The organism is Flavobacterium sp. CSZ (assembly GCF_015350725.1).
Classification (GTDB): Bacteria; Bacteroidota; Bacteroidia; order Flavobacteriales; family Flavobacteriaceae; genus Flavobacterium.
Map to the genome: position 1 here is coordinate 230,687 of NZ_JADKPQ010000004.1, position 103,661 is coordinate 334,347.

The following is a 103,661-nucleotide window of genomic DNA, read 5'->3' on the forward strand; positions in this document are numbered from 1 at the left end:
TATAAACCAATTGATTCTTATGAAGTTCAGCCTTATCTGGAAGCCATTCTCTTAGAATTAAATCTAACGACAAAAAACGAAGAGGAATCAGAAAAATGCCATATAAGATATTTTCTCAATAAAATAATGAAACATGACGATGTGAGAGGTAACCTGAAAAGATTGCTGTATATCGATTACGATTTTAATAAAGATATACATATACTTGATTTGTATTCTCTTCAATATGTTTGGGATGATCTGTTGGCAGGCGAAGTCTATTGGTATAATAAAGATTTTAATCTGGATAATATTGAACAAGAAGTTATAGTACTGGCCAAAAAATGGCTTAATGAAAATTGAAGGCTCAAAGGTTTACCCTCATTTTATGTCATTTCGATGCAGGAGAAATCACACTCGGGATTCGACAAAGATTGGCAACATTCTGTGTGGAGTTTATAGTGTGATTTGCTTCGTCTGTTCGCTATCGCTCGAAACTCCTGCGTAGAAATGATAACTTTGTGGTAATTTTAATCGCAAAAAAAATTTTCACGCTCCAGATAGCTATCGGGATTGCAGATTCAGCAGATTTTTAAATAATCCTTTAATCTTATTAATCTGTGGCTAAAATAAAAACTTTGCGACTCTGCGACTTTACGAGATTAAAAACAAAAAGCTTAGCGCCTTAGTGGCAAAAAAATAATAATAATTAACACAAAGAATAAAAAAAACTTTGTGTCTTAGTGCCTTTGTGGTAAAAAACAAAAAGATGAATTATATAGATATAGGAATTAATTTAACCAATAAACAATTCCACAACGACATAGAAGATGTCATACAAAACGCTTTAGATGCCGATGTATCGCAAATGATACTCACCGGAACAAGCGTAAAAAACAGCGAGGCTTCTGCCCAAATGGCAAAAGAATATCCCGGAATATTACATGCAACAGCCGGAATTCACCCACATGATGCGAAGAGTTTTGATGCGCAGAGCATTTCGAGACTTCGGAATTTATTAAAACAGAAACAGGTAGTTTCGGTAGGCGAGTGCGGACTCGATTTTGATCGTGACTTTTCGCCCAGAAATGTACAGGAAACCTGTTACAAAGCGCAATTAGAATTGGCGATCGAAGTTCAGAAACCTTTGTTTTTGCACGAAAGAGCTGCTTTTACAAGGTTTATGAGCATTACAAAAGACTATTTGCCACAATTGCCAAAAGCCGTTGTGCATTGTTTTACCGGAACTTTGCAAGAAGCCAAAACCTATCTCGATAACGGATTTTATCTTGGTTTTACCGGAGCAATATCCGACAGTAAACGTTTTGATCATTTAAAAGAAGTGATCCAGTACGTACCACTGGACCGAATGATGATCGAAACCGATGCGCCGTTTATGCTGCCGAAAAATGTCCCGAACAGCCTTTTGAAGAAATACCACGAACGCCGTTGCGAACCTGCTTTTCTGCCTTTTGTTGCAGCAACTGTAGCGCAGTTTAAAGGAGTTTCGGGGATTATAGTTGCGGAGGAAACGACCAGGAATACTAAAAGCTTTTTTGGAATTTAGAATTGGAATTTAACTTGTTTCTAACCACAAATTTGCAATTTTATCTTGTGAGTTTGTGGTTTTTTATTTGTTAATTTGAAGTCATATTACAACTCATATACATACCGAAAAACCAATTAATTTTTAGCAGTTTAACCAAAAAAAGATTGATTAATGACTTATAAATCAATATACTTTCAAAGTAAAAAAATAATTCTTCTTGCCTTTATTCTCTTAGTATTTTCATGTAAAAAAGAAGTGAAAACAGTACATAAAAAAAGTACTAAAGACACGGTTTCGGCTGTAGAACCAGAAGAAGAAAAAGTAATTCCGACCGAAATAGAAGGTAAATTTTTAAAAAGGCTTATTAACGAAGAAATTGGCGAACAAAAATATAAGGAAATGCAAATATCTGAATCTCCTTATTACGTTTCGTTTGCAAATGATGACGATCCTTATACCGTTTCTTTTTCGATTTATGAAAAAGCTGATTTTAATAATGACCGAATCATTGATTATCTAATTCACAGATCATCTGAAGGAATGCTGGGTGGAAATGCAAACACTAACGATGAGTTTATTTTTTACATTATGAAAGATGAAATTAATGAAAACGAATCTCATAGTATTCTGGGATATGCTCCTTTTTCATACAACATAATTGACGAAGCAAATTTTGTTGGTAATAAATTTAAAATTAAGGTTACACAAAATTTCAGAACGTATTCAAGTTCGGTAGAAGATTTAAAATCGACTTCATTATCATTTATATATAAGAATGGAAATCTATACGAAGAATCATATTTGTCAAAATGTAAATTGGCAAAATTGAAATCTAAAACTATTTTTAATGATATTCCTGGAGTAGAAGAACGTACCAGAAGTATTGAAATGCATAATTACACCGAAACTATTGAAGAAATATATAAAAAGAATGATACTCTAATTAATGCCAGCGTAGGTGGCTGTGATAATTTAACATTAGAGTTTAATACGTTTTATAAAGTAGAACCGGATAAAATAAATAATACTGAATTTAAAAAAGAAACTGCTTTACAATTATTAGAATTTTTAGCTAAAAATACTCAGTTTTCAAAAGAAATTAATGTTGCAATAAGCTATTATCAGAACAATCCTTTAGACAACGAATATATCGAAAAGATAAAAGGATACGGATTTAGAGTTTTAATTGATAAGGATGACGACCGTAAAGGGCAATTGAGGTTTTTAGTTCAAATTGATAAAATAGAAAATCCATATCAAAAAGAGAATTGGGAAATAACTATACGCAATAAAACTGCTCCGCCGGATAATGAAGATTACTAAATAGCGATGTTTCCTAAAAATCCGGATAAATCAGCGTTTTCGCGAAAGCGAATCCGTATAATCTGCGTCTAAAATCGCCCAATCAGGGCGATTTTTATTTTTATATAAAAGTATAATTTCTAAGAAATGACCATCTTCACTCCCAAAATATGCTTGCAAATTCCTCTTTTGCCCTGATAAGCCGTAAACCAGTCGCAGGTACATCTTTGCGAATTATTGTCGATAATTACTTTGTGTAAAACGCCCGAACCTTTTACTTTGGCTTCGATATAATCAGCTCTTCGTTCGACGATTTGGATGTCTTCGTTGTCGATTAGTTTTTTGGCATTTTTAAGTCTTGGGTTGAGCGATAAAATACGTTCGGTTTTAAAAGGGAGACGACGGTAGAAATGCGCTTTTTCGCTTAAATCATAACCCAATAATCCCATCGAGGATAAATTCGAAGTCAGATTGTCCATCGTGCCAAAATCGATATCATTTTCGATAGAAAACATCGTGGGGTCAAAAGTTTCATTCGATTTAAGTAAACTGTTTAATCCGTAAACCCATTCTATAGGTAAGTTTTCGGTCATGGTTTCGAGTACATTTCCTTCGCCCGAAAATCCGCGGTATGAATCTGGAGAAAAAGCCATTAGAAGCTGCATTTTTCCAAATTCGGCCACAATCGCACAAGTTTGTTTGTCTGACGATTCGTAGATGAAAATTTTATCTACAATAGCCAGAATTCCTTCTAACAAACGCAAACGCTGCACGCCGCCAATTCTAACGCTATCGGCTGTAGCCAAAGTCGAAAACATAAATTTTCCGGCTCTTTTGGTGATGAAAAAATCACCTTTTACAGTTCCTTTTGGTAAACTCTGAAACAGCTGAATCGTCTGAATTTTATTCAATTCAAACTTAATATCCATATCGGCCAGATACAACTGCACGCTTGTTAAACCTTTTATCCAGCGCATGGGTAAAGTCACTTTTTTCTCTGTCACTTTTGCTTTGCTGGTAATGACCTGAACATCCTGCTGACCAACGGCAAGGGTTACTTTTTCGTTTTTCTGAATCGCATTTAAGGCATTCAGCATTGGGTCATTAAAATCGACATTCGTAGTTCCGTTCGCGATAAATTCTCCGTCGATGGCTTCGGGTTTCATGTCCAGTCGCACATAAACGCCATTGCAGGACGAAAAACCTTCGAAACGCAAGCGCTCAGATCCTGCCGAAACGATAGGATCACGAAGACTTGGCGGAATGGGACCAAAACTGGAACGAACCACTTTGGCAATCGTAGTCCAGCATTTTGCGGTAACATAAGGATCTGTCAAACTTCCCCAGAAAAAACACGGAATGTTATTGACTTCTTCAATTTCGGTTTGGTGTGCCAAAACCAGATTGTTAATGCCTTTGGTTTTACTGTAAGTCGAAATTCCTTTATAATTATATTCGAGATCTGTCATTTTTCTTTATTTTAAAATTTGCTTAATCAATGATTTAAGCGATGCATTATCTTTCCATTTTTCAAAGAAAACAATTGCTTTGGCCGATGGTTTTTGATTGGTTTTGGTTAAGATATCCAGATAGTTTTCTATTATTTTCTTGAAGTTGGTTGGTAACTTGTCTTTTAGATCAAGAGTTGAAAAAAACGAGTTCAACAACTTCAATAACGCATTATTGTGCAATGGTGAAACATCTTTTATGGCAATTAATCCGTCGACTAATCTTAAAAACACGCCATATTTTTCGGTTACCAGATACGCTATTTTCTCAGCAAAAAGTTCGATATCAATAGCTTGTTTTTCGATTAACTGAATCAAAACTTCAGATGCCAGTAATCGTAAATCTTTCTTTTCCTGGAAGAAACAGCAGGCATACAAAAACAGGCTGATATCTGAGAATCGAAATTCAGGTCGGTTGATGACATCCAGAAAACCTTTTAATTCTGGTTTTGCTCCATCGGCAGTTCCGCAATTTTGCAGTAAAGTCAATGCCAGCGCATCTGAGTTCTGCGGCGTAAGACTGTGCCAGAAATAGGTGTTTCCTGCATAGTTGAGTAAATAATCCCAACTGTTTGGTCGCTGATATACATCAAGACTGTACAGCAAATAGTTTGGGATTTTAGAATAATTAGGCAAGTCGAATCTTAGTTCGTACCAGGATGGCGTTCGTTCCTTTTCTTTGGTTTGGTAATTCGTCCATTCGTTCCATTTTTCCTTAAACTGAAGTTGAGGTTTAAAAGGAGACACCACAAACGGAATCTCTTTTAAATACGTATTCTCAAATTCAGGAAAAGTATCGTTTGGATAAAAAGTTCTTGCTGCAACTGCCCAAAGCGATAAGTTTCCGGTTTCTTTGGTCGTTTTGCCCATTGTCGCCAATAGTTTCGAAAACAACGAAGTCGAATCTAATGCTACTTTTTCGTTTACGCCCAGACAAAACGATAATAAGGGTTTGAGTTCACCTTCGATCTTATCTAATAACGGAATTGCCTCTTCAACATTTTCTCTCGGCATACGGGCAATTGCAATAGCCAGATCGACAGCATCAATTTCTTCTTTTGTATTTTGATATGCAATAACCCTTTCTAACAAAACTTTTGGAGCGACCCAATACGGTTTATGGCTCGGGAAAGAGAGCAGGGGCAAAGTAGAATTAGAATCTATTTTTTGCTGCACTTTTTCGAGTAAAGGCTGCATCAACAAAGTGGTATTAATCTTTGAATAATGATTGACTTTACTATTGAATTTGTTATCGATGTTGGCGATTTTAGATTGTAAAAATGCCTTCACGAAATTTTTGTGAGTGGCTTCAAAATAATGCTTTTGCAATTGTTTTTCATAAGGCTGCAATTGCGCGCTATAATCTGCCGGAAACAAATCCCGTTGCGCAATATAAATATTCAATAGAATTTCTGAATCGACTGTTTCTTCTGAATTGATGAAATTTCCAAACTGAAAAACAACATCGTTCCAATCCTTTGGCAACTGAACTTCTTCTGTAAGCAATAATTCTTGTTGAGGTTCGAATGTATATTCTTCATGTGCAGTATCATCAACAACCAGAGCATCTTCGTCTAAGAACTGGGTTAATCCTGATTTGATATTTCCCTGCATCAAAGTCACGTAAGATGATAATTTCTCTTTAAGAACTTTATCTTTTACGTTGCCAATTTTGGTAATAATTTTGGTAGTGCGTTCCTGCAACGCCAGATCGGCAATAACATAAACATCGGCAATAATAGATGAAATTGTAGCGCTTAGTTTGGGGTTCGATTTGGTGATTTTCTCCAGAATTGGCAAAACATTTTTAATGGCCGCTTTACAATCGCTGCGCATCATTAAAGGTTCTAGCCATTCGAGAAATGATTTGGTTTTGAATTTAGGATGATCGTAAATTTTCTTGATCAGTTCAATTCCGTAACTCGTTATAGGCGGATACGGATTGTGTAGAAAAGAGAATATGTTTTCCTGTAGAACGATCAGTTCATCGGCAGTAACATTAAATTCTTCGATTCTTTTTCTAAAAAAAGATTTCAGGTTATTGTTCCATTCTTTGGTTTGAATCAGGATGGCATTTTCGATAAAAAACGCACGTTCCATCTTTTTCTCCTCTAATAATGATTTATAAATAACGGCCCAGGTCTGGAATTCATCATGTTTTTGTTTATCATTATCCCTAAAAAAACTACTGTGCAGAATCGTTTCATAATTAAACAATTCCGGAATATCCCTTTGATACGTTAGTTTGTCGCTTAAGGATGTATTAATGAATCTTCTGGTCTTCATTTTGGAGCGCCATTCATTCGTTGCGGCCAATGTCAAAGCGTATAATTCGGGATTATAGGTTAATAAATCCTGTTCTTCGAGTTGGCGCAGGGTATGATAATTAAATCCAACCCAATCTTGTCTTTTTACTTTATCTAAAATAAAAGTATCGAGCCAATTGGGTTTTGCCCACAATAAAACTTCCTTCACCTGAGGTTTTTCGTCTAATTCATTTAATAGACTCAAAGCCTCGTCCCAGGAATTGATATCTGCTTTATCAAATAAGGCGATGGCGCTTAGGGTAATAATATCACTTTGTTTTTTATCGCCGCGTGTTCCCCAGCCATAATCGTGTTTGTCTTTTTTTACATAACCCGGATCTTTGGTAAGATCAGTATAGGTCATAAAATAGCGTTTACTTTTCTTGATGAGTTTTTTTAGCGCTTCAATATTCCCTTTTGATTTTTCTTTTAGAAAAGGCAATAGTAAATCTATATTTTTAGATTTTATGATCGTCTCATATTCTTCAAGAACTTCATCAGATTTTGCGCTTTTAGCGGTTTTAGGTTTCGAAGCCACGGCAACATCACCAGTTTTTGAATAACCTTTTTTTACTTTTTCGGCCAGTATTTTTTCTGCTGATTTCAGACATTCTTCGTCTGTAGAAAATGATTTGGTTTGAGAAGTTCCTGATGTTCCGTTTTTGCCGTAAGTCACAGTATATTCTAAACCTGTAACTTCAATTTGCCAAAACTTATCAGAGTTTCCGTCTATGTATTTTAAATATTTTTTCATGGTATTTAAGGGACTGAATTTGATAAAAAATAATGTGTGCGTATATTCTCAAAAATATAAAATTATTAAGCTTTATAGGCTTTTTTAAGGGAAAATTTAGGTTAAAATTGCGCTCTGCTTTATAAATATTTCAGCGTTAATACTATAGAAATGTTAAAATATATTGTACATTTGTTCCTGAAATGGAAAAGAAAAACATAAATATCAACGTGTCGGAAAGACAATATAGCGATCGTTTAGCCGGATTTATTCTTGCTAAAGGTTCTGGATGTGATATGTATTTTAATGAATTGAAGTGTAAATTGTAGTTACAAACTCAACATAAATATATAAAAGCGTCCTTTTCGGGGCGCTTTTTTTGTTTTAGTCCCACTTAGCGAAGTAGAAGTGTGATAATTTAGATTACTCATTATGACAGAAAATGATAAAAAAGAAGTTTTGACCAAAAAGAATCAAAAAAATAATTGACCAAAATGTTACATGATAATACTAAATAACGAAATATACTCTTGAAAAGTAATCTGATGATACACAGTCATTTGATAAAATGAAGAATCTGCACAAGTATGCGGACAACCATTTCTATGCTTTTATTTCGGGTTAAATAATTGATTATCAGAAAAATAAATATTAAAAATCATTTGGATAATTGATCTTTTCGAATATATCTTTGTCCAAGAAATTTGAAGATAGAATTTCAAACAATAATGATTTAAACAGACAATACAACAAATACAATACAACAAATAAAATGGATTTTAAATATAACTCATATAGTACAGAATTACACGCCCCAGGATTCGTTTCGGGATGTTTTACAATACAGGTGCATGAACGGCAGTAGGATAGATATATCTTATTGAATCTCATGAAGCACCTTTAATCGGGTGCTTTTTTTGTGCAAAAAAAATAAAGTTTGCCGCGAAGGCACTAAGGCACAAAGATTTTGTATAAAGAATTGAATTAACAAAATTAGTGACGTAGCAACAGACTGAAAAAGTAATGCGTAAAATGATTTTCGCGCAAAGTCGAAGAGGCGCAAAGATTCAAAGTAAAAAGATTAGCGACTTGTCGTCTTTGCGAGAGACAGACAAAATATTGATGAAACAAAAAAGCGAGTGATTATCTCGTAAAAATAAAAGATAAACCTTAGTGTCTTTGAGCCTTTGTGGCAAATTACCTAAGATTAACAATAACTAACCAATTAAAAAAATATATTATGAACAACAATACATTAGATAAATACAAAAAAGCGATTAGAAATAAATACGAGATCGAAAAAGAAGGTGAATACTTTGATTATTTGTACAGTCCTTCTCGTGGAAAACTACGTGATTTCTGTTGGCTTATTTTCGAGAATGGCGTGACTCAGGATGATTTAAATGTTTTTAGAAATTTATTTTCTATCGATTTTGATCACACCAAAAAGAAGAAATTTAAGGAGCAAAAAGACAAGTTCAGACCTATCGAAACCTTCTTGAAAGGAGAAACAGATCCAACGAATATTGATGCAATAAATCTGGCAGCAATTATGGTTGATTTTCAGCCGCGTCCGTTTAAAAACTTTAATAAAATGTGCAGAATGGAAGATGCAAAACAGATGGAAAACAGCTATCAGGCTCAGGCAGTCGTAGAAGTAGAGAAAAAATTCAGGAAAGTAGCGAGCTTTGTTGAAAATGAAAAGTCAGCAGAATATTCTAGAAAAGGAAGTATTTTTTCAAATTTCACGACTCTATTTTCTAAAAAAGGAGACCAGAAGAGATACCCGGAGAAAAGAATCAGGTTTTCGAGTGGCTAGAACGTTATGGGGCTATTGAAGGAAGTCTTCGTGAAGTGAAATATCTGTGAAAGACAAGATTAAATTATAAAACAAAACACTTACATTTGCAATCGAAATGAAAATGAAAATGAAAAACATACATATCAACCTGTCAATAAGACAATATAGCGATCGTTTAGCGGGATTTCTTCCGGCTAATGGCTTAGGATGCGGTATGTATTTTAATGAATTGAAGTGTAAATTATAGTTACAATCTCAACATAAATATATAAAAGCGTCCTTATCGGGACGCTTTTTTTTGTTTTCATCACAATGAATGAAGTCGAATTTCGAATATTTATATGACTCTTTATGACAGAGAAAGAACTTTTAACTAAAAATAATTAAAAAAATAATGACCAAATGTTTCATGATAAGACCAAATAGCGCAATATAATTTTGAAAAGTAATCTGATGAGAGACAGTCATTTGATGCAATTAAGAATCTGCACCATTAAGCGGACAGGAATTTCTATGCTTTGTGTTTAAATACAACTACTTGATTGTCAGTAAAATAAATTAAAAATAATTTGGATAATTGATTTTTTAGACTTTATCTTTGCCGAAGAAAATTTGGAAGACGAATTTATCACAACAACAACAACAACAACAACAACAATGATTTCAATATATAATACAATAGACAAAATGAATTTCGATAAAAATATATACAACGCAGAAATAGTAAACCCGGGTTTTTATCCAGGACGTTTAACAATAAAGGTGCATGAATACAGGCGATAGGATAATTATATCTATTCAATCTCATGAAGCACCTTTAATCGGGTGTTTTTTTTATGCCCAAAAATAAAATGATTTCGTAGCTCAATTGGCAGAGCGCTTGACTGTTAATCAATAGGTTGAAGGTTCGATTCCTTCCGAAATCGCACGTTCTCTAGAAGGAACTGGCTCATTGGGGTTACTGGCTAACCTTCCCGACTGTCTCTCGGGAGAAACGGGTTCGACTCCCGTATGAGCCGCTTTTTTTTTAAGGTTCAAAGGTGCAGAGTAACAAAGGTACAGAGGTTTAAAAAAACTTAGTATCTCAGTATCTCAGAACCTTAAAAGAAATAACTGGGAAGATAACGGTGGTTGTTTACCCGCCTTGGACGCGGGAGGTCGCAGGTTCGAATCCTGTTTCCCAGACAATTTTTTAGGTGCAAAGTTGCACAGTGACAAAGGTTTTAAAACTTTGCGCCTCTGCGACTTTGCGAGAGATTGACAAAGTATGGTAAAAAAATGGCGAGTAGTTTTCTCGCACAAAGTCGTAAATAAAAAAAGTTAGAGACTTAGTGCCTTAATGGCAAATATGAAGATTAATTTAAAAACAATGATTATGAAACAAGATTACAACCGAATTGCTCTTGTAGGAATAGAACAAGAAGAATATGATATTATAAAAGCCAATTATTCAGGACATATTATTTGGCATCAATCAATTCCGAAAATTGTTGTTAAAGATGAGGTTCTTTATATGGAAAAATCAAACGGAATAGGAATGTTGCCTGTAGACAAAGTAGTTTATTATGGAATTTACGACAATGATTTTGATTTTATTTCTGGATTGGCAATCTGGCGAGGTGCTTGTTATCCTAACGCTGTTGCGATGCTTGATTGTCGCTTTAAGATTCCGTGTTTGGTAAAAGCTTTATCACATTCGAGATTTAGTGCGCCACGAGGATTTATTAGCGCAGGTGCTTCTGTCAATGTTGGTGATGATACCGTTGCTAAATGGGGAAACTGGCATTGTGGTGAAAATAAACATCGTTTTACAGGAGAATGGGAAAGTGAATTTACAGCAACAACAGAACCTTATTATGAAGGTGAAGCTGTCAGGATTATGATAATTGGTGATGTTTACTGGCAAATAAAACTGGAAGGTGATTCGTGGCTAAAATCAATTCACCCTGATAATGCCGGATTTATGGATGTTGATACTGATTTACTTGAAGATACTTTACATATTAAAAACACTTTGCAAATGGATATGATTGGTAATGATTATATCGTTGCAAAGGATGGTTCTAAATATTTATTAGAAGTAAATCATATCCCTAACATAACCCGATTTGAAGACGTTCGACAAGTTTATTTATCGACTGTAATCGAATGGATAAATTAAAATCTTTATGCTGCGCAGAATTACTGCGCAGTACCATTTGAATATTTGCTCAGATAATAAAAACAAGTTCTTTTATAAATTGAAATACATCAAAGTGAAGGCTTTGATTAATAATATCAAACAAGTCCTGTTGCGTGTTTCTGTATAGCACCATTGTAGGGAACTTTCCGCGAAAGCGCATTATGTTTTTCTATGCAACTTGATTTGGAGGTTTTGATGGTTTTCCAAAAAACGATCGCCAACTCTATGTGTTGTGGGTTCAAATCCCATTCGCAGCAATGCGATAGCTCAATCCGGTAGAGCAATAGATTTTTTCGGGTCTCAAAAACCTGTTGAACGGAGACCATCACTCTTTAAAAGATGATCATTGAAAAAAACTGATTTGTCTTTGTCAGTGAAACTAAGATTTTTAACATCTGAAATTTCACACTCATGATAAAACCAGCGCGAAAAGTAATGTTTTTTGAAATACTCTTTTTCTTTTCGATTTGATTGTACAGATGATTTTAGGATCATATATACAAGAAACAATCGCAAACAATTCGAGTAAACAGATCACAAACTGTTCGTCCGTTTTTCTCTGAGGAGAAAGGCAATGAGGTTTTTTATTTAGAATAAGAACATAGAACATAGAATAAAGATAATAGAGTAAAGATAATAGAGTAAAGATAATAGAATAGAGGTTTTTATGGGTTCATAATTTAAAACTTGAAACAAAGAAAAAACTGAAACAAAAAAATATAATTATGATAAAGAGAATTAAAATCGAAGCGTACCAAGTGGGCTTGCTTTTCGAAAACAGAAAATTAGTTGCAGTGTTACAAGAAGGTTTGCACTGGACTTTTGGGAACAAGAATGTGTTGATTTATGATATGAATGCAGCTTTTCAGGCTCCATTTGAGTTGAATATCTTATTGCAGAATCAAGACTTGGCTTCAATGCTGGAAGTGGTTGAGGTGGCCGATAATGAGATCGTATTGCAATTTGTAAACGGAAACTTTAAAGAGATTTTGATTCCTGGGAGATATGCTTTCTGGAAAGGAATTGTAAAAAATGAATTTACGAGAGCCGATTTATCTAAGATTGAAATCACAGAAAACATTAAAGTGAATCTATTGGAACATGCGAAAATGAGATACTTTACCAGAAAGTTTATCGTAGCAAGCAATGACAAAGCGTTGTTGTTTGTGAACGGAACTTTTGTAAAAGAATTGAAATCAGGAACGCATTACTTTTGGAATAACGCGATTACAATCGAGGTTAAAACGTTTGATATCAGGCAACAGCAAGTAGAGATTTCCGGTCAGGAATTGTTGACTAAGGACAAAGCAGGATTAAGAATCAACTTTTTTGTGAGATATCAGGTTGTAGATATTATGAAGGCTTTGCTTGACAATAAAGATTTTGAAAAACAATTGTATGTGGCAATGCAATTGGCTTTACGAGCTTTTGTTGGTGGATTGACCTTAGATGAATTATTGGCCAGAAAAGATACAATTGCTGAAGCGATTTTAGGAGAAGTAACCACTAAAATAGAAGACTTAGGTTTAACGATTTCGGATGCCGGTATTCGTGATGTAATCTTGCCAGGAGATATGAAAGAGATCATGAATCAGGTTTTGGTTGCCGAGAAAAAGGCTCAGGCCAACAGTATCATGAGAAGAGAAGAAACCGCTGCAACAAGAAGTTTATTAAACACGGCAAAGCTGATGGAAGAAAACGAAATGTTGTGGAAATTGAAAGAGATGGAATACGTCGAAAAAATCGCTGATAAAATTGGAGAAATCACAATTTCAGGAGGCGGAAACGTTATTGGTCAATTAAAGGAAATCTTCGTGAAATAAAAACAAATTAAAAATTAGAAAAATGAAAACTACGGATAAAATTATTATTATCGATTTAGAAGCCACATGTTGGCAGAGCGCAATTCCTGAAGGTCAGGAGAATGAAATTATCGAAATTGGCTTAGCGGTTTTAGATGCACAAACGGGAGAAATTACTAAAAATAAGGGTATCTTAATAAAACCCCAGCGTTCGAGTGTGAGTCCCTTTTGTACAGAATTAACAACTATTACCCAAGATTTACTCGATAAAAACGGAGTAACTTTTGAGCAAGCCATCGAAAAGCTGGTAGACGAATATCAGCCTGATTTATATACCTGGGCGAGTTACGGTCAGTACGATATAAATATGATTCGAAAACAATGCAGGTCGTTTGGTATTGCTTATCCAATGGGGGATCAGCATATTAATGTAAAAACACTTGTTGCAGAAAAATTGGATTTACAAAAACCTATCGGAATGAATGGTGCTTTGCATCTCTTAAATATTCCGTTGGAAGGAACGCATCACCGCGGAATTGATGATGCAAAGAATATCGCAAAAATCCTGAATTGGTATTTGCGCAATTAAAAACGGCTGCCTTTTTAGGACAGCCGTTTTCGTTTGGTTATATTATTTTGATTTAATTTTGACCATATATTTTAGCGTAAAGATCTTTATAAATTTCTTTGATTATTTTACGTTTTAGTTTTAGAGTTGGAGTCAGTTGTCCGCCATCGATAGACCAGACATCTGGAGTAAGCTCAAAACGTTTGATTTTTTCCCAGTGGCCAAATTTCTCATTAATTTTTTCTACTTCTTCATCAATACGTTTGATTACATCGGCATTTTCGCTGATAGAGGCATCTGTACTTCCTAAAGTTACTTTATGCAGTTTTGCCCATTCTTTTACAAATTCAAAATTAGGCTGAATAAAAGCAGCAGGCATTTTTTCTCCATCACCAATTACCATGATTTGCTCAATAAAACGAGATTGTTTCATGGCATTTTCAATCAATTGAGGAGCAATATATTTTCCGCCCGAAGTTTTGAACATTTCTTTTTTACGGTCTGTAATTTTAAGGAAACCTTCGCTGTCAATTTCACCAATATCTCCCGTATGAAAATATCCGTCCTGCAGAGCTTCGGCAGTTTTTTCAGGGTCTTTAAAATAACCTAACATTACGTTTGGTCCTTTGCAAAGAATTTCTCCATCCTGAGCAATTTTTACTTCAACGTTACGAATTACTTTACCAACAGTTCCAATCTTGAAACCTCTGTTTCTTTGATCATTTACAGCAATTACCGGAGAAGTTTCAGATAAACCGTAACCTTCCATTACCGGAATTTCGGCAGCAGCAAAAACTCTTGTCAAACGAGGTTGTAAGGCAGCACTTCCGGAAACCATTAATTCCAGATTTCCTCCCAAACCTTCTTTCCATTTACTGAAAATAAGTTTTCTGGCGATTTTTAACTGAAATTCATACCAAAAACCATTGGCACCGTATGGCTCGTATTTTAAACCTAAATCGATAGCCCAGAAAAATAATTTTTTCTTGATACCGGTTAATTCACCGCCTTTTGCATAAATTTTATCGTAAACTTTCTCTAAAAGTCTTGGTACAGCTGTAATAACTGTAGGACGAACTTCTTTTAAGTTATCACTGATTTTATCAATCGATTCTCCAAAATAAACAGAAACACCATAAAACTGATAGATGTACAAAATCATCCTTTCAAAAATATGGCAAATAGGCAAGAAGCTCAATGCAGTACTTTTTCCCGGATCAAACGGAATTCTTGGGGCACTGTCTAAAACATTCGACACAATATTTTGGTGCGAAAGCATCACCCCTTTAGGTCTTCCTGTTGTTCCAGAGGTATAAATAATGGTAGCCAAATCATCTGTCTTGATACTGTCTTTTCTGGCTTCGACTTCGTTTTGATTGCTCTCATCTTCACCCAGTGCCAATAGCTCAGTCCAGTGTTTGCATCCCGCAATTTCATTAAACGAGTAAACCTCTTTTAATGTTGGTACATTGGATTTTATCGCATTTACTTTGTCAAGTACTTCCTGATCAGATACAAAACAGTAAATACTTCCGCTGTGGTTTAATATATATTCGTAATCCTCTTCGGCAATAGTGGGGTAAATAGGAACGTTTTGCGCACCGGTTTGCAAAATACCAATATCCATGATATTCCATTCGGTACGATTGTTAGAAGTGATTAAAGCAATTTTATCATCTTTCTGAACGCCTATACGTAATAATGCTCTCGAAACAGCATTTGCTTTTGCAATATATTCCTGGCTAGATGTTTTTTCCCAGACTCCATTTTTTTTGGTTGCTAAGGCAACTGGAAGGTTGTAAGTTTCTTGTTGATAATAGGGAAAATCAAAAAGGCGTGTGATTGAAACCATGTTTAATATATTGAATTTTACCGCAAATTAAATAAAATTTAGGTATGATTTTTAATTTTATAAAATTTTATGGGAAAAATTATAGGTATAATAGAAAATCTACGAAAACGTTTTCTTTTTTGTAGTAATTTTTTGAAATAACGAGAAATGTTTATTTCAGGGGCTAAATTTGATGAAATTACTGAACGTTATAATCCACATATTCTTTTACTCTTTCGCCCATTAAAAACATTTTTTTCTTGGCAAAATGAATAGAAAATTGAGAATATATCCAGGCATCACTATCATTTGTTCTGTACCAAAACGTATAGGATGCACTATTGAAACCTTCTTTAAAAACAGGAATTCCTTCATCTGTACATTCGATTCCCCAGTTGATTTTACTTTTGCTCAAATCATCGGCCTGGATAAATCCGGTACCGTCAGGATTTAAAACCGTACTAGGCGCTTTTTGTCCTGTAGGGATATAAGTTCCGGGAACAGGATAACCAATTGTAGTAGTGATATAATGATCACGACCGTTGTAGGTAATTTGATCTACATGAACCTGAGCATGAGATGGTGCAGCAACAAAAAATAACGTAATAAGTAATAAATGTAAAGATTTCATTCTATGTAGGTTTAATTGTTTTTGGATGCAAAAAAAATCAGTGGCATAATTTTTTTGGCGAATATACTTCAAATTTTTATAGAAAAATGAATCCCAATTACAAGAATGAATTTATTTTTTAACATTTTATTGCTGCTGAAATATTACTCTGTCGAAAACTGATTTTCCAGTAGCTTTTCTTTAAAATCAGATTTAAAACTATAGGCAAAAGTCAGCATCAAAGCACGCGTATCTGATTTTGAGGTTCGATTATTACTAAAAAGCAAAGTGTTGTTTTTATAGCCACTTTCTAAGGTGTTAAACATATCTGTAACCACCAAGCCTAAACGGGCATTTCCTTTACTCAACTTTTGCTGAAAACCCATATCGACATTATATACAGGAATTCTTTTTCCCTGAGCCGTTGCTAAGGAAGAATTGTAATTGCCAATTATTTGTAGTTTTCCGCCTTTCCAGGGAAGAAAATTATTGATGATTTTGCCATACCAGCTAAAAGCACTATTCACCACATCCTGAGCCAAATTTGACGCATTGATTTTTTGCTCAAAAGCAGTAACGCTGATGTTGGCGTCATAAAAGCCAATTGGTTTTAGACTAAAAATAGTTTCTAAACCATAAGTTATGGTACTTCCTATATTTCGTGGTTGCAAAAGAATCACACCATTGTCTTGTAATTCTGCATATTGTCTTATAGCGTCAGTTGCATTTCTGTAAAAGGCATTGGTCGAAAACGAATATTTAGACCATTCTTTATTATAACTCATTTCGGCAATATGAATGATTTCAGGTTTCAAATACGGATTTCCGCCATGAGGATTCAAAGCATCAGTAATATCTACAAAAGGGTTTAAGTCATCTAAATCCGGACGATTGATACGTTTGCTATATCCAATTTTTACAAATTCGTCTGAAGCTAAATTCATTTGCAATGATCCCGAAGGAAAGAATTTTAAATAATCATTGCTAAAGTGATCGCTATTATTTTTTGTGGCTCCAGTGTTAGAAGCATTTTCGGCGCGTAACCCTAGATTGTATTTCCATTTTGGATTTTCTTTATCACCTATAAATGAATTTAGCACACCGTAAACAGCATTTATTTGTTCATTAAATTTAAAGGAATTGCTAGCCAGAGGATTTACTACATATTGATCATTCGTTTTATCTGCACTTTGAAAATCAGAATTAAAAAATCGGAATGTTCCTTTGTAACCCGTTTCTATAATGGACTTTTCAGCAACCGGAATTGCATAGTTTACAATGGCATTCGAGATATTTTCATGCTCATAATTGTGTGTTCTTTGTAAAAAAGCATCGGCAATTTGCGCATTGTATTGATCGTAATTATTAGTATCAATATCGGTGTTTTCTCTATGTTTATTAAAAGAAGAAGTAATGCTTGCATTCAGGCTTTTTTGATCGTCATCAAATTTTCGACCATAACTAAAAGCCAGTTCACTCACTTTTGAGCGTTCTAGTTCTAATGAATGCCTGATATTATTAGAGAAAAACTGATTGGCACTTGTATTGACCTGAGTATGCAAAGTTTCATCATTATCCTGACTTTCCATATTTCCTAAAGCTTCAAACGAAAAACTGTTCCTGTCATTAGGAGAAAAATCAACATTTAGTTTTAAATTTTGCAATCCTTCGGTTCGTTTGTCATTTCTATTTTGATTGATAAAATGTTCATTATCAATAAGATTATTGGTTCTTTCGGCTTTTATTTTTTTCGTTCTGCCCGCAAAACGATTGTCATAACCCAAACCAAAATTCCATTTTTCTAATTTCTGATTCAAAATTATAGAACTGTTTAATCTTCCTTTTGCACCAAATCCGCTGCCTAAAACTACTGCGCCATTAATCCCGCTTTGATTGTTTTTTTTGAGTTTAATGTTGATAATACCACTTTCTGCATTGGCATCATATTTAGCCGTAGGATTGCTAATAACTTCAATATTTTCAATACTGCTGGCAGCAATTTGGTCCATATTTGTAATGGCCGAGTTTTTTCCGTTAATTAAAATCATTGGAGATTTTCCTCTCAGCGTTATTCCTCCGTCAGCATCAACGGCAACAGTTGGTATATTTTTTAGCATATCCGTAGCCGTTCCTCCGGATTGCGAAATATTCGAAAACGCATTAAAAATAAAGCCTTCGTCTGTTTTCTGAATTTGTTTTTTCTGTGAATTCACCACAACAGCATTCAGTAAATTAGTATCACTTTCTAAAGTTATAGTTCCCATAGAAATAGGAGAGCCTGTAAAATTTATTTTTTGTTTAACAGTTTTAAAACCTATTAATTTAAATTGTAACTGATAATCGCCTGAAGGAATATTTTCTAAAGAAAAATTTCCAGCGATATCTGTTACGGCATAATTGGCTACTTTGGTAGAATCGATTGTGTTTTTTAAAATAACATCGACAAATTCTATAGCTAGTTTCCCGTCAGAAACAGTTCCTTTTATAGAAGCGTTTTGACCAAATGAAAATTGACTTAATGTAAATAAGAAAATTAAAAGCGATAGAGTTTGTCTGCATTTTTTCATGAGACAAAGATATTTATCGCATTAAATACAGCTTCTTAAAGTGCCTTAAGATATCATTAAATTAGGCTTAGAGTAGTTTAAGTAAAAGCTTTTGCCACGAATTAATTAGTTTTTTTGTTTGCCGCGAATTTCATGAATTATTATTTTAATGCTTTGCTAACCGCAGACAATGACTAGTTTTTAAAATCATTTTAATCCTTTTAATCTGTGGCATTTTTTTAGATTATCACATTAATAAATTCGTGTTAATTCGTGAAATTCTTCGCCTGTTCGCTATCGGCTCGGGCCGTGGCAAAATAAAACAAAAAAAAACGCTCGATAATTCGAGCGTTTTATATTTTTTAGATTTTCTCAATCCATTTTCTTGCGTTTACAAAAGCTTCATGCCAAGGTGAAACTTCGTCGTTTCTGTCTTTTGGATAATGCGCCCAGTTCCATTGGAAAGTCGAACGCTCAATATGAGGCATCATTACCAAATGTCTTCCGGTTTTGTCACATAGCATTGCCGTGTTGTAATCAGATCCGTTAGGGTTTGCAGGATAACCTTCGTAAGCATATTTAGAAACAATGTTATAGTTTTCTTCGGCAAGAGGTAAATTGAATTTTCCTTCTCCGTGAGAAACCCAAACTCCTAAAGTACTTCCGGCCAATGTGGATAACATAACCGAATTGTTCTCCTGAACTTTTACAGAAGTAAAGATACTTTCGTGTTTGTTACTTTCGTTATGAAGCATTTTTCCGTGAACTTCATGTTCCGGATTGATCACTTCTAATTCCATAAACAATTGACAACCGTTACAGATTCCAACAGACAAAGTATCTTCTCTTTTAAAGAATTTATCTAAAGCTGTTTTTGCTTTTTCGTTGTATAAGAAAGCTCCGGCCCAACCTTTAGCGGAACCTAAAACATCTGAGTTAGAGAATCCTCCAACAGCACCAATGAACTGAATATCTTCAAGTGTTTCACGACCAGAAATTAAATCGGTCATGTGAACGTCTTTTACATCAAATCCTGCTAAGTACATCGCATTTGCCATTTCGCGTTCAGAATTACTTCCTTTTTCACGAATAATAGCCGCTTTTGGTCTTGGTTTAGAATTGTCGATTTCTGGTTTCTTTCCTGTAAAGTGTGCTGGGAAAGTATATTGTAGAACTTGATTTTTATAATTTTCGAAACGTGCCTGAGCTCTTCCATTTTTAGATTGTTTTTGATCTAATAAATAAGAAGTTTCAAACCAAATGTCTCTGTAAGTTCTGATATCTAATTTATATTCTCCAAATTCCAACGCTGCAGTTTCCTGAACTGAACCAATCTTGAAGAATTCGATATTGTTTCCTTTTAATTTAGCTTCAACTGCTGCATCTGATTTTGCCTGGAAAACGATTCCGATGTTCTCTGCGAAAAGGATTTTCAATACGTCTTTTTCCGCGAAAGCGCTAAAATCAACTTTAGCTCCAAGGTTTACATCAGCAAAACACAATTCTAATAGAGTAGTAATTAAACCACCACTTCCGATATCATGTCCGGCTAAAATTTGGCTTTCGCCGATTAATTCCTGAACCGTATTAAATGCATTTTTGAAGAAAGAAGCGTCTTTTATAGTAGAAGTTTCTTTTCCAATCGTGTTTCTAATTTGTGCAAAAGATGAACCTCCTAATTTGAAGTCATCCTGAGACAAATTGATATAATAAATAGATTCTCCGTTTTTCTGTAAAACCGGTTCTACTACTTTTCTAATATCGGTACAGTTTCCTCCAGCCGAAATAATAACAGTTCCCGGGGCAATTACTTCGTCGTTTGGATATTTTTGTTTCATAGAAAGTGAATCTTTTCCTGTCGGAATATTGATTCCCAATTCGATTGCGAAATCTGAACAACCTTCAACAGCAGCGTACAAACGAGCGTCTTCACCTTCGTTTTTACAAGCCCACATCCAGTTTGCAGATAATGAAATTCCTTTTAAACCATCTTTTATCGGCGCCCAGATAATGTTTGATAACGATTCTGCAATAGCATTTCTACTTCCTGCAACCGGATCAATCAAAGCAGCGATAGGAGCATGCCCAATAGAAGTCGCGATTCCTTCTTTACCTAAATAATCCAGAGCCATAACTCCAACATTATTCAAAGGCAATTGCAAAGGACCTGCATTTTGTTGTTTAGCTACTTTTCCACCCACACAACGGTCTACTTTATTAGTCAACCAGTCTTTTGAGGCAACCGCTTCTAAACGTAAAACATCTTTTAAATAATTTTCGAAATCTCCTGCGTTGTAAGCAACATCAGCATATTTTCTGTCGATCGTTTTATCAGTCATAACCGTTTTTGGAGAACTTCCGAAGAAATCTTCTAAAGCATAATCCATCGGTTTTGAACCATTTGATTTAGATTCGAAAGTAAAACGGTGATCTCCCGTAACATCTCCAACCTGATACATTGGTGAACGCTCTCTGTCGGCGATTCTTTGTAAAGTGTCAATATCTTTTTGCCCAATAACCAATCCCATTCTTTCCTGAGATTCGTTACCGATAATTTCTTTTGCAGAAAGTGTAGGGTCTCCAACTGGTAATTTATCCAAATCGATCAATCCACCAGTTTCTTCAACCAATTCCGAAAGACAGTTTAAGTGTCCTCCAGCTCCGTGGTCGTGAATCGAAACAATTGGATTATTGTCGCTTTCTACCAAACCACGAATAGCGTTAGCAGCACGTTTTTGCATTTCTGGATTCGAACGTTGGATCGCATTTAATTCGATTCCTGAACCAAAAGCTCCTGTATCTGCAGATGAAACTGCAGCTCCACCCATCCCAATTCTATAATTTTCTCCACCAAGAATTACTATTTTATCACCTTCTTGTGGTTTCTTTTTTATTGCCTGATCCAGTTTTCCGTATCCAATTCCTCCCGCTTGCATGATTACTTTATCGTAACCAATTTTGCGGTCGTTTTCTGAATGTTCGAAAGTTAAAACCGAGCCTGTAATAAGCGGTTGCCCGAATTTATTTCCAAAATCAGAAGCTCCGTTTGAAGCTTTGATCAAAATATCCATTGGTGTTTGGTACAACCATTTTCTTTCTTCAACAGCATTTTCCCATTTTCTGTCGTCGTTCAAACGAGAATATGAAGTCATGTAAACAGCAGTTCCTGCCAAAGGCAAAGAACCTTGTCCACCAGCTAAACGGTCCCGAATTTCTCCTCCTGAACCTGTTGCAGCTCCGTTGAAAGGCTCAACAGTAGTTGGGAAATTGTGTGTTTCTGCTTTTAAAGATAAAACCGAATCAAATTCTTTGATCTCGTAATAATCTGGTTTGTCAGCTGTTTTTGGTGCAAATTGCTGCACTTTTGGTCCTTTTACAAAAGCAACGTTGTCTTTGTAAGCAGACACTATATCGTTAGGATTTTCCTGTGATGTTTTTTTGATTAATTTAAAAAGAGAAGTCTCTTTTTCTTCACCGTCAATTACAAAAGTTCCGTTGAAGATTTTGTGACGACAGTGTTCAGAGTTTGCTTGTGAGAAAGCAAAAATCTCAGAATCGGTTAGTTTTCTTCCCAGTTTTACAGCAAGATTGTCTAAATAATCTACTTCTTCCTGGCTAAGGGCTAAACCTTCTACTTTATTGTAAGTTGCAATATCATCGATTTCCAGAATTGGTTCCGGCTGAACGTTGATAGTGAAAATTTCCTGATCTAATTGATTGAATTTTTGTGAAAGCATCGGATCAAAATCAGTAAAATCTTCCGTTGCCGGATGAAATTCTTCGATTCTGATAATGCCCGGAATACCCATATTCTGAGTAATTTCTACAGCATTTGTACTCCAAGGTGTGATCATAGTGGCACGAGGACCAACAAAAAAATCCGTCAGTGCGGATTTTTCGATCTTATTAGAGTTGGCAAAAAGCCAGTTTAGTTTTGAAATGTCTTGAGCCGAAATTTCGTTTTGCGTTTGTACGGCAAAAACAGTTTTGCTTTGGTTTTCAAAGAAATGGATCATTGTTTTGTGTAGTTTGTTGTATTGAGGTGCAAATTTAGTGTAAATAAATAGCAAGCGCAAATTTGAAAACAAACTCTTTCGAAAAAATATACAGATGCTTCTTTAAACCATATAAGTGATTTTAATTCATTTAATTACTGTTTGAATTTTGCTCGCAAAGTTGCAAAGACGCAAATGCTTATTTACAAAGCTTAAAAACTCAAGCTTTACGTATTTGCGACTTTGCGAGATTAAAAAAATCTAAAATGAACTTATATTACTTATTTTGGTGAAAAAATAAAACAAAAAAAGCGGCAATATTGCCGCTTTTAAATTTAGTAAGCACTCGTTTAATTTAGTTGATTATGATCTTTTTGCTAAAAGTGTCAGAATCCTGATTAATACGAACAATGTAGATGCCTTTTGGCAAGTTATTTATCGTCGATAATGAATCAGTACTATTTGATTTCTCAAATACCCTCTGACCAAATATGGAGATTATCTCGATAGAATAAGGTGAATTAATAGTATTAAAGTAAATATTGAAGTTTCCGTTGGTTGGATTTGGATATAAAACCAATTCTTTTAATTGAGGAGCAGTTTCTTCTTCCGTTTCTACAGATAGAGTTTGTGTACGTTTAGCGCCTAAGTTAGAGCAGGTATCTGCGGCATAAGAATCCCATTGTGAGCTTAGGTTGAATGTTGTACTTGGAGCTGTTACGGTAGATTTTCTTCTTAAAGTAACATCTGCTGCAAAGTTGGCAGTTCCGCCATTAAAAGTTCCTATAATGTCAATTAAAACGCCATTTTTAAATAAACCTACAGCATCATTTCCGTTAAAAGTCAATTCGGTTGCTGTTGTCGAAATATTCGCTGAACTTGTTGGATAACAGCTGGAGGCCATTGAACTGTTTACGATCGTAAATTTACTTCCGGTGGCTAATGTTCCACTTAATGCTAAACCTGTGCTCCACGATCCGGCGCCATTGGTTTGTTTTTTAATGGTATAAGCAGATAAACTCACTGAACTTGCTGTATTATTAGCAATTTCTAATGCTTTATTATTTCCAGAACCTTCAATATATTCCGAGAACAAAATGTCCGAAGCTGTTCCGCCAGTCCCGCCGCTTGCATTTGTCGTAGCAGCAATAGTGTTGCTTGACAAGGAAGTATTTCCTGCCGCATCTCTTGCTGTAACATAAATGTTGTAATTGGTAGAAGCGGTCAATCCGGTAATAGTATAATTTAAAGTAGTAACCTTATTTTTCAGCACACCATTTGCATAAACGTTATATCCTGTTACACCCACATTGTCTGTTGAAGCATTCCAACTAACCGAAACAGAAGTTGCTGTTGTTGCTGTCGAAGCTAAATTTGTTGGAGCGGTTGGAGCCTGAGTATCTCCGGAAGAAGTTCCTCCCCAAATTTGGTTTACATATTCAGGATGATCGATATACGGGTTTCTATTATTCTGACGTCCGTAAATAGCATTATTTCTCGCGATTTCTCTTGCACTTACCGGATCTTGGGCATTCCAGGCCAAAAGAACATTCAAAAATGCGGTTGTAAATACCTTATTGCTTGAACCATCAAACATAACATAAGAATATCCTGCAACGGTATTTTCGTAACGGGTGGCAAAATAAAAGTACATTCGGGCAATATCGCCTTTAAATTCATTTACAGGTTCAAAAACAGTTCCTGAATATCCAGATACTGCACTTGAGCCCAATTTGCTTCCGTTTTGAGAGGTATAAGTGGCTGAATTTACAATACCATGCGGATAATTAGAACGGATTCCGTTTACTTTTCCGTCGGTTGGAGTGATAAAATGGGCATCGGCAACCATTGGAGATTGCTCATTAAATACCGATTGCGGAATAATGTGCTCTCTATTATAACAATCGCCTTCTACTGAATAATTGCCACATCGTTGCGTGCTTCCTGTACTGTAATTATAAGGATCTGTTCCTGACGGATTTTCAGAATACATGTCTAAAACCGTTCCGTCGTTTTCGTAGAAGTTATCAACATCCGATGTTTGATAGGTAGTGTACAAACCGGCATAACCATTATCGGTATGACCTTTAATCAGATTGTACAATTGTGTTTTTAGAGTGTAACCTGTTCCGGTTGCCGTGTTGTAATAGCCAGCAGGAATTTGGGAAAAACCAACGGCAGTAAACATCAATAAGATTAAAAAGTAGTTTTTTTTCATAAAAGTAGGTTTAGATTTGGGTTGTCAATAAATTGAATGTTAGGTTTCTAATTTATTAATTGTATCAAAAATACTACTTTTAAGAATACACTACGTTAAGTGATCTTTAATTTTAGAAAAAATTTCTTACGAGTTTTTTTTAACCATCTAAGTGATATAAATTCATTTTAGAAAGTTTTGAAAATAATCTCGCAAAGACGCAGAGGCGCAAAGTTTTTTTTCTTTTTCACTACATAAGTGAGATAAGTTCATTTTAGAAAATAATCAGCAATAATCAGTTTAATCTGTAAAATCTGTGGGCTACATTTTACGCAGAAAACTTAAATTTTCTTATATCACTTATATGGTGAAAACAAAACTATTTAGGAAATGCAGCGCTTTGATAAGCACCTAAATCGGGCGGAGAAGTCCTGGTTTTTCCTATAATATCTACCGGAATTATATACGTCTGATTCCCTTTCGCGAAAGCGGGAGAAGTAGTATCGATGTTTAACTTATTTTGATTCACATTATAAAACTTCGGATTCTCATTTAAGATAATCTGATTGTAATGTTCTGTATCGGTTTTAAACTGATAATCAGGATTGGTACTTGAACTGCTAAATTTCAACAAACAGTTATTTAGTTGATAGACAAAAGCAGCATTTGTATTTTTACTCAAATTGAACTCGTTAGTGCTTGATCCGTAAATAATACAGTTATTGAAAGTAGCTTGTGTAAGCGGATTAGTTGAAGGAGTTGCACCGGCTAAACTATTGCTGAGGTTAACAGCAAAATGTGATGAATTTTGCCAGTTGTTATTGAAAGTACAATGCGTAAAAATATAATTCCCGCCGTAAACACATGATAAACTTGCTAAACCAGCATAATTTATGACAATGTTTTCTCCGTTAATGTATGCGTTTTGAGCCAAGATTCCGTACTCGGCGCAATTGTATATTTGAGTGTTTTTGATGTCGATTGTAGTGCTGTTGTCAGGACTTTTTATGTTTAAACCCGCAATGGCATTTTTTAAAGTAAGATGATTGATCGAATGATTTTTACTTCCAGTAGCTAGAATAACTGAATTCCATTGCCCGGGAATATCATCGTAAAGAGATTCTAGTCGGTCACCTTCAAAAATAACTTCGTTTTCTAGTTTATTGGTAGTTGATACAGCTCCGTTTATTTGAAGTGATGCTTTATTGTCTATATAAAGTCCGGAATTGGCATGAAAAAAGACTCTTGCTCCGGCCTGAAAAGTAACGGTTTTATTTGCGGGAACGCCTGCAAAACCATAAATAACATACGGTTTCTGATTGGTAAACAGCAATTCATTTGCGTTTACAGCGTCATTTTCATCCAAATAAAAACCATCAACAGCCTTGCCGTCTATTATAATTTTTTCTTTGGTTCCGTCAGTATTTTGTTTTGGATATAGAAAAACAGCATCCTGAATTAAAGTAACCAAAGCCACTTCCTGAAGATTGGCGCCGCTATCAAACTGAATCTGATCTGTATACAAAAAATCGGTCGGATCAGCATCTGTAACATCTGCCGTGGTTTCTATAAAAATATATAAACTGTCTTTGGCTAAAAGCGTAACGTCTTTAAAAATCTTGCCATTGTTGCCGTTCATTCCGTCAACGGTCATTCGGTATTTTGAATTTAGACCATTCTTCAGTTGAATCGTTGGAATCGAAATATCATCTTTACTTGCATTGTAAACTTTCAGTTGATACGTGCTGGAACCAATATTCTTAAAAACAGTGTCTAAATAAACAGTGTCTTTTGAAAACTTTAAATTTCCGGAACTGGCAACGGTGTCAAAATCAGTTCGACAAGAACCGGTTGTTACAAGTATTCCAAAAATGAAAAGTATAAAGTATTGACGCATTTGTTTCTTTTTTTGCCACTGATTTAAAAGATTAAAAAGGATTTTATAGCTATTTTAATCTGTGCTAATCTGTGTAATCTTTAGCAAAAAAAATAAATTTTCAGCCAAAGATCAATATTGATTGTTTTGGTAAAAATAACAAAAAACTTACATGTTTGAAGTTGATTTTTAATTTAGAATTGCATTTTCGAATTTGTATCTCTTCTTTTCTTTAATTTTACGATTTTAAATTCCATTTTAATGAATTATACAAAAGAGCAGATTTTAGCGCGTTGCAACGAATTTTCTAAAAACACGCTAATGGAAACGCTAAAAATAGAATATATAGATGCTGGCGAGGATTTTTTGACGGCGAAAATGCCTATAAATCCGTCCGTTCACCAACCAATGGGACTTTTACACGGAGGAGCTTCTGTAGCTTTGGCAGAAAGTGTGGGCAGTGCAGCATCGTTTTTTTTTATCAATCCAAAAGAACAGGAAGTACGCGGAATAGAAATTTCGGCCAATCACCTAAAAAGTATTCGTGAAGGCTGGGTTTTCGGGACAGCGAGAATCATTCATAAAGGAAGAAGTATTCATCTTTGGGAAATTAAAATTACCGATGAAGCCGGAAACCTGATTTCGCTTTGCAAGCTGACAAATATGGTTTTGGAGAAAAAGAAAACAGAATAGAACATGAATGACTTTTTTTCTAAAATAAAAAAACAATACGAAAAGCATTTGCCTTTTGTAATGTATTCTAAACCCAATTCCAGAAGTATTTTTGGGCTTTTACAGCAAAATGACACTTTGCATACCATTTCTAACTACAAAGAAAAAGGTTTTGTATTTGTTTCTTTTGATGAAAAACAACTGGTTTTGATTCCGGAAAATGAAGCTGAAATTATAACGACAGAACAAGAGGAACTTTTTTTTAAAACTATCGAAATCGAAGATTCAGTTTTTGATGAAGCTGCTAAAATTCAGTATGAAGATTTAGTTGCTAAAGGAATTGAAGCGATTAAAAACGAAGAATTCAAAAAAGTGGTTTTGTCCAGAAGCGAAAAGGTTGTGTTGGCCGAATTTGATTTTGTAGCCACTTTTCAGCATTTGATCGAATTGTATCCCACTACTTTTTCGTATTGCTTTTTTCATCCTAAAATTGGATTTTGGATGGGAGCAACGCCGGAACAGTTATTAAAAGCAAACGGAAATGTGTTTGAAACTACAGCTTTAGCAGGAACTCAAAAAGCAACTGCTGAAACGGAGGTTCTTTGGCAGCAAAAAGAAAAAGACGAACAGCAATACGTAACCGATTTTATTGTAAAAAGATTGCGTGAAGTTGCCTCTTCGGTTAATGTTACGGAACCGTACAGTCTGAGAGCAGGATCGATCTGGCACATAAAAACAGATATTTCGGGAGTTCTAAATAACAATTCGACTCTGGAAGAAGTGATAGATACTTTGCATCCAACTCCTGCAGTTTGTGGTTTGCCAAAGAAAAAAGCAAAGGCTTTTATCATAGAAAACGAAAATTACGACAGAACTTTTTATAGCGGTTTTCTGGGCGAATTAAACAGCAGTTTTGCGAATAACGATATTAGTTCTGATTTATTTGTAAATTTACGTAACATGCAAATTCAGGAAAACAAAGCCATTTTGTACATGGGCTGCGGAATCACCAAAGAAAGTATTCCTGAAAAAGAGTGGGAGGAAAGCGTCAATAAATCAATGACGATGAAGAGAGTATTGAAGATAAAATAGAATAAAGAGAATAGAATAAAGAGGATAGATAACAAAAAGTCAATTTAGTTTTTTATTGAAATTGAAATTGATTTTTGACATTGATATTAAAAAGTATGAAATTAGACATATTAGCCTTCGGGGCACATCCGGATGATGTAGAGTTGGGTTGTGCGGGGACCATTTTAAAAGAAGTATCTCGTGGGAAAAAAGTAGGTATTGTTGATTTAACGCGTGGCGAATTAGGAACGCGCGGTACGGCAGAAACCAGAGATAAGGAAGCAAAAGATGCAGCAAATATTTTAGGGGTTTTGGTTCGTGAGAATTTAGGTTTGCGCGATGGTTTTTTTGTCAACGACGAAAAACATCAGCTAGAAGTTATTAAGATGATCCGAAAATATAAACCGGAGATTGTATTGTGTAATGCTATTGACGACCGCCATATTGATCACGGAAAAGGGAGTAAGTTAGTTTCTGATGCTTGCTTTTTATCAGGATTAATGAAAATAGAAACTTCTATAGATGGAGAAAACCAGGAAGCCTGGAGACCAAAAGTAGTGTACCATTATATTCAGTGGAAAAACATTGAACCAGACTTTGTAGTAGATATTACAGGATTTGAAGAAAAGAAAATTGAAGCTGTGATGGCGTATAAAACGCAATTTTATGATCCAAATTCAAAAGAACCTGCTACGCCAATTACTAGTAAAAACTTTATGGAAAGCCTAAATTACCGTGCACAGGACTTAGGAAGGTTAGTGGGGAAAGATTTTGCAGAAGGTTTTACTGTTGAAAGGTGTTTGGCAGTCAATAGCTTAGAGGATTTGATGTGATTTTGATATAAATTTTTCATTTTTTTCTTTGGTGAAGTAAACCTTTGTTGTATATTTGCAACCGCAAAGAAAAATGGTGGTTGTAGCTCAGCTGGTTAGAGTATTGGTTTGTGGTGCCGAGGGTCGCCGGTTCGAACCCGGTCAGCCACCCAGAATTGTAAAAGCCTTGAAGAAATTCAAGGCTTTTTTTGTGCCAATAAGTTAAATACCAATTTTTTAAAATTGCTTCGCCTGTTCGCTATCGGGTCCAAATCCCAAATTTGAAACTCCAATTTGAAACTGTAGAGGATTTAGAATTTAATTATAGCCTAATTTAAACCTTGAGTAAATAATACAAATCGTGATATTGTAAACCTTCCAAAGGCTGAAATCGTTGGCTATGTTTGAAAATTGAAACATTCAAATTTCTAATTGAAAGAGATTTGGAATTTGGAATTTATCTATTGGATTTTTTTTATCTACTGGAATTTATTTTATAAACAAAAAGTACAATGTTTAAGTCTTGGTTTATTGGTTATTATGGTTTGGTTTGTAAATCATTTTATTTCATCAAAACCATTTTCTTGCCTGATATCTCCGGTTTTGAGGCTTTTTTTTTGCAGAAGTAAACCTTTGTTGTATATTTGCACTCGCTAAGCAAAAATGGTGGTTGTAGCTCAGCTGGTTAGAGTAGCGGTTTGTGGTGCCGCGGGTCGCCGGTTCGAACCCGGTCAGCCACCCAGAAATTTAAAGCCTTGAAGAGATTCAGGGCTTTTTTTGTGCCAATAAATCTCAAATTCCAAATTCCAAATTCCAAATTCCAAAATCCAAAATCCAAATTGTAAATTTTTGGATTAATTGGAGAATTGCGATCTCAAACTCCGTAAAGTTGCGCTTTTTAGTAAAGCACTAAGTCCACAAAGCTTTGTGTACTTAGATGGTGTAAACACAACCTAAAACTTAGTGAACTCTGCGGAAAACCTTTGCGTTCTCTGTGGTAAAAATAATTAGGGAGTATAATTTTATGTCTCTCCATAATATTTAATGTTGATCCCTTTTTAGAAAGGCAAATCGTTAACCCTTCAGAGATCAGGAAATCTGGTCAGAACTTAATTGAGTTTAACGATATAAGATGTTAAATTAAAAACTAATGTTTCATGATTTTAATCATAAAATAAAATTAAGTGGCATAATATCTTTACGACATAAATCAGGTTTTAAAAAACAAAATAATCGAGATATTCTAAAGGTACAATTTAAGGATATCGATAAAACTAACCGTATGGATAAGCTATTCTTAATTGCTGAAATAAACCGACTCAAACAAGAAAAAAATGCGATCATACTCGCTCATTATTATCAGGATAAAGACATACAGGAAGTCGCCGATTTTGTAGGCGATAGTCTTGAGTTATCTAAAAAAGCGGCTTCTGCCAGTGCAGATATCATTGTTTTTGCAGGAGTATATTTTATGGCCGAAACGGCAAAAATCATCAATCCGGATAAAAAAGTGCTTTTGCCTGATAGCAATGCAGGATGTTCTCTTGCTGACGGATGTGATCCTCAAAATTTCAGGAAATTAAAAGAACTTCATCCCAATCATGTAGTTGTAACTTATATTAATTCTTCGGCCGAGATAAAGGCTTTAAGTGACTGGGTTTGTACGTCATCAAATGCAAGAAAAATTATAGAAGCCATTCCTAAAGAGCAGGAAATCATTTTTGCTCCGGATAAAAATTTAGGAATGTACCTGAAAAAAGAAGTAAATCGTGAATTATTGCTTTGGGATGGCTCGTGTATTGTTCACGAAGCTTTTTCACTAGATAAGCTTATCGAAATTTACAATGCCAATCCAACTGCAAAAATTGTAGCACATCCTGAATCAGAACGGCATATTCTCGAGACGGCACATTATATTGGGTCAACATCTGGAATGCTCAATTTTATCAAGAACGATATGGCTACTACTTTTATCGTAGCCACCGAAGCGGGAATCCTTCATCAGCTCTCAAAAGAAGCTCCTCACAAAACGATTATTCCGGCGCCTTCACACGAAGATAATACGTGTGCCTGCAGCGAATGTGCTTTTATGAAAATAAATACTTTAGAAAAGCTTTATTTATGTTTAAAGGATGAAAGACCGGAAATTACTATTAATGAAGAATTACGATTAGAGGCCATAAAACCGATCAACAGAATGCTCAATTTGTCATAAATATCTAAATCAATCAACATGAAAAAAACAGATATACTTATAATTGGTTCCGGAATAGCAGGGTTGTTTTTTGCGATAAAAATTGCAAAAAAGAGACCAGATTTATCTATTGCAATTATGACCAAAGACAAGGTTAAAAACTCTAATACCCAACTGGCTCAAGGCGGTATTGCTGTGGTTACGGATCGCATTGAGGATAGTTTTGAGCAGCATATAGAGGATACATTAAAATCGGGCGGAGGTTTATGCGATGAAGAAATTGTAAAAATGGTAATTCACCAGGCTCCTGAACGATTAAATGAACTCATTGATATTGGGGTTTGTTTTGATAAAAATAAAGCGGGAATATGGAATTTAGGTTTGGAAGGCGGACATTCTCAGCATCGTATTTTGCATCATAAAGATATATCCGGGGCAGAAATAGAAAAAAATCTAATCGGGGCTACCAAGCAATTATCTAACATTACCTTACTGGAAGATCATTTGGTTATTGATGTAGATACTAAAAAAAATAAAGGGAAAGCGAGCTGTAAAGGTGCTTTTTATTGTGACAAAATCAATAAGAAAGTAAAATACATACGCGCTAAAACTATTGTTTTGAGTACCGGAGGCTGCGGCCAGATTTTTAAGAACACTACCAATCCGGAGATTGCCACCGGTGACGGAATCGCAATTGCTTCCCGTGCCGGCGCGGTAATAAAGGATATGGAATACATACAGTTTCATCCAACAGCATTGTACGAAGAAAATAAAAATCCTTTCTTTTTAATTTCTGAGGCTGTAAGAGGTTTTGGAGCGCATATTGTTAATGAAGATCAAAAGCGTTTTATTTTTAAAGATGATATCCGTGGGGAATTGGCAACAAGGGATATTGTATCGCAGGCCATAAGCAAAGAAATAGAAACATCCGGAAAACAGTATGTTTATTTAGATTGCCGACACCTTGACTTTGACGAATTCTATATTCATTTTCCTTCGATTACACAGTATTGCAAGACAATCGGATTGCATCCTGCAAAGGATTTAATTCCTATTGTTCCTGTGGCTCATTATCAATGTGGTGGTATCAATGTAAATGAAAAATCTCAAACCAATATTAAGAATCTATATGCTATAGGCGAATGTTCGAGAACAGGTTTGCATGGAAAAAACAGACTGGCTTCCAACTCATTATTAGAAGCTTTGGTTTTTGCTCATCAGGCTTCTGACCATATCGATAGTACAATTGATGAGTTGTCTTTTTCATCAAAAAAAAGCATGTTGAAATTCGACGAGCCTTTATTGGATAAAGATTCTAATTATTTTGTGAAGCTGAAAAAAGAACTTCAAGCCATGATGACTTTTTTCTATGCCAGTAAAGATTCTGATTTTGTTAGAATATTGAATCGAATAGAATCAATGAAAATGACAACAGTAGGATTGTTATTCAAAAAACAAAAAATAACAACTCAATTGATAGAATTTACTAATATGCTTACCGTAGCTAAAATTATTGTTGAACACAATAAAAGTAAGGTTCTAGAAAACGCTGCAAGTTATTAAATCACATTTTCTTTAATTATTTTAAAATAAAATCAAGTTTACGCGAAAAAGTATTGCTTATAGTAACCAAAAAAGCATGACGTTTAAGTCATGCTCATTTGGTTATTATAGTTTGGTTTATTGAATTATCGTATTTCGTCGAATGTATTTCCCTGATTGATATCGCCGGTTTTAAAACCTTTCTTGAACCAATACATTCTTTGTTCTGATGTTCCGTGGGTAAACGAATCCGGAACAACATGACCTTGCATTTTGCTTTGAATAGCGTCGTCACCCACTGCATTTGCTGCACTTAATGCCTCTTCGATGTCTCCGGCTTCAAGATATTGCTCGTTGTCGTGAGCCCAGACTCCGGCATAAAAATCAGCTTGCAATTCCAGAGCTACAGAAAGTTTATTGGCCTCGGCTTCACTTTTTCCTTCTTGCTCCTGTCGCATTTTTGCAGACGTTCCTAATAAAGTCTGAATATGATGTCCTATTTCATGAGCGATAACATAAGCAATGGCAAAATCGCCACCTTCAGCGCCAAATTTGGTTTTTAATTCTTCGAAAAAAGCCAAATCCATATAGACCTTGCGATCGCCAGGGCAATAAAAAGGTCCTGATGCAGATGATGCACCGCCGCAGGCTGTACTTACAGAGCCTTTAAAAAGAACCAACTTAGGTTTTTCGTAAGTCATGCCGTGTTGGGCAAATATTTTGGTCCAGGTGTCTTCATTACGGGCTAATACAACTCTGACAAAGTCCCCCATTTTTTTGTCCTCTTCACTTAAGGGGGCTGCTGCCTCAGTTTGCGTTTGCTGACCACCTTGCATTTGTTCCAATACATTTCCTATAGTCTGGCCATTTTCACCGCCAAAAACATTCAGTAACAAAATAATAATACCAATAACACCGCCTCCAACGGCTACTTTTCCGCCAGAAAGGCCTCTTCTGTCTTCTACATTATCACTTTGTCTTCCGCCTAACCACTTCATATTATATTGTATTTTAGTTTATTGAGTTTTATGTTGTACGAATTTATATATTTTTCAGGAATTATTGTTAAAATCAAACAAATTAGTTTGAACTATTTTAACCATTTTGATAAGGCTTCTTCCACAATACCCTTAATAATGGGTTTCGAAATATAATCGTCCATTCCTGCCGATAAACATTTATTTCTTTCGTCTTTCTCTGCACCTGCCGTTACGGCAATTATAGGAATTTCTTTTCCGGTAATTGTATTTCGTATCGCTTTTGTGGTTTCGTAACCGTTCATAACCGGCATCTGAATGTCCATAAAAATAAGATCAGGATTAATACTTTCAAATTGATTTACGGCTTCGTATCCATTTTCACATTCGTAAATGTAAGCCGTATTATACAGATTTTTTATAATGGTTTTTAGCAACAGCATATTTACTTTGTTGTCTTCTACAATCAAAAAAGTAATGTTTTTATGGTTTTGGCCGGCATTAGCACTTAATTGCAGATTGATTTTTTTAAGTTCGGCATTGTATTTTTCGTTGATGCTTTGGTTGCTGGTTTTTAAATTTAAATCAAAATAAAAATTACTTCCAATATCAATCTTGCTTTCCAATTGCAATCTGCTATGCATTAAAGCCAATAACTGATTGGATATTGTTAAGCCCAAACCGGTTCCTCCAAACTTTCGCGTTGTAGAACTATCCTCCTGAGAAAAAGCCTTAAAAATCTTCTTCTGATTTTTCTCCAGTATTCCAATTCCGGTATCAATCACTGAAAACCGAATAATACAATTCCCGCTTTTATTTTTCTCCAGAACAGACACATTTAATTTAATCGAACCTTCATTGGTAAATTTTACGGCATTCGACAGTAAATTGATCAAAATTTGCTTGATTCTGACAATATCGGTCCAAATGTATTTGGGAACATCAGGATCCACATTCAATTCCAGGTTAAGATTTTTCTGGTTCGATTCGTAAACAATTAAATCAAACACCTGACCCAGTACTTTTTTAATATCATATAAATCAATAAAAAGTTCCAGTTTTCCGGCTTCAATTTTTGAGAAATCAAGTATGTCGTTGATAATTTCTAACAGAGAATGTGCTGACTGATTGATGGTGGTCATGTATTTTTCCTGAATTTCTTCAAGGTCCGTTTTCATCAGTAAATGCGTAAAACCAATAATACCGTTTAACGGCGTTCTTATTTCATGCGACATATTGGCCAAAAAGTCTGATTTTGATTTATTTGCCGCTTCGGCCAGTTGTTTGGCTTTTATCGCATCTTCGGTTTCTTTTTTGTTGGTAATGTCAAAATAAATTCCGCCAACAAATTCAATTTCATCACCTTTTTTAATAACATCACCAAATTCTTCTACCCAGATATATTCGCCCGTTTTTCGACGAATTCTGTAAATATTGTGCAAAGGCATGCTGTTTTGTAAATTATCAATCTGGTTGCTGATTACTTCATCTTTGTCATCAGGATGTATCAGTGATAAAAAGGATAAATTATTGTCAATAAATTCTGATTTCGAATAACCGGTTAAATTTGCAATTTCATCATTCAGGAAAATTTTGGTAGAGAAAGCATCAAATTTTGATAAATAAACGGTACCGGGAATATTGTTGGCAATCAGTTTGAATTTTTCTTCACTTTCGAGAATTTTGGTTTCATTTCGATTTCTCTCCAATGCCGATGAAATATTGTTGGCAAGAACCTGAAAGATATAGATTTCTTCTTCAGACCATTTTCTTTCATTAGTACAATCATCAAAGCCAATAAAACCGGTAAAGAGATCATTTATAAACAGAGGCAAAATCAAAATAGATTTGATTTTATTATCGACTAATAATTGTTTAAAAAAAGTATCACCAAGTTTACGTGTGAGCTTGTTTAAGATTTTTCTGTTATTTGCCGCTTCGTAAATTTCCTGTAAATTATCTTCTGTAAGTTGTTGTAATTCGGTTATTTGATGTTCAATTCCTTTTCTGGACCATTTGTATTTTTGGGAGACACAATTCGTATTAAAGTCTCTTTCGTAGTAGTACATATGATCAACTTTTGCCGCTTTTCCAATTATTTCATATGTTTCCTGAAACATCTCGTGCGTCGTTTTACTCAGCAAAAACTTCTCTGTGCATAAAGAAAGCGCCGATAACAGCTGACTTTTAAATTCTAATCTTCGTTCAGCTTCCAGACGTTTTTGTGACGAAATAGCCAGTGAAATAACATCTGAAATTGTTCTGGCATAATTGATATCTTCATTATCCCAGTCTCTTTTTTCCTGAGTACTTTCAAAACAAACCACGCCGCCCAATTGTCCGCTCAAAAAAATAGGAACATCAAGCATTGATTTGATATGATTTTTGGTAAAATAATGTTTTTGAAATTCAGAAGTTTCTAATTTGTTAAAAACATCAGGCGCATTGATAATGGCCTTGTTTTTTAAAGTTTCAAAATAAATAGGATATGATTCTTTATCTAATATATTTTTGTCGTTTAAGTTTTGATTATCAACGCTAAATAGGTTTTTACAGCTAATTAAATCTTTGTCATATTTCCAGAAGCTTACCCTGTTTGTTTTGGTAACCGTTGCTGCTTCTTTAATAATATAATCAACAACAGTATCGAGATTGTCGTATTTGCTAAAATCTGAGGTTGATAATTTTTTTGTAGAATGATTGTAAGCTTCAATTTTTTTAAGACGTTTCTTTTTTTCGTTTTCGATGTTTTTAATATCAGTAATATCTCTGGCGATACCGGCAAAACCAATAGTTTGGCCCAAATCATTTTTGCGAATGATAATTTTTTGAGAGATCCATAAAGTTTTTCCGTTTTTCTTTAAAATTGGAATTTCAATCGAAGGAAAATTGTTTTCATTGATATCCAGGTTTTCATAAAAATCAACTGCATTCCGTTGGTAGTTTTCATGAATAAAATTCGAATAATGCTGTGCTATAATCTCATTTTCAGAATAACCTAAAATCGAAAAACCAAAATCATTCACAAAAGTAAAATAACCGTCACTATCGATTTCAAATATAATATCTGTTGCGGTCTGAATCAGGTTTTTGTACTGATCCTGAACATTTATTTGCTCTGTAACATCCTGTCCGATACTGATAATTAAATCTTCAGAGAATTTTTTGTCTTTCCATTGAATATACTTGTATTCGCCATTTTTACTTTTTAATTTTCGAATATAAAGTTTGTTTTCCTCGTGGTTTAAATCTTTTATCCCCTCAATAAAGTCCGTTTCTTTTGTTAGTTTCCAAAATTTCAACCCCATTACTTCATCTGGCTGATAACCTAAAATCGACGTTATTGTTTCACTGCAAAATAATACCTCGTTTTTTTTATTGGTGGCAATTGTTAGTGAATTTCCCTTATGTACAATTTCGTTTGTAAACCTGAAATTATCTGTATTATTCAATAACACGGCATATTTAACCTGATTGATAATAAAAATAAGGATCGAAAAATTGATTAATATAATGGATGATTTTAAAGAAATCAAATGAAAAATAACGGTTACAATTAGAAAAGTAAAAACTAAGCCAACAAAGAACCAGTATATTTTTATGGGTTTTAAGATCGTGTAAGAAAAGAAAAAAGAGATTAAAAAGACAATAATAGGAATAACATCTTTGGAAAGAAAAATAATGTTATGCCCAATATAAGCGATGTAAATAAAGAAAAAGAAGATGAATAAAGACTGAACCCTATCTCTTAGAAATTTAATTTTGCTGGTTATAAAGTAAATCAGCAGAACCGAAAATCCGATGGAAACATTGACAACCAATAAACTTTTAGGCCTTATTTTAAAAAGTTCATTGATGATTTCGATAACAATAATCGCAATACCAAAAAATAAAATATAAAGTTGGTATTCTCTGTTGGTCGTTTCAGTTTCGAGTTTTTTTTCTATGAAATAGCCAATGCTCGATTTTATCTTAAAGAATTGATAAATGAGAACCCCCAGAAGGCCAAAGAGTGCCAGTCCTAAAAGAATAATTTTAGGATTGTTGTAAAAAATAATGTCGGAAGTAAAAACATACCAGTTTGCAATAATTGATTTTAGGGCATTACCAAGAGTGGCAATTCCTGAAATCAACGAATTGAAAAAACTACAGTTCTCTACCATAGAATTTGAGGTATGTTTGGTTTAGTAAATAGTTTTTTGAAAATTCTAAAGAGAGTAGGTTAAGCTCTTTTTAGTGTAGAATTTTCTATTTTATTCTAAATCCGATTGCCCAATTGAATCAATTGGATCTTCTTTATCATTTTTAAAAATTGCATAATATATAGCGTATGTCATTGAATAACTAAGCGGCACAGTAAATAGGATTCCCACAAAAAGAGCCATAAAGCCAATAATCAGGGCGACAACAATGGTGATCATTAATCCTAAAAGTACGATGGGTTGTTTTGCAATAAGAATAAAACTTGATGCGATGGCATCAAAGGCTTTTAAATCTCCAAATACAATAAGGGGAATCGTTAAAAATGTAAAATACGAAGTCACCAACGAAACCACAAGTCCCGCCAGATTTAGATTTTGCATTTCGAAAAAAGTAGATACAGACACACTGAATAATGAAATAATGGCAGTGGCTAAAAATATTTGTAAAAACTTATTTGATCTATAATAAGTAAAAATCGTGGAGACATTAAATTCCTGATCTCTGTCTGCACAGTACGCCATTTTTAGAAATCCTGCACCAAAAGGACTTAAAATCGCCGAAAATAAGACTGTTCCCGCAATATAATAAAAAAGCTGAAGGCTTGATAATTGTATAGGTTTGATCGAAAAGAAAGCGGGATTATTTAATTTTTCTACACCAAATATTACGGCTAAAAGAACAGAGCCAATGATACCAAAAAGTATAGAAAAAACTAATAATATTAACCCTGCGTAAAGTGCTATTTTTTTATAGTTTTCAAAAGCATTGTTAAAGACAGTTGAAAAATCTAAGGTATAACCATGATTCTTAATGTCTTTGATTTGATCAAGTGTGGATTTCATTTTGTGTAAAAGTAGAATTGTTTTATATTCCGGGATTTAAGATAAATAATGTGACGTAAATATAATATTTTTAATCAATTTGATATGAAAATCTCAAAAACATTACGAAATTGTTTTTGGTGTTATATCCAGTCTAATATTCTTTTTATAGAAGCCAGTTTATCTTTGTAAGGTGCATATCTCATGGGTAAATCGAGCCAGTTAGCCTTTTTTACGACAGCTTTATGGTGAGAAAAAATATCAAAGCTCAATTTGCCATGATAAGCGCCCATACCACTGTGGCCAACTCCCCCAAAAGGCAGTCTTTTATTAGAAAAATGAACAACTGTATCATTGATACAGCCACCGCCAAATGCATAGGTTTTAATTAATTTTTTGGCAAATGATTTATTTTCGCTAAAAATATAAAATGAAAGAGGTTTCTCATAGCGGCTAATCACGTTTTGGATGTCAGCTTCTGTTTTATAAATAAGAATGGGTAAAATGGGACCAAATATCTCTTCTTTCATAACAGGGCTATCCAATGCCGGTTCTTCGATTAATGTTGGTGAAATATAAAGTTCGTTGGCATCCGTTTCCCCTCCAAAAATCACTTTCTCGGGTTCGATCATACTGGCTAGTCGCAACCAGTTTTTGGTATTGATAATTCGGGCAAAATCCGGAGATTTGTCTATTTTTTTCCCATATGCTTTTATGATTTCCTCAATCAAAAAAGAGATGAAATTCACCTTCATATTTTTTTGAATCAAAATATAATCGGGAGCAATGCAAGTCTGGCCTGCATTAATAAATTTACCCCAGACAATACGTTTTGCGGCCAGTTTTAAATTGGCCGTTTCATCAATAATGCAAGGATTTTTTCCGCCCAGTTCAAGAGTAATTGGAGTTAGATTTTCGGCTGCGGCTTTCGCTACAACTTTCCCAACGGCAACGCTTCCGGTAAAGAAAATATAATCCCAGCGTTGTGCCAATAGTTTATTCGATACTTCGACACCGCCTTCAAAAACTTCAACATGATTAACATGAAATGTTTTCTCGATGATTTTAGCGATTATCGCTGAGGTGTTGGGTGTAAGTTCAGAAGGTTTTAAAACTACCCGGTTTCCGGCTGCAACTGCGGCAATCAAAGGACATAAAGCCAATTGAAATGGATAATTCCAGGGCGCAATGACAAGAACGTTTCCGTAGGGCTCTTTATAAATATAATCGGTAGAAGGAAAGTTGAGAAGTGAAGGGAAAACGCGTGTTCGTTTTGCCCATTTATGAATATTTTTGATGGTGTCTTTTAAATCCGAAATAACATAGTTTGTTTCGGTTAAAACAGCTTCGAATTCTGGCTTTTTAAAATCATCGTATAAAGCTTTTACAATTAAGTCTTCGCTTTTCTGAATGTTATACAACAATTTTTTTAGCGTTTCTTTTCTGTATCCGATGTCGTTTTTATAGTCCATTTTTATGATTCACTTGATTTTTGCCTATGCAAGTTAATCGATAAAAATTTAAAAATTAACAATAGTATCATAAAATCAAAGTGCGTTCCAAATAGTCTCATCCGGAGTTGGCGCTACGATAGTGATATTTTCTTTAGAAACAGGATGTACGAAAACCAGTTTTCTGGCATGAAGATGAATTCCGCCATCAGGATTGCTTCGGTCAAAACCATATTTTAAATCGCCTTTAATAGGTGATCCAATAGCGGCTAATTGCGCCCTAATTTGATGATGACGACCTGTATGCAAATTGATTTCCAACGCTACATAATTTTGAAGTTCTTTAAAAACAGTATAATCCAGACTCGCCAGTTTACTATCCGGAACTTCTTTTATATGTGCTTTTGAAGTATTGTTTTTCTCGTTTCTTTTAAGATAATGAACCAATTTGGCAGTTGCTTCCTGAGGTTTATTCTTTACAACTGCCCAATAGGTTTTTTGAGTTTCACGATTGCTGAACATTTCGTTCATTCTCGTTAATGCTTTACTAGTTCTGGCAAAAACAACAATTCCGGTTGTAGGACGATCTAAACGATGAATTACACCCAGAAATACGTCACCAGGTTTATTGTATTTGTCTTTTATGTATTCTTTTACAACATCAGATAAAGGTTTATCGCCTGTTTTATCACCTTGCACAATATCGCCTACGCGTTTATTGACTACGATAATATGGTTGTCTTCGTGTAGAATTTGGAGGTTGTTTTTATTGGAAAGAATTTTCATTTTGGACCTATGGGTAATTTTTTAGATTGAAAGTGGTGACGCTTAAATCTCTCGCAAAGACGCAAAGTATAAATTTGATTCTTTGTGACTTTGCGTCTTTGCGAGAAATAATTATAATAGCTTATTTAGTGGAATTAAGAAACCTTTGTCTCTTTCCTTTGGATCTTTGTCCCTTAAAAAAAAAACTAATATTGTTCCCCAGCATTTGGAAAATCACTCGACTTAACATCAGCTGCATATTGACCAATTGCTTTTGTCATTTCTTCGTAAAGGTTTAAGTAACGACGTAAGAAACGAGGGCTAAATTCATTGTTCATTCCTAACATATCGTGAATAACCAAAACCTGTCCGTCTACGCCACCTCCGGCACCGATACCAATCACGGGGATTGAAATACTATCCGCTACTTTTTTAGCTAAATCGGCTGGGATTTTTTCTAAAACTACAGCAAAACAACCTACTTTTTCAAGCAATTTTGCATCTTCGATTAGTTTTTCGGCTTCCTGATCTTCTTTGGCACGAACACTGTAAGTTCCGAATTTGTAGATCGATTGTGGTGTTAAACCCAAGTGACCCATAACCGGGATTCCTGCGTTTAATATTTTTTTGATAGATTCTTTAATTTCTTTTCCTCCTTCAAGTTTCACAGCGTGACCGCCGCTTTCTTTCATGATTCGAATAGCAGAACGCAAAGCTTCTTTTGGGTCAGACTGGTAACTTCCAAAAGGTAAATCTACTACAACTAATGCTCTTTCTACAGCGCGAACTACAGATGAAGCGTGATATATCATTTGATCTAATGTAATTGGCAATGTCGTTTCGTGACCCGCCATAACATTTGATGCTGAATCGCCTACTAAAATTACATCGACTCCTGCGGTGTCAACAATTTTAGCCATTGTAAAATCGTAAGCCGTAAGCATAGAGATTTTTTCTCCGTTGCTTTTCATTTCGATCAATGACTTTGTTGTGATTCTTTTATAATCTTTTTTTGCTACTGACATTTTGTTTTTTTTTGAAGATGTAAAAGTATTGAATAATTATAGATTGAAATCAGCAATAGAAGAATATTTCGATGGTAAATAACTTTCCGTCTTTAAATTCTAATCTAAATTCGCTGTCTTCTATTTGTATGGAGTACGAATGTGGAGCTTTTATAGAAGCGCCAATATAAGTTCCGTACTTTTCGATAAATGCTTTTTCTGTTAATGTATGGTCTAAGATTGCATTTGGGTTTAAAACCAGTTTGTTGTTTTCGTTGATGAAAACTTTCGTGATCTCTGCCTGATTTTTTTGTTCATCTACAGAAGCTTCCAGATCTGGATAATAGTAAAAAAGTTCGCTTAAATAAACACCGCATTCATCGCTTACGTTTGCTGTTTTAGGAGCTTTTCCGAATGTTTTTACCAAATCTTTTTGCGTTAAATACCAGGCTTTGGTTTTTATTCCTTTCAAGATAAATTCTGATTTTTTAACGAAAGCCAGAATCTCTTCCGGTTTTTTATGTTTGGCTATACCTTTTGCAATAGCCATATTGAGCTCTGTATCAGCATGAAGTTTCGGGTCGTTTAACTGCTTCACCACTTCGTAATATCGTTGATATGCAGGAGCAAGTGTTGTGGTCTCACTATTCCAGGCCAATTCTACAAGTCGCTCACCAATGGTTTTGCGTTCCGTAATATTACTAACATCGAGTTTGTCAAAATCTTTTATCAAAGTATTGAAATCGGGTCTTTTTCCAACAAATTTTCTTAACGTAAACCTGGCGTATTCATCGCTAAATTGTCCGCTAATATTTACCCAGTCTTCCTGATTTTTGGGAAGATAGTTTATCGCAACCGGATCACCGGTATTAAGGATTTCTTTTGTTTTTGAATTTTTATCAGGTTGTGCATGCGCCTTTAAACCAGCCACTAAAACAAAAAGGTGATTACCGCCATAATAATTGTCTCCGCCTTCTAAAATATGATTCTCGTTGTCTCTTACTTTGACATCTTTAGAGTTTAATCGTGTCGCCACAAATTTTTCTGGAATATAACCTTCAGATAAATTATCGGCTTTTACTTTGTACCAGCCATTTTTGCTTTCGGATAATAATTGTACTTCGGCGCCATATTTAAAATAGCCCAAAAATTCAGCAGAAGCATTTGCAGAAGTATACAAACGCGTATCCGAATTAAGGAAATAACGTTCCTGAGCATGCATTAAAACCGAGAAAAATAATAAGGTTAAAAAAAAGTGGTATTTTTTCATGGAGTATATTTTGGAAGGCTAGATTTTTTGCCACAGATTAAAAGGATTTAAAAAGATTTCTTTTTTTTAATCTGTGTTAATCCTTTTAATCTGTGGCTAATAATATTTTTTAGCAATCAGCCATATTTACAGCAATCGCTAATCCGCCTTCAGAGGTTTCTTTGTATTTAGAATTCATGTCTTTTGCGGTTTGCCACATGGTATTGATTACTTTATCCAAAGGTACTTTTGCATTTTTAGAATCAGTTTCAAGAGCTAATTCGGCAGCATTTATCGCTTTTATGGCACCCATCGTATTTCTTTCTATACACGGAATCTGAACCAAACCGCCAATTGGGTCGCAGGTTAAACCAAGATGATGTTCCATAGCGATTTCGGCAGCCATTAAAACCTGAGCAGGAGTGCCGCCCATTAATTCGCAAAGTGCCGCTGCAGCCATAGATGACGAAACACCAATTTCTGCCTGACAACCGCCCATTGCAGCCGAGATTGTAGATCCTTTCTTGAAGATACTTCCAATTTCTCCGGCCACCATCAAAAATTGTTTGATTTCTTTTTCGCCTGCATCATGATTTTCAATGACCAGATAATACATTAAAACCGCCGGAATTACACCAGCGCTTCCGTTTGTAGGAGCTGTAACCACGCGGCCTAAAGAAGCGTTTACTTCATTCACGGCAAGTGCAAAACAACTAACCCATTTTAGGATCTGACGAAATTTTACTTCGGTTTTTCTAATTTCTTCCAGCCAGCTTTGTGGATCAGAATAATTCGATAAACCTATTAAGTTTTGGTGCATATCAAAAGCCCTTCTGCGAACGTTAAGTCCGCCCGGGAGAATTCCTCCGGTATGACAGCCAATGTACATACATTCTAACATCGTGTTCCAGATGCGCATTAATTCCGAATGAATTTCGGCCTGCGGACGCATCGATTTTTCGTTTTCATAAACAATTTCCGAAATGGATTTGTTCTCTGAAACCGTATAATTTAAAAGCTCAACCGCATTTTGAATCGGGAAGGGGAAAGCACACTTGATAACCTCTTTGATTTTGGCATTCGTGCGCTCTTCTTTTACCACAAAACCTCCTCCAATAGAATAAAAAGTAGATTCATATTCAGAATCATCTGCTTTATAAGCCGTAAATTTTAGTCCATTGGCATGAAAAGGAAGAAACTCTTTATTGAAAACAATATCCTGAAGAAAATAAAACGGAATTTTATATTCGTTTGCCAGAATAATCTCGTTGTTGTCTTCGATCGTTTTAATGATCCCGGCAATGTTATCAACCGGGATATATTCAGGATCTTGCCCGCTTAAACCCAACATTACAGATAAATCTGTAGCGTGACCTTTTCCGGTTAAAGAAAGTGATCCGTATAAATCGACTTTTACACGTTTAATCTGGTCTAAAATTGATTCGTCTTTTAACTCTTCTAAAAAACGTTCTGCGGCTCTCCAAGGCCCTAAAGTATGTGAACTTGAGGGGCCAACGCCAATTTTAAGCATATCAAAAACAGAGATACATTCTTCCATTGTGCAATATTTATTAAGACAAAGATAATTGAATAATGCAATGAAGTTTTATTTTCGTTTGTTAATGTTGCAGTTTTGTTAAAAAAAATATTAAATATTAATAATTTGGCAACGAAACAAATTTTATTGCTTAATATGCGGTTTTCGTGAAAAGTTGGTAGTTTTTTTAGGTATTTTTGTAATGAAACAATCACTAAAGAATCCGATTTTTTTAGTTCTAAAAAATAAATCGGCAACCATAACTTCTGGGATTTCATTTTAATTTGAACACCTCTACTTGCGAAAGATTAAAATACCACAAAGAAGATAAAATTACATTATGATAGAATTTTTCAAGCATTTTTTACAAGAATTCGAATTACCGCTTAGTAACCCAGTATTGATCTTCTCGTTAATACTTTTCATTATTCTCTTGTCACCCATTTTATTAAAAAAAATAAATATTCCCGGAATTATAGGACTTATTATTTCCGGAGTAATCATTGGACCACACGGACTTAATATTCTGGCCAAAAACTCAGCTGTAGATTTATTTTCGACAATTGGGCTTTTATATATCATGTTTATTGCCGGACTGGAACTGGATATGAATGAGTTTAAAGCCAACCGAAATAAGAGTTTATTGTTTGGTTTTTTTACGTTTATCTTCCCTTTAACCATTGGGTTTCCGGTTTGTTATTACTTATTGCAATACGATTTTAATGCCAGTTTCCTGACTGCAAGTATGTTTGCCACGCACACGCTGGTAGCTTACCCAATTGTAAGTAAGTTAGGTATTGCAAAAAACCAGGCTGTTGCCATAACGGTAGGAGGAACAATATTAACAGATACCGCCGTTTTGATTATTCTGGCCGTTATTATGGGAAGTAGTCAGGGCAACCTGAATCAGGCTTTTTGGATAAAACTGACGGTTTCATTGGCCATTTTTTCAGCGATTATGTTTTTGGTTATACCAAGAATTGCCAAATGGTTCTTTAAAAAATTAGAAAGCGAAAAACACGCTCATTATATCTTTGTACTTTCTGTTGTTTTCTTTGCCGCTTTTTTGGCCGAAGTAGCAGGAGTAGAGCCTATTATTGGAGCTTTCGTTGCCGGTTTGGCGCTGAATCCTTTGATTCCGCACTCATCTGCGCTGATGAACCGAATTGAATTTATTGGTAATTCATTGTTTATTCCGTTTTTCCTGATTTCGGTAGGAATGCTGGTCGATATCAGCGTAATCCTTAGCGGACCAACGGCATTAATTGTTGCAGGAACATTGAGTGTTGTGGCTATTTTCGGGAAATGGACGGCAGCATTTTTTACCCAGATTGTTTTTAAATATACCAAAACCGAAAGACAACTTATTTTCGGGTTAAGCAGTGCACATGCGGCTGCAACGTTGGCGGTTATTTTAGTGGGGTTTAAAGCGAAAATTCTCGATGAAAATATCTTAAACGGAACTATTATTCTAATATTAATTACATGTATTGTCGCTTCGTTTGCGACTGAAAAAGCAGCCAAGAAAATTGCGATTTGCGAAGAAGAGGTTTCTCATGAAGATGCGAATAGCGATCAGATTCTCGACGAACATATTATGATTCCGTTGGCCAAAACTTCGGCGACAGCCACTTTATTAGATTTTGCGCTTTTAATAAAAGATAAAAAATCGGCTAATCCGGTCACTTTATTAACGATTGTTCCCAATAATGATCAGGCCGAAAAAAATATATTAAAGTATCGAAAAGCAGTTGATAAATTTGTTATTCAGGCGTCGGCTTCAGAAGTAAAAATCAATACCATTGCCAGAATCGACCATAATCCTGCAAGCGGAATCGCCAGAACTTCAAAAGAAATCATGTCGGATATTGTGATTGTAGGATGGCCCAGAAAAACAGGTTTCCTGGATAAAATTTTTGGAGAAAACGTAGATTCGATTATTAATAATGTCGATAAAAGTTTATTCATCTGCAGATTTCAAAAAACGTTTATAGAAGAAAAAAGACTGGTTTTTATTTGTCCGCCTTTCTCAGAAAGAGGAGTTGGATTTCATTTGTTATTACAGAAAATCTGCCGATTATCGCAGGAATTAAGTATTCCGATTATAATTTATGCCGAATATAAAACACATCAAACGATCCAGCAAATTGCTGCTAATTTGAAATTGAATGCCAAGCTGGGCTTTAAAAGTATTATGGATTGGGATGATTTTGAATCAATTTCTGATGAGATTAAACCAACTGATTTGATCGTTTTTAATCTTTCCAGAAAAGGCTCTGTTTCGTACCAGTCGATTTTTGATAAACTACCTCAGAAATTCGAAAAATCATTCGATGAGAACAATCTTATTTTAGTGTATTCGCAAGACGACCGCAAAGGAACTTCTATGGATGCCTACGAAGATTTTACTGCTACACCATTAACAAAAGGACTTGAAGCGATTGAACAAATTGGCCGCGGTTTAGGCAATATTTTGAAGAAAGGATAAAAAATGTTTTTCTGGGTAAGATTTTTATTATTTTTGGTTTTGTTTTAAAAATTAAAAATGAACGAAATAGTACAGTATTATAATGATCTGGCCAGTACTTACGATCAGGATAGATTTGATAATTCGTATGGAAATTTTATCGATTCACAAGAACGAAAAATTCTCGATAAATTATTGATTGATAAAAAAGGACAAATTCTCGACCTGGCTTGCGGTACGGGAAGATTATTAAATTATGCTTCGATTGGTGTTGATGCAAGTGCTCAAATGATTGCAGTTGCCAAACGAAAGTTTCCTGAAAAAACGTTTCTGCAAAATGAAGCCGATGCGATTCTTTTAGCTGATAATTCTATTGATACCATTATCAGTTTTCATTTTTTCATGCATTTGGATCCAAATAAAATCGACCAGGTATTGGAAGAATCCAATCGGATTTTAAAAAAGGAGGGCAGAATTATCTTTGATATTCCGTCGCGAAAAAGACGAAACTTATTGGGTTATAAAAAAGCAAACTGGCACGGAGCAAGTAGCTTAAGTATTGCCGATGTAAAATCAGATCCAAATTTTATTATTAAAAGAACTTACGGATTATTGTTTTTTCCAATTCATAGATTTCCTGATTTGTGCCGTAAATTTCTATTGCCACTAGATTCGTTTTTGGCAAATTCATTCCTGAAAGAATACAGTTCTTATTTAATCATCGAATTAGAGAAGAAATGAATATGTTGAAACCACTCAAGATTTACATTAAGTTATTGTTTCGATTTAAAAAGGATTTGTTGAGCAAAGATTTATTTCGATTTTCAAAAAAATGCCAAAATGATTTTGACTTTTGTTATGCGATAACATTAACACAGGAAATAAAACCCAGTAAGACTTTTGATAATAAGCTGCATAATATTCTGCTGGCTTCAAAAAGAATTAACAGATATGTTCTTGAACCCAATCAAATTTTTTCTTTTTTTAAAGTGGTAGGAAACCCAAATCAGGATTTTAAGAAAAGCAGAACTTTAGTAAACGGCCACCTGGTAGAAGAGAATGGAGGCGGCATGTGCCAGGTATCAGGAATTATATACCAGATAAGTTTAATTGCCGGTTTAGAAATTTTAGAAAGACACAATCATTCTGTTGATATTTATACGAATGAAACAAGATTTGCGCCCTTAGGTTGTGATGCAACGATTGTATACGGTTATAAAGATTTAAGAATAAAAAATAATTTAGCATTTCCGGTTAAGTTTAAAATTGAAATAAAAGAAAGTTTTATTTATATCAATTTATTGAGCGAAAAAGCCATAAAACAGAAAGAGCTGCTTTTTGAATCTCAATTGGACAAAGAATTTATTACTGTAAATGTTCTGAATAATGACCGACAATTACTTAATCAGTCGAAGTACAAAAGGATGCAAGCAGAATTGTAGTATTTTGATGGATATAAAAAATAATAGAATTGAATCATTTGCTTAAATTTGACAGAATATAAAGATTAGTTCTAAAACTAAATACTATGAACCACAAAGCCCTGTCGATCCGACCATTTATTGGAGCCAAAGATTTTGAAGTTTCCAGAAGTTTTTACCGTGATTTAGGTTTCGAAGAAGGGGTTTTAGATCCAAAGTTTTCTGTTTTTAAAACAGGAGATTTGGCCTTTTATCTTCAGGATTATTATGATAAAAGCTGGATCGAAAACACCATGATTTTCCTTGAAGTTGAGGATGTCGATGATTATTACAATCAATTATTGGCTTTAAACTTAACCGAAAAATATGGGGTAAAGCTAACTCCCACAGTGCATTTAGATTGGGGGAGTGAATGTTTTTTGCACGATCCATCCGGTGTTTTATGGCATTTTGGAAAATTTAATAAGTAGTTTTTTTGCCACGAAGACACAAAGACACAAAGTTTTTTTGAATTTATTCAGTAAAATTCGTGAATTCGTGGTTGTTCTTTAATTTGCTATGTAAAATTCTGCTAAATGAATTGTGTTGCTTTCGCGTTGATACCAATCATTATAAACAAGTTCTAAATTTTCGACTTTAAAATTTCCAAAATTATAATCGCGATATTTCTCTAGAATGTCTATTAATTTTTCCGGATCTTGAAGTTTTTCCTGAAAACGCATTACTGTAGAATGAGCCGTTGCAATGCTATATCGGCTATCAATACTTTGTTCTAAAGATGATTTTTTAAAGTTCTCCCGAAGTTTATTCCTGAAATTATTCAAAGATTCATCTGTTGGAAAACCCTGAATCATAATAGCAGACGGAGAAGCTGTAACACCCCGAAACTCAATTTTTATTTTATCCAAATGCACGAGACTTTGCTGAATGAGGTCGATATATTCGTGAACATTTATTTTATCTAAAGAAAAACCGCCGTAACAGGAAATAATGGACATCACGGTAGTATGAATATCAGCATCAGGATAATAATATTGATGAGGTTCAATGGCCTTTAATTCATCTAAAAAGAACTGAATATTCTCTTTAATGGTTTCGTTTGGTCGAATTAGCAATGTGATTCCGAACCGCGAATCAGATTCGTTATTAAGTTGTGAATCTAATTTGTAGCTACCGGCCAGAATAGTTTCGGAAGATTTTTTGTAAAGTTGATTGTAATGTTGGGTTAAATCCATTTATAATTATTTCTTTTTTGCTTTTTCAAGGTTTTCCTTTACCCTGAATTTTACAATTTTGGTAATCAGATCATACGGCATTGGTTGATCGAGAGGAAATTGTACAGATCCTTTTCCGGATTTATACTTCGAAAGTTCGTCTTTAAAAGCCTCGTGACCGCTTGGCAAAGCATATAATCCAATATGATTTTTATAAGCAGCAAAGTATACCACGATGCCGTTTTGCTCAAAAGCCGGCATCGAGTAACTGATTTTCTCTTTGGCCTCCGGCGCTGCTTTCTGAATCGTTGCCCTTACTTTTTCTAATATCTCCTGAACGTCATTTGGTAAGGTTCCAATATATTCGTCGATATTTTCAGGTTTCTTTGTATCCATATTTTTAATGTTTTTGTTTCAAGTTTCAGGTTTCAAGTTTTCGCACCGAACCTGAAACAAAAAAACTTGAAACTTGAAACTTTTTTTATGCCAATCCCTTAGGAAATCGATCCAAAACCAAATTCAGCAAAATATTATGCTCCAGATATGCTTTGGCTCCAGCCAAAACCAAAGTAAAACCTTCAGTAGAATTACGAACCTGATCTATTATTTTGTCGGTATCACCTTTTAAACCTGAATTGGTAATACTCACAAAAGTCTCGTTTTCGTTCAACGGACTAAAAATCCATTCTACTAAAGTCGATTCATCGGGATTTCCCCATTCGATCACAATCTTATGGTTTTCCTGCAAAACATGAGTAGTAACCGTTAATGAAAACCCGTACATTTCCCACGTCCATTCGGTTGTGGTGTCTTGTTCTAGTTTTCCGGAACCTTTTGTAAACCAAAATTTACGGGTAATGTCCGGATCTGTAAAAGCCTGAAAAACTTCTGAAACAGGTTTTCTAATCAGCATTTCGGCTTTTGCGAAGTGGTTGTTTTCTGCTTTCATTGTTGACTTGTGTTTGTAAATACTAAAGTTTTAAACCCAATCTTGTCATTCCGAGGTACGAGGAATCTTCGCTAGCTGAGCACGCACTGTTATCGAGTTTCTTGTGAAGATTCCTCGTACCTCGGAATGACACAACTGGACTGTAAACTTGAAACAAAAAAACTTGAAACAAATTTTTACGACCTCTAAATTAAGAAAGAAATCCCAAATACCTTCAAAAAAAATCCACACAAGTTATAACCTGTATGGATTTTTAAATATCAAAATATATATTTTTATTCTCTTATAGTAGTTTTATCGTGCAACGCCATTTCGGCAATTTCATCTTTACGTTTAAAGTTCACGCCTTTGTGCTGTTGCATATATTTGATAAGATCATTTGCTGCTTTGACCATTTGCGGAGTTCCGCCAATACGATCGTGAAAACTAATCGACATTTGTCGGCGTTGTGTTTCGCTTTCGGCATACAATTGATCAAATTCCATTTTAACTTGTTGTAGAAACTGATCTGCCGAAAAGTTTTTTCCTTCAATCAAAACAATATCATTACATCTTAAGGTATAAGGAACTACAACAAAATCCTTGTTTTTTAACTGAATAATAAAAGGTTCATCCCGACTAATGTCATCGATATGATATTTGAAACCCAATTCTTGCAGAATATTCAATGTATTTGGTCCGCGGCGCAACCAGTTGGCATTATAACCAATAGCAGTAAAACCGGTTACATTCTTGATCGCATCAACACCATCTTTTATAAATTTCTTTTCCTCTTCGTAAGGCATTGTATATTGCGTGCTCCAGTTCATACCGTGAGCTGCAGCTTCGTGTCCGCGTTGTACAATTTCTTTGGCCAGTTCCGGGTTTTTCAAAACCGCTGTTCCCACCATATGCGAGGTAACTTTCACACCAAGTTTGTCCCAATTGTCCAACATTCTTGGTATTCCTGCTTTATAACCGTAATTGTACCAGGTTGCGGCCGGAAGATCAATATATCCTTTTTGTATGTTTTGAGGAAACGGACTTTCTGCATTATCAGGTTGTCCGCCAGCTTCAAATTGCATCGAAATCGAAACTACTAATCTCGAGCCATCTGCCCATTTTGTTTTTGTTGGTGTCAAAAATGTTTCTGTTTTTGATACTTCTGCGAATGTATCTATTGGATTCATCATGCCGACCATTCCAATAATTCCCGTTTGTTTGATAAAATTTCTTCTTGAACTCATGATTTTTATTTTTTGATTAAAGTATCAATGGCCCAACTATTAGAATCGATAAAATGTAATAGCAAAGCAAAAATGGCAAGGTGAATTAATTGTGACGGAATGGCTTCCCAATTCTCAATCATTGAGGTTCCAAACAATAAAGCCAGCATAACAAATCCTCCGGCTACTAGGGAAGGTTTTGTAAGCAAGCCCAATATTAAAAGTAAACCAATGGCAAATTCGGCTATAGGTAAAATGTAGCTAAAAGGCGTTACGATGAATTTAGACAGCATAGAATTTTCGAAACTGCCAATCATCCATTTGCTGAAGGTAACTAGTTTGGGCAAACGTACTAATCCGTGACCAAACATGCTGATAGCGACGGCAAGACGTAGCAATAAAAAAGAAGTTGTTTCCATATTTTGTATGATTTTAGATTACAAAGTTGAGAAGAACCACTTTCTTTAATTTGTATAATCATTGGAATATTTTGTACTTTTGTAAGATGGAAATTAGAAATTTATACCATCCTTTTGAACTTCAGTTTTTGGAAGTTTCAGAATATGAAGCCAAAGAACGCAAGAATACGTTTTTTGAAATGGTTTTTGTATTGGAAGGAAAAGGAATCCAGATTATAAATGATCATAGATTGCCGTATGCTTCTGACAAACTATTTTTGATTTTCCCGCAGGATACGCATAGTTTTGAAGTGATCGAAAAGACGAAGTTTTTCTTTATCCGTTTTCAGGACAGTTATCTTAAAACACAAAGCAACGACTGGATTCAGAAACTGGAATTCATTTTTCATAATCATAACCATTTACCGGGCTGTATTTTAAAAACGATAACAGATAAACCTTTGTTAAGAGCCATGATCGAGGCTTTGATTCGGGAAGAAAAGAGTAGTTTTCCGCAACAGCAAGAAGTCATCAAGCAGATCTTAAATACTATTATTACCATTGCTGCAAGGAATATTTCGCTTGTTTCACCAGTTGCATTTGCGCCATCTAATACAGAAGAAAGTTTGGATCTGCTCAATTATGTGCATCAGAATATTTATAAGCCTGAAGCACTAAAAGCTACAAAAATGGCAACGGCATTTCATGTTTCTCCTACGTATATCAGCGAATATTTTAAAATCAAAACTGGACAAAGTATTCAGCAATATACGATGGCCTATAAAATAAAACTGATCGAAACGAGATTGAAATTTACCAATATGCAAATCAACGAAATTGTGTATGAATTTGGTTTTAGTGATGCAAGTCATCTGAATCGGTTGTTTAAAAAATATACAGGACTGAATCCAAGTGATTATAAAAAGCAGTTTAAAAATTAGATAAACGAGTCCCAGCGGGACGAAATATCTATAGAGAATCAAAAGTTTACATAATAAAAGAGCCCCAGAGGGGTGAAATACTTATCTATTCAATAAAAATAAATATGTCACTCCGCTGTAGCTTGATTATAGGATCTTAGAATAAATCTGCTATAAATATATTGCTCCGGTGGAGCTTTAAAATTAATTACATGCAAGATTAATCTAAAGCTTTTTTCCATCAATCCATTTTCCGTTGGTTGGTGCCACGTAATTTTTCATTTGCTCTAATAAATCATCAATACTATCGCTTACCAAAAGCATTTGCTGATTAGCCTCTTTCAATAAACCTTTTTCTACCATGACTTTTGTTAATTCGATCAAAGAATCATAAAAGCCATCGATATTTAAAATCGCAATTGGTTTTTTATGAAGTCCTAATTGAGCCCAGGTCAGCATTTCGAAAAGTTCTTCAAGAGTTCCAAAACCACCCGGAAGCGCAATTACACCATCGCATAAATCATTCATTTTGGTTTTTCTTTCGTGCATGCTTTCGACCAAAATTAATTCGGTTAGGCCTAAATGTGCAATTTCTTTTGATCTTAAAAAGTTAGGCAAAACGCCAATTGCTTTTCCGCCTGCATTTAAAACTCCATCAGCTACAGCACCCATTAAACCTACGTTTGCACCACCGTAAACCAATTCTATATTTTGTTTTGCCATGGTTTGCCCCAGCAATGTTGCCTGTTCTTTGTAAATTTCTTCTGTACCAAAACTTGATCCGCAGAAAACGGTAATTCTTTTCATTGTTAGAAGTTTTATGTTATTCGTTAAAGGTTAAATGTTAGAAGTGAAATTATTATTGGTTATTCATTAAATGTTGAAAATTGTAATGAAAATCAAAGATTAAAAGCCTATATTTTGTGCCGTTAGGCACTAAAGATTGGTAGAAAAAACAGGAATTAGAAGAGATTTAGCGTGCCGTAGGTACGCAATAGGAAATTTTTGTTGCGTACCTACGGCACGCCAATGAATCTTGAATACAAATTGCTACCAATATTTGGTACCTAAAGGCACGTTTCGAAGCTAATTTTTTTTAAAAAATCCAATTAAAAATCCAATTAAAAATTCAGACTTACAATTCATAACTCATAACTTTTTTATTTACAATTTATAATTTTCAACCTTTAACTCATATTCAAAATGAGGCAAATTGACTGGAACATTACCAATACTATTTACTTCGCCAATGTTTACAGCTCCCAATTTACCTACTGCTTTTTGCGAACGAATGTTATCTGTACCAATATGAAATAGTACCGAATCTACATGCTTCAATGCATAATCTATCAATAATTTTTTATTCGATTTATTGTATAATCCACCCCAGAATTTGCGGCCAATAAAGGTAAAACCAATGGCAATACTGGATTTCTCCGGATCGTAATCGTAATAGCGGGTATTACCTATAATTTCATTTGTTTTTTTATCTAAAATCAAAAAAGAGCTTTTTGAGGTGATTGCTGCATCAAAAAAAGGTCTGAAGACTTCTATTTTGTATCGGTCTTTGATTGGATGCTGTTCCCAAATTAATGGATCTGAGGCTACTTTAAAAAGTGCATCAAAATCACTTTCCTGTAGTGGAACTAATTTTGTAATGTCGTCTTCTAAAATTTCAGGTTGTAAATTGAATGCTGATTTTGTCATTTTTTAAAGTTTTAAATTTTGTTTGCCACTAATTTGACGAAGAGCCACGAATTTAAAATAAAAATTTGACTTTCGTTTTCTGCGAAAGAAGTTTTTGCCACAGATTATAGGATTATAAATGACAAACTAGACCAAAATATTGTTATGAAAATGATTGTCCTAGCCCCGATAGTCCCGAGGCTTCGAGTGGAAATCCTTTTGTGGCGTGGTTCGCCACAAAAGATTGAAAAGAATTGCTTCGCCAGTTCGCACTTTCAGGCTCGGGTGCGGGATTAGCTCCTAAAAAAAAGATTTTCTTTTATTAGAGAAACCGAAACTACAAAAAAATAAAAAACCTGTGCAAACCAGTTCAATCCGTAAAATCCGCGGGCAATTACAAGCTAAATTCTCTTAATCTGAATACAAGAAACATTCTCCATTTTAACTTCTTTTCCCACTTTTTTAAGCAATCCTGTTATTTGATTTCTTTTAAATACCACTACGTTACCGGAAGTGACATTTGTGGCAATCAAAAACTTTCCAGTTTCATCAAGGGCAAAAACTCGTGGATGATTTCCTAAAGTCGATTGATAACCAACGTTTTTCAAAAGTCCGTTTTCATCAATAGAAAAAATGGCAATGTTGTTTTCTTTGCCTCGGTTTGTAGCGTAAAGAAATTTTCCGTCTGGTGAAATATGAATGTCTGAGCTTTCAAAACCAGATGTTATGGTGTCCGGATGAGTATTGATGCGTTGGATTTGTTTTAACGTTCCATCTTGATATTGATAAACACTAATAGATCCTGCCATTTCTTCAATACAATAACCAAATTTTTGGTTCGGATGAAAAGTAAAATGTCTTGGACCAGCTTCTAAATCTGTTTTTGTAAAAGGAATTTTTGTTTCTGTTAATGGTTGTTTTTGGGTTGCATCAAAAAGGTAACAGCGAATTTTATCGGCACCTAAATCGGGCAGGAATAAATAATCATTTTGAGGCGAAAATACAGCCGAATGAACATGAGATTTGGTTTGTCGCTCTTTATTGATACTTCCGTCAGTATATTGAAAATTCTGTGCAATCGAATCTATTTTTCCGTTTTCTAATATCGGGTGAACCGAAACACTTCCTTCTGTATAGTTGGCATTTGCCAGCCATTTTCCGCTTTTATGAATCGAGAGGTAAACAGGATTTTCACCGCCACTGGATTGTTTGTTTAAAAAAGTCAGGGTTTTGTTCTCAGGATTAAACTCAAAACTGCTTACACTTCCTGCATTTGGCGTTTTGGTATCGGTGCAGGCATAAAGGTATTTTCCGTTTGGCGACAAAGTCAAATACGACGGATTGATAATGTTTTTTGCTGAAGTTATTTTGTGGAGTTTTCCTTTTATAGTGTCTAATTGATACACCTGAATAGATTCTGCGGTAAGATCCCGATTATAACTTCCTAAAAAGACGTAAGTGTTTTGGGAGAAGCTATTTAAGGTAATGAGAAAAGCAATTGCTAAAAGGTATATTTTTTGGTTCATGTTTTTTTACAAGGTTTGTTTTGTTTCAGGTTTCAGGTTTTCACTGAATAGTCACAGTTTTCAATCTACAATCAGCAATCTACAATCAAAAATTACCTGATCCCTTTCCACCATTGTTGAAATTCTTGATTTTCGTTTCTGAGTTCAACTAGTTCCCCGATTTTTGGTGTAATTAACGGAATTGGATTTTCTGAAACTGCATTCAATTCGGTTACTTTTATCAAAGGTTCATCCCAGGAATGGAGAGACAAAGGAAATTTTGAGTTATGAACCGGAAATACTCTTTTCGCTTTTATCTCTTTCATGGCTTTTATAACATCTTCAGGTAGATTGTGAATGTATTTCCACGCTGGATTATATTGGCCATTATCGAGAAGTGCGATATCAAAAGGGCCAAATTTGTTACCAATTTCAGCATAATGCGTATCGTAACCGCTGTCGCCGCCCAGATACATTTTAAAATTGTTGGCTTCTAATACAAATGATGTCCAGAGTGTATTACAGCGATCAATACTTCTGCCTGAAAAATGTCGGGATGGAGTAGTGTAAAGTGTCAGATTCTGGTCGAGTTCTACTTTCTCATTCCAGTCTTTTTCGATGATATTTTCTTTGGAAAATTTCCAAAATTCAAGATGTGAACCAACTCCAAGTGCACAAACTACTTTTTTTATTTTAGGTTGCAGCGCCTTGATTGTTGCATAATCAAGATGATCGTAATGGTCGTGTGTGATCAATAAATAATCAATTTCCGGAATATCATTAGCGGTATAAATATCTGTTCCTTTAAACGCTTTTGTAGTTCCGTAAATAGGAGAGGCGTTGCCGCTAAAAACAGGATCAATAAGGAATCGTTTTCCTTCAAGCTGAATGTAATAGGAGGAATGCCCAAACCAAACCAAAACATCCTGATCGATAGAAAGTTCGTGTAGATTTGTTTTTACAGACGGAATACTATCTGTTGGGATTTTACGGTCTACTTTTTTAAATAAAAACTCATAGAATACTTTAGAGAAGCTATATCCCTCTGCGAGTTCAGGAGTAAAATGGATGTTTTCGAATTTTCCGTTTTTATAGTTGGGAGATTTTTGTAGTAAAGCTAATCTTTCTCCTGATGGTTTTTTACCATATCTGGGATGCTGTGAAACAAAAATAAGAATGGCAAACAAAAGAATTATTAAGGTAAGGATCATGGTGGTATTTAATTTGAGGGATATAATTTTTTTAAATTTTCTAAAGAAAGTGAAATCATATTTTTAAGAACTTCAACATCGATATCGGCTAATTTTTTAATATAAATACAACCTTTTGAAGCTTTATGTTTTCCTAGTTTAGAAAGCAATTCGTCTTTATCGTCCGGCGAAGTATAAACATAAAGAGAAATGGCTGCTTTTCTTGGAGAAAACCCCACAAGAGGCGCATCGCCTTCGTGACCGCTGGCATATTTATAATGATAACTACCAAAACCAATAATACTTGGGCCCCACATTTTGGGCTCAAAATGAGTCACTTCCTGCATTATTTTAATAAGTTCAAAAGCGTCATTTTTCTTGGTTTCGTCTTCAACAAAAGCATTTATAAAATCAAGAATACTTTCGTTGGTTTCGGTAGTTTTATTCTTTGCCATTGTATTTATTTTTTATTGAGCAAATTGCTTTTCAGCAGAATATTTTTGATTTTTATTTCATTAACATAAAATAAATCACGATTTTGATTCATTTGGTTTTCTAAAATAATTAAACTTACATCACTGTCAGGAAAATATAAATTTACAGAAGAAAAACCATCACCCAAGCCTGTGTGACCCACATATTTGACAGGTTCTTTATCAACAATTCTAAAGCCGTATCCGTAACCTATTTTTTCTGGTCCGAAGAAACTATTTTGAGCCTTTATATTGTACTTAAACAGTAATTGATAACTTTCTGGTTGCAGCAATTTTCCTTTATGAAGATTTTCGTTCCAGATGGCTAGATCACCTGCGGTTGAAACAATTCCGTTAGAAGAAGTACTTTCTATAGTAATCATCGTTTTTGATACTAATTTAAAAGCGTTATTGTTGTTGACATATCCGGAAACTAATTTTTTGATTGGAGCTGCAGAAAGACAAAGTGTATGTGTCATTTTTAGCTCTTTAAAAAAGGAATTTGCTACTTCATAATAGCTTTTTTTAGTAACCGATTCAATTATTTTTCCCAGTAAACTATAGCCTAAATCGCCATATTTAAAGTCACTTCCGGGTTTAAACGCCAGTGGTTTTTTCAAATCAACTATTCCGTGCGTATGATTTAAGAGTTGGTGAACCGTAACAGAATCTGCCCAGGTTTGGTTTAATTGCGGTAAATATTTCTTGATAGGTACCTGCAAGTCAATTCGGCCTTGTTCTACTTCTTTTAAGATTAAAACAGCCGTGATTTGTCTTGTATTTGACATTATTTCAAATTGACTGTCTGATTTTAAATATTTTCTGGTTTCAAAATTGGTAAAACCATATACTTTATTGTAAACTGTTTTTCCGTTCTTAGAAATCAGTACAACGCCATTAAATATTGGATTGCTAACGCTTATCAAACTATCAATTTGAGACGCATAATTGTTTTTTTTCTGAGCAAATAAAAAACTGCTGGAAAATAAAAGAATAGAGGATAATATAAAGGTAATTCGAAGATTGGAAGTCATTTTTTATTTTTTATTTCAAGTTTCAGGTTTCAGTCTTAGTCTCAGTTTTCAGTCAGTCTCAGTGAACACTCAGTTTTCAGTTCCGGTTGTAAACTGTTTACTGCGACTGCGACTAAGAACTAGAACATTCCATTTTTATTAATTGTTTCTTTTGGTACAGGTTGTCCTAAATCCCAGAATTCGACGATTTTATCTGCTTTGAATTTAAGAATATGAACAACTGCAAAACCGGGTTCTGCAGGAGTTTGTTTTAAATGCGAATGTACGGCGACGAGATTTCCGTCTTCAAGAATATGATGAATTTTAAAAACTTTATTCGGATTTGTTCTTGTAGATTCTTCCATTGCCAGCATCAATGTATCGGCATCACCTTTAAAATAAGCATTATGATGTTTAAATTTATCACCAACATACAAACGAAATGCTTCGTGAGAATGCCCGTTTGCAGCGAGTTTTAAAAAGTCCTGGGCTATTTCTTTCTTAGTCATGATTTTAAAATTTAAAAAGCTAACTAAGTTATAAAATAAGAATTTAAGAAAATCAAAAAGAGATTACTTTTTATTCTAAACGTTTAAATTCATACACGCCATTATAACTTTGGCCAGCCCAAAAAAGAAATAATAATGCACCTGTATTATCCAGGGCTTCGTTTATAATTAAATTATTGTTTTTAGAAAGCGTAATACGTCTTTTATTGTTATTGCATCCGCCAAATAGATAGGGAATTCCGTTGCATTTCATGTATTTGTTGTCGAGATAAAACATACCGTCTTTTTTAAGCTCGCCTTTTATTTGCTGTTTTTTTATGCTGATATTGTTTTTAAACAATTCAATGCTCAATTCTGTATCATTAAGAATATTTAACTGAATGTGGTATGTATTCTGACCATTTAAAATTGAATCGCGGTCATCAAACTTTAAAATTTCATTTGTGGTGTAATTATAAGAGTTGATGACATTTTTAGAAAGATCAAAATCTGAATTTGCATTCTTTTTGTCGAATTTCTTTATAGGGAAGAAACTGTATTTTCCGTTAAATGAATTTAGTTCACTTTCGTTTATTTTAGTGTAGTCGTTTTTAAAATCTGTATTAGAAAAAGAAGCACAGTTTATTAATAAAACCGCAAGTAATAGAAGCAACAATAGTCTTGAAATCTTTTTCATATCCGATTTTGTGGTATTAAATGATAGTTAATGAGTTAGATTTTAGATAACGATTTTCATTAATGAGTTTTTTTGCTTCGGGACTAATCCAGAAATTTGGGCGATATAGTTTTGTATTGCTTTGCAATTTTGCTTTACTAGATAATGCTTTTATGTTTTTTATTAAATCATTAAATAACAAGGTATTGTTGAACTGATTGGTATCAACAACAGAATTGAATTTATCCGTAGAAAAACTTACCACTTTAGGATAAGTGAGTTCTAAGCCTATTGTACCTTCAGTATTCATATAAGCAATGCTTAAACTTTCTTTATCCTTAGAAAAGGTAAGATAAAAAGGACTGATATCAATTACAGGTTCTATTGGATCGACCAATTTAAAGGAATCAGAAAGAGTTCCTTTTTTGTCTGTAATTTCTTTAAAGCCAATTTTATTGATATCGTCGGTAATTGATAACCTTATTTTATCCTCGTAAAACCAATGTTCTTTTCGATCATATTCTTTGTTACCAATTATGATTTTATTATAAAAATCTTTGTAACCATCAAAGACATAAGATTTATCCGTTGCGGTATAATCTATGGCAACCCTTGTGTTTGTAATAACAAAGTAGAATTTAAGTTCACTGAAAATTGATTCAAATTGGTCAGGTGTAAGGATAAAATTAAATTTATTCCAGCCTTTTCCTGCGCCAAGTCCGCCAAAATAGCTCATAGATAATAGTTTATGTTTAAGCAAGCATAAAGCTTACAATGGCATCAGAATGTATTTTTGTGGTATCAAAAACAGGAACAGAAAAATCAGATTGGTCTATTAATAACGGAATTTCGGTACAGCCTAAAATAATCCCTTCGGCGCCACGACCGATCAGTTGGTTTGCAATTTTGATATAGTTTTCTTTCGATTCCGGATTTATAATTCCTTTACCGAGTTCTTGTTTTAAAACCTGTTGTATATAATTTCGACTTTCCTGACTTTCCGGAATTAGCACATTTAATCCAAAACTTTTTAGACGGTCTTTATAAAAATCCATTTCCATAGAAAATGAAGTTCCTAGTAGGCCAACAGTCGTGATTTTTTCTTGTGTTATCGCTTTTGCAGTTTCAGTACCAATATGAATTAAGGGTACGTCAATTTCTTTTTCGATTTTGTCTGCATGCATATGGGCTGTATTGGCACATAGTACAATGGCATCAACGCCGCTTTTTTGCAAACTTAGACATGCATTCAATACCAGTTCGTATGAGTTTGGCCAGGTTTTTTCCTGAATGTCACCAAAGTTCAGAGAATAAATCAAACATTCTGCAAATTGCAGTCCGCCCAGTTTTTTATTAACGCCTTCGTTTATGAATTTATAATAATCTATTGTAGAAACCCAACTGGTTCCGCCTACGAGCCCAACTTTTTTCATTGTTTTTATTTATAAATCTTCAGACTTGATTTGTGAAATATCAATGCCTAATTTTTCAAATTCTTTTTGTCCAAGATCTGTAATATAATAGTTTTTATCCATGGCTTTGTTTTTTGCAATCCAGCCTTTTTCAGCAAAATTCTCTACAAGTAACTGCCCCAATTTTCCGCCAATATGTTCGTAACACATTTTAGCCGGTTTTCTTAAAACTGATTTCTCGCTCATTTTGAAAAATTTAAAGTTAAGCTTTTTTTGAAACGACTAATTTTCTAGCCAGATAAGCCATTGGTAAATATGCAAATGCAAGATCTATAATGTTATACCAAACTGGCGAAGGCAATGTACAGACATTGATGATACCTCCTAACAAAAAGAAAGCTCCAATTACCAAAGCCAATTCTGTTTTGCGACTGGCGGCAATTAAAGCTGTTGTTGCTGCACCGGCAAAAGTGCCTATGGCATGTGCAAGGAAAGGGAAAATAAAATGTTTAGGTTCAAATAAATGCATCGTCGCTTTTAATCCTTCCATAGTGGTAACATTTGTACCGTTTGGAGGTGGTATAACTGAACCACTCATTAAAATAATAGCCATATTGACAATGCTTCCAACAAAAAGGCCAATAATGACGGCCAAAGTATTCCTGAAAATCGGATTCATAATTTCAATTTTAGTATCACGAATTTATGAAAATTATGAACGCTATTTTTACGAAAACACTTTTTAACTAATTAAAGGAGTGTCTGAATTCTAAAGGAGATACATTTGTTTTGGTTTTAAACAATTTACTGAAAGATTGCTGATGCTCAAAACCCAATTCAAAAGCAATTTCGCTTATAGACAAGTTAGTTGTCGAAAGTTTTTCTTTGGCTTTTTCGATCAGTTTATCGTGTATGTGTTGTTGCGTGCTTTGACCAGTAAGTGATTTTAGCAATCCGCTTAGATAATTGGGGGTAATGTTTAGAGCATCTGCAATATATTGTACAGTTGGCAAACCTTTTTTAGCCATAGATTCACTGGCAAAATAATCGTCGAGCAAGTTCTCTAAACGAGCCAGAATTTGATGATTGCTTATTTTACGGGTTATAAATTGTCGGTTATAAAAACGCTCTGCATAAGTAAGCAATAATTCGATTTGTGCAATAATAACATCCTGACTGAATTTATCAATATTCGACTGATATTCCTGCTGGATATTTTTTATAATACCAATAATCATCTTTTCTTCTTTATCAGAAAGGTGCAAAGCTTCATGAACCGAATACCCAAAATACTCGTATTGCTTGACTTTTTTTGCCAGGGGCGTATTCCATAAAAAATCAGGATGGACCAATAATGACCATCCTGTATGTTGCAGCTCGGCATTTCCTTCTATAGAAAATACCTGACCTGGCGCAATAAACAACAAAACACCTTCTTTAAAATCATATTCCTGCTGACCATAACGCATCGTTGCATTAGCATGGCGTTTTAATGCAATTGAGTAAAAATCAAGCATCAAACTTTTGGGTTCCTCTTCATTTAGATGTTTGATATCCTCAAAATTATAAACGCTCACTAACGGATGTTCAGGCTTGGGCAAATCCCTAAACTCATGAAATTCGCTAATACTTTTTATTCGGTGTGGTTGCTGATTTGCCATAATCTAAGGTACTTATTTCTGGTTATAAATAGCAGCAAATTCTTTGGCATAATTGGCTAGTTTTGTTTTTCCCATTTCTGCCGGTTTGTTTTTATTGTAATCTTCACCAAGTAAACCGTTGTAAAGTCCGGCGTACATTTCGACCAAACCTTCGGCAATTTTAGGCTGGATTCCCACGTTTACCAAACCGTTTAGTGTTTCTTCATCGCTGATTAAAACCCATTTTAAATCCGGTTTTCCTATCGCTTCACCTAAAATACGAACTGTTTCATCGCCCGTAAGTTCTTCACTTACCACATAACGAACTTTTTTTCCGTCAAGCGGAGTTGTAATTTCCTTAGCAATTGCGGTGGCAATATCATTTGGAGAAACCCACGGAATCATTCTGTCAGCGCCATAATTGGCTGCAATAATACCTTGCGATTTAATCACCGGAATATAAGCCAGCAGATTATAAAAGAAAGAAGTTGGACGCATAAAGGTAATCGAAACATCGTGAAGCTTTTTCAAAACCGTTTCTATCTCATTATAACGCTGAATAATCCCTGAATTTTGCTCTAAGTGCGCGCCAATACTACTTAAAAACACGACACGTTTTACACCCGATTTCTGAATAGCTTCGGCATAATTATTCCCAATTGTACGGGTAAAAGCGTCCAAATCAAGATTAGGATCAAAATAATTCGCACGCGGAATCATACAATAAACCGCATCTGCGCCTGTAAAAGCTTTGGTTAAAAAAGTTACATCATCAACAGAACCAGTGGCTGCCAAAGCCCCAAGAGTTTCAATTTCGGCCTGCTTTTCAGTACTGCTGCTAATTACCGTAACCTCATGTCCTTTTTGCACTAACTCCTGAGTCAGTGGCTTGCTGATGTTCCCTAACGAACCTGTAATTGTAATTTTCATTTGTATCTATTTTTATAGTACAAAGTTGCGCAACATGCATCAGGCAGATTTAGCCAAAACTATTTTTGTTGTAGTCTAAAAATGGGAATCAAAAAGCTTAAAATTATTTTTCAGACAATTTTTTCTCATTTTCTGTCTGTGGTTTTCCATTTGCATTTGGTTCGCCTTTTCCGGTTGTAATGAGCTTTTTTAAACTGTTCTGAATGTAGTTTGTCCAGGCATCACGGCAAATTTGGAAACATTCGTATTCTGAGGTTAAACCAAAATGCGTAAAAAGGAGTTCCGTTTTACCGTCTTTTTCAGCAATCTCAAAAGTAGGTTTCGTGCCTGTCCATTCCGTTTTGTCTTGGGTGAATTTAAAATAGTTTTCTTCGACCAGCCAAACGACTTTCTGATTCTCGATGACCTCGATCAGTTTTATTTTACAGCGATGAACATCCTCATAATGATAATCGAATACATCGTTAAGCTGAGCCGTATTGCCTTCAATTTCTTCAGACCACCAACCCCGAACATTGGTAACGGCATCAAAAACTTCCTGAGGAGATTGGTCTACTTTTATAGTTGAGGTAAAATCTGTTGCACTCATTTTATTTGATTTTAGAAATTAGCATAACAAATTTAATCTTTAATAATCAATATTTTAGGGATTAAAAAAGACAGTTTTAAGGGGTATATAAGACGAATTATTCTACAGATTCATAAACAAAAACAGTAAAGAAGCCGCCCTTTGGTTTAAAACTATAGTTGTTAAATTCCTTATATGGAAAAATGTCATCAAACCTTTTGGTCTTATACTATCTTCGGGTTAACTCAATATAAACGTTTTTAGTATCAAGATAAAAACAATAAAGAGAACTTAAAGTTCTCTTTGATGCGAAATTCGAATAAAACTAATTCAATTATTCAGGAATAAATTCTAAAATGTCTCCCGGCTGGCATTCTAAAACTTTGCAAATTGCTTCGAGTGTACTAAACCGAACCGCTTTTGCTTTACCTGTTTTTAATATCGAAAGATTCGAAAGCGTCAGGTCGACTTTTTCCGAAAGCTCATTCAATGACATTTTTCGTTTTGCCATCATAACATCTAAATTTACTATAATTGGCATAATTTATATGGTTAATTCGCTTTCCTTTTGCAGTTCAATTCCTTTTGCAAAAAGTTGTGAGATGAAATATAAAATGCCGGCAAAAAATAAAAAGGCATCTCCAAGTCCTATATGTTGCATTAAATTTGGAAGCTGGATTCCCATGGTGGTAAATTTTTCCGAATACGAAACGGTTACGTTACTCAAAAGCCCCACAATAAGTGAAAAACCACTCATTTTTTGAATCAGTTTTCCAATTTTTTCATGAAACGGACTAACAAAATTAATTTTCAGAAAAATTTGAATTACTGCATAAAATATTAGCGCTTCAAAAATGGTAATTGCGGTAAGGCAGAAAACCATAATCGAGTAATCGATTTGATCATAAGTTTTTAATGCTGACAAATCTAAACCTAAAGGCAGATTTTTTGCCCCAACTTCATTAATAAACATACTAACCCCGTATGAGGCTAGAAGCGAACCTGCTTTTACGCAAAGTCCGATAAAAGCAATCCATGACACGATGTTCAGGAGCTTTAAAATGTAAGCTGATTTTGTTGACATAATGTTTTGATTTAAAAAGATATAGCGCAAAGATATATGAATTTATTGTTTATCGATAAATATTTATTTTTTATTAGTTAAAATTTGCTTTTATTTAATAATAAGCAGACAGATAAAGTATTTACAATAACCATTTGTCCCGCTGTCTGCTATATCTTTTCTGCCGAACAACGGCAAAAAAGGATATCACTCCCATCTGGGCTAAAGTAGAGGTTTAAGTTTTTATAAGAAATGAAGGTTAGGGTTTATAACCTAAATGTTCTAAACCTTTCGGGTTTGTGACTATAAACTTAGTCAAAGTTTTAAACCAAGAGTGTAAGGAACTTTTGTGAAAGCCCAATTTTAAAGTGTTATGCGCATTTAATTCCTATCTTCAAACATAGCCCGTGGTTTCAACCATGGGAACACAATACGAGGCGTGATAATATTACACCCCTTGGTTGAAACCACGGGCAATGTCTGACAAGTTTACACAATCTTGTCTTTTCGAGCGAAGGGAAAAATCGCACATATAAAAGACAATGATTAACCTCTTCTTTGCGGAGTTTCTTGAACGTGCTAAACCCGACAGGTTTTCAAAACCTGTCGGGTTTGCCAGGAAATTCGTTAAGCCACTTTTACGATTTTATTTCAAAACAAAAAGGAATAAAATCCGTTTAATATGTGGGCTATCTTAACCCCATTTCATAAAAAATCAGGAATATTTTCTGTGGATGATATAAACAATTAAAAAATAAATAAAGAAAACCCAAAATACAAACCAGCCATAGCGCTGCGTGTTTACAATATTCTCGTAATAAGGTGTCTTTATCTTAAAATAAGACTTTGTAACGTTTTTTAAATTTTGAGCAAGAATCACATAGTTGGTCACTTCGAGTGAAGTGATAACAATGTTTTTAGCATCATAAATTTCTATTACGATCTTTTTTCCTTTGTATATATCATATAATCTGTAATTGTGGGAACCTTTTATATTATAATCCTGATCGTAAACTTTGCAGACATCATCAAAAATAATATCGCGGGAAGAATTTAAGAACGGATATGAGATGTTTAACCCGGTATTGGTTAGCGTAACTTTCTTTAATGTAAAAATCATATAAACACTTAAAAAAGCAAATAATGCAATCAAGCCGGCAAATACCCAAACAAAAGTATTTTCGATATTAACGGCAGTAAAATATTTTGGATTAAAAGTATAATAAGTAATAGTTGCAGAAAGCAGGAAAGTAAAAATACCCAAGCCAAGTAAAAGTAAATTAGGATTACCTACAATTGTTGTGGTGTCTTCTATTTCCGTTTCTTTGTAGTTTTTGGTCATTATTAGTACTTTATTACTCAATCCGTTTTACCATGTTATTAAGGTCATTAACAACAAGTTTGAAAATGATTTTATTATCCGGGAAAAACTTTTGCATATCATTTCTTAAATCTACAAAAGGCTGTGAAGCTATTACATCATCTTTAACCGATTCGTTGCACGAAATAGATATTTCGTAGTTATTATTGATCTTTTCCAGATAAACATACTTTGTTATGGCGTCGTCAAAAAAAGTTGTTTTTTGAAAAACTTCGGCGATTTTATCGACTTCATTTTCATTGATATTGTTTTGATACGCAATTTCATGTTTCATTGCGCCATATGTTTTTGTTGATTCTGTAAGTCTTCCGTTGGCAGTTTCGGTTAAAAAATAAGCACTAAAAACAGCACCAAGAAGAATTGATATCCCGATTATCGAAATTACGATTGTGCGCCCCCAGTTAAAATGTTCGCCACCATTTTCGATATGTTCATTGATTTGTTTTTCCTGATATAGTTTGGTATAATAAGCTGCAATACTCATATAAATAAGAGGAAAAACAATATTAGGAATCTTATCACTAATATTTTCAGGAATAAAAAAGATTAAAGCAAAGATACAAAGTGTCGCCAGTATTGTTATAATCCATGTTTTTTTTGCTTTCTCAGAATCGCCAAAAACTTTAAAATTTTCTGCCATAAAATATCCGGCAACTAACGGACCTCCTAAAAAAGTTCCAACACGAATTGCTTTTTCAGTATAAATTTTTTCTGTTGGGACTTCTTCAAAAACTGATTTTTCAAGTATTGTTTCTTCCATAAAATATTTTTAGGTAAAGGTTTTTCTTTTCAACGAAAATACAAATTAAAACCAAAATAGAAATTAGATAGTATGATACTAAAAAAGGAATTGATAAAATAAAAAATCTGCTTTCATATGTATTGCTGAAAGTAGATTTTTTTAAAAACTGTATCTTCGTTTTGATTTAGAGTAGTTTAAAACTCCGCAGAATTTATTCGGGCATATTCGTAGGTGTAACAATCGTAACATTCATCTTTTAAGTATAATTTATCACCCTTAATTTCAAAAGATTGCAGTTTAGGAATATCGTTTGCTATTAGATTATTCTGAACCGCTATCATTTTTTTGGTACCGCCAAAAATGGATTTTTTTGTTTGATAAGAAAAAGTCTGAGTATTAGTTAAAGTTTCATTGTTATACGTTTTTAGGATATTATCACCAAACTCGATTGTAATTTGCTGTTCAGGTTTTGGCAAAGACATGGCATTAATTCCACCGGAAATATTCCTTAGGCTCCATTTTCCTTTCAACTGAGTTTGAGATGAATTGTTTTTATCATCATTATTGCAAGAACAAAGTAAGACAATTGCGATTAAGAAAAATAATTTTTTCATAGTTATAGATTTTTACATTGGTTTAGTAAAAAGATGTAGAAAGCTTTAAAAGGTTGCGTATTGTCTTTTTAATTTCTTAAAAGTTTATGTTTTATTAATATTGGAGAGTAAAAATTCAGATAAAATAAAGTGTGTAAATCCAGACTAATTATTGCATTGCAAAAATAATTACATCGCTAAATTTTTCTATTTCTTCGATGACAAACAAGCTGTCATTAAAATAATCCATATCAAAATCGTCATCGCCCCAAATCTCAAATCTTTTACGGCAAGTTTCTAATGTTGCTTTATCAAAAGTATTTTCATTCCAATCCAGTTGCTGTTCTTCTGCAATCTCGAGAGCTTCTTCATTTACATATTCTTCTTCAGAAAATGCAATGTACAATTGATATTGATCATCAAATAGAATATTGATTTGGTTGTCTTCTAATACAATTTCCGGTTTGTTTGTTATTATTGGTCTGTCGTAAAAAGTTTTCAGATTGTTTTTTAAAACAGTCAAACTGGCATCTGAAGTTGGTGTGATAAATGCTAAATAAGAGTAGAAAGTATTAGCCATTATTTTTTAAAGATTTTTTTCGATTATTAAAGGTTTGGATTCTTTTGTGTAATAAGAAAATATCTCGTTAACTTCATTTTCGTTCAATAGATTAAATTCTCTTTGAGCTCGTACTTTGTTCTCATCCATCATAGAACGTGTCAAAATCAATTTGAAAACTTCTGATTTCTTTTCTACATTAATTTCCGGGTTTTTAGAAATGAATGTTTCATAAGCATGCATCATATTTTCCCAAACTCTAATTTCGCTATCGGGATTTTGATCTCTTTTAAAATTGGTAATTGTATCTTCTAATGATATTGGATAAATGTCTGAAAAAGCAGCTTGTATTTTTGTTATTCTTTTGATTTGTTCCTCACTTAAGTCATCATGGACGATTGGTCCCGGAATTATTTTGTTAGGATCTAATGTTTGAAATTGTTGGTTTTTTTGAGCTTTTTTATAAGAAAGAAAAATAGAAACTAATATAAGCAGTAAACCCGCAAGAAGAATTATGGTATTTATTTTCATTTTTTGGTTGGTTAATTAATAAGTCGATTCATATGTTTTTGAAAATTAGCTATTTTAATTACTACTTTCCAACAACTCGAATAAAATATAACCCCCATGTTCTGATGGTCCTCTTTCTTTTTCGACAAAGCCTTTTTGTCTATAAAATGCAACGGCTTTTGTATTTTGCTCTAAACATTTTAAGGTAATTGGCAAAAGTGTTTCCTGAATTGCAGCATTTAATAATAAGGTTCCAACTCCTTTACCCTGATAATTTTGATCGACGTAAAAGTGATGAATAAATTTATTAGGCATCCAGATTGAAATAAACCCAACAGGAATTTCCTCGTGAATAGCAACCAAAACCAATTCTCCTTTTATATGCTTTTCAAAATCATCTAATTTAAATTCTGAAGGATCAAGCCAGGAAAAAGTATGCTGTCTTTCTTTTAAAAACAGTTTTCTTAAAACACTAAAATCGGTATTTTTAATTTCTCGTATTATCATAATAGTTTTTTATCTCACTTAACTATTGTTCTACTAGATTTCTATTTCGGCTCTAAAGACAACTACAGCGTCGCCTTTTATCTGAATCAATTTTGGTTTGTTTTCTTCGATTACGACTTTAACTTTTATTACACCAAGTCGATCTATTTTTTCACCCTGCTTTCCGTTAAATTCAAATACATTATTTTTAAAATCAATAATATTGTTTTGTACCAAATAACCTCCAAGTGGTCCGTTTGCATTTCCGGTTACAGGATCTTCATTTATGCCAATTGCGGGCGCAAACATTCTGCCATAAGTCAAAATATTAGGATCATTTGAATCTAAAGTAAAAACAAAATACCCATTGCAATTTATTTCTTTGCTTAGTTGGGCTAAATCATTATAACTGGGAGATAAAGTGTTGAGTTTCTCGCGACTTTTTATACCCACCATTACTTTAGAATGTCCTGTAGAGGCAATTTGAATGGGGCATCTTTCATCAAGATCTGATTTTTGTAATCCTAATGCCGTTATCATTTTTTGGGTTATAGCTGCATCAAAAATATCGCCGAGTTCAAAATTTCCCTGAGTCATTAAAATTTGGTAATCTCCATTTTCTTTGATAACCTCAAACGGAAGAATACCAATTTTTGTTTTAAACCTTAAAATGCAGGAATCCAGTTTTTCTTCGATTGCTTTTGCATACATTGCCGCAATTGTAGCGTGTCCGCAAATAGGCACCTCGGTATTTGGGGTAAAATAACGAATTACGCCATCGCAATCGTCGCTGTCTGCTTCGAATAGAAATGCAGTTTCTGAGTTGTTTAATTCTCTTGCAATCTGTTGCATTTCGTAATCATTTAGTTCGTCGGCGTTTACAACAACTCCAGCGGGGTTTCCTTTGAATTTTTCTTTTGTGAAAGAATCAATTTGATATGTTAATAGTTTTTTCATTATTGTTTTTTGCAATGTTTTTTTATTCTAGTTTAATCTGTGCTTGCTGTTGTTTGTTTAGCTTTTTTATCCAGTAAATAATATAAAATCCGCCTATTGTTCCGGGAACAAACCAACCATAAAAACTAGAAAAAAAATTGTTTACCACAACAAAAGCTGTTGTTGCCGAAATATAGCCGCCAATCATTTTTCCGAGATGTAATTTTAGCCAGACCTTATTTAGTTTATTAGTATTTTTATAAAGTATTAAATCTCTGGTAGAGAAAATTAATCCCACGATTCCCAAAACAGTTAAAACAATGTTTAATTTTTGATGAACAATGGGATTATAGAAAATCATTAAAATCGCGGTAAATATCATAACTAACGAAATTATTTTGTCTGTTTTAAGACTGATGTTTTTATTTTTGAATCGTAAAGCTCTATAACCTGTTACGATAAAATAGGAACTGAAAATCCCGATAGCGAATAAAAACGGACTTTCGTGTTGGGGCAGTGAAGCTATAATTAAAGCGGTCAAAGCTGATAAAAGCATGCAATAGTAAAAAAGCTTTCCTGATTTTTTATGTGTCTTTTTTCCCTTTTTACCGATCAATGAAATAAAACCCGAAAGTAACGCAACACCGCCAAATAAGGCGTGAGAATAAATCAAGATTTGGATTATTTGTTCTTTATTCATTTATAAATTTTATGCCTAAAAATGGCATGTAAGTACTGTTTATTTGCTTACCAGTAGTTTTGTTTCGAGTATGATAGGAAAATTCCAGTATCCTCTTTTTATTTTAATTTCGGCAAAGTTGTACATACTGATTTCTTTAAAGTCGTAGTTGTGTATGTTGATTTCCTTTTTTGTGCCTTCAATCTGAACTAAAATACTGTTAGGCGATCTTTTATGACTTTCATGTTTTTCGAGAATAGGAGAAACGACAACATATTCTGTGTTAGTTGACAGATATTCGTTGGCAAGAAAAAAAGTAGCGCATGAAATTGTACCATAAACGATAAGAATTAAAGCAAAATAATTTCCTGATTTAAAATTTTTCCCTTCGTAGTTTTTCTGATATTTATAAAACAAAAGTCCAAATAAAACACCGGCAATTAAGTAGATATAAAGTAAAAACTCAAATTTTACAATTACAAAGTTATGATAATGCCTGATGACATATATAAAACTGGCGAGACACAGTATAATTGAAATTACTTTTACAATAAATGCAACGGTGTCTTTTTTTGAGTTTTTTTCGGGGATGCTTTTTTTATTTCTTCGGCTCATAAATAATAGAATGCTTTTTGACTTTATGATGAGGTATAAATTTATTATTTTAATCGTATTAAAATTCCTTTTCTCTTGATTAAATTTTTATAATCCCATTGTATTTTCTCTGCTTTTTTGAGCCAGCGTTCGAGATCGTCTTTGTTGATTTGGTCAGCGACAGTATAACGCGATTCTGCGGCTTTAAAAGAACCTTCGTTGACTAGTTTTTCTTCATCAAAGGATTGACCACTCCAGAAAAGTAAACGTACGGAATTTTTTAGTTTGCTGTAACCTGCAATTGGGTTTCCGTCAAGAAACCAAACGGGATGAGCATGCCAGATTTTATTTTCGGCATTGGGCAGGTTTTGAGTGATTATTGTGGCTAACTGATCACAGATTTCCTTATCTATAGGAGTTTGTGAATTATTATATTCTTGTATATCTGCATTCATAATAATTCACTTCTTGGGTTGGTAACTAGTTGATTGTATTTGTTTTGATGTTTAATTTTAAACTAAGCTAAAATAATCTTTTTATGGCAATAATTGATCCGCCGCGGCGGAAACGCCCAAATAAAAATCCGACTTACTTTTATAAATCCGATTTTGGAATTATTTTCTGGTGAGATCTGTAATCAGCAAAGGATTGTTTTCTTTGAGTTTGTTGACCAGTTGCTCGGCAGTTTCGGGATTGTCTTTTAAATGCTCGTATTCGGCAGAGGTGATTCCTACGATTTGTAGGAACGAAAGTTCGCCATGAGGGGTTTGTTTTTTTTCAATTTCGGGATCGGCTACAATCAATAAAGCAGTGATATTGGTATGGGTGTCCAGTCGAATTGGTCCGTTTGCCGGCATATAATGAAATTCTTCGAACCAGTTGCCGCTGTCGAACACATATCTGGCAATGTTTTGAAGCATCACGATGGCCCAGCTTGGGTTTCCGTTGTCTGGTTCAAAAGGTTTTAGTCGAAAGGTAAGTTCGAATCCCCATTTGCTAAATTCATCCTCGAGTTTTTCTTCGTTATAATATAATTCTGAGAATCCGTAGGTTACAAAATGGAGGTGATCTGTTTGCTTTTTGCTTTCGTAAACGCTTATTCCGTCAAGCGGATCTTCGCCGCCCAGCATATAGGGTAGTGGCGGGACATAATGTTTGGGTTCCTGATTGGGGTAAAGACGATCAAACTCCTGATCTATAGATAGCCAGCCAACAGCATCGTCTTCTGAAAATTGTTTTTTGTATTCGTCTAATGTCATGTTTTCTGGTTTAAATATGAGACTCTATCGATATCTTTTGTAGAAAGAAATATTGGCTGGTCTAATTTAAAAAGAAAATTTAGGATTTTATATTTCGTAATGCAGATTTTTTTTGTTTTTTATAAGGCTAATTGCCCGAAATGCGTATTAAAAGTGGTAGTAATATGATGCACAAAATCTCTGGTATATTCTCCTGTTGGATCTAAATCAGGATCGAGAATGGTGATTTCGAGTCCGCTTAATTTTTCGTTTTGAAACAAATAGGAGGTAAGCTCATTAAAGTCTTCATAAGTAAGGCCATCCGGAGTTCTGCTGTCTACGCAGGGCATTATAGTATCGTTTAAAACATCGACATCGATATGCAGCCAGAAACCATCGAGATTTTTGTCTTTGACTTCTTTTAGAAAGGTTTGAATGGAATTTGAGATGCCTTCTTTACGCAATTCCTGAAGACTCAGGTAAGTTGCAGAAGAATTCCTGATTTCATTTTCGTACTCGTCATCGTATTCGCGATTGCCTACGCACCAAAGATTTTCTTGTTTTATATAAGGCGATAAGTTAAGAATATCGGTGAGTTTTTTATGTCCGTTTCCGGTTACTATTGAGGCCGCCATGCCGCCGACTCCGCCGGTTTCAGACAAGGAAGTATCCATAAAATCAGTATGACCATCGAGATAAAATAAGCCGTAATTGCCTTTTTGTTTTAATGCAATTGCTGATCCTACTAATATACTGCAATCGCCGCCCAGGATGAAGGGAAATTTATTTTGCGAAAGTAAATTATTGATTAAATAAGCTTGTTCGCGCGCATAATCGACCAATGCGTTTGCATTGAGAATATTAGTTTCGATTTCTCTAACGTTTGTATATGGTGGCGGATCGAGCCTTAGAATATCTCTGTGAGTAATGGCTTTATGCAAATTGTATTTCCAGAACCAGTTAGGCAGATTTTTCACGCCTGGTTCTTTTCCGGGTTGAGGTTCTTTTAAACCTAAATTTGATGGAAATTCAACAATGCATACTTCTTTCATGGCTTTATTATTTAGGGATAAAGTTATTAAAATATGCTCTGGATTTGAAATAAAAAATCCGATCTGTTTTTACAAATCGGATTTAATAATGTTATTTCAAAATTGGGATTATATGTTCCCATTTGAGTTGTTCTGCAAAATCTAGAGCAGTTTTATTGTTATGCGTTTTGGCATTTAGATCTGCTCCGGAATCTATTAGTACTTTTACCGTTGTACTGTTTCCTGCAATTGCTTCGCGGTGTAAAAAAGTATATCCTAGTTCGTCCTGAGCGGTAAGTTCGTTTGGGTTTGTTTTTATAAATTCAAAAAGACTTTCCTGCATGTTTTGACTCATGGGATGTTCTGTCAGGTTTTCTGGTTTTTCTTTTTGTTCGTAAGCAATCAGAATATCATTGTAATCTCCAAAATTTAATCCCCAGGCCGCATCGTGTTCTTCTCTTTCGGTTTCGTCCATTTCTGATCGCATGGCTTGTATCGTGAAACCTCCGTACGTTTTATCCTGAGTGACAAATAACCAGTCGCTTATTTGATTGGCCGGAATCTCTACATATTCGCCATTGCTAACATTTGTTAACTCGTTAGGATCGTTGACTAAGATGCCTTTTATTTTTTCGCCATCAAAATTAATCTCATTGATCCACATATGTTCTACAACAGTATCATTATTTATTTCCTGGGTAAAAGCTAGTTTTACACAAGCAACATCAAGTGCCGGAACGATTCGGCGATATTCCCATGATAATTCTCTCCAGAAATACTTAAAAGTTTCCTGAGCTTTTTTGAATGCGTCAATCATTTTTGGACTTTCTCCGTCTGCAAAAAATATTGGTGTATTTTCCATTACTGCTATTTTAGAATAATTATTTCTTATTAGGTAAATATAATTTTTTTGTGAGAAAGGAAAAAAGGTACTGGTTGATTTTATGAATGTTTTATGGAGTTCAGGTTTTTTTATTAGGGTAAAAACAAAAAAATCCGACTTGTAACAACAAATCGGATTTTACAAAAACTTATATTTAATTCTATTCCAGTTTTTTTACTATTTGTGTAAGAGCATTTTCTAAACCTTTATAAAAATCTCCTTTTTTAAATTCGGGGATTGCAAAATTGTTTATGATATTTTTAGTTTCTTCTTCAGTTAGTTTATTAAGTCCCTTATTGCTACTTTGAATCTGAATTTGTCGCAGTTCTTTGCTCAATACAATTAATATTGCGGGATTTAATTTCAAATTATCTGATAAATATTTTTGTAAATGATATGCATATTCCGGAACACTCGCATACGGTTTTACAGAAGAAATTGTGACAACAATAATTTTATGACCTGATTTTTTTTCAGATGATTTTAAAGTTGTGTTTAAAGTCGTGATTTGATTTGAAGTTAATATTTTTTCGAAATCGTTTAGGTGACTATATGATTTTGAAAAAGTATTTTCGGTTGTTAAGTTTTGAGGAATTCCTTTTCCCGATTGGCCAAAAAAGGTGCTGGGCAAAAGAATAAAAATTGACACTAAAAGTAATATTTTTTTCATCTGAAGATAAATTTGGGTGGTGCAAAAATATCACTTTATTATCATAAATCCGCTTTTGTTTTATATCGAAAGGTTACTATTTTACTTGTTTTTTTAAGATAATATAAAGTGAAAATTATGAGTCAAAAACGTGACAGTTAAGGCATGAAAAAAAAACAACTTACTTTCTTGAATCGGATTTTTTAAATTGAAAATTATATGTGGCCATAGATGTGCAGCGGTGTGTCTTTAAATTATTGGCGGATATTCTATTCCTTCTTCTTTGATAAGTTCGTATCCATATTTCATTATCACTTCAATTACCGGAATCGCTTTTTTTCCCTTTACGGTAATATTGTATTCGACCTTTGGCGGTACTGTAGGATAAGCAGTTCTGGTAATTAAACCTTTGTTCTCCAGTTCCTTTAATTGGCTGGTTAGCATTTTGTCTGTAATATGAGGAATATCTTTTTTTAGTTCGCTAAATCGTAAAACACTGTTTTGTAGTCTCCACAATATGGGCATTTTCCATGTGCCTCCAATATGTGCCAGTGCAAATTCTATTGGAGTATAATAAAGTTTTCTGTCGTGAAAAAAATCAGGCATTTTTATAAATGGTTAAAAATCAATTAACTTTCAAAAAGGTAAGTGTATTACATAATTGTAAGTAATGGATAAGTTGATTATTACTGATGCAAATTTGCAAAAAATAAATTTATGAAACGTATACATTATCTACTGGCTTTGGGAACATTTGGAATTGGAACAACGGAATTTGGAGTAATTGGAATTTTGCCTCAAATAGCTTCTGCTTTTGCTATCACGATCGAAAAAGCAGGACAGCTTTTAAGCTTATTTGCCTTAATAGTGGCTATATCCGGTCCTTTTATAATGCTTTTGATATCGTCATTGAATAAAAAAATATTAATGCTATTTGTATTGGCCATTTTTGGTCTTTCAAATATTATTGCTGTGTTTGCTACTAGTTTTAATATGCTTTTGACTGCCAGATTATTACCGGCTTTTTTACATCCTGTTTTTTGGTCTATAGCGCTTTCGACTGCCGCGAATAATTTGCCCAGCGAACAATCTTCAAAAGGAGTCGCTATTGTTTTTGGCGGATTTACGGTGTCTAGTGTCATCGGCATTCCATTAGCAACTTTAATGGCTTCATTGTTTAATTGGCAATCATCTTTTGTGTTGTGTGCCATTATTAATATAATATCTTTTCTGGGCATATTGTTCTTTTTGCCTTCAATAAAAACTCCGGAAAAGCAAACTATATCATCGCAAACCAAAATTTTGAAAAAGCCTGCTCTATGGATAAGTTTTATTTTGTCATTTTTGATAATTGCGGCCATGTTTTCTACTTATAGTTTTATGGCGGTTTTTTTTAATAAGGTTACTAAAATGAATGGAGTACAAATCAGTTGGATGCTTTTAATCTTTGGTTTAACTGGGGTTGCAGGTAATTGGCTCGCAGGTTTTATGTTAAGTAAAAGTATTTTAAATACTGCTTTTGTTTTTATTATTGCTTTAGCAGTTATTCATTTGCTTTTGTATTTCTATGGTCTGTATTATATACCTATGTTAGTATTAATATCAATTTGGGGCTTTGTACATACGGCAGGTTTCTTAATCGGAAATATTAATCTTACTTCATCAGCTTCAGAATCTCCCGAATTTGTAAACAGTATTTTTACGACTTGTGGTAATGCCGCAGTAAGTTGCGGAACAATACTGGGCGGATATTTTATCTCTTGTTTTTCTGTTCAAAATGTCATTTGGTCTAGTGTTAGCTTACTTGTATTAGCATTACTGGTGTGGATTATGAAAAGGTTTGGCAATTTTGAATAGATAAAAAAAATCCGACTTGCTTTCGCAAATCGGATTTTTTAAATTGAAAATAATATGTAACTCGCATCAATGCATTGGCATCAACACAATATTTTCTACAAGTGAATTACTTCGCCGTAAGCATCAGCTACAGCTTCCATAACAGCCTCGCTCATTGTTGGGTGAGGGTGAATAGATTTAAGGATTTCATGACCTGTAGTTTCTAGTTTACGGGCAACAACTGCCTCAGCAATCATATCTGTAACACCAGCACCAATCATGTGGCATCCTAACCATTCTCCGTATTTAGCATCAAAGATTACTTTTACAAATCCGTCAGCGGCACCGGCAGCTTTTGCTTTTCCTGAAGCTGAGAATGGGAATTTACCAATTTTTAATTCGTATCCTTTTTCTTTAGCTTGTTTCTCCGTTAAACCTACAGAAGCAATTTCTGGAGTTGCGTAAGTACAACCAGGAACGTTTCCGTAATCGATTGGGTCTACGTGTAAACCTGCAATTTTCTCCACACAGTTAATTCCTTCAGCAGATGCTACGTGAGCCAAAGCTTGTCCTGGAGTAACATCTCCAATTGCGTAGTAACCAGGAATATTAGTTGCGTTGTAAGCGTTTACTAAGATTTTATCTCTGTCAACAGCGATTCCAACTTCTTCTAAACCTATGTTTTCGATGTTTGTTTTAATTCCAACTGCAGAAAGTACGATGTCAGCTTCAAGAATTTCTTCTCCTTTTGCTGTTTTTACAGTTGCTTTTACACCAGTTCCACTAGTGTCAATTTTCTCAACAGAAGAGTTGGTCATAATTTTTACTCCTGCTTTTTTCATAGAACGCTCCATTTGCTTAGAGATATCCTCGTCTTCAACAGGAACGATATTTGGCATAAATTCTACAATAGTAACTTCCGTTCCCATTGAGTTGTAGAAATGAGCAAATTCAACTCCAATAGCTCCAGAACCTACAATGATCATAGATTTTGGTTGTGTTGGTAATGTCATTGCTTGTCTGTAACCAATTACTTTTACACCATCTTGTGGTAAGTTTGGTAACTCACGAGAGCGAGCTCCGGTTGCAATGATAATGTGATCAGCGCTATATTCAGTAACTTTATTGTCTTTATCAGTAACGTCAAGTTTTTTACCTGGTTTTAGTTTTCCAAAACCTTCAATAACGTCAATTTTGTTTTTTTTCATCAGGAACTGAACGCCTTTGCTCATTCCGTCAGCAACACTACGGCTACGTTGTACTACTGCAGGGAAATCTTTATCGAATTCAGAAACTTTTAATCCGTAGTCAGAAGCGTGTTTTAAGTAGTCAAAAACCTGAGCTGATTTTAGTAATGCTTTTGTTGGGATACATCCCCAGTTCAAACATACACCACCAAGGTTTTCTTTTTCAACTACAGCTACTTTAAAGCCTAATTGCGAAGCTCTAATAGCTGTTACATATCCACCAGGACCACTTCCTAAAACAATAACGTCGTATTTCATCTTTTTGGTTTTTAGTATTTATTATCGAAAATGAAGTTTAATTCCGAAACTCATTTTTCGATTTATTCTTTTGTTATTTGTGATTGCGAATTTAAGGATTTATTTTAAAAAACACCTGAAATTTTATTTTTACCCGTACTGATTTTGATCTTTTCACAGAAACTTAAGTAACTGTTAATTGTAAATTGTGAATTATGAATTGAAAAATCAGATTTTAGAAACGAAATCTCAAATTAAATTGTTTGTCAGAGTAAGCGAAGTTGAAGCCCTTTGTATCAATAAGCTCTTCGATTTCGCAAACGATAAGCTTGATAAAAATAATAGCCACATATTACAAGGATTAAAATGATTAAAAAAATCAGTGTTAATCTGGGTAATCTGTGGCTAAATAAATTTATTGTTTATTCATCTCAGCTTAAATCTAAAGGCTGCAATCTAAAATCTAAAATTTAAACTTTTACGTGTCCCCAGTTTTCACCGCTGGCAATACGTCGTATTTGCATTTCACTTACGCCAAATTGTTTGGCGATCATTTTTAGACGGGTTTTTTGTTCAGGGCGCGCTAGGATTTTTTTGATTAACATTACTTTGGTAGTCGTTAATTTTCTTCCGTCGGCTTTTAGGTTGTGTTCAATCAGATTCTTTTTGGCCTGAATTACACGGGGACTTTTGCGGCTGTGTGCCATCATTTCGGCTTTTGTAGCCCAACGTAAATTGTTTACATCATCGTTGCTTCTGTTATAATCCAGATGCAATACATAAGTCTGTTCTTCTGATGTTTTTGGGATAAAATATTGGGCAACTAATTTGTATAAAAAAAGGTATTTATTAACGATTTTATCGTCTTTTTTAACCTTAAATCTAAAAGTTGGGTAACCATCACTTAAACCGCCTTTTAAAAGACGTCCGTTTTGTATTTCGTCAGAAAAGCTTATTAAGCGGCCTTTATTTGAAATGGCGTATCTAAGTTGTAATGAGGCATTTATTTCTATTTCTTTGAACTGTTCGTTTGGATAAAATCTGTTTTGTGGCATTTTCGTTTTCATTTGAATTTTGTCTCTCAAAGATAAATAATTCAAAAAAAAGGAATGCTATCCCTTTGACTGTGAAGCATCAGTTTTATGATTCCTATAACGCTAATTTAACTTTTTTAAGAATTTTTTTAGCATTTCAAATTTCAATTAGCGACCGAAAATTGCGAGTCGTAGAGGTTTTTGTAATATCCGTCGACTTTATTCAGCAATTCCTGATGCGTTCCCTGCTCAACGATTAACCCCTTATCCATTACCACAATCTTATCTGCATTTACAATTGTCGCCAATCTATGTGCGATAATAATCGAAGTTCTTCCTTTGGTAATCGTTTCTGTCGCACGCTGAATCAATTCTTCAGAATACGTATCTATAGACGACGTTGCCTCATCCAAAATCAAAATACTCGGATTACTCACATACGATCTTAAAAACGCAATTAATTGACGTTGTCCGGATGAAAGCATCACACCGCGTTCCTTAACATCAAAATCATAATTATCCGGCAAACTCATGATAAAATCGTGTACGCCAATTTTCTTTGCTGCATCGAGCACTTTCTCGCGCGTAATTTCGGGATTATGCAAAGTAATGTTGTTGTAAATCGTATCGGCAAACAAAAATACATCCTGTAAAACCACCGCAATTTGTTTTCGTAACGAAGCCAGTGTATAGTTCTCTATATTATGACCATCAATAAATATAGTTCCGCTATTGATCTCGTAAAAACGATTCAGCAAATTGATGATTGTTGATTTTCCTGCGCCTGTAGAACCTACAATAGCCACCGTTTGTCCTGAAGCCACAGATAAGTCGATACCTTTTATCACTTCCTCTTCCGGGATGTAACTAAAACGAACATTCTTAAATTCGATACTTCCGTCAAAAACAGGAGCTTCAAGCGTTCCCGTATCCTGAATATGATCCTGCGTATCTATAATATCAAAAACACGATTGGCAGCAATCATTCCCAATTGCATCTCGTTGAATTTATCCGCAATCTGGCGCAATGGGTTAAACAACATACCAATAAACATTGTGTAGGAGAATAAATCACCAAAAGTCGTAAAATGATCGCCGTTCAAGATTTTAAATCCACCATAAACTACCACTAAACCTAAAGTAATCGAAGAAATAATATCGGCAATCGGGAAAAAGATCGAGTTATATAAAATCGTTTTTATCCACGCCACCCTGTGTTTATCGTTGATGACTTTAAAATTATCAGCTTCAATTTTCTCACGGTTAAAAAGCTGTACAATCTTCATTCCCGTAACACGTTCCTGTACAAATGAGTTCATGTTGGCAATTTGTGTACGTACTTCCTCAAAAGCCACCTGCATTTTACGCTGAAAAATTCGGGTAATAAAAACCAGAATTGGCATTGCAACCACCACAATCCAGGTCAGTTTCCAGTTCATGTAAAACATAAAAATCAGCACTACCAGCATTTTCATCAAGTCGCTAATAATCATGAACAATCCCTGACTAAAAATACGCGCGATCGATTCAATGTCAGATACTGATCTGGTTACCAGTTGTCCCACCGGAACCAAATCAAAATATTTCATTCTAAAACTCAAAATATGCTTAAAGAGTTTCGTACGAATGTCTTTTACAATATCCTGACCTAGCCAGTTGGCCCAATACACAAAATAAAACTGAGAGAAAACCTCCATCAAAAGAACCACTCCCATCAATACAATGTACATCAGCAACCCTTCCTTATCATGTGTCTTGATATAGCCGTCGACCGTTTGTTTTAATAAATAGGGGCGAAGGGCTGCAAAAATCGATAAAGAAACTGCAAAAATAATAACGCCGTAATAGCGCCATTTATAAGGTTTGGTATATTTTAAAATTCGTTTGAATAATCCGGTATCAAATGCTTTTGCTTTCATTTATTTTTTTAAGCTTTAAGCTTTAGGCTTTAGGAGTTAAGCTTACTGCTTACTGCCTACAGCTTACAGCTATAAATAATCGTAATCAATTTCAGTTAAATATAATCCGTGTGCCGGCACCGAAAACCCGGCTTTTTCTCTGCTTTTACTGGCAATAATATTTTCAAAATCGGTTAGGGAAATTTTATGTAAACCAATATTGACCAAAGTGCCTACAATAGAGCGAACCATATTTCGTAAAAAACGATTTGCCGAAATAGTAAAAATCAGGTTCTTATTTTCTGTTTTCCAGTACGCTTCAAAAATCGTGCAATCAAATGTGTTTACATCTGTATTTACCTTCGAGAAACATTGAAAATCCGTATGATTCAGTAAGATTGTCGCGGCTTCATTCATCAAATCTACGTCTAATTTTTGATTAAAATACCAACTCAATTCCTGCAAAAATGGATTTTTAACAGTATTGATATGGTATTCATACGTTCTCTTTGTGGCATCAAATCGACAATGCGCTTCGTCCTGAACCAGAATAATATCAAAAATCGCAATGTCTTTTGGCAAATACGAATTCAGCTTATGTATTAAAGTCGGCACATCAATTCGAGTATCAAAATCAAAATGAGCATACATTTCCCTGGCATGAACACCAGTATCAGTTCTTCCGGCACCCATTGCATTGATAGGCGCATTTAGCAAAACCGAAAGGGCTTTGTTTAAAGTTTCCTGAACAGAAGAAGCGTTAGGCTGAAATTGCCATCCATGATAATGTGTTCCGTTATAGGCAAATTGAATAAAATATCTCATTTTTAAGGGACAGAGGTTCTGAGGTGCAAAGGTACAAAGATTTCTTTATAGGTTCAAAGTTGCAAAGGGACAAAGGTTTTTTACATTGTAAATCGTAGAGACGCACAGCATTGCGTCTAAGGTCTTTGTAGGTTCAAAGGTTCAGAGATGCAAAGGCATAAAGGTTTATGATATTGTAAATCGTAGATAGGCATAGTAATGTGTTTAAGATTTTGAAAAATTAGTTACGTTTCTACATTGATAAATCTCAAAGAAAACCTCTGCACCTTTGTTACTTTGGGCCTTTGGACCTTTTTTTAGAAAAAAACCTTTGTATCTTTGCTCCCTTTGAAAAAAAACTTAGAACCTTAGTATCTTAGCAACTCAGCCACTTAGTAATGAAAAAAATCCTCCTCCTTTCCGACACTCATAGTCATATTGATGATACTATTTTGAAATATGTAAATCAGGCAGACGAAGTTTGGCATGCAGGAGATATTGGGGATCTGAATGTTACGGATACTATAAAAAAACTAAAACCTTTGCGTTGCGTCTACGGCAATATCGATGATGCACAAGCAAGACTAGAATTTCCGTTGCATAATCGTTTTTTATGCGAAAATGTTTCTGTTTGGATTACTCATATTGGGGGTTATCCCGGAAAATACAATCCGGCTATTAGAGAAGAAATGGCACTGAATCCGCCTAAATTGTTTATCTGTGGACATTCGCATATCTTAAAAGTAATGTTCGATAAAAAGAATAATTTATTGCACATGAATCCCGGGGCGGCAGGAAAAAGTGGATTTCATCAGGTAAGAACCATGTTGAGATTTGTAATTGATGATGATAAAATAAAAGATCTCGAGATTGTAGAAATCGGCAAAAAATAATTTAATGAGGCAGCGGTATTTTTATCTTAATCGAAGTTCCTTCATTGGCTTTTGAAACAATTGATAAACTGCCTTTGTATTTTTTAGTTAGGGCCCTAATCCGGTTCAGGCCAAAACCTTCGGCTTCGTTCAGTTTTTCGGTTTTAAAACCTTTTCTGTCATCAAGTATCGTAATGATAAAATAATGGTTGTTTTCATATAACGTGATCTGACCTTTTTTGTGTCACCGTGCTTAATGATATTGCTGAATAATTCGGATACAACAAAATAGACCTTCATTTCGAATTTTTTGACTTTCCTGTCTGCAAATTTTGATTGTATCAATTCCTGCATTGATAATATTAAGCAATATTTTTTTGTTTGGTATCTTTTCTCTTGATCTTTTGCTTGAGTTTGTTGTTCTGATAAAAAAAATAAAATAAAAATAAAATAATGATAACCAGAACAGTAGATAGGCTAACTATTTTTTATTTCGCAATTGTTCAAATTTTCCAACCTCAGTAAGTTTACTTTTCGAATTGCGTTATTATTGCTGTTTCTTTTGAAGAAATAGATTGGTTTTGTTGGCTAGATAAAGTGTTTCCGCTTACAATACTGAATAAAAGCAACAATAGAAGAACTCTAATTAAAACATAACTCAAATGTGAATTTTTCAATAGATTTTCAATCTCTTAATACAACTAGGAGGTATTATTCGCAAAGCTATTAAAGATTATCTCCCGCACAGCATTACAAAATTATTCCAGCTCCTGATAAACTGCTTCCATGGCCTCTATGATATTTTCGCCTGCGCACTTTTTTGTGAGATATACTTTTGCTCCCAATTTCATTACCTCCTATATGATTTTTAAATCATCGTAAATAGACAAAATAATGACTTTGCACGGAAATTCCTTTTCACTAAACTCCTTTAATACTTCGATACCATCTTTTTTGGTTATACTGATATCCAGGACCAAAATGTCGGTATTGTCTTGAATGACATTATTATAGACAGTTGTACCGTCCAATGAATTGCCTACAACTTCAAAGTTATTTACCGTTTGCAGCAAATTGGTAAGACTATCAGTAAGTACTTGATGATTGTCAGCAAGAGGTATCCTTAAGTTCCTGTGTTATGTTTTGGACTGAAAATTTAATTTATCAAAAATTATCCTATGGGATTATTTACTAGGCTTGTTTTAACGATTCCATCAAATTCATCAAAATGTAAGGTACAAAAAAACCCGAATTATACAATTCGGGTTCTCTTCGCACAAAAAACTTAAGTTTATAGGTTTATCTCAAACGATCTACAGATTTTACAAGATCTTCATCCTTCTTGATGGCCTTATTAGCTAAAACTAATAATACGATAGCAACAATTGGTAGAAACATCCCAATACCTTTCTCTGAAACAGCTAGTGTTTCTCCAGATAAATTTAGAGAACGATATACAAACAATCCTAATAAAATTAAATTTAATATTATGTTCAGTCTGTTCATTACAAACTGATTTTGTCTTTTTTTATATGAAATAATACTAACAATAGTAAGCATAGTACTTAATCCAACTATTACATTATATATTGGATCTTGATTAAAGTAAAATAATGCTCCCCCTTTTAATGTCCATAACGGAATAAAAAGCATCAAAACACTTGTTGCAATAAACGTAAGAATTAAATAAACGGTTTGAATTCGTTGTATCATGGTGTAAAATTGTTTTACAAAAATATATTTTCTTTTTTTAAAATACTATTGTATGATTAAATTTTATTCGTATTATTGCATCATAATACCGTAAGCACTTCATACTGCGGTCAATCGAAAACTATTATCTACCTATCTTTTTACAGTATTCCGTTAAAATAATTAAATTCATAGAACATTCATGTTTGATATTTCTGCATTAAAAGAAATGAAGCTTTCTGAGCTTCAAGAAATAGCTAAGTTAGCTAAAACTATAAAGTTTACTGGTGTCAAAAAAGAGACCTTAATCAGTCAGATTTTAGCACATCAGCAAACCACTGTAGCACCGTCTCCTAGTGCTGTAACTGAAAAGGAAAATGTCGATGATAAGCCTAAAAGAGCAAGGATTGTTCCTGTGAAAAAAGCAGCTATTAGTAAAAATGCTCCAGTCTTAGAATTTGATACCATAGAGGAAACTGCGGAAAAAACAGAAACTCCTGTCGTTGTAAAACAAGCTCCGGCAGCAAAAATAACTTCATCAGCCAAAATTGCTCCTAAAGCCAAACAGGCACCAATAGCAAAAGCAGCTGCAGAAATTACGGAAGTAACAGAGGCTCCTGAAAATTCAGAAGTTCAGGAAACTCAGGAAAATGCGACAGTAGAGAAAAAAGGACCAAAAATCGTAAAATTCAATAAATCAGCATACGAGAAAAAAGTCGCTTTGCAAAAAGAAAAAGAAGCCACAAAAGAAGGAATTCCGGAAGGCGAAGCTGCAGCAGAAACTTCAACTGCTGAAAAAACAGAAGCACCAATTGCAGTTAAAAAGGTCAATCCGAACCAAAATAAAAATCCAAACCAGAATCCAAACCCAAATCAAAATCCAAACCCGAATGCTAATCCAAATGCAAATGGTAACGGAAATGGGAATAACGGGAATCAAAATCCAAATCATAAAAACAAAAAGAATAATTTCAGAGATTCAGACTTTGAGTTTGACGGAATTATCGAAAGTGAAGGTGTTCTTGAAATGATGCCGGATGGTTATGGTTTTTTACGTTCATCAGATTATAATTATTTAGCCTCTCCGGATGATATTTATTTATCAACCTCACAAATCAGATTATTTGGTCTTAAGACCGGAGATACTGTAAAAGGAGTGGTTCGTCCTCCTAAAGAAGGCGAGAAGTTTTTCCCATTAGTTCGTGTACTTAAAATCAATGGTCACGATCCTCAGGTGGTTCGCGATAGAGTTTCTTTTGAGCACCTGACACCAGTTTTTCCTTCAGAAAAATTCAAATTAGCCGAAAAAGGCAGTTCAGTTTCAACCCGTATTATCGATTTATTTTCTCCAATAGGGAAAGGACAACGTGGTATGATTGTCGCTCAGCCTAAAACGGGTAAAACAATGTTATTAAAAGACATTGCAAATGCAATCGCAGCTAATCATCCTGAAGTTTATCTTATTGTTCTTTTGATCGATGAGCGTCCTGAGGAGGTTACAGATATGCAACGCAGCGTGCGTGGAGAAGTAATTGCTTCTACTTTTGACAGAGAACCACAAGAGCACGTAAAAATTGCAAATATCGTTCTTGAAAAAGCAAAACGTTTGGTAGAATGTGGTCACGATGTAGTGATTCTTTTAGATTCGATTACACGTTTGGCAAGAGCTTACAATACAGTTCAGCCAGCATCAGGAAAAGTATTAAGTGGTGGTGTTGATGCGAATGCATTACAAAAACCAAAACGTTTCTTTGGAGCAGCAAGAAATGTAGAAAACGGTGGTTCATTAAGTATCATTGCAACTGCATTGACAGAAACCGGTTCTAAAATGGATGAGGTAATCTTTGAAGAATTTAAAGGTACCGGTAACATGGAACTTCAGTTAGATCGTAAAATTGCCAACAAACGTATTTTCCCTGCAATCGATCTTACTTCGTCAAGTACACGTCGTGACGACTTATTATTAGACGAAAAAACATTACAAAGAATGTGGATCATGCGTAAATATCTATCAGATATGAACCCGGTAGAATCTATGGATTTTGTAAACGAGCGTTTCAAGAAAACAAGAAACAACGAAGAGTTTTTGATTTCTATGAATGACTAAGGAGAGGGACAAAGGTTCAAAGTTACAAAGATTCTGAGGTTTTCTTTTTGGGATCTATAATATAAAAAAAGGGATGAGTTTTTAAAACTCATCCCTTTTTTGTTTGGGGAACTTTACAAAATGTATAGCTTTTTTTGTAAGTCAAGAAATCTTCTCGATTCTACAAAGACGTGCTGTGCGTCTCTACTGTAAAACTTTTGCAAATCAGAAATTATCCATTTCGAAAAAAAAACTTTGTCTCTTTGAATCTTTGTTGCTTTGAGCCTTACTTCTTATCCACTACTGGTCTATTCTCTCTATTGGCTAAATCCCAGGCGATTGAAAAAGCTAGTTTTGTTCTTTTGGTTAAAGCATCGTACTCAATTTTTTCTGGTTCGTCGCCTTTTTGGTGATAATCTTCGTGAACTCCGTTGAAGAAGAATACTGAAGGAATACCGTGTTTTGCAAAGTTATAATGATCAGAACGCTCGTAAAAGTGGTTTGGATCTTTAGGATCATTAAATTTAAAATCTAAATCTATTTTGGTGTATTTTTCGTTTTGAGCCACTACAATATTATGCAAATCACTTGATAATCTGTCGGCACCAATTACGTATACGTAGTTGTTTGTTTTAGCATGTTCTACATCGCGACGGCCAATCATATCGATATTTATATCTGCAATAGTATTAGCGATAGGAAACAATGGATTTTCAGAATAATAACGAGATCCGTGTAAACCGTGTTCTTCGCCCGTTACGTGCAAAAATAAGATAGAACGTTTTGGCCCGTGCCCTTGTTTCTTAGCTTTTGCAAAAGCTTTTGCCATTTCTATAACGGCTACTGTTCCTGATCCGTCATCATCGGCTCCGTTATAAATTTCGCCATTTTTGATACCTACATGATCGTAGTGAGCAGAAATAACCAATACTTCATCCGGCTTTTCAGAACCTTCAATATAAGCCCAGATATTCTCTGAATCCGGTAAGTTTTCGTTGCGTCTTGCGTTTAGGAAAGCGGCAGGAATATGTTGGTAATAATCTGTTGCCCCTTTAGGAAACGAAATTCCGCTTTTCTTGTATTGCTCGATCATATAAAGACCGGCTTTTTTTTGTCCCTTAGATCCTGTTTCGCGACCTTCCATTTCATCAGAAGCAATCACGTACAACATAGTTTTCAAGTCTTTTTCGCTAATAGATTTTATGTATTTGCTAGGGTCCGAATTGTCTTTTGATGCAGCCGACTGCATGTTTTTACACGAAAAGGCAGTACCAATTAATAATAGAATTATAAGTTTTTTCATTGTTGTTTAATGTAAGTTTACAAATGTGTAAAAAGCGTATAAGATTAGTAAAAATAGAATAAAAAAGGAGTTAATAAAAAACAAAGCCACACTTTTTGCAAACGATACCCATCTGGTTTCTCCATAAAAACGATGATGTGCCGGATAAAAATAATAACTCATCCAGATAAAGCCCACAAAGTCAGTAATGTGCGAAATAAAAATCAACGGATTGTCTTCTCCAAATAGGCCTACCAATTTTCGAATGATAAATAAAATCAGGAATATTAAAAGTAAAAACGAAAAATAATGCAGCGTAAATATGCCATGATCAAAGTAATACCATTTCTTTTTATTGTGAAAAAGCCACAAAAAGAAAGCAAAGAATGGCATAATAATAAATAAGACTTTCGGGATATTATGAACGAATGATTCTGTAAATTTTTCGATCAGATCCTTTTTGGTATTATGTTCTTTTACATATTGAACCTTTTTAATTAGCCAGTAACTAAAGCTGTCTAATTTCTTTTCCTTAGGTGCAAACTTTTGTAATGAATCTACTTCTTTGGTAAAACTGTCGAAATCATTGCCGGGTTCAAGATCATTGAGGTTTCCTGTAAAGATATTTTTGGGAATTTCTTTTTTATCGGTTTTATGATTCTTATCTGAAGTTATAATTTCTTTATGCCCCGGAAATAATGCAATCATCAAAAAAGTAACAAAACTGATAAAGATATAAAGCCGAACAGGAGCAAGGTAAGACAATCTTTTTCCGCAAAGATATTCTTTAGTTAAAATGGCGGGTTTAAAAAGTAAATTACGAATCGTTTTCCAGAAAGCATTTTCGTAATGCGTTAAATCTTCAAAGAAATGAATAAATAAATGATGAAATGTTTTTCGCGAATCTGTGTTTTCCTGCCCGCAATTGGGACAAAATTTTTGTTCGACAACGTGCCGGCAATTCAGGCAGGTTTTGTCTTTTCTAATCGGACTGTGTGACATTGGTTATTCGTTGGTTTGTTTTTGGTTGTTATTTTTTTGCCCGCGGATTTTACGGTTTAAAGGGTTTGCGCTGTTTTTTTTGTTACGAATTGCACGAATTAATTTTATTATAATCAGCGAAAATCTGTTTAAATCCGCCTTATCTGTCTGCTATTTTTTTTGCCAGAGATTCCTCGGATTTCCACAATTTTTTAAATAATTATCTGCGTAAATCTATTTAAACCCGTAAGATCCGAGGGATATTAAAAAAGTTTATTTTTTCAATACTTCATTCAGGAAAAGTTGTAAGTGCTCAAATGATCTTTTTGCTGCAACTGCATTGTATGCAGCTCCTTTTGAGTTGTCGTTTCCAGCTTCCGGATTAGTGAACGAGTGAACCGCATTCGCATAATAAATCATTTGCCAATCAGCTTTTGAGTCGCGCATTTCCTGTTGAAAAGCAGTGATTTCTTCCTTAGACTCAAACGGATCGTCTGCACCATGGCAAACTAAAACTTTTGTAGTAATAGGTTCAACCGGACGGGCTGCATCTTTGCCCAGGCCTCCGTGAAACGAAACAACGCCTTTTAGATTCAAATGTCCGCGGGCAGCTTCAAGAACTCCGGTTCCTCCAAAACAGTAACCAATAGCTACAATGTTATCAGCATTTGCTCCTGATTTTATTAATTCTTTTAGGGCTGAATCAATACGCTTTTGATAGATTTCGTAATTTTTTTTGTAGTAACCGGCTTGTTTTCCGGCTTCGGCAGTATTTTTAGGATAGTTTCCTTCTCCATAAATATCAGCGATGAAAACACTATAGCCAAGTTTCGATAAATTCTCTGCAATGTCTTTAGAGGCTTTGTCGATTCCTAACCAGGCCGGTAAAAGTAAAATTCCCGGATTTGGACTGCTTTTTTTAGCAGATTTTATAAATAATCCATTTAATGCCTGAGAACCGTCTGTATATTTTACAGCTTTTAATTGTGCATCTATAGTATTAGAGAACAATATAGTAGCAAATAAGAGTAGGGCTGAATTTTTCATAGTTTTACAATTTTTAACAAATATCTGAAATAATATGTTACAAAAAAACCTCGAAATGTATTTCTTCCGAGGTTTCTTAGTTAATTTACAGCTTAAAAATCATTCGCCGGGATGATATGTTTTTTCGGCATTTTTAATTACATCTTCTTTATAAAACAATACTTCTTTAAATTGCCCTTTTTGATACATTTCGGACTGATCATTAAAATGTTTTGAATTTGGATCTCCGCTGTTTCCTCCTGCCAACAGTGATTTTGCTTTTATTCTGGAACCAAATTCTACTGCACAAACAAAACTATTTCCGTTGTAGCCATATCTTTTTTTGGAATCTTTTTGATAACTGCTTTTAAAAGAAGGTAAACTTCCCCACGAACCAGGACCAAAAGTAATTGGTAGGCTTGGTTTTGAGTCATCGTATTTTAGATCAATATCGCCATTGAAACGTTGAAAACGGTTGATTTCACCCCAGGCTACTTGCCAGGTTCCCCAGTTTGATTTTAAATTTTTTAAAACTTCCTGTAATTGAGGAATTAACTGTGATACAGTAGCAGTCTGAGCAAAGTTTTTGGTATTCTCGACCTGATCCAATTCGCCCTGATCAATGTAAGCTTTTAAAATAATAGGATCTAATTTATAAGCCCATTCAACGGCTAATGTGGTGGCTATTGAATTTTCTTTGGCATAGTAGTCCCAATTTTTTAAGATTGAAATTGGTTCGATTAATTCTGCATATTCCGGATCCGAAGGTCTTATGTTTTTTTCGAAAACAGCAACCAGACTCGGAATCAAAATCTCAAAAATAGACAGTTTAGTATCATATCCCTCAGCAATGACCTTATCTAAAGTATAATGATTTCCTTTGCTAAAAATACGAACGGCATTTATTCCTCTGAAATTTTCTCCATCAGGTGCCATATAAGGTAAATAGTTTTCCCTTTTAGGGCTATTTTCTCCGGCAACGGAATACGGGGTTGAATTACAATTTTGCAGCCAGCCGTTTACCGGATTATAAATATGAACAGTTTCGTTCACTTCATGCAAACCTTTCCATTGTGTTGTTGAAACTGAACCATCTACGACTTTTGCCCAATTGAGGTTTTTGTCTCGTATTGGGATAAAGTTGCCGTGCCAGTAGGCTATATTTCCTTTGCTGTCTGCATAAACGGTATTGTTGGATGTGTTGGCTTTTAGATCCATTGCTCTTTTATACTCTTCAAAACTTTTTGATTTTGTTCTCACCCAACTTTGAATCAAACTGGTCATCGAGCGATTATTTGATTTCAGACTAATCCATTTTTTATCACGTTTGGCCATAACCGGCCCGTTGTTGGTAAAATACGTTTTGAATTTTTTAGGAATTAGTTTTCCGTTTTCGGTATACTTTATAGTGATTTCTTTTTCGATAACAGGTAATAGCTTTTTATCGAATTCATAAAATAATTTTCCGTTTTTATTGGTGATTTTCTCCGCGTACATATCGGCTACATCTACGTTTGATGAGGTATGCATCCATCCGCAATTTTCATTAAACCCCTGATAAATAAAAAATTGTCCCCAGGTAACGGCTCCGTAAACATTCAGGCCTTCTTCGCTTGTGATCTGAACTTCGGGTCTGAAATAAAAAGTAGTATGAGGATTGATGTATAAAATGGCATTTCCGTCAGCAGTTTTTGAAGGTGAAAAAGCAAATCCGTTGGAACCGGTTTGTACATTTTTTTCTCTTTCTACATAAGCCACTTTATCATTATTTCCGGAATAAAAAGCTTTCAGTTCTCCTGTCGAAAGATCGGCAGTACTTATGGCACCGATACTTCCGTCTGTCCAGAGTAAGGGAAACCAAGGTTCAAAATGCATTAGAAGTACCGGCTTTACTTCCGGATGTTTGTACAAATAAAAATTGATAGCATCTGCGTAACTGTTTAAAAGTTTTTTAAGCCAGGCCGGAGCTTTCTTATAATCTGATTTTGCTTCTTCAGTATCAATTAAAAGTCGAATTTCTAAATCATTGTATAAAACCGATTGTCCTTTTATTTCAGATAAACGCCCTAGTTTTTCGATATAATTCATTTCAATTCGTTTAAAATCATCTTCGCACTGCGCATACAATAATCCGAAAACAGCATCAGCATCGGTTTTCCCGTAAACATGCGGAATTCCCCATTGATCCCTGACAATCGAAACTTGTTGGGCTAATTTTTCCAGACGGCTGACTTCTTTTACATTGATTTTTTGCGCAGACACCTGAAAATTGACACAACAAAAGACAAAAGCAAATTGTATTATTTTATTGTAATTGAACATGATTATTTGATATTAAATTTTTGTCCGGCGTTGTAAATACTCATTTGAAGACTTTCAATCGAAATTAGATTGTTCTTTTTTGCTTTTAGAATTCCTTTTGGATTTCTTACTACGATTACTTCGCTGTCTCCGGCTACTTCAATTTGATTATTTCGAACTATAATTGCCGTTGCTTCATCAATTCCGATTCCTGTTAGTATTGGAAATTCAACTAAAGCAGAAATTAAACGATTGTATCTGTTTCTTTTCAAAAAATGCTGGTCGATAACCGCTGTTTTCAGTAGTCCTAAGCCTTCGCTTGTTTCCAGATTATCATATCGGATATTATCAAAAGTTCCTGAATATTCTTTTTGTAATTTCTGATTTCCGGTGATCATTTTTTCAGACATTACCGCTGCTCCGGCACTTGTTCCTGAAATCGTGCTGCCGTTTTCGTATGCTTTTTGAATGGCAGTTTTTATAGGGGTATTTTGAACGATATTCATAAAACGAACCTGATCTCCGCCACTTATAAAAATTAGTTTTGCTTTTTGCAGGGAATCAGTTAATACTTTATTTTGTGCTGTTTCCTTATTAAAATTAAGCATCACAATTGGGTTCGAAGTTAATTTTACCATTTGTGTTTTAATGAAAATAAACGAACTATCCGGTTCTTCGCTGGACATGGGCAAAACAACGATATAATCTTTTTTTGATAATTCAGCTACGCTTAAAACTTGTTTCATCAAATCGTCAGATCGGTCTCCGCCGCCAATAATAAATAATTTTCCTTTTAGTGTTTGCGCCTGCAGTAGACAACTGATAAATAGGAGCAGAGTAATCATAAATCTGTTAAATGAAAGTCTGAAAAGCAGTTGGTTTTTCATGGTTATTTTGGTTTAGTTATGCTGATTTTCTATGAATTTTAAAAGAGAATTATTGACTATAAATAAAACATCCTGCATTTTATCTAAATCTACTTTTGAAGCTTTATCCTCAGGTGTATGATAATCTTCGTGAAAACCACTAAAAAAAGTCATTACCGGAATTCCTTTTGCGGTAAACGATGCATAATCACTTCCGGAATGTCCATTGGTTTCCCATAAATCCAGCGTAAATGGATTTTGAAGTCTGGCGTTGCTTTCTCCGGCAATTTTCTTTAAATATTCGGTTTCCTTTTGGGTTCCAATACTAAGTATTCGATGTGTTTTATCATTCGGAGAACTTCTCGAAATCATATCCATATTAATGCAGAGCAGAATTTTTTGATCATTTAAATTCTCAACAAAATATTCACTTCCTAAAAGTCCCATTTCTTCTGCAGTCCAAGCTGCAAAAAGAATATTATATTCGGGTTTTATGTTTGATTCTGACCATTTTTTAGCCAAGGCCAGCATGCCCGAAGTTCCGGATGCATTATCATCTGCGCCGTTATAAATAGAATCATTTTTAATTCCTAAATGATCGTAATGCGCTCCGATAATAATAGTTTTTGTAGTGTCTTTTCCTGGAATAAGACCTAAAACATTCGCAACATACGATGTTTCATGTTTTAGTTCTATCGAAAAATTGATTTTTACATTTTTTAAAGAAGTAGAAGTAAGGTCACTTTTTAATGGAATGTTGCTTTTTGAAAAAAGGTTTTCTGCTGCTGTTTTACTAATTCTAAAAACAGGAATCGACGTTGTAATTGCATTTTTTAAAGAATGAAAAACTTCATTTTCTTTGTTTTTTGGAATAAATTTTTTTCTTGTTTCGATAATAATTAAGGCGATTGCACCTTTATTAATTGCGGTTTTTAGTTTGGTTTCTTCTAAATCATTTTCTTCCGGAAATATGTTTTTGAACTTTTTATAGGTTGAAGAAGTGGTATCCTGATCGTCTGGGAATCCGCTTAAAATCACAACAATTTTGTTTTTTACATCTAATTTTTTATAATCGTCGTAGTTTTCTTTTGACACATCTAAACCATAAGATGCAAAAACGACTTCAGCTTGTTTTTTTTGAATATTTGTTGTTGGAGTAATTTCGAAATCTTTTTCAGGAGATAGAGAAATGGCTTTATGATTTCCTCTTTTGATTTGTAACGTTGTTTTTTTTATGGTATGTTCTTCAATTTCAAACAGCTGATAATAATATTCGAAATTATTGTAAGCTTTCAGCTTGTAAGAATGCATTCTTGATGATATATAATCAGCAGCTAAACTGCCGCCTCTTCCATTAGCTTTTCGGCCTTGAAGCGAATCTGAGGCTAAAATAGTTAATGCCTGGGAGAAATCACTTTTGGACGGATTCGAAACAGTCGTTTGCGAAAACAACAATGATTTACAGCAAAGCAAGGTAAATAAAAGCAGAATTCGTAAACGCATATTTTTTAGATTAGAAAATAATTATAAACTAATATTTCGTTTGAAAGCGCAACCCAACTCAATAATCGAATCGGTTTTGGCAATACCGGGTATATTATCGATTTTTTCGTAAAGAATTTTACGCATATGTTCGTGATTCTTAGCAACGATTTTGATGTAAAGTGTGAATGAACCAGTCACGTAATAACACTCTGTGATTTCGGGAATATCTTTTAAGGCTTCGATAATTCGGTCAGAATCTGAATCTTTATTTAAAGTTATTCCTGTAAAAGAAGCCCAATCGAATCCAATTTTCTTTTCCTGAATGATGGGTTTTATTCCGCCAATAACACCTTGTTCGATCATGCGGTTAATACGTTGGTGTACCATAGTGTTTGATATCTTCAAATTGGCAGCAATTGCAGAAAAAGCCATTCGGCCATCTTTTTCCAACTCTTTAATGATGCTGATATCAAATTCGTCTAATATATCCATTGTTTTATCTTGAGTTTAAATTTCTTTTCAGATTTATAAAAGTAATTATTTTTTTGAATAAATAAGAATCAGATCACTTATTAAACAAATATGATTTGATTTTTTATAATGCTAAAAATGTTATTTTTGACTTAAAAATAGTTTTTAAAAGTCAAAACAAATGATTTTAACCTTGTTAATTAATAAATTTTAATACTTTTGTGTTTTAAAAGATATATATCATGATTCATACTGAAAAATCCCTTTCGTCAAAATCAGAAGTTTTGATTGAAAAAGAAAATAAATACGGAGCTCATAATTATCATCCGCTTCCGGTTGTGCTGGAAAGAGGAGAAGGTGTATATGTTTGGGATGTTGATGGAAAAAAATATTATGATTTTTTATCGGCTTATTCTGCGGTAAACCAAGGGCATTGTCATCCTAAAATTGTGAAAGCAATGGTAGATCAGGCACAAAAGCTTACTTTGACTTCTCGTGCTTTTTACAACGATAAATTAGGAGATTATGAAGAGTTTGTAACGAAGTATTTTGGTTTTGATAAAGTACTGCCAATGAATACTGGCGCAGAAGCTGTTGAAACCGCTCTTAAAGTGTGTAGAAAATGGGCTTATGAAGTAAAAGGTATTGCGGAGAATCAGGCGCAGGTTATTGTTTGTGAGAATAATTTTCACGGAAGAACCACTACAATTATTTCATTTTCTAATGATGAAGGGGCTCGTAAAAATTTCGGACCATTTACTGAAGGATTTATAAAGATTGAATATGACAATCTCGAAGCTCTTGAAAAAGCTTTGGAATCGTCAAAAAATATAGCAGGATTTTTGGTTGAGCCAATTCAGGGTGAAGCCGGAGTTTATGTACCATCTGAAGGATATTTATCGAAAGCAAAAGCATTGTGTGAGAAACATAATGTTTTGTTTATTGCCGATGAGGTTCAGACTGGAATTGCACGTACCGGAAAATTATTAGCGGTTCATCATGAAAATGTTCAGCCTGATATTTTAATTTTAGGTAAAGCCATTTCCGGAGGAGTTTATCCGGTTTCGGCTGTTTTAGCAAATAACGAAATCATGAATGTGATCAGACCAGGACAACACGGATCGACTTTTGGAGGGAATCCTGTTGCAGCAGCTGTTGCAATTGCAGCGCTTGAAGTTATTAAAGACGAGAATTTGGCTGAAAATGCAGAACGTTTAGGAATTATTCTAAGAAAAGGTTTGAACGAGATTGCTGAAAGAAATAATCTAATCACGCTGGTTCGCGGAAAAGGATTATTGAATGCCATTGTAATTAATTGTGGGGAAGATTCTGATTTGGCCTGGGAGATTTGCTTAAAATTCAGGGATAACGGATTATTAGCCAAACCAACCCACGGAAATAAAATTAGATTAGCCCCGCCATTGGTGATGACTGAAGCTCAAATTCAGGAATGCCTTGAAATTATCGAGAAATCACTTAACGATTTTAGAGACTAAAAATATTGATTAGATAATTCAAACTAAAAAAGCTGTTCAGAGATGAGCAGCTTTTTTGTTAAGTAACAGTCACAGTTAAGAAACTAAAAACTGGGACTAAAAACTGAGAATGAAAACTATTCTTCACACCATGATATAAATTATATAACAAAGCAGATGAATTGTATAATCTTTTTAAGCGACTTGATAAGTAGTTTTGAATGTCTTTCAAACGAAATTAAAAACGGACTTAAAAAGAGGTTTTATTTAATTTTTAATTAAAGATACAGCAAAGAACCAAAACGGTCTTACTAACTTTTATAAATACAATTCTATTATAATGGCTTACTCAAATAATGACATAACACGTTTTTTAGATGCGCAGAATAAACTTTATTTAACCGCTCTTTCCGAAATCAAAAAAGGAAAAAAAGAAACGCATTGGATGTGGTTTATTTTTCCACAAATACAAGGGTTAGGTACAAGTAACATATCAAAGTATTATGCTATTGCTGATCTTAAGGAAGCTAAAGAATTTCTGGATCACCCTGTTTTAGCAAAACATCTTATAGAAATATCCGAACTTCTTTTAACTTTTAAAAGAAAATCTGCCGAAGGTATTTTAGGAGATTTAGGTGCCCGTAAACTATGTTCGTCTATGACACTTTTCTCTCAGGTCGAAGGAGCTCATCCTGTGTTTCAGGAAATATTAGATACTTTTTTCATGGGGTATTCAGATCAGCTCACTTTGGCTGTTACTACTTCACAAATAATGTCGCCAGCTGTTGAAGCATTACTATAAATTACGCTCAAACGTAAAAAAACGAAAAACCATTCCGTTAAGGCGGAATGGTTTTTCATTTATAAAGTGTTTTGTATTAGTTATTATATCCGGGATTCTGAGTGATTTTTTTGTTGGCATCAGTTTCTTTCAACGGAATAGGAAATACCAGGTTATTGGCATCATAAAGCAGCAGACTTGATCCGTCGCCATCCTCACTAATGTCAATAGAGCGTTTTGTTCTTTTGATATCGTGAATTAAGAAACCTTCCATTCCTAGTTCTAATTCGCGTTCTAATAAAATATCATCTATTGTAACAGCAGATAAATCATCTGCATTTGCTCTTGTTCTGATTGTGTTGATGTCATCTAGTGGCGTATTTCCAACAGTTGTTCCTTGTCTAAGATTTGCTTCTGCTCTTATTAAATACATTTCGGCTAATCGAATGATAGTCACATCAGAAAATTGATCTGTAAATTTAGAAGTCAATATTCTGCCGTTTGCTTCATTCTCATAATTAAAAGTAGCTCTGTCATCCGGGCTGCTAAATTTTTCTAAATAATGATCTCTTATAGAAAAATCCCCACCACGGCCTCCATTATCTTCAGACTGATAAAAGGTATTAGCATCATTTACTCCGGTTTGTTTTGTAATTTGTATAGCAAATACATCTTCGGTCTGATCCGTATCGTGATTAAAGGCTGCAGCATAAGTTTGAGATAATCCGTGGCCGCTATTCTCGATCACATCATTGGCGGCATCTCTTGCCTCGGCATAATTGCCTTGTTGCAGATAAACTCTGGCTAATAATGCTTTTGCGGCATATTTATCAGCATAAAAACTATTGTCAGCAGGAAGATTAGTATAAGCGACATTTAAGCCGTCAATGATGACTTTATAGACTTCATCGACTGTACTTCTTTCTTTTGAAAGATCAACATTAAAATTATAAATCGCATTGGGTCTGATCACAACTCCTAATTGTGTATTGGCCTGACCACTCACATAAGGTTTTGCAAAAAAGCGAACAAGATCAAAATAAGCAAGAGATCTTAAAAAACTGGCCTCACCAATCATTCGGGTTTGTTTGGCAGGATCTTTTACTTTATCGACGTTTTCGATTACCGTATTTGCCGCATTTATTATCTCGTAACATCTTGAATAAGTTCCTTCAATAATTACGTTGTCTGATAACATTGTTTTTATATACATCTGTCTCAGCTCGCCGAAAGTTCCTCTCCATCTAAGGTCAGTTGTATTTAATGAACCACTAACGCCTAATAAATCCGCGTAGAGTAATATTCTTCCTCCATAAGCATTTCCGTTTGCTGCCAGTGCATAGGTTCCGGTAAGTATATTGGTTATACCACCTTCTGTACCAAGTGTGATAGACGCATCTTCGGTTTGTTTAGGGTTGATATCTAATTCATTTTCGCAACTTGCAAAAAGGGCTACGAAAAATATATATAAGATTATTTTATTTGCTTTCATTTTGTTCGTTTTAAAAATTAATATTTACTCCCATTGCAATTGTTCTCGCTGGCGGAGCTGAGTAAAAATCTTCTCCTGCTCTCGGACTGGTTCTGCTGCTGTCATCTCTTCTGGCTTCAGGGTCAGTACCTTCGTAATTGGTAAAAGTAAGCAGGTTCACTGCAGTTATATAAACTCTTAGATTGCTCATTCCCATATCGCTTACGGTTTTTTTAGGTAAAGAATATCCTATGGTTACATTTCTTAAACGAACAAAATCTGATTTATCTAAGTAACGTGTAGAATTCTGCGTTCCGTTTGAACCTCCAAATCTTGCCTGAGGGACATTGGTAATATCTCCCGGTTTTTGCCAACGGTTTAACTGATCAGCTGTTTGATTATCAAAATAATCTGCTGCTGTTGATTGGTATAGTCCCGCCGAATTATAAATACTGGCACCCCATTCTCCCTGAAAAGTAAAGGTAAAATCAATGCCTTTGTAAATGATTGTATTGGTTAAACCGGACATTAAAGTTGGAAACGGATTTCCTGAAATAACTCTTTTCGCTTCACTGTAATCATTAGTGGTACTTTTATCAATACTTCCGTCAGCTTTTATAGTGTTTTTTACAAAAAGAGCATCTCCGGTTTCTGAATCAACTCCTGCATATTGTACTAAGTAAAAAGAAGAAATATTTTCGCCAACTCTGTTGATGGTATAATCTGAAATGATATCTGTATTGTCGTTTGGAAGCGATTTTACTTTAGATTGATTGGTTGTTATATTGAAACTCGTATTCCATTTGAATTCTTCTCTTTCAATGTTTTTTGTGTTTAAAGTAAACTCAAAACCATTGCTTCTGATCTTTCCTATATTCTTGCTGATTGTTCCGGTTGTTCCAGCACCCGCACTTTTAGGAAGCGGTACATCAAAAAGCAATCCGTCAGTATCTTTTTGATAATAATCTGCTTCAAAACTAATTTTGTTTAAGAATCCAATTTCAAATCCAACATCAGTCTGTGTTGATTTTTCCCAGGTAAGATCATTATTTCCAGGCTGGTCAAATGTTAATCCCGATTTTAAATTATACGGATTTGTCTGGTACAATTGGCGTGAAGCAAAGTTTCCAATTTCGGCATTTCCTAGTTTTCCCCAGCTTCCCTTTATTTTTAAATAACTTAAAACAGGATAGTCTTTTAAGAATTCTTCCTGAGAGATTACCCAACCAGCAGAAAAAGCAGGGAAAATTCCAAATTTGTTGTTTTTTCCAAAGCGGGAAGAACCGTCACGGCGTACACTTGCTTTAAAAAGATATTTACCATCATAGCTGTAATTTAATCTTCCAAATTGAGAAACAAAGGCATAATCAGTCTCACTTCCGTGACCTTCGTTTACTTCTGCTCCACCATCAACGGTCTGGAAATTATCGTTAGGAAAGTAAATACTTTGTACATCCTGATATCTTCGGTTGTATTTATTGAATTCCATACCTGCAACTGCATTTATAGTATGCTTTTCTCCAAAGGTTTTATCGAAAGTAAAGTAGTTACTAAAAACATAACTTTCAGTATTTACAGAGGTTGCAAACACGGCTCCGTCTGTAGCCATAAAAGGAGCATTTTTTCCTTGCCAGTAATCTTCTGTCTGACTTAAAAGATCGTATGAAAAATCAGAATTGAATTTCAGAGAGTTTAAAATTTTTAATTCCCCAAATACCTTTCCGGTTACTCTTCTCATGATTGTTTTCCAGAAAGTATTGTCTTTGGCTAAAAGATAATTGGCATATTCTGTGTTAGGATTTGGTGTTCCGTCTGCTAATCTGGCTTGCGAAATTGGGGCCTGTGCAACAGATTGTAATGGAGTTGTAAAAGAGTTATCGTCCTGAACCCTGTCTATTAATGATCTTGAAAAACCAATGTTCATTCCGGCAGTAAAACGATCGGATACTTTGTGCGATAAATTACTTCTAGCTGTTAGTCTTTCTAAGCTGTTGCTGTCTACAATTCCGATTGTTTTATTGTAAGAGCCTGAGAAAAAGTATTTTGTTTTATCATCACCTCCTGATACTGAAAAATCAGCATCAGTAGTATAACCGGTTTTTAATGCTTCTTTTTGCCAGTCTGTATTTACTTCTCCGTTTCTCCAGTCTGTTCCTTGTGATAAATAGTCTAACTCATCTTCTACAGATTCTAAATCGTCAACATTTCTTCCGGCTTCCTGTAACAACGCTACATATTGTTTAGCATTTAACCATTTCTTTGTATGAGTGGCTTCGCTAACACCTTGTGAGAAGTTGATTGAGAAAGTACCTTTTCCTTCTTTTCCTTTTTTAGTGGTAATAATAACTACCCCATTTGCACCACGCGCTCCATAAATAGCTGCAGAAGAAGCATCTTTTAAAACATCGATAGATTCAATTTCGCTGGTACTTAAAGTAAGTAGGGGGTTTGTTGGTGCTCCGTTACTTGATTCATCATCGCTGATTAACGGAATACCGTCAAGTACATACAATGGCTGGCTGCCAGCGCTAATACTTGCGGCACCGCGAACTCTAATATTAATTCCTCCTTCGACTTTACCGTTTGTTTGCGTTACTTGTACACCTGCCAGTTTACCAACTAAAGCATTTTGCAGATTTGAAACTGGTATTTGCTGAATATCTTTTGCAGTTACACGGGCAATATTATCAGTTGAATTTCTTTTAGTTTGTGTTCCATAACCTACAACCAAAACAGCTTCAAGTTCGTTTTGGGTCTCCACTAATTCAATTGTCATTAAATTTGATGCAGAAACCTGAACGGTTGCAAAACTTACATAACTCACAATCAAAATATCTCCTTTGTTAGCAGCTATTTTAAAATTTCCGTCAAAATCAGTCTGAGTGCTTACTTTTGTCCCTTTCAGAACAACATTTACTCCCGGAATTGGTACTCGCTTAGCGTCTGTAACTTTACCAGAGATAGATCCTCCTTGCGCTGCAACTATTTGTATCGATAATACTAATAATAGCCACAAAAAATGCTTTAAGTCAATTTTCATTTTTAAAAAAGTTTTGGATTAGTTCTTTCAAATATCTTAAATAAATGTTAATAAAACTTAAGTTTTTAACATAAAATATCACAATAATATCTATTTTTGTGTTATTTGTAACTTTTAAAAGAAAATATACCAGTATTTCTAAAAATGAATATTTAATATTGATTATTATGTAATGCTTTTAGTTGTTTAAATGG

The 103,661-nt window shown here is 34.4% G+C and carries 91 protein-coding genes and 5 tRNA genes (1 of these 96 cut by a window edge); 27 read left to right on the forward strand and 69 right to left on the reverse strand.

All coding sequences use genetic code 11. The features are described 5' to 3' along the window. From IRZ78_RS06610 to IRZ78_RS06620, 3 genes are all read left to right on the forward strand, one after another. On the forward strand, positions 1-342 hold the 3' portion of the coding sequence (locus IRZ78_RS06610; protein ID WP_194615775.1) for a hypothetical protein. It extends 156 nt beyond the left edge of the window; only the last 342 of its 498 coding nucleotides appear in the window; its start codon lies off the left edge, out of view; it ends in the stop codon at positions 340-342. A gap of 406 nt (positions 343-748) precedes the next feature. Continuing rightward, positions 749-1,546, forward strand: a complete 798-nt coding sequence (locus tag IRZ78_RS06615; RefSeq protein WP_194615776.1) for a TatD family hydrolase — start codon at positions 749-751, stop codon at positions 1,544-1,546. Positions 1,547-1,783: 237 nt separating this feature from the next. After that, positions 1,784-2,851: a hypothetical protein gene (locus tag IRZ78_RS06620; protein WP_194615777.1), complete on the forward strand. Its 1,068-nt coding sequence runs from the start codon at positions 1,784-1,786 to the stop codon at positions 2,849-2,851. Between the two features lie 119 nt (positions 2,852-2,970). Here the strand turns inward: IRZ78_RS06620 and IRZ78_RS06625 are convergent, their stop codons facing one another. Further along, the gene (locus tag IRZ78_RS06625) at positions 2,971-4,299 is read right to left on the reverse strand and encodes an SWIM zinc finger family protein (protein ID WP_194615778.1); all 1,329 of its coding nucleotides are present in this window, start codon (positions 4,297-4,299) and stop codon (positions 2,971-2,973) included. 6 nt (positions 4,300-4,305) lie between these two features. Beyond that, entirely contained in the window at positions 4,306-7,398 is a 3,093-nt protein-coding gene (locus IRZ78_RS06630; RefSeq protein WP_194615779.1) for a DUF6493 family protein, read from the reverse strand. Between the two features lie 1,219 nt (positions 7,399-8,617). On the opposite strand from IRZ78_RS06630, the gene IRZ78_RS06635 reads away from it, so the two are divergent. From IRZ78_RS06635 to IRZ78_RS06665, 7 genes are all read left to right on the forward strand, one after another. Further along, entirely contained in the window at positions 8,618-9,196 is a 579-nt protein-coding gene (locus IRZ78_RS06635; RefSeq protein ID WP_194615780.1) for a hypothetical protein, read from the forward strand. Positions 9,197-10,031: 835 nt separating this feature from the next. After that, positions 10,032-10,104 (forward strand) — tRNA-Asn (locus tag IRZ78_RS06640). Between the two features lie 20 nt (positions 10,105-10,124). Then, positions 10,125-10,197, forward strand: a tRNA-Asp gene (locus tag IRZ78_RS06645). A 94-nt stretch (positions 10,198-10,291) separates the two neighbouring features. After that, positions 10,292-10,363, forward strand: a tRNA-Pro gene (locus IRZ78_RS06650). A gap of 190 nt (positions 10,364-10,553) precedes the next feature. Beyond that, entirely contained in the window at positions 10,554-11,339 is a 786-nt protein-coding gene (locus tag IRZ78_RS06655; RefSeq protein WP_194615781.1) for a hypothetical protein, read from the forward strand. A 746-nt stretch (positions 11,340-12,085) separates the two neighbouring features. Beyond that, positions 12,086-13,183: a slipin family protein gene (locus IRZ78_RS06660; protein ID WP_194615782.1), complete on the forward strand. Its 1,098-nt coding sequence runs from the start codon at positions 12,086-12,088 to the stop codon at positions 13,181-13,183. A gap of 22 nt (positions 13,184-13,205) precedes the next feature. Beyond that, a complete protein-coding gene (locus tag IRZ78_RS06665) occupies positions 13,206-13,751 on the forward strand; it encodes a 3'-5' exonuclease (RefSeq protein WP_194615783.1) in 546 nt (181 codons plus the stop codon). 52 nt (positions 13,752-13,803) lie between these two features. On the opposite strand, the gene IRZ78_RS06670 is transcribed toward IRZ78_RS06665, so the two are convergent. From IRZ78_RS06670 to IRZ78_RS06695, 6 genes are all read right to left on the reverse strand, one after another. Continuing rightward, positions 13,804-15,582, reverse strand: a complete 1,779-nt coding sequence (locus IRZ78_RS06670) for an AMP-dependent synthetase/ligase (protein WP_194615784.1) — start codon at positions 15,580-15,582, stop codon at positions 13,804-13,806. Between the two features lie 178 nt (positions 15,583-15,760). Further along, positions 15,761-16,192: a hypothetical protein gene (locus IRZ78_RS06675; RefSeq protein ID WP_194615785.1), complete on the reverse strand. Its 432-nt coding sequence runs from the start codon at positions 16,190-16,192 to the stop codon at positions 15,761-15,763. 143 nt (positions 16,193-16,335) lie between these two features. Next, positions 16,336-18,738, reverse strand: coding sequence for a TonB-dependent receptor (locus IRZ78_RS06680; protein WP_194615786.1), 2,403 nt, complete (start codon positions 18,736-18,738; stop codon positions 16,336-16,338). 341 nt (positions 18,739-19,079) lie between these two features. Continuing rightward, complete coding sequence (gene purL / locus IRZ78_RS06685; RefSeq protein WP_347349816.1) at positions 19,080-22,778, reverse strand: phosphoribosylformylglycinamidine synthase; 3,699 nt, start codon at positions 22,776-22,778, stop codon at positions 19,080-19,082. Between the two features lie 289 nt (positions 22,779-23,067). After that, a complete protein-coding gene (locus IRZ78_RS06690; RefSeq protein ID WP_194615788.1) occupies positions 23,068-24,930 on the reverse strand; it encodes an endonuclease in 1,863 nt (620 codons plus the stop codon). Positions 24,931-25,288: 358 nt separating this feature from the next. Next, on the reverse strand, positions 25,289-26,806 hold the full coding sequence (locus IRZ78_RS06695; protein ID WP_194615789.1) for a hypothetical protein: 1,518 nt from the start codon (positions 26,804-26,806) through the stop codon (positions 25,289-25,291). Positions 26,807-27,046: 240 nt separating this feature from the next. On the opposite strand from IRZ78_RS06695, the gene IRZ78_RS06700 reads away from it, so the two are divergent. From IRZ78_RS06700 to nadB, 7 genes are all read left to right on the forward strand, one after another. Further along, complete coding sequence (locus tag IRZ78_RS06700; RefSeq protein ID WP_072962779.1) at positions 27,047-27,478, forward strand: PaaI family thioesterase; 432 nt, start codon at positions 27,047-27,049, stop codon at positions 27,476-27,478. A 3-nt stretch (positions 27,479-27,481) separates the two neighbouring features. Then, positions 27,482-28,549 carry a chorismate-binding protein gene (locus IRZ78_RS06705; protein WP_194615790.1) on the forward strand — a complete coding sequence of 356 codons (1,068 nt, stop codon included), beginning with the start codon at positions 27,482-27,484 and terminating at the stop codon, positions 28,547-28,549. Between the two features lie 95 nt (positions 28,550-28,644). Then, complete coding sequence (bshB1, locus tag IRZ78_RS06710; protein ID WP_194615791.1) at positions 28,645-29,361, forward strand: bacillithiol biosynthesis deacetylase BshB1; 717 nt, start codon at positions 28,645-28,647, stop codon at positions 29,359-29,361. Positions 29,362-29,437: 76 nt separating this feature from the next. After that, positions 29,438-29,511: transfer RNA gene (locus tag IRZ78_RS06715), tRNA-His, on the forward strand. 495 nt (positions 29,512-30,006) lie between these two features. After that, positions 30,007-30,080 (forward strand) — tRNA-His (locus IRZ78_RS06720). A gap of 542 nt (positions 30,081-30,622) precedes the next feature. Continuing rightward, positions 30,623-31,555: a quinolinate synthase NadA gene (gene nadA / locus IRZ78_RS06725; protein WP_194615792.1), complete on the forward strand. Its 933-nt coding sequence runs from the start codon at positions 30,623-30,625 to the stop codon at positions 31,553-31,555. Between the two features lie 18 nt (positions 31,556-31,573). Continuing rightward, on the forward strand, positions 31,574-33,097 hold the full coding sequence (gene nadB, locus IRZ78_RS06730) for an L-aspartate oxidase (protein WP_194615793.1): 1,524 nt from the start codon (positions 31,574-31,576) through the stop codon (positions 33,095-33,097). Between the two features lie 125 nt (positions 33,098-33,222). Here nadB and IRZ78_RS06735 read toward each other — a convergent pair whose 3' ends face one another. The 8 genes from IRZ78_RS06735 to IRZ78_RS06770 form a co-directional block, all read right to left on the reverse strand. Then, complete coding sequence (locus IRZ78_RS06735; RefSeq protein WP_194615794.1) at positions 33,223-34,074, reverse strand: neutral zinc metallopeptidase; 852 nt, start codon at positions 34,072-34,074, stop codon at positions 33,223-33,225. A gap of 92 nt (positions 34,075-34,166) precedes the next feature. Then, the gene (locus tag IRZ78_RS06740) at positions 34,167-38,216 is read right to left on the reverse strand and encodes a PAS domain S-box protein (RefSeq protein ID WP_194615795.1); all 4,050 of its coding nucleotides are present in this window, start codon (positions 38,214-38,216) and stop codon (positions 34,167-34,169) included. A gap of 90 nt (positions 38,217-38,306) precedes the next feature. Next, the gene (locus tag IRZ78_RS06745; RefSeq protein WP_194615796.1) at positions 38,307-39,098 is read right to left on the reverse strand and encodes a hypothetical protein; all 792 of its coding nucleotides are present in this window, start codon (positions 39,096-39,098) and stop codon (positions 38,307-38,309) included. Positions 39,099-39,220: 122 nt separating this feature from the next. Then, positions 39,221-40,549, reverse strand: coding sequence for an aldehyde dehydrogenase (locus IRZ78_RS06750; RefSeq protein WP_194615797.1), 1,329 nt, complete (start codon positions 40,547-40,549; stop codon positions 39,221-39,223). A 75-nt stretch (positions 40,550-40,624) separates the two neighbouring features. Continuing rightward, the gene (locus IRZ78_RS06755) at positions 40,625-41,314 is read right to left on the reverse strand and encodes an RNA pseudouridine synthase (protein WP_194615798.1); all 690 of its coding nucleotides are present in this window, start codon (positions 41,312-41,314) and stop codon (positions 40,625-40,627) included. Between the two features lie 185 nt (positions 41,315-41,499). Then, entirely contained in the window at positions 41,500-42,318 is an 819-nt protein-coding gene (gene panB / locus IRZ78_RS06760) for a 3-methyl-2-oxobutanoate hydroxymethyltransferase (protein WP_068842828.1), read from the reverse strand. Positions 42,319-42,367: 49 nt separating this feature from the next. Next, positions 42,368-43,567 (reverse strand): SH3 domain-containing protein, encoded by a 1,200-nt coding sequence (locus IRZ78_RS06765; protein WP_194615799.1) that lies wholly within the window; start codon positions 43,565-43,567, stop codon positions 42,368-42,370. A gap of 109 nt (positions 43,568-43,676) precedes the next feature. Continuing rightward, positions 43,677-45,104 carry an L-serine ammonia-lyase gene (locus IRZ78_RS06770; RefSeq protein ID WP_194615800.1) on the reverse strand — a complete coding sequence of 476 codons (1,428 nt, stop codon included), beginning with the start codon at positions 45,102-45,104 and terminating at the stop codon, positions 43,677-43,679. Positions 45,105-45,423: 319 nt separating this feature from the next. Here IRZ78_RS06770 and IRZ78_RS06775 point away from each other — a divergent pair, with 319 nt between their 5' ends. The 4 genes from IRZ78_RS06775 to IRZ78_RS06790 all read left to right on the forward strand — a co-directional run bounded on the left by IRZ78_RS06775 (position 45,424) and on the right by IRZ78_RS06790 (position 49,441). Next, positions 45,424-47,571 carry a cation:proton antiporter gene (locus tag IRZ78_RS06775; protein WP_194615801.1) on the forward strand — a complete coding sequence of 716 codons (2,148 nt, stop codon included), beginning with the start codon at positions 45,424-45,426 and terminating at the stop codon, positions 47,569-47,571. Positions 47,572-47,628: 57 nt separating this feature from the next. Then, positions 47,629-48,291 carry a class I SAM-dependent methyltransferase gene (locus tag IRZ78_RS06780; RefSeq protein WP_194615802.1) on the forward strand — a complete coding sequence of 221 codons (663 nt, stop codon included), beginning with the start codon at positions 47,629-47,631 and terminating at the stop codon, positions 48,289-48,291. A 59-nt stretch (positions 48,292-48,350) separates the two neighbouring features. Further along, positions 48,351-48,992 (forward strand): VanW family protein, encoded by a 642-nt coding sequence (locus tag IRZ78_RS06785; RefSeq protein ID WP_194615803.1) that lies wholly within the window; start codon positions 48,351-48,353, stop codon positions 48,990-48,992. 86 nt (positions 48,993-49,078) lie between these two features. Further along, positions 49,079-49,441: a VOC family protein gene (locus IRZ78_RS06790; protein ID WP_194615804.1), complete on the forward strand. Its 363-nt coding sequence runs from the start codon at positions 49,079-49,081 to the stop codon at positions 49,439-49,441. 78 nt (positions 49,442-49,519) lie between these two features. Here the strand turns inward: IRZ78_RS06790 and IRZ78_RS06795 are convergent, their stop codons facing one another. The 5 genes from IRZ78_RS06795 to IRZ78_RS06815 form a co-directional block, all read right to left on the reverse strand. Then, the gene (locus tag IRZ78_RS06795; protein ID WP_194615805.1) at positions 49,520-50,206 is read right to left on the reverse strand and encodes a mutarotase; all 687 of its coding nucleotides are present in this window, start codon (positions 50,204-50,206) and stop codon (positions 49,520-49,522) included. Positions 50,207-50,212: 6 nt separating this feature from the next. Further along, positions 50,213-50,581, reverse strand: a complete 369-nt coding sequence (locus IRZ78_RS06800; RefSeq protein WP_194615806.1) for a DUF1801 domain-containing protein — start codon at positions 50,579-50,581, stop codon at positions 50,213-50,215. Between the two features lie 85 nt (positions 50,582-50,666). Then, positions 50,667-51,134 (reverse strand): SRPBCC family protein, encoded by a 468-nt coding sequence (locus tag IRZ78_RS06805; RefSeq protein ID WP_194615807.1) that lies wholly within the window; start codon positions 51,132-51,134, stop codon positions 50,667-50,669. Between the two features lie 275 nt (positions 51,135-51,409). Then, positions 51,410-52,360, reverse strand: coding sequence for a polysaccharide deacetylase family protein (locus IRZ78_RS06810; RefSeq protein WP_194615808.1), 951 nt, complete (start codon positions 52,358-52,360; stop codon positions 51,410-51,412). A gap of 5 nt (positions 52,361-52,365) precedes the next feature. Continuing rightward, positions 52,366-52,758: a DoxX family membrane protein gene (locus tag IRZ78_RS06815; RefSeq protein ID WP_194615809.1), complete on the reverse strand. Its 393-nt coding sequence runs from the start codon at positions 52,756-52,758 to the stop codon at positions 52,366-52,368. Positions 52,759-52,844: 86 nt separating this feature from the next. Here IRZ78_RS06815 and IRZ78_RS06820 point away from each other — a divergent pair, with 86 nt between their 5' ends. After that, positions 52,845-53,678, forward strand: a complete 834-nt coding sequence (locus IRZ78_RS06820) for an AraC family transcriptional regulator (protein WP_194615810.1) — start codon at positions 52,845-52,847, stop codon at positions 53,676-53,678. A gap of 204 nt (positions 53,679-53,882) precedes the next feature. On the opposite strand, the gene IRZ78_RS06825 is transcribed toward IRZ78_RS06820, so the two are convergent. From IRZ78_RS06825 to IRZ78_RS06980, 32 genes are all read right to left on the reverse strand, one after another. After that, positions 53,883-54,464: a TIGR00730 family Rossman fold protein gene (locus IRZ78_RS06825; protein WP_194615811.1), complete on the reverse strand. Its 582-nt coding sequence runs from the start codon at positions 54,462-54,464 to the stop codon at positions 53,883-53,885. Positions 54,465-54,821: 357 nt separating this feature from the next. After that, complete coding sequence (locus IRZ78_RS06830) at positions 54,822-55,364, reverse strand: GNAT family N-acetyltransferase (protein WP_194615812.1); 543 nt, start codon at positions 55,362-55,364, stop codon at positions 54,822-54,824. A 380-nt stretch (positions 55,365-55,744) separates the two neighbouring features. Then, entirely contained in the window at positions 55,745-56,869 is a 1,125-nt protein-coding gene (locus IRZ78_RS06835; protein WP_194615813.1) for a lactonase family protein, read from the reverse strand. A gap of 92 nt (positions 56,870-56,961) precedes the next feature. After that, positions 56,962-58,059, reverse strand: coding sequence for an MBL fold metallo-hydrolase (locus IRZ78_RS06840; protein ID WP_194615814.1), 1,098 nt, complete (start codon positions 58,057-58,059; stop codon positions 56,962-56,964). Positions 58,060-58,067: 8 nt separating this feature from the next. Beyond that, on the reverse strand, positions 58,068-58,493 hold the full coding sequence (locus IRZ78_RS06845; protein ID WP_194615815.1) for a DUF1801 domain-containing protein: 426 nt from the start codon (positions 58,491-58,493) through the stop codon (positions 58,068-58,070). Between the two features lie 5 nt (positions 58,494-58,498). Next, positions 58,499-59,545, reverse strand: coding sequence for a serine hydrolase domain-containing protein (locus tag IRZ78_RS06850; RefSeq protein ID WP_194615816.1), 1,047 nt, complete (start codon positions 59,543-59,545; stop codon positions 58,499-58,501). A 119-nt stretch (positions 59,546-59,664) separates the two neighbouring features. Continuing rightward, positions 59,665-60,033: a nuclear transport factor 2 family protein gene (locus IRZ78_RS06855; RefSeq protein WP_194615817.1), complete on the reverse strand. Its 369-nt coding sequence runs from the start codon at positions 60,031-60,033 to the stop codon at positions 59,665-59,667. A gap of 70 nt (positions 60,034-60,103) precedes the next feature. Further along, positions 60,104-60,709: a hypothetical protein gene (locus IRZ78_RS06860; RefSeq protein ID WP_194615818.1), complete on the reverse strand. Its 606-nt coding sequence runs from the start codon at positions 60,707-60,709 to the stop codon at positions 60,104-60,106. 16 nt (positions 60,710-60,725) lie between these two features. After that, positions 60,726-61,424 (reverse strand): hypothetical protein, encoded by a 699-nt coding sequence (locus IRZ78_RS06865; protein WP_194615819.1) that lies wholly within the window; start codon positions 61,422-61,424, stop codon positions 60,726-60,728. Positions 61,425-61,440: 16 nt separating this feature from the next. After that, a complete protein-coding gene (locus IRZ78_RS06870; protein WP_194615820.1) occupies positions 61,441-62,121 on the reverse strand; it encodes an amino acid racemase in 681 nt (226 codons plus the stop codon). A 9-nt stretch (positions 62,122-62,130) separates the two neighbouring features. After that, positions 62,131-62,346: an ArsR family transcriptional regulator gene (locus IRZ78_RS06875; RefSeq protein WP_194615821.1), complete on the reverse strand. Its 216-nt coding sequence runs from the start codon at positions 62,344-62,346 to the stop codon at positions 62,131-62,133. 16 nt (positions 62,347-62,362) lie between these two features. Further along, positions 62,363-62,779, reverse strand: coding sequence for a hypothetical protein (locus IRZ78_RS06880; RefSeq protein ID WP_194615822.1), 417 nt, complete (start codon positions 62,777-62,779; stop codon positions 62,363-62,365). A 67-nt stretch (positions 62,780-62,846) separates the two neighbouring features. After that, positions 62,847-63,761 carry a response regulator transcription factor gene (locus IRZ78_RS06885; protein WP_194615823.1) on the reverse strand — a complete coding sequence of 305 codons (915 nt, stop codon included), beginning with the start codon at positions 63,759-63,761 and terminating at the stop codon, positions 62,847-62,849. Positions 63,762-63,773: 12 nt separating this feature from the next. Continuing rightward, entirely contained in the window at positions 63,774-64,670 is an 897-nt protein-coding gene (locus IRZ78_RS06890; RefSeq protein WP_194615824.1) for an NmrA family NAD(P)-binding protein, read from the reverse strand. Positions 64,671-64,773: 103 nt separating this feature from the next. Beyond that, a complete protein-coding gene (locus IRZ78_RS06895; RefSeq protein WP_194615825.1) occupies positions 64,774-65,259 on the reverse strand; it encodes an SRPBCC domain-containing protein in 486 nt (161 codons plus the stop codon). A 313-nt stretch (positions 65,260-65,572) separates the two neighbouring features. Next, positions 65,573-65,779, reverse strand: coding sequence for a helix-turn-helix transcriptional regulator (locus IRZ78_RS06900; RefSeq protein ID WP_173971866.1), 207 nt, complete (start codon positions 65,777-65,779; stop codon positions 65,573-65,575). A 3-nt stretch (positions 65,780-65,782) separates the two neighbouring features. Then, entirely contained in the window at positions 65,783-66,322 is a 540-nt protein-coding gene (locus tag IRZ78_RS06905) for a DUF2975 domain-containing protein (RefSeq protein WP_194615826.1), read from the reverse strand. Positions 66,323-67,016: 694 nt separating this feature from the next. Further along, positions 67,017-67,643, reverse strand: coding sequence for a hypothetical protein (locus tag IRZ78_RS06910; RefSeq protein WP_194615827.1), 627 nt, complete (start codon positions 67,641-67,643; stop codon positions 67,017-67,019). Between the two features lie 13 nt (positions 67,644-67,656). Further along, positions 67,657-68,442, reverse strand: coding sequence for a hypothetical protein (locus tag IRZ78_RS06915; RefSeq protein WP_194615828.1), 786 nt, complete (start codon positions 68,440-68,442; stop codon positions 67,657-67,659). A 176-nt stretch (positions 68,443-68,618) separates the two neighbouring features. Beyond that, entirely contained in the window at positions 68,619-69,038 is a 420-nt protein-coding gene (locus tag IRZ78_RS06920; protein ID WP_194615829.1) for a hypothetical protein, read from the reverse strand. Between the two features lie 148 nt (positions 69,039-69,186). Continuing rightward, positions 69,187-69,597 (reverse strand): hypothetical protein, encoded by a 411-nt coding sequence (locus IRZ78_RS06925; RefSeq protein ID WP_194615830.1) that lies wholly within the window; start codon positions 69,595-69,597, stop codon positions 69,187-69,189. A 6-nt stretch (positions 69,598-69,603) separates the two neighbouring features. Then, a complete protein-coding gene (locus IRZ78_RS06930; protein ID WP_194615831.1) occupies positions 69,604-70,107 on the reverse strand; it encodes a hypothetical protein in 504 nt (167 codons plus the stop codon). Positions 70,108-70,161: 54 nt separating this feature from the next. Beyond that, positions 70,162-70,593 carry a GNAT family N-acetyltransferase gene (locus tag IRZ78_RS06935; RefSeq protein WP_194615832.1) on the reverse strand — a complete coding sequence of 144 codons (432 nt, stop codon included), beginning with the start codon at positions 70,591-70,593 and terminating at the stop codon, positions 70,162-70,164. A gap of 33 nt (positions 70,594-70,626) precedes the next feature. Continuing rightward, on the reverse strand, positions 70,627-71,529 hold the full coding sequence (locus IRZ78_RS06940; protein WP_228520394.1) for a PhzF family isomerase: 903 nt from the start codon (positions 71,527-71,529) through the stop codon (positions 70,627-70,629). A 22-nt stretch (positions 71,530-71,551) separates the two neighbouring features. Further along, a complete protein-coding gene (locus IRZ78_RS06945; RefSeq protein ID WP_194615833.1) occupies positions 71,552-72,208 on the reverse strand; it encodes a DUF2306 domain-containing protein in 657 nt (218 codons plus the stop codon). A 39-nt stretch (positions 72,209-72,247) separates the two neighbouring features. Next, on the reverse strand, positions 72,248-72,802 hold the full coding sequence (locus IRZ78_RS06950; protein ID WP_194615834.1) for a hypothetical protein: 555 nt from the start codon (positions 72,800-72,802) through the stop codon (positions 72,248-72,250). Positions 72,803-72,846: 44 nt separating this feature from the next. After that, positions 72,847-73,236, reverse strand: coding sequence for a DUF1801 domain-containing protein (locus tag IRZ78_RS06955; RefSeq protein ID WP_194615835.1), 390 nt, complete (start codon positions 73,234-73,236; stop codon positions 72,847-72,849). A gap of 159 nt (positions 73,237-73,395) precedes the next feature. Continuing rightward, positions 73,396-74,040, reverse strand: coding sequence for a suppressor of fused domain protein (locus tag IRZ78_RS06960; protein ID WP_194615836.1), 645 nt, complete (start codon positions 74,038-74,040; stop codon positions 73,396-73,398). A 119-nt stretch (positions 74,041-74,159) separates the two neighbouring features. Continuing rightward, on the reverse strand, positions 74,160-75,071 hold the full coding sequence (locus IRZ78_RS06965) for an arginase family protein (protein ID WP_194615837.1): 912 nt from the start codon (positions 75,069-75,071) through the stop codon (positions 74,160-74,162). A gap of 91 nt (positions 75,072-75,162) precedes the next feature. Beyond that, positions 75,163-75,912 (reverse strand): DUF2314 domain-containing protein, encoded by a 750-nt coding sequence (locus IRZ78_RS06970; protein ID WP_194615838.1) that lies wholly within the window; start codon positions 75,910-75,912, stop codon positions 75,163-75,165. Positions 75,913-76,093: 181 nt separating this feature from the next. Continuing rightward, positions 76,094-76,603 (reverse strand): TPM domain-containing protein, encoded by a 510-nt coding sequence (locus IRZ78_RS06975; protein WP_194615839.1) that lies wholly within the window; start codon positions 76,601-76,603, stop codon positions 76,094-76,096. Between the two features lie 228 nt (positions 76,604-76,831). Then, a complete protein-coding gene (locus IRZ78_RS06980; protein WP_194615840.1) occupies positions 76,832-77,188 on the reverse strand; it encodes a helix-turn-helix domain-containing protein in 357 nt (118 codons plus the stop codon). Positions 77,189-77,299: 111 nt separating this feature from the next. Between IRZ78_RS06980 and IRZ78_RS06985 the strand changes: the two genes are divergently transcribed. After that, positions 77,300-78,439, forward strand: coding sequence for an MFS transporter (locus IRZ78_RS06985; RefSeq protein ID WP_194615841.1), 1,140 nt, complete (start codon positions 77,300-77,302; stop codon positions 78,437-78,439). A 95-nt stretch (positions 78,440-78,534) separates the two neighbouring features. Here the strand turns inward: IRZ78_RS06985 and lpdA are convergent, their stop codons facing one another. The 4 genes from lpdA to truA form a co-directional block, all read right to left on the reverse strand. Beyond that, positions 78,535-79,923, reverse strand: a complete 1,389-nt coding sequence (gene lpdA / locus IRZ78_RS06990) for a dihydrolipoyl dehydrogenase (RefSeq protein ID WP_194615842.1) — start codon at positions 79,921-79,923, stop codon at positions 78,535-78,537. A gap of 449 nt (positions 79,924-80,372) precedes the next feature. After that, a complete protein-coding gene (locus IRZ78_RS06995; RefSeq protein ID WP_228520395.1) occupies positions 80,373-80,969 on the reverse strand; it encodes an NUMOD4 domain-containing protein in 597 nt (198 codons plus the stop codon). Positions 80,970-81,100: 131 nt separating this feature from the next. After that, complete coding sequence (locus tag IRZ78_RS07000; protein WP_194615843.1) at positions 81,101-82,855, reverse strand: ABC transporter ATP-binding protein; 1,755 nt, start codon at positions 82,853-82,855, stop codon at positions 81,101-81,103. Between the two features lie 69 nt (positions 82,856-82,924). After that, positions 82,925-83,659, reverse strand: a complete 735-nt coding sequence (gene truA, locus IRZ78_RS07005; protein ID WP_194615844.1) for a tRNA pseudouridine(38-40) synthase TruA — start codon at positions 83,657-83,659, stop codon at positions 82,925-82,927. Between the two features lie 377 nt (positions 83,660-84,036). Between truA and IRZ78_RS07010 the strand changes: the two genes are divergently transcribed. After that, positions 84,037-84,531 (forward strand): metallophosphoesterase family protein, encoded by a 495-nt coding sequence (locus IRZ78_RS07010; protein WP_194615845.1) that lies wholly within the window; start codon positions 84,037-84,039, stop codon positions 84,529-84,531. A gap of 1 nt (position 84,532) precedes the next feature. On the opposite strand, the gene IRZ78_RS26115 is transcribed toward IRZ78_RS07010, so the two are convergent. The 3 genes from IRZ78_RS26115 to IRZ78_RS07025 all read right to left on the reverse strand — a co-directional run bounded on the left by IRZ78_RS26115 (position 84,533) and on the right by IRZ78_RS07025 (position 86,223). Beyond that, a complete protein-coding gene (locus tag IRZ78_RS26115; RefSeq protein ID WP_347349817.1) occupies positions 84,533-84,739 on the reverse strand; it encodes a GHKL domain-containing protein in 207 nt (68 codons plus the stop codon). Between the two features lie 628 nt (positions 84,740-85,367). Further along, entirely contained in the window at positions 85,368-85,583 is a 216-nt protein-coding gene (locus IRZ78_RS26120; protein WP_228520396.1) for a response regulator, read from the reverse strand. A 226-nt stretch (positions 85,584-85,809) separates the two neighbouring features. After that, entirely contained in the window at positions 85,810-86,223 is a 414-nt protein-coding gene (locus IRZ78_RS07025; protein WP_065450460.1) for a DUF4293 domain-containing protein, read from the reverse strand. 181 nt (positions 86,224-86,404) lie between these two features. On the opposite strand from IRZ78_RS07025, the gene rho reads away from it, so the two are divergent. After that, a complete protein-coding gene (rho, locus tag IRZ78_RS07030; RefSeq protein WP_194615846.1) occupies positions 86,405-88,309 on the forward strand; it encodes a transcription termination factor Rho in 1,905 nt (634 codons plus the stop codon). A gap of 265 nt (positions 88,310-88,574) precedes the next feature. On the opposite strand, the gene IRZ78_RS07035 is transcribed toward rho, so the two are convergent. From IRZ78_RS07035 to IRZ78_RS07065, 7 genes are all read right to left on the reverse strand, one after another. After that, the gene (locus IRZ78_RS07035; RefSeq protein ID WP_194615847.1) at positions 88,575-89,591 is read right to left on the reverse strand and encodes a M28 family peptidase; all 1,017 of its coding nucleotides are present in this window, start codon (positions 89,589-89,591) and stop codon (positions 88,575-88,577) included. Between the two features lie 6 nt (positions 89,592-89,597). Next, positions 89,598-90,572: a DUF3667 domain-containing protein gene (locus IRZ78_RS07040; protein ID WP_194615848.1), complete on the reverse strand. Its 975-nt coding sequence runs from the start codon at positions 90,570-90,572 to the stop codon at positions 89,598-89,600. Between the two features lie 252 nt (positions 90,573-90,824). After that, the gene (locus tag IRZ78_RS07045) at positions 90,825-91,598 is read right to left on the reverse strand and encodes a dienelactone hydrolase family protein (RefSeq protein WP_194615849.1); all 774 of its coding nucleotides are present in this window, start codon (positions 91,596-91,598) and stop codon (positions 90,825-90,827) included. A 99-nt stretch (positions 91,599-91,697) separates the two neighbouring features. Then, positions 91,698-93,899: a penicillin acylase family protein gene (locus IRZ78_RS07050; protein ID WP_194615850.1), complete on the reverse strand. Its 2,202-nt coding sequence runs from the start codon at positions 93,897-93,899 to the stop codon at positions 91,698-91,700. A gap of 2 nt (positions 93,900-93,901) precedes the next feature. Further along, a complete protein-coding gene (locus IRZ78_RS07055) occupies positions 93,902-94,765 on the reverse strand; it encodes a cyanophycinase (RefSeq protein ID WP_194615851.1) in 864 nt (287 codons plus the stop codon). 12 nt (positions 94,766-94,777) lie between these two features. Then, positions 94,778-96,247 carry a M20/M25/M40 family metallo-hydrolase gene (locus IRZ78_RS07060; RefSeq protein WP_194615852.1) on the reverse strand — a complete coding sequence of 490 codons (1,470 nt, stop codon included), beginning with the start codon at positions 96,245-96,247 and terminating at the stop codon, positions 94,778-94,780. A gap of 21 nt (positions 96,248-96,268) precedes the next feature. Then, positions 96,269-96,721, reverse strand: a complete 453-nt coding sequence (locus IRZ78_RS07065; protein ID WP_194615853.1) for an Lrp/AsnC family transcriptional regulator — start codon at positions 96,719-96,721, stop codon at positions 96,269-96,271. Positions 96,722-96,942: 221 nt separating this feature from the next. Here IRZ78_RS07065 and rocD point away from each other — a divergent pair, with 221 nt between their 5' ends. Together rocD and IRZ78_RS07075 are read left to right on the forward strand one after the other, a co-directional pair. Next, complete coding sequence (gene rocD / locus IRZ78_RS07070) at positions 96,943-98,196, forward strand: ornithine--oxo-acid transaminase (protein WP_194615854.1); 1,254 nt, start codon at positions 96,943-96,945, stop codon at positions 98,194-98,196. 319 nt (positions 98,197-98,515) lie between these two features. Then, positions 98,516-98,977 (forward strand): DUF1810 domain-containing protein, encoded by a 462-nt coding sequence (locus IRZ78_RS07075; RefSeq protein ID WP_194615855.1) that lies wholly within the window; start codon positions 98,516-98,518, stop codon positions 98,975-98,977. A gap of 76 nt (positions 98,978-99,053) precedes the next feature. Here IRZ78_RS07075 and IRZ78_RS07080 read toward each other — a convergent pair whose 3' ends face one another. Next, complete coding sequence (locus IRZ78_RS07080; protein WP_194615856.1) at positions 99,054-100,448, reverse strand: RagB/SusD family nutrient uptake outer membrane protein; 1,395 nt, start codon at positions 100,446-100,448, stop codon at positions 99,054-99,056. 10 nt (positions 100,449-100,458) lie between these two features. Further along, the gene (locus tag IRZ78_RS07085) at positions 100,459-103,467 is read right to left on the reverse strand and encodes a TonB-dependent receptor (RefSeq protein WP_194615857.1); all 3,009 of its coding nucleotides are present in this window, start codon (positions 103,465-103,467) and stop codon (positions 100,459-100,461) included. Between the last annotated feature and the right edge of the window lie 194 nt (positions 103,468-103,661).

Coding starts and splice junctions, on each gene's coding strand:
- IRZ78_RS06615 (WP_194615776.1), top strand. CDS start 749: ATGAATTATATAGATATAGGAATTAATTTAACCAATAAACAATTCCAC.
- IRZ78_RS06625 (WP_194615778.1), bottom strand. CDS start 4,299: ATGACAGATCTCGAATATAATTATAAAGGAATTTCGACTTACAGTAAA.
- IRZ78_RS06630 (WP_194615779.1), bottom strand. CDS start 7,398: ATGAAAAAATATTTAAAATACATAGACGGAAACTCTGATAAGTTTTGG.
- IRZ78_RS06635 (WP_194615780.1), top strand. CDS start 8,618: ATGAACAACAATACATTAGATAAATACAAAAAAGCGATTAGAAATAAA.
- IRZ78_RS06655 (WP_194615781.1), top strand. CDS start 10,554: ATGAAACAAGATTACAACCGAATTGCTCTTGTAGGAATAGAACAAGAA.
- IRZ78_RS06660 (WP_194615782.1), top strand. CDS start 12,086: ATGATAAAGAGAATTAAAATCGAAGCGTACCAAGTGGGCTTGCTTTTC.
- IRZ78_RS06665 (WP_194615783.1), top strand. CDS start 13,206: ATGAAAACTACGGATAAAATTATTATTATCGATTTAGAAGCCACATGT.
- IRZ78_RS06670 (WP_194615784.1), bottom strand. CDS start 15,582: ATGGTTTCAATCACACGCCTTTTTGATTTTCCCTATTATCAACAAGAA.
- IRZ78_RS06675 (WP_194615785.1), bottom strand. CDS start 16,192: ATGAAATCTTTACATTTATTACTTATTACGTTATTTTTTGTTGCTGCA.
- IRZ78_RS06680 (WP_194615786.1), bottom strand. CDS start 18,738: ATGAAAAAATGCAGACAAACTCTATCGCTTTTAATTTTCTTATTTACA.
- IRZ78_RS06690 (WP_194615788.1), bottom strand. CDS start 24,930: ATGAAAAAAAACTACTTTTTAATCTTATTGATGTTTACTGCCGTTGGT.
- IRZ78_RS06695 (WP_194615789.1), bottom strand. CDS start 26,806: ATGCGTCAATACTTTATACTTTTCATTTTTGGAATACTTGTAACAACC.
- IRZ78_RS06700 (WP_072962779.1), top strand. CDS start 27,047: ATGAATTATACAAAAGAGCAGATTTTAGCGCGTTGCAACGAATTTTCT.
- IRZ78_RS06705 (WP_194615790.1), top strand. CDS start 27,482: ATGAATGACTTTTTTTCTAAAATAAAAAAACAATACGAAAAGCATTTG.
- bshB1 (WP_194615791.1), top strand. CDS start 28,645: ATGAAATTAGACATATTAGCCTTCGGGGCACATCCGGATGATGTAGAG.
- nadA (WP_194615792.1), top strand. CDS start 30,623: ATGGATAAGCTATTCTTAATTGCTGAAATAAACCGACTCAAACAAGAA.
- nadB (WP_194615793.1), top strand. CDS start 31,574: ATGAAAAAAACAGATATACTTATAATTGGTTCCGGAATAGCAGGGTTG.
- IRZ78_RS06735 (WP_194615794.1), bottom strand. CDS start 34,074: ATGAAGTGGTTAGGCGGAAGACAAAGTGATAATGTAGAAGACAGAAGA.
- IRZ78_RS06740 (WP_194615795.1), bottom strand. CDS start 38,216: ATGGTAGAGAACTGTAGTTTTTTCAATTCGTTGATTTCAGGAATTGCC.
- IRZ78_RS06745 (WP_194615796.1), bottom strand. CDS start 39,098: ATGAAATCCACACTTGATCAAATCAAAGACATTAAGAATCATGGTTAT.
- IRZ78_RS06750 (WP_194615797.1), bottom strand. CDS start 40,549: ATGGACTATAAAAACGACATCGGATACAGAAAAGAAACGCTAAAAAAA.
- IRZ78_RS06755 (WP_194615798.1), bottom strand. CDS start 41,314: ATGAAAATTCTTTCCAATAAAAACAACCTCCAAATTCTACACGAAGAC.
- panB (WP_068842828.1), bottom strand. CDS start 42,318: ATGTCAGTAGCAAAAAAAGATTATAAAAGAATCACAACAAAGTCATTG.
- IRZ78_RS06765 (WP_194615799.1), bottom strand. CDS start 43,567: ATGAAAAAATACCACTTTTTTTTAACCTTATTATTTTTCTCGGTTTTA.
- IRZ78_RS06770 (WP_194615800.1), bottom strand. CDS start 45,104: ATGGAAGAATGTATCTCTGTTTTTGATATGCTTAAAATTGGCGTTGGC.
- IRZ78_RS06775 (WP_194615801.1), top strand. CDS start 45,424: ATGATAGAATTTTTCAAGCATTTTTTACAAGAATTCGAATTACCGCTT.
- IRZ78_RS06780 (WP_194615802.1), top strand. CDS start 47,629: ATGAACGAAATAGTACAGTATTATAATGATCTGGCCAGTACTTACGAT.
- IRZ78_RS06790 (WP_194615804.1), top strand. CDS start 49,079: ATGAACCACAAAGCCCTGTCGATCCGACCATTTATTGGAGCCAAAGAT.
- IRZ78_RS06795 (WP_194615805.1), bottom strand. CDS start 50,206: ATGGATTTAACCCAACATTACAATCAACTTTACAAAAAATCTTCCGAA.
- IRZ78_RS06800 (WP_194615806.1), bottom strand. CDS start 50,581: ATGGATACAAAGAAACCTGAAAATATCGACGAATATATTGGAACCTTA.
- IRZ78_RS06805 (WP_194615807.1), bottom strand. CDS start 51,134: ATGAAAGCAGAAAACAACCACTTCGCAAAAGCCGAAATGCTGATTAGA.
- IRZ78_RS06810 (WP_194615808.1), bottom strand. CDS start 52,360: ATGAGTTCAAGAAGAAATTTTATCAAACAAACGGGAATTATTGGAATG.
- IRZ78_RS06815 (WP_194615809.1), bottom strand. CDS start 52,758: ATGGAAACAACTTCTTTTTTATTGCTACGTCTTGCCGTCGCTATCAGC.
- IRZ78_RS06820 (WP_194615810.1), top strand. CDS start 52,845: ATGGAAATTAGAAATTTATACCATCCTTTTGAACTTCAGTTTTTGGAA.
- IRZ78_RS06825 (WP_194615811.1), bottom strand. CDS start 54,464: ATGAAAAGAATTACCGTTTTCTGCGGATCAAGTTTTGGTACAGAAGAA.
- IRZ78_RS06830 (WP_194615812.1), bottom strand. CDS start 55,364: ATGACAAAATCAGCATTCAATTTACAACCTGAAATTTTAGAAGACGAC.
- IRZ78_RS06835 (WP_194615813.1), bottom strand. CDS start 56,869: ATGAACCAAAAAATATACCTTTTAGCAATTGCTTTTCTCATTACCTTA.
- IRZ78_RS06840 (WP_194615814.1), bottom strand. CDS start 58,059: ATGATCCTTACCTTAATAATTCTTTTGTTTGCCATTCTTATTTTTGTT.
- IRZ78_RS06845 (WP_194615815.1), bottom strand. CDS start 58,493: ATGGCAAAGAATAAAACTACCGAAACCAACGAAAGTATTCTTGATTTT.
- IRZ78_RS06850 (WP_194615816.1), bottom strand. CDS start 59,545: ATGACTTCCAATCTTCGAATTACCTTTATATTATCCTCTATTCTTTTA.
- IRZ78_RS06855 (WP_194615817.1), bottom strand. CDS start 60,033: ATGACTAAGAAAGAAATAGCCCAGGACTTTTTAAAACTCGCTGCAAAC.
- IRZ78_RS06860 (WP_194615818.1), bottom strand. CDS start 60,709: ATGAAAAAGATTTCAAGACTATTGTTGCTTCTATTACTTGCGGTTTTA.
- IRZ78_RS06865 (WP_194615819.1), bottom strand. CDS start 61,424: ATGAGCTATTTTGGCGGACTTGGCGCAGGAAAAGGCTGGAATAAATTT.
- IRZ78_RS06870 (WP_194615820.1), bottom strand. CDS start 62,121: ATGAAAAAAGTTGGGCTCGTAGGCGGAACCAGTTGGGTTTCTACAATA.
- IRZ78_RS06875 (WP_194615821.1), bottom strand. CDS start 62,346: ATGAGCGAGAAATCAGTTTTAAGAAAACCGGCTAAAATGTGTTACGAA.
- IRZ78_RS06880 (WP_194615822.1), bottom strand. CDS start 62,779: ATGAATCCGATTTTCAGGAATACTTTGGCCGTCATTATTGGCCTTTTT.
- IRZ78_RS06885 (WP_194615823.1), bottom strand. CDS start 63,761: ATGGCAAATCAGCAACCACACCGAATAAAAAGTATTAGCGAATTTCAT.
- IRZ78_RS06890 (WP_194615824.1), bottom strand. CDS start 64,670: ATGAAAATTACAATTACAGGTTCGTTAGGGAACATCAGCAAGCCACTG.
- IRZ78_RS06895 (WP_194615825.1), bottom strand. CDS start 65,259: ATGAGTGCAACAGATTTTACCTCAACTATAAAAGTAGACCAATCTCCT.
- IRZ78_RS06900 (WP_173971866.1), bottom strand. CDS start 65,779: ATGCCAATTATAGTAAATTTAGATGTTATGATGGCAAAACGAAAAATG.
- IRZ78_RS06905 (WP_194615826.1), bottom strand. CDS start 66,322: ATGTCAACAAAATCAGCTTACATTTTAAAGCTCCTGAACATCGTGTCA.
- IRZ78_RS06910 (WP_194615827.1), bottom strand. CDS start 67,643: ATGACCAAAAACTACAAAGAAACGGAAATAGAAGACACCACAACAATT.
- IRZ78_RS06915 (WP_194615828.1), bottom strand. CDS start 68,442: ATGGAAGAAACAATACTTGAAAAATCAGTTTTTGAAGAAGTCCCAACA.
- IRZ78_RS06920 (WP_194615829.1), bottom strand. CDS start 69,038: ATGAAAAAATTATTTTTCTTAATCGCAATTGTCTTACTTTGTTCTTGC.
- IRZ78_RS06925 (WP_194615830.1), bottom strand. CDS start 69,597: ATGGCTAATACTTTCTACTCTTATTTAGCATTTATCACACCAACTTCA.
- IRZ78_RS06930 (WP_194615831.1), bottom strand. CDS start 70,107: ATGAAAATAAATACCATAATTCTTCTTGCGGGTTTACTGCTTATATTA.
- IRZ78_RS06935 (WP_194615832.1), bottom strand. CDS start 70,593: ATGATAATACGAGAAATTAAAAATACCGATTTTAGTGTTTTAAGAAAA.
- IRZ78_RS06940 (WP_228520394.1), bottom strand. CDS start 71,529: ATGAAAAAACTATTAACATATCAAATTGATTCTTTCACAAAAGAAAAA.
- IRZ78_RS06945 (WP_194615833.1), bottom strand. CDS start 72,208: ATGAATAAAGAACAAATAATCCAAATCTTGATTTATTCTCACGCCTTA.
- IRZ78_RS06950 (WP_194615834.1), bottom strand. CDS start 72,802: ATGAGCCGAAGAAATAAAAAAAGCATCCCCGAAAAAAACTCAAAAAAA.
- IRZ78_RS06955 (WP_194615835.1), bottom strand. CDS start 73,236: ATGAATGCAGATATACAAGAATATAATAATTCACAAACTCCTATAGAT.
- IRZ78_RS06960 (WP_194615836.1), bottom strand. CDS start 74,040: ATGACATTAGACGAATACAAAAAACAATTTTCAGAAGACGATGCTGTT.
- IRZ78_RS06965 (WP_194615837.1), bottom strand. CDS start 75,071: ATGAAAGAAGTATGCATTGTTGAATTTCCATCAAATTTAGGTTTAAAA.
- IRZ78_RS06970 (WP_194615838.1), bottom strand. CDS start 75,912: ATGGAAAATACACCAATATTTTTTGCAGACGGAGAAAGTCCAAAAATG.
- IRZ78_RS06975 (WP_194615839.1), bottom strand. CDS start 76,603: ATGAAAAAAATATTACTTTTAGTGTCAATTTTTATTCTTTTGCCCAGC.
- IRZ78_RS06980 (WP_194615840.1), bottom strand. CDS start 77,188: ATGCCTGATTTTTTTCACGACAGAAAACTTTATTATACTCCAATAGAA.
- IRZ78_RS06985 (WP_194615841.1), top strand. CDS start 77,300: ATGAAACGTATACATTATCTACTGGCTTTGGGAACATTTGGAATTGGA.
- lpdA (WP_194615842.1), bottom strand. CDS start 79,923: ATGAAATACGACGTTATTGTTTTAGGAAGTGGTCCTGGTGGATATGTA.
- IRZ78_RS06995 (WP_228520395.1), bottom strand. CDS start 80,969: ATGAAAACGAAAATGCCACAAAACAGATTTTATCCAAACGAACAGTTC.
- IRZ78_RS07000 (WP_194615843.1), bottom strand. CDS start 82,855: ATGAAAGCAAAAGCATTTGATACCGGATTATTCAAACGAATTTTAAAA.
- truA (WP_194615844.1), bottom strand. CDS start 83,659: ATGAGATATTTTATTCAATTTGCCTATAACGGAACACATTATCATGGA.
- IRZ78_RS07010 (WP_194615845.1), top strand. CDS start 84,037: ATGAAAAAAATCCTCCTCCTTTCCGACACTCATAGTCATATTGATGAT.
- IRZ78_RS07025 (WP_065450460.1), bottom strand. CDS start 86,223: ATGATACAACGAATTCAAACCGTTTATTTAATTCTTACGTTTATTGCA.
- rho (WP_194615846.1), top strand. CDS start 86,405: ATGTTTGATATTTCTGCATTAAAAGAAATGAAGCTTTCTGAGCTTCAA.
- IRZ78_RS07035 (WP_194615847.1), bottom strand. CDS start 89,591: ATGAAAAAACTTATAATTCTATTATTAATTGGTACTGCCTTTTCGTGT.
- IRZ78_RS07040 (WP_194615848.1), bottom strand. CDS start 90,572: ATGTCACACAGTCCGATTAGAAAAGACAAAACCTGCCTGAATTGCCGG.
- IRZ78_RS07045 (WP_194615849.1), bottom strand. CDS start 91,598: ATGAAAAATTCAGCCCTACTCTTATTTGCTACTATATTGTTCTCTAAT.
- IRZ78_RS07050 (WP_194615850.1), bottom strand. CDS start 93,899: ATGTTCAATTACAATAAAATAATACAATTTGCTTTTGTCTTTTGTTGT.
- IRZ78_RS07055 (WP_194615851.1), bottom strand. CDS start 94,765: ATGAAAAACCAACTGCTTTTCAGACTTTCATTTAACAGATTTATGATT.
- IRZ78_RS07060 (WP_194615852.1), bottom strand. CDS start 96,247: ATGCGTTTACGAATTCTGCTTTTATTTACCTTGCTTTGCTGTAAATCA.
- IRZ78_RS07065 (WP_194615853.1), bottom strand. CDS start 96,721: ATGGATATATTAGACGAATTTGATATCAGCATCATTAAAGAGTTGGAA.
- rocD (WP_194615854.1), top strand. CDS start 96,943: ATGATTCATACTGAAAAATCCCTTTCGTCAAAATCAGAAGTTTTGATT.
- IRZ78_RS07075 (WP_194615855.1), top strand. CDS start 98,516: ATGGCTTACTCAAATAATGACATAACACGTTTTTTAGATGCGCAGAAT.
- IRZ78_RS07080 (WP_194615856.1), bottom strand. CDS start 100,448: ATGAAAGCAAATAAAATAATCTTATATATATTTTTCGTAGCCCTTTTT.
- IRZ78_RS07085 (WP_194615857.1), bottom strand. CDS start 103,467: ATGAAAATTGACTTAAAGCATTTTTTGTGGCTATTATTAGTATTATCG.